This window comes from Mesorhizobium sp. M1066 (assembly GCF_040318635.1).
GTDB lineage: Bacteria > Pseudomonadota > Alphaproteobacteria > Rhizobiales > Rhizobiaceae > Mesorhizobium.
In genome coordinates this window covers 1-113,455 of sequence record NZ_JAMYMR010000015.1, presented here as the reverse complement: position 1 = coordinate 113,455, position 113,455 = coordinate 1, and the positions used below count along the sequence as shown (strand labels likewise).

At 63.3% G+C, this 113,455-nt stretch carries 108 protein-coding genes (1 of these 108 cut by a window edge); 63 read left to right on the top strand and 45 right to left on the bottom strand.

The features are described from left to right. The 6 genes from NKH52_RS19900 to NKH52_RS19875 form a co-directional block, all read left to right on the top strand. Positions 1–776, top strand: the 3' portion of a protein-coding gene (locus NKH52_RS19900; protein WP_352732910.1) for an IclR family transcriptional regulator. Its footprint begins 10 nt before the window's first position; only the last 776 of its 786 coding nucleotides appear in the window; the start codon falls outside the window, past its left edge; the stop codon is at positions 774–776. 130 nt (positions 777–906) lie between these two features. After that, positions 907–1,656: a GntR family transcriptional regulator gene (locus NKH52_RS19895; RefSeq protein ID WP_127292389.1), complete on the top strand. Its 750-nt coding sequence runs from the start codon at positions 907–909 to the stop codon at positions 1,654–1,656. A gap of 131 nt (positions 1,657–1,787) precedes the next feature. Further along, positions 1,788–3,287, top strand: coding sequence for a putative N-acetylmannosamine-6-phosphate 2-epimerase (locus NKH52_RS19890; protein ID WP_502908065.1), 1,500 nt, complete (start codon positions 1,788–1,790; stop codon positions 3,285–3,287). A gap of 80 nt (positions 3,288–3,367) precedes the next feature. After that, a complete protein-coding gene (locus tag NKH52_RS19885; protein ID WP_352732876.1) occupies positions 3,368–4,663 on the top strand; it encodes an extracellular solute-binding protein in 1,296 nt (431 codons plus the stop codon). A 55-nt stretch (positions 4,664–4,718) separates the two neighbouring features. Then, complete coding sequence (locus NKH52_RS19880; protein ID WP_352732874.1) at positions 4,719–5,585, top strand: carbohydrate ABC transporter permease; 867 nt, start codon at positions 4,719–4,721, stop codon at positions 5,583–5,585. A 2-nt stretch (positions 5,586–5,587) separates the two neighbouring features. Next, positions 5,588–6,409, top strand: coding sequence for a carbohydrate ABC transporter permease (locus tag NKH52_RS19875; RefSeq protein ID WP_352732871.1), 822 nt, complete (start codon positions 5,588–5,590; stop codon positions 6,407–6,409). Here the strand turns inward: NKH52_RS19875 and NKH52_RS19870 are convergent. The 8 genes from NKH52_RS19870 to NKH52_RS19835 all read right to left on the bottom strand — a co-directional run bounded on the left by NKH52_RS19870 (position 6,399) and on the right by NKH52_RS19835 (position 14,974). Continuing rightward, positions 6,399–7,526: an NAD(P)/FAD-dependent oxidoreductase gene (locus NKH52_RS19870; RefSeq protein ID WP_352732869.1), complete on the bottom strand. Its 1,128-nt coding sequence runs from the start codon at positions 7,524–7,526 to the stop codon at positions 6,399–6,401. The two genes, NKH52_RS19875 and NKH52_RS19870, sit on opposite strands and share 11 nt — an antisense overlap. Positions 7,527–7,702: 176 nt before the next feature. Next, positions 7,703–8,080 (bottom strand): hypothetical protein, encoded by a 378-nt coding sequence (locus NKH52_RS19865; RefSeq protein WP_352732867.1) that lies wholly within the window; start codon positions 8,078–8,080, stop codon positions 7,703–7,705. 93 nt (positions 8,081–8,173) lie between these two features. Next, positions 8,174–9,784, bottom strand: coding sequence for a GMC family oxidoreductase (locus tag NKH52_RS19860; protein ID WP_352732865.1), 1,611 nt, complete (start codon positions 9,782–9,784; stop codon positions 8,174–8,176). Positions 9,785–9,838: 54 nt separating this feature from the next. Continuing rightward, a complete protein-coding gene (locus NKH52_RS19855) occupies positions 9,839–10,870 on the bottom strand; it encodes an extracellular solute-binding protein (protein ID WP_352732862.1) in 1,032 nt (343 codons plus the stop codon). Positions 10,871–10,974: 104 nt separating this feature from the next. Further along, on the bottom strand, positions 10,975–11,763 hold the full coding sequence (locus NKH52_RS19850; RefSeq protein WP_128303911.1) for an ABC transporter permease: 789 nt from the start codon (positions 11,761–11,763) through the stop codon (positions 10,975–10,977). Further along, positions 11,760–12,659, bottom strand: coding sequence for an ABC transporter permease (locus NKH52_RS19845; RefSeq protein WP_352732860.1), 900 nt, complete (start codon positions 12,657–12,659; stop codon positions 11,760–11,762). Before NKH52_RS19845 ends, NKH52_RS19850 begins: the two co-directional genes overlap by 4 nt. Then, the gene (locus NKH52_RS19840; RefSeq protein ID WP_127292328.1) at positions 12,656–13,750 is read right to left on the bottom strand and encodes an ABC transporter ATP-binding protein; all 1,095 of its coding nucleotides are present in this window, start codon (positions 13,748–13,750) and stop codon (positions 12,656–12,658) included. The genes NKH52_RS19845 and NKH52_RS19840 overlap by 4 nt, the downstream gene beginning before the upstream one ends. Before the next feature lie 93 nt (positions 13,751–13,843). Next, positions 13,844–14,974, bottom strand: coding sequence for a branched-chain amino acid ABC transporter substrate-binding protein (locus NKH52_RS19835; protein WP_352732857.1), 1,131 nt, complete (start codon positions 14,972–14,974; stop codon positions 13,844–13,846). Positions 14,975–15,167: 193 nt separating this feature from the next. On the opposite strand from NKH52_RS19835, the gene NKH52_RS19830 reads away from it, so the two are divergent. The 9 genes from NKH52_RS19830 to NKH52_RS19790 all read left to right on the top strand — a co-directional run bounded on the left by NKH52_RS19830 (position 15,168) and on the right by NKH52_RS19790 (position 24,010). Beyond that, entirely contained in the window at positions 15,168–16,085 is a 918-nt protein-coding gene (locus tag NKH52_RS19830) for a branched-chain amino acid ABC transporter permease (protein ID WP_352732854.1), read from the top strand. A gap of 1 nt (position 16,086) precedes the next feature. After that, positions 16,087–17,262 (top strand): branched-chain amino acid ABC transporter permease, encoded by a 1,176-nt coding sequence (locus NKH52_RS19825; protein WP_127292336.1) that lies wholly within the window; start codon positions 16,087–16,089, stop codon positions 17,260–17,262. Next, the gene (locus NKH52_RS19820; RefSeq protein ID WP_352610890.1) at positions 17,259–18,044 is read left to right on the top strand and encodes an ABC transporter ATP-binding protein; all 786 of its coding nucleotides are present in this window, start codon (positions 17,259–17,261) and stop codon (positions 18,042–18,044) included. Before NKH52_RS19825 ends, NKH52_RS19820 begins: the two co-directional genes overlap by 4 nt. Continuing rightward, on the top strand, positions 18,037–18,738 hold the full coding sequence (locus NKH52_RS19815) for an ABC transporter ATP-binding protein (RefSeq protein ID WP_352732851.1): 702 nt from the start codon (positions 18,037–18,039) through the stop codon (positions 18,736–18,738). The genes NKH52_RS19820 and NKH52_RS19815 overlap by 8 nt, the downstream gene beginning before the upstream one ends. A gap of 203 nt (positions 18,739–18,941) precedes the next feature. After that, positions 18,942–20,216, top strand: a complete 1,275-nt coding sequence (locus NKH52_RS19810; protein ID WP_352732848.1) for a flavin-containing monooxygenase — start codon at positions 18,942–18,944, stop codon at positions 20,214–20,216. A gap of 55 nt (positions 20,217–20,271) precedes the next feature. Next, positions 20,272–20,712: a RidA family protein gene (locus NKH52_RS19805; protein ID WP_352732845.1), complete on the top strand. Its 441-nt coding sequence runs from the start codon at positions 20,272–20,274 to the stop codon at positions 20,710–20,712. Between the two features lie 4 nt (positions 20,713–20,716). Then, on the top strand, positions 20,717–21,391 hold the full coding sequence (locus NKH52_RS19800) for a DUF1028 domain-containing protein (protein ID WP_352732843.1): 675 nt from the start codon (positions 20,717–20,719) through the stop codon (positions 21,389–21,391). A gap of 20 nt (positions 21,392–21,411) precedes the next feature. Beyond that, positions 21,412–22,902, top strand: coding sequence for an aldehyde dehydrogenase (locus tag NKH52_RS19795; protein WP_352732840.1), 1,491 nt, complete (start codon positions 21,412–21,414; stop codon positions 22,900–22,902). 151 nt (positions 22,903–23,053) lie between these two features. Next, entirely contained in the window at positions 23,054–24,010 is a 957-nt protein-coding gene (locus NKH52_RS19790; protein WP_023809423.1) for a LysR family transcriptional regulator, read from the top strand. A 5-nt stretch (positions 24,011–24,015) separates the two neighbouring features. On the opposite strand, the gene argE is transcribed toward NKH52_RS19790, so the two are convergent. Beyond that, the gene (argE, locus tag NKH52_RS19785; protein WP_352732838.1) at positions 24,016–25,176 is read right to left on the bottom strand and encodes an acetylornithine deacetylase; all 1,161 of its coding nucleotides are present in this window, start codon (positions 25,174–25,176) and stop codon (positions 24,016–24,018) included. A gap of 280 nt (positions 25,177–25,456) precedes the next feature. On the opposite strand from argE, the gene NKH52_RS19780 reads away from it, so the two are divergent. The 10 genes from NKH52_RS19780 to NKH52_RS19735 all read left to right on the top strand — a co-directional run bounded on the left by NKH52_RS19780 (position 25,457) and on the right by NKH52_RS19735 (position 38,928). Continuing rightward, a complete protein-coding gene (locus NKH52_RS19780; RefSeq protein ID WP_352732836.1) occupies positions 25,457–27,526 on the top strand; it encodes an oxidoreductase in 2,070 nt (689 codons plus the stop codon). An 82-nt stretch (positions 27,527–27,608) separates the two neighbouring features. Next, positions 27,609–28,211, top strand: a complete 603-nt coding sequence (locus NKH52_RS19775; protein WP_013530455.1) for an ANTAR domain-containing response regulator — start codon at positions 27,609–27,611, stop codon at positions 28,209–28,211. Positions 28,212–28,213: 2 nt separating this feature from the next. After that, the gene (locus tag NKH52_RS19770) at positions 28,214–29,452 is read left to right on the top strand and encodes a CmpA/NrtA family ABC transporter substrate-binding protein (protein WP_352732906.1); all 1,239 of its coding nucleotides are present in this window, start codon (positions 28,214–28,216) and stop codon (positions 29,450–29,452) included. A gap of 356 nt (positions 29,453–29,808) precedes the next feature. Next, positions 29,809–31,125 (top strand): CmpA/NrtA family ABC transporter substrate-binding protein, encoded by a 1,317-nt coding sequence (locus NKH52_RS19765; protein ID WP_352732834.1) that lies wholly within the window; start codon positions 29,809–29,811, stop codon positions 31,123–31,125. Between the two features lie 67 nt (positions 31,126–31,192). Continuing rightward, positions 31,193–32,083: a nitrate ABC transporter permease gene (ntrB, locus tag NKH52_RS19760; RefSeq protein WP_352732831.1), complete on the top strand. Its 891-nt coding sequence runs from the start codon at positions 31,193–31,195 to the stop codon at positions 32,081–32,083. 10 nt (positions 32,084–32,093) lie between these two features. Continuing rightward, positions 32,094–32,891, top strand: a complete 798-nt coding sequence (locus NKH52_RS19755) for an ABC transporter ATP-binding protein (RefSeq protein WP_352551524.1) — start codon at positions 32,094–32,096, stop codon at positions 32,889–32,891. 4 nt (positions 32,892–32,895) lie between these two features. After that, the gene (gene nirB / locus NKH52_RS19750) at positions 32,896–35,346 is read left to right on the top strand and encodes a nitrite reductase large subunit NirB (RefSeq protein ID WP_352732829.1); all 2,451 of its coding nucleotides are present in this window, start codon (positions 32,896–32,898) and stop codon (positions 35,344–35,346) included. A 5-nt stretch (positions 35,347–35,351) separates the two neighbouring features. Beyond that, a complete protein-coding gene (nirD, locus tag NKH52_RS19745) occupies positions 35,352–35,681 on the top strand; it encodes a nitrite reductase small subunit NirD (RefSeq protein WP_127294761.1) in 330 nt (109 codons plus the stop codon). A gap of 4 nt (positions 35,682–35,685) precedes the next feature. Next, complete coding sequence (locus tag NKH52_RS19740; protein WP_352732825.1) at positions 35,686–38,562, top strand: nitrate reductase; 2,877 nt, start codon at positions 35,686–35,688, stop codon at positions 38,560–38,562. Between the two features lie 99 nt (positions 38,563–38,661). Next, positions 38,662–38,928, top strand: a complete 267-nt coding sequence (locus tag NKH52_RS19735) for a BrnA antitoxin family protein (RefSeq protein ID WP_352732822.1) — start codon at positions 38,662–38,664, stop codon at positions 38,926–38,928. Between the two features lie 17 nt (positions 38,929–38,945). On the opposite strand, the gene NKH52_RS19730 is transcribed toward NKH52_RS19735, so the two are convergent. From NKH52_RS19730 to NKH52_RS19690, 9 genes are all read right to left on the bottom strand, one after another. Beyond that, a complete protein-coding gene (locus NKH52_RS19730) occupies positions 38,946–39,302 on the bottom strand; it encodes a cupin domain-containing protein (protein ID WP_023809412.1) in 357 nt (118 codons plus the stop codon). A 9-nt stretch (positions 39,303–39,311) separates the two neighbouring features. After that, positions 39,312–40,694, bottom strand: a complete 1,383-nt coding sequence (locus tag NKH52_RS19725; RefSeq protein WP_352732819.1) for an NAD(P)/FAD-dependent oxidoreductase — start codon at positions 40,692–40,694, stop codon at positions 39,312–39,314. 29 nt (positions 40,695–40,723) lie between these two features. Continuing rightward, complete coding sequence (locus NKH52_RS19720; RefSeq protein ID WP_352732816.1) at positions 40,724–41,833, bottom strand: ABC transporter ATP-binding protein; 1,110 nt, start codon at positions 41,831–41,833, stop codon at positions 40,724–40,726. Position 41,834: 1 nt separating this feature from the next. Then, the gene (locus NKH52_RS19715; RefSeq protein WP_352732813.1) at positions 41,835–42,623 is read right to left on the bottom strand and encodes an ABC transporter permease; all 789 of its coding nucleotides are present in this window, start codon (positions 42,621–42,623) and stop codon (positions 41,835–41,837) included. Beyond that, on the bottom strand, positions 42,620–43,528 hold the full coding sequence (locus NKH52_RS19710; RefSeq protein ID WP_352732810.1) for an ABC transporter permease: 909 nt from the start codon (positions 43,526–43,528) through the stop codon (positions 42,620–42,622). Before NKH52_RS19710 ends, NKH52_RS19715 begins: the two co-directional genes overlap by 4 nt. A 24-nt stretch (positions 43,529–43,552) precedes the next feature. Next, on the bottom strand, positions 43,553–44,632 hold the full coding sequence (locus NKH52_RS19705; RefSeq protein ID WP_292458686.1) for an extracellular solute-binding protein: 1,080 nt from the start codon (positions 44,630–44,632) through the stop codon (positions 43,553–43,555). Positions 44,633–44,635: 3 nt separating this feature from the next. Beyond that, positions 44,636–45,328 carry a helix-turn-helix domain-containing protein gene (locus NKH52_RS19700; protein WP_352732807.1) on the bottom strand — a complete coding sequence of 231 codons (693 nt, stop codon included), beginning with the start codon at positions 45,326–45,328 and terminating at the stop codon, positions 44,636–44,638. A 135-nt stretch (positions 45,329–45,463) separates the two neighbouring features. Next, entirely contained in the window at positions 45,464–46,558 is a 1,095-nt protein-coding gene (locus tag NKH52_RS19695; protein ID WP_352732804.1) for an ROK family transcriptional regulator, read from the bottom strand. 57 nt (positions 46,559–46,615) lie between these two features. Beyond that, positions 46,616–47,266 (bottom strand): SGNH/GDSL hydrolase family protein, encoded by a 651-nt coding sequence (locus tag NKH52_RS19690; protein WP_023809404.1) that lies wholly within the window; start codon positions 47,264–47,266, stop codon positions 46,616–46,618. 323 nt (positions 47,267–47,589) lie between these two features. On the opposite strand from NKH52_RS19690, the gene NKH52_RS19685 reads away from it, so the two are divergent. The 5 genes from NKH52_RS19685 (at position 47,590) to NKH52_RS19665 (ending at position 52,931) form a co-directional block, all read left to right on the top strand. Further along, positions 47,590–48,669 carry a substrate-binding domain-containing protein gene (locus tag NKH52_RS19685; protein ID WP_127294775.1) on the top strand — a complete coding sequence of 360 codons (1,080 nt, stop codon included), beginning with the start codon at positions 47,590–47,592 and terminating at the stop codon, positions 48,667–48,669. A gap of 81 nt (positions 48,670–48,750) precedes the next feature. Further along, a complete protein-coding gene (locus tag NKH52_RS19680; protein ID WP_127294777.1) occupies positions 48,751–50,262 on the top strand; it encodes a sugar ABC transporter ATP-binding protein in 1,512 nt (503 codons plus the stop codon). Between the two features lie 9 nt (positions 50,263–50,271). Next, entirely contained in the window at positions 50,272–51,234 is a 963-nt protein-coding gene (locus NKH52_RS19675; protein ID WP_128303928.1) for an ABC transporter permease, read from the top strand. 3 nt (positions 51,235–51,237) lie between these two features. Further along, positions 51,238–52,191, top strand: coding sequence for an ABC transporter permease (locus NKH52_RS19670; protein ID WP_352732799.1), 954 nt, complete (start codon positions 51,238–51,240; stop codon positions 52,189–52,191). Positions 52,192–52,247: 56 nt separating this feature from the next. After that, positions 52,248–52,931: an SGNH/GDSL hydrolase family protein gene (locus tag NKH52_RS19665; protein WP_352732797.1), complete on the top strand. Its 684-nt coding sequence runs from the start codon at positions 52,248–52,250 to the stop codon at positions 52,929–52,931. Positions 52,932–53,068: 137 nt separating this feature from the next. On the opposite strand, the gene NKH52_RS19660 is transcribed toward NKH52_RS19665, so the two are convergent. Together NKH52_RS19660 and NKH52_RS19655 are read right to left on the bottom strand one after the other, a co-directional pair. Continuing rightward, the gene (locus tag NKH52_RS19660) at positions 53,069–53,329 is read right to left on the bottom strand and encodes a hypothetical protein (protein WP_352732794.1); all 261 of its coding nucleotides are present in this window, start codon (positions 53,327–53,329) and stop codon (positions 53,069–53,071) included. Between the two features lie 212 nt (positions 53,330–53,541). Then, complete coding sequence (locus NKH52_RS19655) at positions 53,542–54,645, bottom strand: histidinol-phosphate transaminase (protein ID WP_352732791.1); 1,104 nt, start codon at positions 54,643–54,645, stop codon at positions 53,542–53,544. A 132-nt stretch (positions 54,646–54,777) separates the two neighbouring features. Between NKH52_RS19655 and NKH52_RS19650 the strand changes: the two genes are divergently transcribed. The 8 genes from NKH52_RS19650 to NKH52_RS19615 all read left to right on the top strand — a co-directional run bounded on the left by NKH52_RS19650 (position 54,778) and on the right by NKH52_RS19615 (position 63,160). Further along, positions 54,778–55,551 (top strand): SDR family NAD(P)-dependent oxidoreductase, encoded by a 774-nt coding sequence (locus NKH52_RS19650; RefSeq protein WP_352732788.1) that lies wholly within the window; start codon positions 54,778–54,780, stop codon positions 55,549–55,551. A 207-nt stretch (positions 55,552–55,758) separates the two neighbouring features. Continuing rightward, positions 55,759–57,081, top strand: coding sequence for a histidinol dehydrogenase (gene hisD / locus NKH52_RS19645; protein WP_352732786.1), 1,323 nt, complete (start codon positions 55,759–55,761; stop codon positions 57,079–57,081). A 15-nt stretch (positions 57,082–57,096) separates the two neighbouring features. Beyond that, on the top strand, positions 57,097–58,122 hold the full coding sequence (locus NKH52_RS19640) for a zinc-dependent alcohol dehydrogenase (protein WP_352732784.1): 1,026 nt from the start codon (positions 57,097–57,099) through the stop codon (positions 58,120–58,122). Between the two features lie 32 nt (positions 58,123–58,154). Beyond that, the gene (hutC, locus tag NKH52_RS19635) at positions 58,155–58,886 is read left to right on the top strand and encodes a histidine utilization transcriptional repressor HutC (protein WP_352732782.1); all 732 of its coding nucleotides are present in this window, start codon (positions 58,155–58,157) and stop codon (positions 58,884–58,886) included. 109 nt (positions 58,887–58,995) lie between these two features. Next, positions 58,996–60,294: a hypothetical protein gene (locus NKH52_RS19630; protein WP_352732779.1), complete on the top strand. Its 1,299-nt coding sequence runs from the start codon at positions 58,996–58,998 to the stop codon at positions 60,292–60,294. Positions 60,295–60,494: 200 nt separating this feature from the next. Further along, the gene (locus tag NKH52_RS19625; protein ID WP_031212560.1) at positions 60,495–61,502 is read left to right on the top strand and encodes an ABC transporter substrate-binding protein; all 1,008 of its coding nucleotides are present in this window, start codon (positions 60,495–60,497) and stop codon (positions 61,500–61,502) included. Positions 61,503–61,530: 28 nt separating this feature from the next. Then, positions 61,531–62,367 carry an ABC transporter permease gene (locus NKH52_RS19620; RefSeq protein WP_502908064.1) on the top strand — a complete coding sequence of 279 codons (837 nt, stop codon included), beginning with the start codon at positions 61,531–61,533 and terminating at the stop codon, positions 62,365–62,367. A 10-nt stretch (positions 62,368–62,377) separates the two neighbouring features. Continuing rightward, positions 62,378–63,160, top strand: coding sequence for an ABC transporter ATP-binding protein (locus NKH52_RS19615; RefSeq protein WP_352732777.1), 783 nt, complete (start codon positions 62,378–62,380; stop codon positions 63,158–63,160). 19 nt (positions 63,161–63,179) lie between these two features. Here the strand turns inward: NKH52_RS19615 and NKH52_RS19610 are convergent, their stop codons facing one another. From NKH52_RS19610 to NKH52_RS19580, 7 genes are all read right to left on the bottom strand, one after another. Then, positions 63,180–65,072, bottom strand: coding sequence for an ABC transporter ATP-binding protein (locus tag NKH52_RS19610; protein ID WP_352732774.1), 1,893 nt, complete (start codon positions 65,070–65,072; stop codon positions 63,180–63,182). After that, positions 65,072–66,934: an ABC transporter ATP-binding protein gene (locus NKH52_RS19605; protein WP_352732771.1), complete on the bottom strand. Its 1,863-nt coding sequence runs from the start codon at positions 66,932–66,934 to the stop codon at positions 65,072–65,074. Before NKH52_RS19605 ends, NKH52_RS19610 begins: the two co-directional genes overlap by 1 nt. 283 nt (positions 66,935–67,217) lie before the next feature. After that, complete coding sequence (locus NKH52_RS19600; protein ID WP_352732769.1) at positions 67,218–67,664, bottom strand: hypothetical protein; 447 nt, start codon at positions 67,662–67,664, stop codon at positions 67,218–67,220. A gap of 161 nt (positions 67,665–67,825) precedes the next feature. Further along, complete coding sequence (locus tag NKH52_RS19595) at positions 67,826–68,266, bottom strand: DUF411 domain-containing protein (RefSeq protein ID WP_352732767.1); 441 nt, start codon at positions 68,264–68,266, stop codon at positions 67,826–67,828. Positions 68,267–68,307: 41 nt separating this feature from the next. Beyond that, positions 68,308–69,750, bottom strand: a complete 1,443-nt coding sequence (locus NKH52_RS19590; protein ID WP_352732764.1) for a multicopper oxidase family protein — start codon at positions 69,748–69,750, stop codon at positions 68,308–68,310. A 123-nt stretch (positions 69,751–69,873) separates the two neighbouring features. After that, entirely contained in the window at positions 69,874–70,242 is a 369-nt protein-coding gene (locus tag NKH52_RS19585; protein WP_245490423.1) for a hypothetical protein, read from the bottom strand. 163 nt (positions 70,243–70,405) lie between these two features. After that, a complete protein-coding gene (locus NKH52_RS19580; RefSeq protein WP_352732761.1) occupies positions 70,406–72,214 on the bottom strand; it encodes a dipeptide ABC transporter ATP-binding protein in 1,809 nt (602 codons plus the stop codon). 190 nt (positions 72,215–72,404) lie between these two features. Here NKH52_RS19580 and NKH52_RS19575 point away from each other — a divergent pair, with 190 nt between their 5' ends. The 8 genes from NKH52_RS19575 to NKH52_RS19540 all read left to right on the top strand — a co-directional run bounded on the left by NKH52_RS19575 (position 72,405) and on the right by NKH52_RS19540 (position 80,401). Further along, on the top strand, positions 72,405–73,763 hold the full coding sequence (locus NKH52_RS19575; RefSeq protein ID WP_352732758.1) for an LLM class flavin-dependent oxidoreductase: 1,359 nt from the start codon (positions 72,405–72,407) through the stop codon (positions 73,761–73,763). A gap of 21 nt (positions 73,764–73,784) precedes the next feature. After that, positions 73,785–74,561, top strand: a complete 777-nt coding sequence (locus NKH52_RS19570; protein WP_352675064.1) for a DUF427 domain-containing protein — start codon at positions 73,785–73,787, stop codon at positions 74,559–74,561. A gap of 34 nt (positions 74,562–74,595) precedes the next feature. Continuing rightward, entirely contained in the window at positions 74,596–76,233 is a 1,638-nt protein-coding gene (locus NKH52_RS19565) for an ABC transporter substrate-binding protein (protein ID WP_352732755.1), read from the top strand. A 7-nt stretch (positions 76,234–76,240) separates the two neighbouring features. Then, positions 76,241–77,200: an ABC transporter permease gene (locus NKH52_RS19560; RefSeq protein WP_352732752.1), complete on the top strand. Its 960-nt coding sequence runs from the start codon at positions 76,241–76,243 to the stop codon at positions 77,198–77,200. Further along, the gene (locus tag NKH52_RS19555) at positions 77,197–78,084 is read left to right on the top strand and encodes an ABC transporter permease (RefSeq protein WP_352732750.1); all 888 of its coding nucleotides are present in this window, start codon (positions 77,197–77,199) and stop codon (positions 78,082–78,084) included. Before NKH52_RS19560 ends, NKH52_RS19555 begins: the two co-directional genes overlap by 4 nt. 70 nt (positions 78,085–78,154) lie before the next feature. Continuing rightward, complete coding sequence (locus NKH52_RS19550; protein ID WP_352732903.1) at positions 78,155–79,177, top strand: LLM class flavin-dependent oxidoreductase; 1,023 nt, start codon at positions 78,155–78,157, stop codon at positions 79,175–79,177. 42 nt (positions 79,178–79,219) lie between these two features. Further along, a complete protein-coding gene (locus NKH52_RS19545; protein ID WP_352732748.1) occupies positions 79,220–79,867 on the top strand; it encodes a ThuA domain-containing protein in 648 nt (215 codons plus the stop codon). Positions 79,868–79,990: 123 nt separating this feature from the next. Then, positions 79,991–80,401 (top strand): hypothetical protein, encoded by a 411-nt coding sequence (locus NKH52_RS19540; RefSeq protein WP_352732746.1) that lies wholly within the window; start codon positions 79,991–79,993, stop codon positions 80,399–80,401. A gap of 10 nt (positions 80,402–80,411) precedes the next feature. On the opposite strand, the gene NKH52_RS19535 is transcribed toward NKH52_RS19540, so the two are convergent. Beyond that, positions 80,412–82,427 carry an amidase gene (locus tag NKH52_RS19535; RefSeq protein WP_352732743.1) on the bottom strand — a complete coding sequence of 672 codons (2,016 nt, stop codon included), beginning with the start codon at positions 82,425–82,427 and terminating at the stop codon, positions 80,412–80,414. Between the two features lie 144 nt (positions 82,428–82,571). Here NKH52_RS19535 and NKH52_RS19530 point away from each other — a divergent pair, with 144 nt between their 5' ends. Continuing rightward, entirely contained in the window at positions 82,572–82,847 is a 276-nt protein-coding gene (locus tag NKH52_RS19530; RefSeq protein ID WP_352732742.1) for a hypothetical protein, read from the top strand. 15 nt (positions 82,848–82,862) lie between these two features. On the opposite strand, the gene NKH52_RS19525 is transcribed toward NKH52_RS19530, so the two are convergent. From NKH52_RS19525 to NKH52_RS19510, 4 genes are read right to left on the bottom strand one after another with little or no spacing between them, the layout of a single operon-like run. Continuing rightward, entirely contained in the window at positions 82,863–83,948 is a 1,086-nt protein-coding gene (locus NKH52_RS19525) for a Gfo/Idh/MocA family protein (RefSeq protein ID WP_352732739.1), read from the bottom strand. Positions 83,949–83,987: 39 nt separating this feature from the next. Then, positions 83,988–84,752, bottom strand: a complete 765-nt coding sequence (locus tag NKH52_RS19520) for an ATP-binding cassette domain-containing protein (protein ID WP_352732737.1) — start codon at positions 84,750–84,752, stop codon at positions 83,988–83,990. Next, a complete protein-coding gene (locus NKH52_RS19515; RefSeq protein ID WP_352732735.1) occupies positions 84,749–85,750 on the bottom strand; it encodes an ABC transporter permease in 1,002 nt (333 codons plus the stop codon). Before NKH52_RS19515 ends, NKH52_RS19520 begins: the two co-directional genes overlap by 4 nt. Continuing rightward, on the bottom strand, positions 85,747–86,751 hold the full coding sequence (locus NKH52_RS19510) for a sugar ABC transporter substrate-binding protein (protein WP_352732732.1): 1,005 nt from the start codon (positions 86,749–86,751) through the stop codon (positions 85,747–85,749). Before NKH52_RS19510 ends, NKH52_RS19515 begins: the two co-directional genes overlap by 4 nt. A gap of 407 nt (positions 86,752–87,158) precedes the next feature. Here NKH52_RS19510 and NKH52_RS19505 point away from each other — a divergent pair, with 407 nt between their 5' ends. From NKH52_RS19505 to NKH52_RS19490, 4 genes are all read left to right on the top strand, one after another. Further along, positions 87,159–87,392, top strand: a complete 234-nt coding sequence (locus tag NKH52_RS19505; RefSeq protein ID WP_352732729.1) for a hypothetical protein — start codon at positions 87,159–87,161, stop codon at positions 87,390–87,392. 120 nt (positions 87,393–87,512) lie between these two features. Further along, a complete protein-coding gene (locus tag NKH52_RS19500; protein WP_352631518.1) occupies positions 87,513–87,710 on the top strand; it encodes a hypothetical protein in 198 nt (65 codons plus the stop codon). Positions 87,711–88,162: 452 nt separating this feature from the next. Then, on the top strand, positions 88,163–88,855 hold the full coding sequence (locus NKH52_RS19495) for a hypothetical protein (protein WP_352732726.1): 693 nt from the start codon (positions 88,163–88,165) through the stop codon (positions 88,853–88,855). Then, positions 88,845–90,428, top strand: a complete 1,584-nt coding sequence (locus NKH52_RS19490; protein ID WP_352732723.1) for a GH3 family acyl-acid amido synthetase — start codon at positions 88,845–88,847, stop codon at positions 90,426–90,428. Before NKH52_RS19495 ends, NKH52_RS19490 begins: the two co-directional genes overlap by 11 nt. Positions 90,429–90,503: 75 nt before the next feature. On the opposite strand, the gene NKH52_RS19485 is transcribed toward NKH52_RS19490, so the two are convergent. Next, positions 90,504–91,709 (bottom strand): cytochrome P450, encoded by a 1,206-nt coding sequence (locus NKH52_RS19485; protein ID WP_352967638.1) that lies wholly within the window; start codon positions 91,707–91,709, stop codon positions 90,504–90,506. A 74-nt stretch (positions 91,710–91,783) separates the two neighbouring features. Between NKH52_RS19485 and NKH52_RS19480 the strand changes: the two genes are divergently transcribed. The 3 genes from NKH52_RS19480 to NKH52_RS19470 all read left to right on the top strand — a co-directional run bounded on the left by NKH52_RS19480 (position 91,784) and on the right by NKH52_RS19470 (position 94,742). Further along, on the top strand, positions 91,784–92,845 hold the full coding sequence (locus tag NKH52_RS19480; protein WP_352732717.1) for a hypothetical protein: 1,062 nt from the start codon (positions 91,784–91,786) through the stop codon (positions 92,843–92,845). A gap of 212 nt (positions 92,846–93,057) precedes the next feature. Further along, positions 93,058–93,816: an SDR family NAD(P)-dependent oxidoreductase gene (locus NKH52_RS19475; RefSeq protein ID WP_352732714.1), complete on the top strand. Its 759-nt coding sequence runs from the start codon at positions 93,058–93,060 to the stop codon at positions 93,814–93,816. Further along, complete coding sequence (locus NKH52_RS19470) at positions 93,813–94,742, top strand: sigma-70 family RNA polymerase sigma factor (protein ID WP_352732711.1); 930 nt, start codon at positions 93,813–93,815, stop codon at positions 94,740–94,742. Before NKH52_RS19475 ends, NKH52_RS19470 begins: the two co-directional genes overlap by 4 nt. Before the next feature lie 57 nt (positions 94,743–94,799). Here NKH52_RS19470 and NKH52_RS19465 read toward each other — a convergent pair whose 3' ends face one another. After that, on the bottom strand, positions 94,800–95,363 hold the full coding sequence (locus NKH52_RS19465) for a TetR/AcrR family transcriptional regulator (protein WP_352732708.1): 564 nt from the start codon (positions 95,361–95,363) through the stop codon (positions 94,800–94,802). Between the two features lie 103 nt (positions 95,364–95,466). Between NKH52_RS19465 and NKH52_RS19460 the strand changes: the two genes are divergently transcribed. Together NKH52_RS19460 and NKH52_RS19455 are read left to right on the top strand one after the other, a co-directional pair. Continuing rightward, on the top strand, positions 95,467–96,282 hold the full coding sequence (locus NKH52_RS19460; protein ID WP_127294852.1) for an oxidoreductase: 816 nt from the start codon (positions 95,467–95,469) through the stop codon (positions 96,280–96,282). 66 nt (positions 96,283–96,348) lie between these two features. Next, positions 96,349–97,350, top strand: a complete 1,002-nt coding sequence (locus NKH52_RS19455; RefSeq protein WP_127294854.1) for an NADP-dependent oxidoreductase — start codon at positions 96,349–96,351, stop codon at positions 97,348–97,350. 20 nt (positions 97,351–97,370) lie between these two features. Here the strand turns inward: NKH52_RS19455 and NKH52_RS19450 are convergent, their stop codons facing one another. The 3 genes from NKH52_RS19450 to NKH52_RS19440 form a co-directional block, all read right to left on the bottom strand. Next, a complete protein-coding gene (locus NKH52_RS19450) occupies positions 97,371–97,844 on the bottom strand; it encodes a VOC family protein (protein ID WP_127294945.1) in 474 nt (157 codons plus the stop codon). Positions 97,845–97,887: 43 nt separating this feature from the next. Continuing rightward, positions 97,888–99,036, bottom strand: a complete 1,149-nt coding sequence (locus NKH52_RS19445; RefSeq protein WP_352732705.1) for an amidohydrolase — start codon at positions 99,034–99,036, stop codon at positions 97,888–97,890. 163 nt (positions 99,037–99,199) lie between these two features. Beyond that, positions 99,200–99,643, bottom strand: coding sequence for an SRPBCC family protein (locus tag NKH52_RS19440; protein ID WP_352732702.1), 444 nt, complete (start codon positions 99,641–99,643; stop codon positions 99,200–99,202). Positions 99,644–100,081: 438 nt separating this feature from the next. Between NKH52_RS19440 and NKH52_RS19435 the strand changes: the two genes are divergently transcribed. Then, positions 100,082–100,225, top strand: coding sequence for a hypothetical protein (locus tag NKH52_RS19435; RefSeq protein ID WP_023809352.1), 144 nt, complete (start codon positions 100,082–100,084; stop codon positions 100,223–100,225). A 99-nt stretch (positions 100,226–100,324) separates the two neighbouring features. Here NKH52_RS19435 and NKH52_RS19430 read toward each other — a convergent pair whose 3' ends face one another. Then, entirely contained in the window at positions 100,325–101,017 is a 693-nt protein-coding gene (locus NKH52_RS19430; RefSeq protein ID WP_352732699.1) for a DUF2270 domain-containing protein, read from the bottom strand. Positions 101,018–101,175: 158 nt separating this feature from the next. Here NKH52_RS19430 and NKH52_RS19425 point away from each other — a divergent pair, with 158 nt between their 5' ends. Beyond that, on the top strand, positions 101,176–101,904 hold the full coding sequence (locus tag NKH52_RS19425) for a gamma-glutamylcyclotransferase (protein WP_352732696.1): 729 nt from the start codon (positions 101,176–101,178) through the stop codon (positions 101,902–101,904). Between the two features lie 196 nt (positions 101,905–102,100). After that, a complete protein-coding gene (locus NKH52_RS19420) occupies positions 102,101–103,252 on the top strand; it encodes an acyltransferase family protein (RefSeq protein ID WP_352732693.1) in 1,152 nt (383 codons plus the stop codon). On the opposite strand, the gene NKH52_RS19415 is transcribed toward NKH52_RS19420, so the two are convergent. The 5 genes from NKH52_RS19415 to NKH52_RS19395 form a co-directional block, all read right to left on the bottom strand. Next, positions 103,239–105,218 carry a glycoside hydrolase family 127 protein gene (locus NKH52_RS19415; protein ID WP_352732690.1) on the bottom strand — a complete coding sequence of 660 codons (1,980 nt, stop codon included), beginning with the start codon at positions 105,216–105,218 and terminating at the stop codon, positions 103,239–103,241. The two genes, NKH52_RS19420 and NKH52_RS19415, sit on opposite strands and share 14 nt — an antisense overlap. A 23-nt stretch (positions 105,219–105,241) precedes the next feature. Further along, positions 105,242–106,099, bottom strand: coding sequence for a carbohydrate ABC transporter permease (locus NKH52_RS19410; protein ID WP_127326524.1), 858 nt, complete (start codon positions 106,097–106,099; stop codon positions 105,242–105,244). Then, positions 106,099–107,025, bottom strand: a complete 927-nt coding sequence (locus NKH52_RS19405; protein ID WP_352732687.1) for a carbohydrate ABC transporter permease — start codon at positions 107,023–107,025, stop codon at positions 106,099–106,101. Before NKH52_RS19405 ends, NKH52_RS19410 begins: the two co-directional genes overlap by 1 nt. A gap of 199 nt (positions 107,026–107,224) precedes the next feature. After that, on the bottom strand, positions 107,225–108,472 hold the full coding sequence (locus NKH52_RS19400; RefSeq protein WP_128305584.1) for an ABC transporter substrate-binding protein: 1,248 nt from the start codon (positions 108,470–108,472) through the stop codon (positions 107,225–107,227). 63 nt (positions 108,473–108,535) lie between these two features. Beyond that, complete coding sequence (locus tag NKH52_RS19395) at positions 108,536–109,579, bottom strand: LacI family DNA-binding transcriptional regulator (protein ID WP_352732684.1); 1,044 nt, start codon at positions 109,577–109,579, stop codon at positions 108,536–108,538. 586 nt (positions 109,580–110,165) lie between these two features. Here NKH52_RS19395 and NKH52_RS19390 point away from each other — a divergent pair. Next, entirely contained in the window at positions 110,166–110,369 is a 204-nt protein-coding gene (locus NKH52_RS19390) for a hypothetical protein (protein ID WP_023809343.1), read from the top strand. A gap of 5 nt (positions 110,370–110,374) precedes the next feature. Next, positions 110,375–110,566, top strand: a complete 192-nt coding sequence (locus tag NKH52_RS19385; protein ID WP_024503908.1) for a hypothetical protein — start codon at positions 110,375–110,377, stop codon at positions 110,564–110,566. Between the two features lie 28 nt (positions 110,567–110,594). Here the strand turns inward: NKH52_RS19385 and NKH52_RS19380 are convergent, their stop codons facing one another. Together NKH52_RS19380 and NKH52_RS19375 are read right to left on the bottom strand one after the other, a co-directional pair. Further along, positions 110,595–110,861 (bottom strand): DUF1488 family protein, encoded by a 267-nt coding sequence (locus NKH52_RS19380; RefSeq protein WP_352732681.1) that lies wholly within the window; start codon positions 110,859–110,861, stop codon positions 110,595–110,597. Continuing rightward, positions 110,858–111,106 (bottom strand): hypothetical protein, encoded by a 249-nt coding sequence (locus NKH52_RS19375; protein ID WP_023760015.1) that lies wholly within the window; start codon positions 111,104–111,106, stop codon positions 110,858–110,860. The genes NKH52_RS19380 and NKH52_RS19375 overlap by 4 nt, the downstream gene beginning before the upstream one ends. 250 nt (positions 111,107–111,356) lie before the next feature. On the opposite strand from NKH52_RS19375, the gene NKH52_RS19370 reads away from it, so the two are divergent. Together NKH52_RS19370 and groL are read left to right on the top strand one after the other, a co-directional pair. Next, on the top strand, positions 111,357–111,713 hold the full coding sequence (locus NKH52_RS19370; protein ID WP_352551448.1) for a co-chaperone GroES: 357 nt from the start codon (positions 111,357–111,359) through the stop codon (positions 111,711–111,713). 33 nt (positions 111,714–111,746) lie between these two features. Next, on the top strand, positions 111,747–113,375 hold the full coding sequence (gene groL / locus NKH52_RS19365) for a chaperonin GroEL (RefSeq protein ID WP_128305588.1): 1,629 nt from the start codon (positions 111,747–111,749) through the stop codon (positions 113,373–113,375). Positions 113,376–113,455 lie beyond the last annotated feature (80 nt).

The following is a 113,455-nucleotide window of genomic DNA, read 5'->3' as shown; positions in this document are numbered from 1 at the left end:
ACGCAAAAGAGAGTGGCAAACCGACCTATTCGGCCCCGGCGCTGAGCAAGGGCCTGGATGTTCTGGAACTGCTGGCGGAAGCGCGGGCACCCTTGACGATGAAGGAGATCGCGGAAGGCCTCGGCCGTTCGAAGAATGAGATATTCCGAATGCTGATCGCGCTGCAGGAACGTCAATACATCGAGCGCAACGCCGAGACCGACGCCTATTCGTTGACCGACAAGCTTTTCAAGCTGGGGCTGCACACGCCGAGCGCTCAGGATCTCATGTCCGCCGCCATGCCCGAACTGACGCGGATTGCGGGGGACTCAAATCAGTCGCCGCACCTGGTCGTCTTCAATCACGGCTTGACCGTCGTAACCGCGGCCGTTCCCGGCGGCGAGGACATGGCGTTCACGCTTCGCCTTGGATACGGCCGCCTGGCCACCGACGCGACCTCCGGCCATGTGATACTTGCCTTCCAGCCGCCAAAGGTCGCGGCGCGGATGCTCGATGAAAGTGAGGCGCACTCCCCGGCGCCGCTGGATCGTGACGCGCTGGAAAAGCAGCTTGGGATCATCCGCGCGGACGGCTACTGGATGCGCGAAAGCCGCGACTTCGTCGGCATCACCGATATCTGCTGTCCGGTCATCGGACCGGACGGCAGCGCCGTCGCCTCCATTATCGTCGCCTATATCAATCGCCATACGCGTGAAAGCCGCCATGCCTATACTCTGGAGGTCCTGCGTGCTGCCTGTGATCGCATCTCCATGAAGCTCTCACCGCGGGTTCGCTGAGGGATCTTACTGCGCTGAGGGCGCGGACGAAGCACCGTTCACGGGCCGTTTGCACCGGTTTGATAATACCAGTATAGGTCCAGTCGGGAATGTTTTGATCCTGGGTGCTTCTCGCGCGGGAGGAAAGGCAATGACAACCGTGAACCTGATCGGGCTTGTCAGTCGGGAAATGGATGCGACAGCGTCCGATGTGCCCCTTTACCGGCGGTTGAAATCGGCGATCGAGGCGGCGATCCGTTCCAATGCATTGAAGGCCGGCGCGGTTCTGCCAGGCGAGCGGATTCTGGCGGAAGCTCTGTCGATCTCACGTGTCACCGTAAGAAAGGCCCTGGCGTTGCTCGAAGAGGAAGGGCAACTCAATCGCCGGCATGGTTCCAAAACCGAGATCGGGTCGCGGGTCGAGAAATCGCTTTCGACGCTGACGAGCTTTTCGGAGGACATTCTGGCGCGCGGCCTGAAGCCTGGATGTCTATGGCTTTCCAAGCAGATAAGCCGCCCATCCCCAGCCGAAATGATGGCCTTGGGTATTGCAGGCAATACCAATGTAGTTCGCATGCGTCGTGTGCGGACGGCCGATGGCGCGCCGATCGCCGTCGAGGTCTCGGCCGTGCCGGTTCGCTTCCTTCCTTCGCCCGAGATGGTTCAGGATTCCCTTTATGAAGCGCTTGATGCACGCGGCTTCCTGCCTCAGAGGGCAGTCCAGCGCATGCGCTCGCGCGGCGCGTCGTTGGAGGATGCGAAACATCTTCATTGCGAGCCGGGCGCACCGCTGCTGATGACCGAGCGCCGCTGCTTTCTCGCCGACGGACAAATCGTCGAATACTGCGAGACACGATACAAGGGCGACGTCTACGATTTCGTCTTCGAGCTGCAAAGGTAATACCAGTTATGAACTGGTTGTAATCTGGTATTTTCCATCTATCGTGATGGCGACAGGGGAGTGCCGACGTGCAGCGGGAAGACATCGCCAACAGTCTCATCGTGTCCTGCCAGCCGGTTCCCGGCGGCCCGATGGATAGTGCGCAATTCGTGACAGGCTTTGCCAAGGCCGCTGTTGAAGCCGGAGCCAAGGCCCTGCGCATCGAATCCGTGCCCTATGTCGCGGCCGCACGCCTGGCCGTGCGCGTGCCGATCATCGGTATCGTCAAGCGGGATCTCACCGACAGCCCGGTGCGCATCACACCCTATCTGGCCGATGTCGAGGCCCTAGCAGAGGCGGGCGCCGATATCATCGCTTTCGATGCGACGGACCGTGTCCGTCCCGTTCCTGTCGAAGCGCTTGTGAAAGCCGTCAAGGCCAGGAACAAGCTGACCATGGCCGATTGCTCCTGCCTTGACGATGCGCGCCGGGCCCTTGCCGCGGGTGTCGATTTCGTGGGCACGACGCTTTCCGGCTATGTCGGCGGGCCGGAGCCGGAGGATCCGGACATCGCCCTCGTCGCTCAAATCCGAACCCTGACCCCCTACGTCATCGCCGAAGGGCGTATCCGGTCGCCTGAGCAGGCGGCTGCCGCCGCGCGCGCCGGCGCCTGTGCCGTGGTTGTCGGCTCGGCGATCACCCGTACCGAGCACGTCACCTCATGGTTCCATCAGGCGCTTTCCGACGCCTATGCGGCGCGGGGCGTGCAAACCGTCCTTGGCCCAACTGTCCTGGGCCCAACCGTCCGGGGCTCAACCGTTCTGGGCATCGACATCGGGGGAACCAAGACCATGGCCGCGCTGGTCAGCGGCGGCAAGGTGATCGAGGACATGATCGTGCCGACCGCGCGAGAGGCTGGACCCGACGCCTGGCTTGCATCCCTGGCGCAAAGCACGTCGGCCTGGTCGAGCCGCTTCAGTCGTATCGGCATTGCGGTGACCGGATTGGTAGAGGATGGACGCTGGTCGGCGTTGAATCCGGCGACGCTTGGCATTCCCGATGACTACCCGCTGGTCGAAAGGGCGTCCTCTGTTTTCGGTAAGCCGGTCTGTGCGGTCAACGATGCCCAGGCAGCTGCCTGGGGCGAATACAAATTCGGCGCCGGGCAAGGTCGCGACATCGTCTTTCTGACCATCTCGACTGGAATTGGCGGCGGCATCGTTTGCAACGGCCGATTGCTGTCCGGTCTAGCCGGTCACTTCGGTCTGATCCGTGGTCTGTCTGAAGACCGGGCTCCGCTCGAAGACAGCACCTCCGGCCGCTGGATCGCTTCGGAGGCCCTCAAGGCCGGTTCCAAGGCTGACGCCGCCGATGTGTTCGGACGCGCGCTGAAGGGCGAGGACTGGGCCGGCGCCATCGTCTCGCGAAGCGCCTCGCGGGTCGCGGCGCTGTGCCGGGACATTCAGATGATGTTCGATCCCAAATTGATCGTCATCGGCGGCAGCATCGGTCTTGCAGAAGGCTATCTCGACCGGGTGCGCGCACATCTGAGCGAGGTCCCGCCGCGCCTTTCCCCCGATCTCGTAGCGGCGAAGCTCGGAGGCCACGCCGGCGTCATCGGTGTTGCCGATCTTGCCGAATGGGCAAGGTAACGGCGCGCCCAGTCATGTCATGCAAATCATCAAAAAAGAAGGGAACGATCATGAAATTGAGCAGGACGTCTTTTGCGCTTATGGCCACCCTCCTTGCGGGGACGGCTTTGCCGACCTCTGCCAACGCAACCGTGACCGTGCTCGGCTGGCCTGGCGGCTCCGAGGAAACCGCACTGCGGGCAACCGTGGAAACCTACAACAAGCAGGCCAGTGATGCCGACAAGGTGGAGCTGCTGTTCTTCAACCGCGAAGGCTTTTACGACAAGCTGCAGGCCGACATGGCGGCCGGATCCAGTGCCTTCGACGTGAACCTCGTCGCCACCTACTCGCTCGGTCGCTACGCGCCCTATATGGAGCCGGTCGATCTTGGCGCGGACGCGGCCAAGGTTTTCGGCGAATCCGTTCTCAAGACGATGCAGTTCGACGGCATGCAATACGGCGTGCCGACAGATCTTTCGTTGCACTTCATGTACTACCGCAAGGATCTCATCGACGCCTTGATCAGGGATGACGCCGCCAGGAAGACCTATGGTGAAATCGCCCAGAAATATCTCGGCAAGCCGCTGCAGCCGAAAGACCCGGACAGCTGGACCTGGGACGACTGGGCGGCCACCGCCCTCTATTTCACCAAGCAGGTGAACCCGGACAGCCCGGTGCGCTACGGCACGGTCCTGCAGATGAAGAACCTGCTGTTCAACATGATGGTCTTCCAGTCGCTGCCGCGCTCCTACGGCGGCGACTGGATGGACAAGGACGGCAATGTCACGGTGGATTCCGATGCCTACAAGACCGGCCTCGAACTCTACAAGAAGCTCTATGATGCCGGTTCTTCGCCCAAAGATTCGCTGAGCTACGAATATGCGGAAACCAACGCGGCCTTCGCATCCGGTCAGGCCGCGACAGCGCTCCAGTGGAACGCCGCGGCGGCGGATCTGACCAGCACCGAAAAATCCCCGGCCGTCGCCGAGGTGACCGGGATCGTCGCGCCGCCGGCAGGTCCCGACGGACGCGCCGATCATATCCACGGCCTTGGTTTGGGCCTCAACAAGAACGCCAAGAACAAGGAAGGCGCCGTCAAGTTCCTGAAGTGGCTCGCCACAGAGGATGCGGCCTTGCTCTATGCACGCAGCGGCGGTTCGCCGGCATTGTCTCCCGATGTCGTCGGCAAGGTTGCGAAGGAACGTCCCGACCTCGTCAAGCTCGGCGAATTCGCCAGCAAGTACGGCTATGTCATGACCGGGGCGACGTCCGCGAGTGCGCTCCCGGTCTATGAGCTGCAGGCAAAGGAGTTCACCGGCTACTGGTCCGGCCAGCAGAGCCTCGAGGATGCGCTCGCCCACACCAAGGCGGGCATGCAGGACCTCCTCAAGAAATGATCATTGGCCGGACGCCGGGTCGAGGCCCGGCGTCCGGCGCGTTTGGCGGATCGACATGGCCCTTGTGACACGTGCCGAAGGCAGGATGTATCTGACGCCGCTGGTCGGCTTCCTGCTTCTGTTCCTCGGCTTTCCGGCGATCGTCAATCTGATCTATTCCGTTTCGACCGTCACATTCGAAACGTTGCGCAGTCCGGTGTTGAGCGGTTTCGGTAACTATGTCGCGGTGTTGAACGACCGCGAATTCTGGAGCTCGGCCTGGTTCTCTCTGCGCTTCGGTATTCTTACCGCATCGGCGGAATGTCTGATCGGCCTTTTCCTTGCCATCTTCCTGGCGCCGCTTCTGAGCAAGCGTCCAGTCCTGATGGCGCCGTTGATGCTGCCGCTGATGGTCGCGCCGGCCATGGTCGGTCTCATGTACCGGCTGGTGCTGCATGAATTCGCGGGCCCCGTCCCCTACTATCTCTTCGAATGGTTCGGCGACAGCCCGGCCTTCCTCGACATCGACAATGCCTTCCGCACCCTTGTCGTCGTGGAGACGCTGCAATGGACGCCTTTCGCCTTCCTGCTCTTCTACATGGCCTATTCGGCCATACCGCTCGACGTGCGCGAAGCCTCCTCGCTCGATGGCGCATCACCGTTTGAGATTGTCCGCTGGATCGACCTGCCGTTGATGAAGCCGACGCTCGTCATCGCGTTTTTTATCCGTTTCATCGACGGTTTCAGGGTGTTCGACAATGTCTACGCACTGACCGGCAGTGGCGCTGGCGGTTCAACGACGTCCTTGTCGATCTACATCTACCAGGCCTTCTTCAAGGAAGGGGCTATCGGCAAGGCAGTCGCCGCTTCGGTTGTGCTGTTCCTGGCTTCGTTCATCGTTCTCCACGGCCTTAACCGGCTTGCCGGCCGCAGGAAGCGTTGACGATGGTCAGGGCACTGCGCTGGGTCGTTTTTGCCATCGCCGTGCTGGCGATGAATTTCCCCATTATCGTGACGCTGATCACATCGCTCAAAAGCCAGCGCGAGCTTTCGACGAACCCCGGTTTGTGGATCAGCCAGCCGACGCTCGACAACTATCTGGAGGTCCTGACGCAGACCAGCCGCTTCAACATCTATGCCTACCTGCTGAACAGCACCGTGGCGGCGCTGATTGGAACCGGCCTTGCGATCGCGCTCGCGTTCCCGGCTGCCTATGCGATCGCGCGTAGCGAGGCGGGAAAGCGCTTGGTCCTGCCGATCGTCATCAACCTTCGCGCCGTACCGCTGATCATCTTCGCGATCCCGCTCTACATGATGTACCAGTGGCTGGGCCTGCTCGATACGCGGATCGGGCTCGGGCTCATCCTGACCATCGTCAACGCGCCTCTTGCGCTCGTCATCCTGGTGAACGCGATTTCAGATGTACCGGTCGAACTCGACGAGGCGGCGAAAGTCGATGGCGCAAGTTCCTTGCAGGTGATGATGATGATCGTCCGGCCCGTCATCCGACCGGCGCTCGTCACAACTTTCATCTTCGGCTTCATCACTGCCTGGAACGAGTTCCTCTTCGGCCTCATGCTGACAACCAGCCGTGCCGTACCGATGACGGTCGGCGCGTCCTTCTTCTTCGCCGCGAGCGGCGGCGGCGTAAAATGGGGAACCGCTTCCGCCGTCATGATGCTGGGCGCCTTGCCGCCGGCCTTGCTGGGTCTGGTGATGTATCGGCAGATATCAGGATCCATGACCGCTGGAGCGGTCAAAGGCTAAAGCAAGACGAGTTCGTCTTTCTGACAAGTTGGACAACCCTCTCCGACAGGGCGAGCGCACTTGTCAGGCCAGGTGACTCGATCCCGAAAAGACTGATCAGCCGTCCGGACGGATCTGCCAGAATGTCGAAATCGCCGAACTGCAACCCGTTCGTTTTAGGCCGCAGCCCGCAATAGCTCGGCTCCAGTTCCCCGTCCCTCAGCCCCGGCCAATAGCGTCGGATGGCCGCGTAAAATGGTGTGGCCCGAGTTGGGTCGACCGCGTAGCCGACCTCATCGACAGGCTCGACGTCCGGCCCGAAACGAACTGATCCGCCCATATCCAGCGTCAGGTGAACTCCGAGGCCGCCTGGTTCCGGAACCGGATAAACAAGATGGTTGAAGGACGGGCGGCGTCCAAGCGCAAAGTAATTGCCTTTGACGTAGGTGACATCTGGGATTTTGCCGCCATGCCCGCCCGCGAGGCTTCGGGCAACGAGATGGGCTGACAATCCGGCCGCATTGATGACCAGATTTGCGGCGATCCTATAGCCTTCCATATCGCCGCCAAACTGGAGCTCGCAGCCCGTTTCGTCGACGCTGCCGCCGAGAACCGGCGCGCGAAACGCAAAGGTGGCACCGGCATTCTCGGCATCGCCCTGTAGCCCCAGCATCAGCGCGCGGCTGTCGACGATCCCCGTGCTTGGGGACAAAAGCGCGCCGGCAACGTCCAGTTCAGGCTCAAGGCGTTCCACATCCGAGCGGCTGAGCATCTCCAGGTCCGCAACACCATTGTCCGCAGCCTTGGTCCGGATCCCCTCCAGAATCGGCAATTCCGCGTCGCTGGCGGCGACGATCAGCTTGCCGATGCGTTTGTGCGGAATCCCGCGCGCTTCGCAATAGCGGTAAAGCGCGTTCTTTCCTTCGACGCATAGCTGCGCTTTCAGGCTGCCTTTCGGATAGTAGATGCCGGCATGGATGACCTCGCTGTTGCGGCTCGACGTGCCCAGCCCGGGGCTGTCCTCGGCCTCCACGACAAGAACTTCGCGTCCATCGAGCGCCAGCTGCCGCGCAATCGCCAGGCCGACGACGCCGGCGCCGATGACGATGCAATCGACTTTCTCGTCGGGGACCTCCATCGTCAGTCGCCAGACCCTAGGGAACAATGCAGGACGTGCAAGCAGGCCTCACCAGAATTGCGGACCCACCGAAGGCACCGCCAGTATGAGATGTCACCACAAGCATGACATGTCACTCCATCGCCGAGCAAATAGAACGAGATGTCCAGACCGATGCCGTTCATCGGCTGATGGGTTCAGTTCAAACTTGCGTTGTGTGGCGCACGCAGCGCAATTTGTTTACGTCCCGTTGCATTGATGCCGACCGCGATCTCGGCGGCCTTGCCAAGGTCGTGCTTCAAAATCCGGACGCACGGCGAAAGTTCATCGTCTTTCTGCAAGGGCAACTCGGCATCTCCGCGCAGGAGGCGGACACGATGCTGGAGCACTGCGCCAACTCCTTCGTCGGCATCTTCACGACCTTCGACCGTCGGTTTCGACAGCGGTTCGCGAAGGCCGACATCGAAAGGCTGCTGCGCGAGATCAACGGCGAGGCGGATGAGCGGGACGATCAAGCCGCTTGAATTCGATGGCGCGTGCCCGTGGCAGCCCAGCTGCAAAAGGTAGCGGTTCAATATTTGATTCACTGAACCGTTCCAACTCATTGTTTTGGCGCAGCTACTGACGGAAGGCCGCTGCATGCCTTACCTGGAGTTGCGCTACGGAAATTATCCCCGGCCCAGGATCATCTCCGCTGCCCGCTGCCCGATCATCATGCTGGGGGCATTGGTGTTGCCGCCGATCAGCTTCGGCATCACGGACGCATCCGCGACCCGCAAGCCACCGATGCCGCGCACCTTGAGCGTTGCCGGGTCGACGACGGCCATCGCGTCGGTCCCCATCTTGCACGTCCCCACCGGATGATAGACGGTGAGCGCTTCGGCACGCAAATAGGCGAGGATCTCGTCATCGCTGCGAACATCCTTGCCCGGCAGCATCTCCGTCCCCCTGATCGGGTCGAACTCGGATGCGGCAAAGATTTGACGCGCGATCTTGATGCCTTCGACCAACACCCAGGCGTCCTCGTCGTTCGAGAAGAAGCGATGATCGATCAGCACATCCCGCTTCGATGCCTGGCCTGACAGTTTGAGTTCGCCGACGCTTTTGGGCCTGAGCACGCAGGTGTGGATTGCGTAGCCATGGCCGTACTCCACCAGCCTGCCGCGATGGCTGCGATAGCCGGGCACGAAGTGGAACTGGATGTCGGGAATGCCGTTCGCATACTTCGTCCGGGCAAAGCCGCCGGCTTCGACATAGTTGGTGGTGAGCATGCCCTTGCGACCGGCAAAGTACCGGAAAGGCGCAGCCAGCACGCGGGGCAAGTTGGGCAGCGACAGGCCGAGCGTCTTCGTGCTCGAGGAGCGGACCGTGATCATGCCGTCGATATGGTCCTGAAGGTTCTTGCCCACGCCCGGCAGATCGACAACCGGCTTTATGCCGATCGCCTGCAGCTCGGCGGCTGCGCCGATGCCGGACGCCAGCAAGATCTTCGGTGAATTGATGGCCCCGGCCGAAAGCACGATTTCGCGGCGGGCCGACAGCGTCTTCTGCTCGCCCTTGTGCCGCACCCGTACCCCTGTCGCGCGCCTCTGGGCTATATCGAGGTCGATCACTTCGCATTCGCTGAGGATTGTGAGATTCTTGCGATCGAGCACCGGGCGCATGAAGGCGGTGAAACTGCTGAAGCGCTGGCCGCGATCCTGGGTGACATTGTAGATGCCGAGGCCGAACTGGCTTTCGGCATTGAAGTCGCTGTTGGCCGGCAGACCGGCATTGTTGCCGGCCTTGACGAACATCGACGACAGCACATTCGGATCGCGCGGCTTGTCGACCAGCAGTTCCCCGCCTGTACCGTGGTAGTGCAGGTCTTGGCCAAGCAGGTTGCGCTCGAGCTTCTTGAAGACGGGAAGCACGTCGCTGAATGCCCAGCCTGCGCAGCCGAGTCGCGACCACTCGTCATAGTCCTGCGCGGCGCCCCTGATGTAGACCATCGAGTTGATCGAACTGGAGCCGCCCAATGCCTTGCCGCGATTGACCGGAATCCTACGGCCCTTGAGGTTGGGCTGAGGCACGCCGACATAGCAATAGTCATAGTTCGGATTGCCGTAGAGCGAGAGGATGCCGGCAGGCACCTTGACCCGCAGGCCGCTGTCGCTGCCGCCGGCTTCGATCAGGCACACTTTGTGGGACGGGTTGGCGCTCAGGCGATTGGCAAGGACGCAACCGGCCGAGCCTGCGCCGATGACGATGTAATCATAGTCAAGATTTTCGGTCTGCATGGCCAGCCCCATTGAAAACAGATGCCGGGGCGGCGCGCGCCCCGGCTGAGCGGCTCACTGCAGAAGCTGCGTCCAGACCTTGGTGACGAGTTCCTGCGCTGCCGGCGAGCAGGCCTGGCCCATCTTGACGGGAACGGTCGGGAACAGTTCCGGGGCGTTTTCCTTGTTGTAGAGCGCCTTGCTCTCGTCGATCTTCACCGGCGAGGAGTGGCCGTAATAGTTGTACTGCGCCGTCGCATTGTCAAGTTGGGCCATGAAATCGATGAACTTCTTGGCGTTTTCGATATTGGCCGCGCCCTTCGGCACAACATAGGAATCGAGCCAGCCAACCAGACCTTCTTTCGGCATCGCGTATTCGACATTGGCCTTGTCGTTGCGGCGAAGCCGCATGGTGTTGCCGTCCCACCAGAAATGGGCGGCAACCTCGCCGCTGCCGATGCGGTTTTCGATGTTGTCGCTGGAATAGGCCGCCACGAATGGCTTCTGCGCCAGCAAGAGGTCGAGCACGCGCTTCATCTCCTGCGGGTCTTCGCTGCAATATTTGATGCCGAGATAGTTTTCCGCTGCCGGAATGACTTCGTCGGGCTGCGCCAGGCTGGCGATCTTGCCGCGCAGCTCCGCCGGTGGCTCGAAATAGGTCTTCCAGCTGTCGACCGGGCCTTTGTAGAGGTCGCGGTTGACGGTGTAGCCGGCATTGCCGAAGGCGAGCGGGATCGAATGATTGCCTGTCGCATCCCACCACGGTTTCTGCCAATCCGGCAGGACTTGGCTGTAGGCCGCCATCGAGCTGGCGCCGAAATCCTCGAGCAGCCCGCTATCGATCATGATCTTCACGAAGTGCTGCGAAGGCGTGACGATGTCGTAGCCCGACGAGCCGGCCTGCAGCTTGGTCAGCAGGTCCTCATTGGATGAGAAGGCGTCGACCGTGACCTTTATGCCGGTTTCCTTCTCGAATTTCGTGACCATCTCGGGCGAGATGGAATCCGCCCATGCGTAGATGGCCAGGCTGCCCTCGGCGAGAGCGGGCACGCTAAAGGCGAGGCTCATGGCACCGGCCATGGCGAGCGCTGCAATTTTGGTCGTCATGTCATTCCCCTGTTTGTTGTTCTCCCAGGGGCGACGATAACAAACGGTCGGGTTCGATAAATTCGATTTGCCCGATGCCTTGATTAGGAAAAACTACGCCGCTGCTACTGCCGTCGCTGAAGCAGGAAGGCCACGGTCGCCAGCACCACCGAGACAATCATGATCAAGGTCGAGATTGCGTTGAGCTGCGGCGACACGCCCTGCTTGATCAGCGAGAAAATGTAGACCGGCAGCGTGGTGGCGCCGCCGGAATTCAACAGGTTGCTGGTGATGAAATCATCCATCGAGATGACGAAGGCGAGCATGGCGCCGGCGAACACACCCGGCAGGATGAGCGGCAGCGTGACGCGACGAAAGGCGACCCAACCGGTGGCATAGAGATCGCGGGCCGCTTCCTCCAGATCGAGGTCCATCCCCTGCAGGCGGGCGCGTATCGGCAGGAAGGCGAACGGGATGCAGAAGGTGGTGTGGGCGATCATCAGCTTCACCATTCCGTTGGCGAGCCCGATCTCGGAGAAGAGGATCAGGACGGCGACAGCAACGACGATTTCGGGCAGGAGCAGCGGCAGGTTCACCACCGCTTCGGAGATCCGGCGGAACCGGACATCGCGGCCGCGCACCAGCACCAATGCCGCCATCAACGCGACAAGCGTCGAGGCGACTGTGGCGACCGCGGCAACGAGCAGGGAGGTCTTCACCGCCGTCATCAGGTTCGCGTTGGACAAAGCGGTGGCGTACCAGTGCAATGAGAAGCCGCCCCAATTGGAGACGATCCGGTTCGCATTGAAAGAGTAGAACACCACGACGGCGATGGGCAAATAGAGATAGGCGAAGAAGATCGCGCTGAAGAGACCGAAGCCCGGATAGCGCCTGACATCATCGTCCGCGTTCATGCCGCACGCTCCAGGCCTTCGGTGCGCATCGAGCGCAGACCCTGGAAAATCAGGAAGACCATGACCGCGGCCATCAGCACGATGGCGATGGCGGCGCCGAGCGGCCAGTTGCGGGCGCCACCGAACTGCAGCTGGATGAGATTGCCCATCATCATCGTCTTGCCGCCGCCGAGCAGGGTCGGCTCCAGGACCGCGCCGAGGCTTGGAACGAACACCAGGATCGCGCCGGCGATCATGCCGGGCCGGGTGAGGGGCAGGATAACGCGGCGCAACGTGGTGAGGCGGTTGCCATAGAGATCATGCGACGCCTCGATAAGCGCAGGGTCGAGCTTTTCGATCGAGGCGAAGATCGGCAGGATCATCAGCGGAATGTAGCTGTAGACGACACCGAGCAGCATGGCGGTGTTGCCGAACAGCAGCGAGTCCATGTTGTCGACGAGGCCGAGACCGCGAAGGGTCTTTTCGACGACACCATCCTTGCCAAGGATGATGATCCAGGAATAGACGCGCACGATCATCGAAACCCAGAATGGCAGCGTGACGAGATAGATCAGCAGCACTTTGATCGCCGGCCGCTGCAGCGCGATGAAATAGGCGACCGGGAAGCTCAGAAGCAGGCAGATCGATGTTGTCACGGCCGACAGGACCAGCGTCCTGGCAACGACGATGAGATATTGCGGATTGAACTCCAGCTCGCCGGTCCAGCCTTCGTTGAACAGCAGCTGCTTGTAGGGCGCGGTGGTGAACACATATTCGAACCCGCCGTAAGGTCCGCGCGTCGAGAACGACACCACGATGATGATACCGATCGGGATGATCAGCGTCAGCAGCATGATGAGATGGGCCGGCAGCAGGCCGAGGACATTCCAGTCAGGAGTTTTTGTGGGTGCCTTCATGCGCCGAGGATCCGCACGGATTCGGCGGCAAAGCCAACTTTTACCGATTGCCCGATTTCGAACATCTGGCCGCGGCTGACGCTGTTGCGCTTGGAGATGCGCAGCTTGGTGCCGCCCGCTTCAATCAGATAGTATGTGTAGCCGCCGAGGTAGTTGGTGCTCATGATCGTGCCGTCGATAGCGATCGGGTTGTCCTGGGCGGGCAGGCTGATTTTCTCCGGACGTATCGAGATGAAGGCCTTCTGGCCGGCGACCGCTTTCTTGTGAGAGGCCGTCAAGGTCATGCCGAGCTGCGTTTTCACGGTTGCCTGCTCGCCGTCCACGGCAATCACGTCAGCATCGAGGAAGTTGGTCTCGCCGATGAAATCGGCGACGAAGCGGTTCGACGGCTCCTCGTAGATCGCCGCGGGTGTGCCAAGCTGCTGGATCTCGCCATCGCCGAGAACGCAGATGCGATCCGACATGTCGAGCGCTTCTTCCTGGTCGTGGGTGACGAAGACGAAGGTGATGCCGGTCTTGCGCTGCAGGATGCGCAGTTCGTCGCGCATGGCCTGGCGCAGCTTCAGGTCGAGTGCCGAGAGCGGTTCGTCGAGCAGCAGCACTTCCGGTTCCGGCGCCAGGGCGCGGGCGAGCGCGACGCGCTGGCGCTGGCCGCCCGACAATTGCTGCGGCTTGCGCCCGGCAAAGGCCTCCATATGGACGAGACGAAGCATATCGGCGACGCGCGTATCGCGGCGGTCCTTTGACCAGCCGAGGTTTTCGAGCCCGAAGCCGATGTTCTGTTCGACGCTCATATGCGGAAACAGGGCGTAGCTCTGGAAGACGGTGTTGACCCGCCGCTTATGCGGGGGGAGTCCCTGTATGTCCGAGCCGTGCAGGAAAATCTGCCCCGCCGTCGGCTGCTCGAAACCGGCGATCATGCGCAGCAGGGTGGTCTTGCCGCAGCCGCTCGGGCCGAGCAGCGTGAAGAACTCGTTGTCGTAGATGTCGAAGGAAACAGGCTTCAGCGCCTGATAGGTGCCGAACACCTTGGAGACGCCCTTGATCTCGACGGCCTTTCGAGGTGCGCCGTGGCCGGCCTCGTCATTCATGGTCAGGCGCTCCGGTCAGGACTTTTTGCGGGCTCGGCGATGAAGGTGATCGACGCCGCGCCACTGAGAACGGGCGCGGCGTCGATCAGGTAGTTACATCTTCTCCCATTTGCCGCTGCGGACGACGAACATGTCGATGTCGATGGCCATGTTGGTCTGTCCGTTGGCATCGAACGACACGTCTCCCAGAATGCCGTCGTGGTGGATGTCACGAATGGCCTTGCTCAGCGCTTCCTTGTCGTCGAGGCCTTTTTCCTTGATGACCTGAAGCAGGATCTGCGTCGCCTCGTAGGCATATTTCGCATAGGAGCCGGCAGGATCGGGATAAGCCTTGGTTTCATAGGCCTTGTTGAACTCCTCAAGCTTGGGGTTCGACTGGACGGCCGGAGTTCCGGCGATGGTGCCCTCGGCTGCAGCTCCCGCGATCTCGATGAATTTCGGGTCGTAGATGCCTGAAATTCCGTACATCGGCAGATTGCCCATGCCGAGGTCGGCCATCTGGCTGCGCACCAGAGCTGCTTCGGTGACGACGCCGCCGAAATAGACCGCGTCGGGCGACGCTGCCTTCGCGGTAGTCAGCATGGCGCGGAAATCGGTCGTGCCGACAGCCGCGGCATCCGAAGAAACGACCTCGCCGCCGGCCGCCTTGAAGAAATCGCCGAACCATTTGGTGTTGGCCGCACCGTAGTCGGTGGTGTCGGAGATGATGGCGATCTTCTTGATCTTGCCTTGCTTGGCGATGGCTTCGGCCAGCGGCTTGTTCTCGTTGACCAGCGTCGGCGTCACGCGGGTCACGTTCGGGAAGTTCTGTTCGGTGATCTTCGGGCTGACCGCGCCCCAGACGATGAACGGCATCTGCGAGCGGTTGAAGACCGGGATCGTCGCCAGCGCGACCGAGCTGTTCCAATGCCCCGTTGCCGCGACCACCGCGGGATCGTTGACCAGCTTCTGCGCCGCCGAAACGCCGACGGCCGGATCGGAGGCGTCATCGAGCACGACGCCTTCCACCTGGTGCGGATAGCCGCTGGCATTGGCCTGCTCGATGGCGAGCAGGAAGCCGTTGCGGGCGCCGAGGCCCTGCTGGGCGTTGCCGCCGGAGAGCGGCCCGATGAAGCCGAGCTTGATCTGGTCGGCCTGCGCCTGGGCGGCGCCCAGGGCGATGGCAAACAGACAGCCGGCCAGAATTGACGATACGCGGGTAAGCGCACTGCGCCTGTTTTGCATGGTTCCACCTCAAACAGAATTATCTGCCGCCGTCGTAGCGACCCGGCCGATCGTGATCGTCGGCTGATCATCAGTGTACGGGCGCGTATTCAGTGACGAAATTCGGAAATTGTGACTCGTGAGTTCGGAGATTCGTTCTGTCCGCCCGGGATGGCGGTTGATACCTGTCGGCTTCAATCGAGAGACGGACCGCATGGCGGAACTGCTTGTCCAGCAACTGGTGAACTGGATAACCCTTGGCTGCATCTATGCCTTGCTGGCGATCGGATTCAGCCTGATCTTCGGTGTCTTGAACGTCATTCATTTCTCGCATGGCGATGTCGCGATGACGGCGCCGTTCATCACGCTGGCGCTTGCCCAGGCGTTGGCGACCGCTCTTGGCGCCTCGGGGCCCGCCTGGCTGGTGCTTGCGGTTCCGGTCGCCGTGCTCGCCGTCGGTTTGCTCGGCGTCCTGCTCGACAAGGTGGTCATCAGGCGCTTCCGCGATGCGCCCGCCATGATGGCGCTGGTGGCGACGGTGGCGCTCGGCATCGTCATCCGCGAGCTGATCCGCCATCTCTATCCGCAGGGATCGAACCCGCATGCCTTCCCGCGCCTGGTGTCGGGCATGGCTTTCGAAATCTCCGGTGTTGCCATCAGTTGGTTCGCGCTGCTGGTGGTGGTGCTGACCGTCGCGCTGGTTGCCATGCTGTTTGTCTTCCTGCGCATGACCCCGCTCGGACTGCGCATCCGGGCGGCTTCGGAGGACCGGGTCGTAGCGCGCATGATGGGCATCCGCGATGCACGCGTCTTCCGTGCGACATTCTTCATTGCCTCGGCTATCGGCGCCATCGCCGGACTTCTGTTCGCAAGCTATGCCGGCGTGACACGGTTCGACTTCGGCGTCATGGCCGGCCTGCTCGGCTTTTCAGCCGCGGTGATCGGCGGCCTCGGCTCGATGCCGGGCGCCATATTGGGCGGACTGATCATTGCCGGCATCGAAGTGCTGGCGCAGACATTCGTGCCGGACGGCGCTTCCTACCGGCTGGTCTTCGTCTTTCTGCTGGTCATCGCCGTGCTCATCTTCCGCCCCGCCGGCCTGCTTGGGCGCACCGTCATGGAGAAAGTCTAGCATGCAGGGTCGTGCTTCACCCGACGTGCCGGGCATAGCCGCGGCCACGGTCTTCGCCATCGCCTCGCAAATCATCGGGGCAGCGTTCCTGTACCTCATCCTCAGAGTCGACGGCGGCTGGCAGGTGGTCGGCCTGCTGGCCTTGCTCGGCCTCGGTTTCTATCTGCTGGAAAGGCTGCCGTGGATCGCCGACTATGCGTTGGCGAGCTTTGCCCGGGTTCCGCTCGTGGCGATGATCACTGCGGCGGTCATCGTCCTGGCCTTTCCGTTCTTCGTCGGTTCGAACACCTATATCCTTCATCTGCTGATCGTCGCCGAGCTCTATGCCGTGCTGGCGCTGGCGCTCAATTTCCAGCTCGGCAGCGCCAACATCCCGAACTTCGCCACCGGCGCTTCCTACGGCATCGGCGCCTACGTGTCGGCGCTGCTGGCGATCAATTTCGGCGTCAGCTTCTGGCTGACGCTGCCGGTCGCGGCGCTGGCCGCGACCCTGTTCGGTTTCATCATCGGCATCCCGTCGATGCGCACGCGCGACACTTATCTGGCGCTTGTCACCATCGCATTCGGTGTCGTGGTCCAGCAATTGCTAAACAATTTCAGTTGGACCGGCGGACCGAACGGACTGGTCGGCATTCCGGCGCCCAGCCTGTTCGGCCATTCCTTTGCCGATCCGCTGGTGATCTTCGGCTGGAAGCTGCCGAGCCAGGCGAACTTCTATTATCTGTCGGCTGCATTGGTCGTCGTCGCCATCGTCACGGCGCATCGGTTGCACGGCTCGCGTATCGGGCTGGCCTGGAACGCGCTGCGCGCCGACGAGATCGCCGCCAAGGCGCAAGGCATCAACGTGGCGTGGTTCAAGGTGCTGGCCTTCGCGGTCGATGCCTTTCTCGCCGCTTTTGCCGGCACGATCTACGCCTTCTACGTGTCCTACATTTCTCCCGACAATTTCACCTTCCTGGTCTCCGTCACCATCATGACCATGGTCATCGTCGGCGGCATGGACAATATTTTCGGCGTCATCGTCGGTGCGTTCCTGCTGACCATCCTGCCGGAGAAATTGCGCGCGTTCGCCGACTACCGCCTGCTGTTCTTCGGCGTCGTCATCATCGGCTTCCTGATGATCCGGCCGCAAGGTCTGTTCCCGCAACGCATGCGGCGCTACGGAGGCGGACTGTGAGCGCGCTTCTCAAGGTCGAGAATTTGACGATGCGCTTCGGCGGCCTGGTCGCGCTCAACGATGTCAGCCTGTCGATCGACAAGGGCGCGGTGCTCGCCGTCATCGGCCCGAACGGCGCCGGCAAGTCGACGCTGTTCAATGTCGTGACCGGCGTCTATCGGCCAACCTCCGGTCGCGTGACCTTCGACGGCGCCGAGATCACCGGCCGCCCGTCCTACGAAGTTGTCGACCGCGGCATCGCCCGCACATTCCAGTCGTCGCGTCTGTTCTCCGACCTCAGCGTCCTCGACAACGTGATCATCGGCATGCACACCCGCACCAGGACCGGCGTGCTGACCGCGCTGTTTCGGCCCGGCGCGTCGCGCCGTGAGATGGCGGCCTGCGTGGAAAAGGCCGAAACCCTGCTCAAGCTCGGCTCCGGCGATCTGTTCGAACAACGCTACCGGCCAGCGGGCACGCTGGCCCAAGCCGACAGGCGGCGGCTGGAAATTGCCCGCGCGCTCGCATCGCAGCCCAAGCTCTTGCTGCTCGACGAACCTTCGGTCGGCATGGACGACACGGAAACCGACGCACTGGTGGCCGACATCACGCGGCTGCGCGTACAAAACCCTGCTCTGTCGGTGATCCTGATCGAGCACGACATGCGGGTGGTCGAAGCGTTCCCGCAGCATGTCACCTGCATCGACTATGGCAGCAAGATCGCCGAGGGCGACTTCGCGGCGGTGCGCGCTGACCCGCGCGTCCAGGAAGCCTATCTCGGGAAGGCGGTCGCCCATGCTTGAGCTCAGGGATGTCGATACTTCCTATGGCGCGGTGCCGATGCTGCGCGGCGTGGCGATGAGCGTGCGTCCCGGCGAACTGGTCTGCCTGCTGGGGCCGAACGGCGCCGGCAAGACGACAACCTTCATGACCGTCTGCGGCGTCGTGCGGGCGCAGCGCGGCAAGGTCGAGGTGATGGGCAGGGACATAGCGACGCTCGGCACGGAAAACCTCGCGTCGCTCGGCGTCGGCCTTGTTCCCGAAGGGCGCCGGCTGTTCCCCGGCCTGACCGTGATGGAGAATTTGCGCCTGGGCTATGATGCGGTGTCGGGCAGGGGACCCAATTTCGCGGTGCAACTGGACAAGATGTGCAAGCTGTTTCCGCGCATCCATGAGCGTTTGCGCCAAGTCGCCGGCACGCTGTCCGGCGGCGAACAGGCGATGGTGGCGCTGGCGCGCGCCCTGATCGGCGAACCCAGACTGGTGATCATGGACGAGCCGTCGCTCGGTCTCTCGCCAAAACTCATCGGCGAGTATTTCGAGATCACAAGGGAGATCCATCGCCAAGGCACGACCATCCTGTTGATCGAACAGAATGCCGAAATGGGGCTGGGCATCGCCGATCGCGGCTATGTGCTGGTCAAGGGTAAGGTCGCCCAGGAGGGGCCGGCAAAGGAGTTGCTATCGTCCAAGGCGGCCAGAAGCCTTTATCTCTGAGCCGTCCGTTTCTTCTGTCTCGACGGTGATGATCCACGCCCCGCGCTCCACATCTTCGGCCATGCTTCCCGGCATTTAGGGACAAGCTAACCACTGCCACATGAAATCATAATTTTCGCTGCCCGGTGCCTCCAGTAAACCAACGATCAGATCTCCGCCGCATGCACAGACACTCCCGGGGAGAGCCAGAAAGGGCCGCTGAAATGCCAGTCGAAACGGTAGACACGCTTGTTGTTGGCGGCGGCCAGGCGGGGCTGGCCATGAGCGAGCATCTGAGCAAGTGCGGGGTGCCGCATCTCGTGCTCGAGCGGAGCCGCATTGCCGAACGCTGGCGCTCCGAAAGATGGGACTCCCTGGTTGCCAACGGTCCCGCCTGGCATGATCGTTTTCCCGGCATGGAATTTCCGGATGCCGGTCCCGACGCCTTTGTCGGCAAGGAGAAGGTTGCCGACTATTTTGTCGCTTACGCCGACATGATCGCTGCCCCCATCCGCTGCGGCGTGGAGGTCAGGAGCGTGGAAAGGCTTGTCGGCCGTCCCGGCTTCCGGGTCGAAACCTCGGATGGCGTGATCGAGGCCAGGAGCGTGGTTGCCGCTACCGGGGCTTTCCAGCATCCGGTCATTCCGGCGGTTGTCCCTGGGGATGCCGGAGCGATGCAGATACATTCCAGCGCCTATCGCAATCCGGGCCAGTTGCCCGAAGGTGCGGTGCTGGTGGTCGGCTCCGGGTCCTCGGGGGTGCAGATCGCCGACGAACTCCAGCGCGCGGGACGGCGCGTCTATCTTTCTGTCGGTCCCCATGATCGGCCGCCGCGGGCCTATCGCGAGCGTGACTTCTGTTGGTGGCTGGGGGTTTTGGGCAAATGGGACGCCCAAGCGCCGGCGCCTGGCACCGAACACGTCACCATCGCGGTGAGCGGCGCGCGGGGCGGCCGGACGATCGACTTCCGGCGTCTTGCCGCGCAAGGGATGATGCTGGTTGGCCGGACGGAATCCTACAAGGACGGGGTCATGACCTTCGCGCCGGATCTGGCTAAAAATATCGCGCGCGGTGACGCGAACTACATGTCGGTGCTGGACGAGGCCGACGCCTATGTCGCTCGCAACGGCCTCGACCTTCCCGAGGAGCCCGCGGCCCGCGAGATCGGACCGGACCCGCAATGCATGACCGATCCCATTCTCGAGCTGAACCTGGCGGAAGCCGGGATAGGTTCGATCATCTGGGCAACGGGATTCACCGTCGATTACAACTGGCTGAAGGTCGATGTGTTTGACGAAAAGGGCAAGCCGAAGCATCAGCGCGGCGTGTCGACCGAGCCAGGGATCTATTTCCTGGGACTGCCGTGGCAATCGCGGCGGGGATCGAGCTTCATCTGGGGCGTCTGGCACGACGCCCAGCATGTGGCGGACCATATCTCCACGCAGCGCAAGTACCTGGCCTATCATGCGTCCGCAAAGCGCGAGACCAGGGTAGCATAGCAACGGCACCTGAAACGGACGCCCCTACCTCGAGCCTGATCTGACGGAGACCAAGATGGCGCATACAAGAATTCGCAAGTTCAACACCAAGGACACCTATCCCGAGCAGAAGCTCGACAATGATCTGTGCCAGGCGGTCGTTACGCGGGGCGGCAGGACCGTCTATCTGCGCGGCCAATGCCCGCAGGATCTCGACACGGCCAAGAATATCGAAAGCCATGATCCGGTCGAGCAGACGCACAAGGTCATGCAGAACATCCGCCAGCTGATCGAGGAGTGCGGCGGCACCATGGAGCATTTGGTCAAGGTGGTGGTCTACATCACCGATGTCCGCCATCGCGAGGCGGTCTACCGCACCATGGGCGAGTATATCAAAGGCGTGCATCCCGTCTCGACCGGCCTTGTCGTGCAGGCCCTGGCGCGGCCGGACTGGCTGGTCGAGATCGACGGCACCGCAGTTATCCCGGATGATCGCACTTCGATAATCCCGGATTAAAGTCATGACATTCTCCATCGTCGCGCGATGCAGCCACACCGGCATGTTCGGGGTCGCAGTGTCCTCCTCGTCGCCTGCTGTAGCGGCGCGCTGCGCCTATGCGCAGGCTGGTGCCGGCGCCATTGCCAGCCAGAACGTCACCGATCCGACGCTGGGGCTGCGAGGTCTCGAATTGTTGGCGCGCGGTGCGTCGGCCGCCGAGGCGGTTGCCATCCTGAAGCGCACCGGCGCTTATCCCGAATACCGGCAGGTGCTGGCTGTCGATGCCGCCGGAAAGACCGCGATCCATTCGGGTCCCAAGGCGCTTGGCATCTGGGCGGAGGCGCGTGCGGACAATGTCGCCTGCGGCGGCAACATGCTGGCCCATGACGGCGTGCCGCAAGCTATGGTCGAGGCCTTCCTGGCGTCGGAAGGGCATCTGGGCGACCGCCTCATCGCGACCATGCGCGCCGCGCTGAAAGCGGGCGGCGAGGCTGGTCCTGTCCATTCCGCCGGCATGAAGCTGGTGCGCGAGGTTGCGTGGCCGGTCGCCGATTTGCGCTGTGACTGGACCGATGACTGCCCGATCGAGCAGCTGGCGACGCTGTGGGAACTCTACAAGCCGCAGCTCGATGCCTATGTGACCCGCGCCATAAACCCATCCGATGCGCCGAGCTACGGCGTGCCGGGCGACGAATAGTCAAGACAGGGTCACCTGCGATGAGCGAGCTCAGCCACAAGGACTGGATCGGCAAGGCGTCCGCGATCCGTTTTCGCGACAAGGCGTTCATCGACGGCAAGACGGTTGCGGCGCGTTCGGGCCGGACCTTCGCCAGCGTCAATCCGGCAACTGGCGAGGTGCTGGCCGAAGTGGCGTCCTGCGGTGAGGAAGACATCGATCTGGCGGTTGCCGCAGCGCGGCGCAGCTTCAACGCCGGCGTCTGGTCGCGGACCAGCCCAGCGCACCGTAAGGAGGTGCTGCTGCGGCTGGCGCAATTGCTGCGCGAAAACCTGCATGAACTGGCTCTGCTGGAATCGCTCGACATGGGCAAACTGGTCAGGGATGCGGCCGCGGTCGACGTCCCCGGCTCGGCAGCGATCTTCCAATGGTATGGCGAGGCCATCGACAAGATCTATGGCGAAGTGGCGCCGACCGGTGAAGGTGATCTGGTGCTGGTGCGGCGCGAACCGCTTGGCGTGGTCGGCGCGGTGGTGCCGTGGAATTTCCCGCTCGACATGGCGACATGGAAATGCGCGCCGGCACTGGCGGCAGGCAATTCGGTGGTGCTCAAACCCGCCGAGCAGTCGCCTTTGTCGGCCCTGTTTCTGGCGGAACTGGCAATGGAAGCGGGCCTGCCTGCAGGCGTGCTCAATGTCGTGCCCGGCCTTGGCGAAACCGCCGGCCAGGCGCTTGGCCGTCATATGGATGTGGATTGCCTCGCCTTCACCGGTTCGACCGCCGTGGGCAAGATGTTCCTGCAGTATTCCGGCCAGTCGAACATGAAGCAGGTCTGGCTGGAGACCGGCGGCAAGAGCCCGAACCTCATCTTTGCCGATTGCGGCGATCTCGACGCGGCAGCCGACATGGCGGCCTTCGGCATCTTCTTCAACCAGGGCGAGGTCTGTTCCGCCAATTCACGCCTGCTCGTCCAGCGCGGCATCAAGGATGCTCTGGTGGAGAAACTGGTGCAACGTGCGGCGGTCACGCAGCCCGGCGATCCGCTCGATCCGGCTTCGAAAATGGGCGCGATGGTCGATAGTCGCCACGCCGCCAACGTCATGCGCTTCGTCGAGGCCGGCAAGAAAACCGCGCGCCTGGTCGCGGGCGGCGACCTGGTCACGGTCAACGGGCGCGGCAGCTTTGTCCAGCCGACCATCTTCGACGATGTCGCGCCTGCCGATCCGATTGCGCGCGATGAGATCTTCGGGCCGGTGCTTTCGGTCATCGCCTTCGACGACGAGGCCGACGCGATCCGCATCGCCAATGACAGCCCTTATGGGCTGGCCGCATCGCTGTGGACCGACAGCCTGTCGCGCGCGCATCGTATCGCCGGCCGGCTGCATGCCGGCACGGTTTCCGTCAACACGGTCGACGCGCTGAGCCCGATGACGCCGTTCGGCGGTTTCAAGCAATCCGGCTTCGGCCGCGACCTGTCGCTGCATGCGCTCGACAAATACACCGCGCTCAAAACGACATGGATCAAATACTGATGGGCGCCTAAAGCGCATCGCGATTGAACGGATTCAAGCGATGCGCTTTAGGCCTTTGCTCTATGCATGTCGTTTGCGCAAAACCGGGGCCACTTTTGCGCGACATGCATTAGGCTTGATCGAAGCCCTCAAACCGGCAACATAGCCAGCCATGCCGCTACGCTTCACGCTCAGACAGCTGGAATATTTCGTCGCCGTGGGCGAAGCCGGCTCCATCGCCAAGGCGGCCGAACAGGTCAATGTCTCGCCGCCGTCGATTTCGGCTTCCATCGCCCAGCTGGAAACCGAGTTCGGCGTCCAGCTTTTTGTCCGCAAGCATTCGCACGGTCTCTCGCTCACGGCCGGCGGCCGTGTCTTCCTCAAGGAAGCCGCCCGGCTGCTCAACGATGCCGACGCCTTGCACGACGTCGCCGGCGACTTTGCCGAAAAGGTGCGTGGTCCGCTGGCGGTAGGTTGCCTGCTGACCTTTGCGCAGATCGTCCTGCCGGCGCTGCGCATGCGGTTCGAGCGCGCCTATCCCGATGTGCGCGTGCGCCAGTTCGAGCGCAATCAGGGGCAATTGCTCGAGATGCTGCAGCGCGGTGAAATCGATCTTGCACTGACCTACGATCTCGAACTGTCGCAGGACATGACCTTCGAGCCGCTGATGCTGGTGCCGGCCTATGTCATGCTGCCGGCGGGGCATCGCTTCGCGGCAAAGGCGTCGATCACGACGGAGGAATTGGCCGATGAGCCGATGGTGCTGCTCGACCTGCCGTTCAGCCGCGAATATTTCCTTTCGGCATTCCACCAGCGCGGGATCCGCCCCAACATTGCCGAGCGCACCGGCGACATCGCCGTCATGCGTTCCATGGTGGCCAACGGCTTCGGCTACGGCATCGCCAATATGCGGCCGCTCAACACGCTGGCGCCGGACGGCAAGCCGCTGGTCTTCGTGCCGTTGGACGGCGATCTGCGGCCGCTGACCATGGGCGTCGCCTTGCCCAGTTCCGAACACCGCACGCAAACCGTCCAGGCGTTCATCGACCACTGCCGGCATTTCGTCGTCGAGCAAGGCGTGTTCGGCGCCGAGCGGGCTGTCGGCCAGGCAGCACTTCCACAGAAGTAGCCCGGTTAAGCCAACTGCTGGTCGGCAAGCCGCTGCAGCAATTTTTCCAGCATGCCGTCGCAGCGGCGCATCTGCTCGACGCTGACGAACTCATCCGGCTTGTGTCCCTGCGCCATCGATCCCGGTCCGCACACGACCGTCGGCGTGCCGAGTTCGCGGCTGAACAGGCCGCCCTCCGTGCCGTAGGCAACCTTGATGGTGTTGTTGGCGCCCGTCAGCGATTTGATGAAAGCGACGGCTTGCGAACTGGCCGGCGTGTCCAGGCCGGGATAGGTGTTGGTGATGTCTATGTCGATCGCCGCCTCGGGGACGGTGGCCGAGGCTTCGGATGCAATATGAGCAGCCTCCTTGCGCAGACGGTTGAGAATCTCGTGCGGATCGTCGGCCGCGACATTGCGGATCTCGAAGTCGACCTGGCAGAGGTTCGGCACGATGTTCAGCGCCACGCCGGCGTTGATCTTGCCGACATGGACGGTCGTGTAGGCAATGTCGTAGTCGCCGTCGCGGGCGCCATCGCGCACCAGCCGATCCTGCTCGCGGCGCAAGGCGGCGACGAAGTCGCAGCCGAGATGGATGGCATTGAGCGCCAACGGGGCCAGCGCCGAATGGCCTTCGCGGCCTTTGCAGAGCGCGCGCGCGGCAAGCTTGCCCTTGTGGCCCGTCGCCACCTGCATGTCGGTGGGCTCGCCGACGATGCACAGCAAGGGCCGCTGCGGGGCTGCTTGCAGCATGTCGATCAGGCTGCGCACACCAATGCAGCCGATCTCCTCGTCGTAGGAGAGTGCCAAATGCAGCGGCGTGCGCAGCGTCATTTTCGAGGCTTTCAGGCACGCCGCGAGCGCGCAGGCCACAAAACCCTTCATGTCGGCTGTGCCACGACCGTAAAGCTTGCCGTCTCGGCTCGTCATCTCGAAGGGCGGCAGCGTCCAGGCTTGGCCGTCGACGGGGACGACGTCGGTGTGACCGGACAGCATGATGCCGGAAGCGTCGGCCGGTCCGATGGTGGCAAAGAGGTTGGCCTTGTGGCCGTCCTCGCTGTGGATGATCTGGCTGGCAATGCCATGCGCGTCCAGCAGCTCCGCCATGTAGCCGACGAGGGCGAGGTTCGAATCGCGGCTTACCGTCGGGAACGCGATCAGTTTTTCAAGGATCTGGATGCTGTCCATGCGTCTTGTGTCTCATTGGGCGTGCACGCTATCTAACATCGCGCGGCGGCGGCCTTGAAGTCGCATTTGGCTCAGCCGGGATTCAGCGGATGCTAATCCAGGCAGTGCTGATCGATTAGGCGCGTCCTAACCGGCACAGAAGAAATCTGTTGTTTCCCGGCGCTTGTCGCAATTTATGAATGGTCTCACGGCATCAACCCACTGGGCTGGCCGGCTTGCACCTTGGCTCGAAACCATGATCGGGCATGTGCAAGGCGACGCTGGCAGGAAGGCACGTTCCATGCGCGATCCGCGCTACGACATTCTGTTCGAGCCCGTGAAGATCGGTCCGGTGACCGCCAAGAACCGCTTCTATCAGGTTCCGCATTGCAATGGCGGCGGCTATCGCGACCCTTCGGCCGCAGCCGAGATGCGCCGCATCAAGTCGGAAGGCGGCTGGGGCGTCATCTTCACCGAGCAGACCGAGATGCACCATACTTCGGAGATCACGCCCTTCATCGAGCTCAGGCTGTGGGACGATGCCGATATCCCGGCACTGGCGAAGATGGCAGAGGCCATGCACCAGCATGGCGCGCTGGCTGGCATCCAGCTGGCCTATTCAGGCATCAACGGTCCCAACCTCTACACCAAGGAAGTGCCGCGCGGGCCGTCGGCCTTGCCGATCCGCACCTTCACCAACGATCCGGTTCAGGCGCGCGCCATGGACAAGCAGGATATACGCGACTTGCGCCGCTGGCACCGCAATGCATTCAAGCGTGCCAGGCTTGCGGGCTTCGACCTGGTCTGCCTCTACGGCGCGCATGGCTTCGGCATCATCCAGCACTTCCTGTCCACCGCCACCAACCAGCGCAGCGACGAATATGGCGGCTCGCTGGAAAACCGCTCGCGGTTGATGCGTGAGCTGATCGAAGAGGGCAGGGATGCCATCGGCGACACGTGCGGCCTGACGCTGCGGCTGTCGCTGGACGAGATGATCGGCGAGCTTGGCTTCGCCAACTCCGAAGTGCGCGACATGATCGAGATGCACGCCGACCTGCCAGACCTCTGGGACCTGGCGCATGGCGCGTGGGAGGATTGTTCGGGGCCGTCGCGGTTTAAGGAGGAGAGCGCGCAGGAGAGCCTGGTGTCCGGCATCAAGACGCTGACCTCCAAGCCGGTCGTCGGTGTCGGCCGCTTCACCTCGCCGGATGTGATGGTGAAGATGATCAAGTCCGGTACGCTCGATTTCATCGGTTGCGCGCGCCCGTCGATCGCCGATCCCTTCCTGCCGAAGAAGGTGGAGCAGGGTCGGATCGAGGACATTCGCGAATGCATCGGCTGCAACATCTGCATCACCGGCGACATGACCATGTCGATCTCGCGCTGCACGCAGAACCCGACCTTCATGGAAGAGTGGCGCAAGGGCTGGCATCCCGAACGCATGCAGGCCAAGGGCGACAGCGACAGCGTGCTGATCGTCGGCGCCGGCCCGACCGGGCTGGAGGCGGCGCGTGCGCTCGGCCTGCGCGGCTATCAGGTGGCCATCGCCGAAGCCGGCACCGAACTCGGCGGCCGCGTGACGCGCGAATGCCGCTTGCCCGGTCTCTCGGCATGGGGACGCGTGCGCGACTACCGCCAGTACCAGATCAGCCAGATGTCCAATGTCGACGTCTATTTCGAAAGCCGATTGTCGGCGCAGGAGATACTGGACTTCGGCTTTCAGAACATTGCGCTTGCCACCGGATCCACATGGCGCCGTGACGGCGTGGCGCGCGCGCATGTCGTGCCGATGCCGGCGGACCCGGCCATGCCGGTCTATACGCCGGACGATCTGATGGGCGGCAATGTGCCGACCGGCACTGTCGTGCTGTTCGATGACGATCACTATTACATGGGCGGCGTTCTGGCCGAGCTGATGGCGCGCCAGGGCGCGAAGGTGACGCTGGTGACACCGTCGGCCTATGTGTCCGACTGGACCCGCAACACGCTGGAGCAGGGCGCCATCCACCGCCGGCTGGCCGAACTCGGCGTCGATATCGTGCTGAATCGGACTGTGACCCGCATCGTGGCGGGTGGGGTTGCCACTGCGTGTGCCTATACGGGAAGCCAACGCGACATCGCCGCGGACGCCGTCGTGCTCGTGACGTCGCGCCAACAGGACGATGGCGTCTGGTGCGAGCTGAAGGCGCGGCGGAATGAATGGGCCGATAGCGGCATCCGCTCGATCAAAATCATCGGCGATGCCGAGGCGCCGGGTCCGATCGCCTGGGCAACCTACGCCGGCCACCGCTTCGCGCGCGAGCTGGACGAAGCCGATATCGGCGACGCACTGCCCTTCCGCCGCGAGGTCACGGCGCTGGCGGCGGATTAGGCGCCTGCGGCGCGGTTAGCGAATCTCGGGTTGTTCAACCATACCGCATTGCACAATTCCTTCGCTTGGTCACAATGCAGGCATGGTTCGAACCGCACTCGCCGTCCTGGTGATCGACGAAAACCGCATCCGCGCCGCGATCATCGAGGCGGGGTTGCGCGAGGCCGGCCATGAGCGGGTCACCGTCATCCATGATGTGACCGGCATTGCGCGGCGGATCGCCGAGATCGAGCCCGATGTCATCGTCATCGATCTCGAAAACCCGAATCGCGACATGCTGGAAAACATGTTCCAGCTTTCGCGTGCCGTAAAACGGCCGATCGCCATGTTCGTCGACCGCTCGGACCAGGCCTCGATCGAGGCGGCGGTCGATGCCGGCGTTTCGGCCTATGTCGTCGACGGTCTGCGGCAAGAGCGCGTCAAACCCATTCTCGACATGGCGGTCAGCCGCTTCAACGCTTTTTCGCGCATGGCGCGCGAACTGGAAGAGGTTCGCGGCGAGCTCGAGAGCCGTAAGGTGATCGATCGTGCCAAGGGCATATTGATGAAGTCGCGCGGCCTCTCCGAAGAGGCCGCCTACACGCTGCTGCGCAAGACGGCGATGAACCAGAACCGCAAGATCGGCGACATCGCCCAGAGCCTGGTGACTGCCGCCGGGTTGCTGGGACCGGCGGAGGACGAATGAGCATGGACGCCGCGCACCAGATCACCGCTGGCTTCATGCCGCTTTTCGACAGCGCCGTGCTGGTCGCGGCCGGTGAGCTTGGCTTTGCCGCACGGGAAGGCATCGACCTGACCCTGCACCGCGAGACGTCCTGGGCTAACATCCGCGACCGTATCGCCATCGGTCACTTCCATCTGGCGCATATGCTGGGACCGATGCCGCTCGCCTGCAATCTCGGGCTGACGCCGCTCGCTTCGGAAACCATCGTGCCGTTCTCGCTCGGACTCGGAGGCAATTGCGTCACCGTCTCCAACACTGTGTGGGCCGGAATGGTGGCGCACAGCGCCGAAGCCGATCTCGACCCCGCGCGCGCCGGTGCGGCGCTGCGGGCGCTCATTCGCGAGCGCGCTGCGGCCGGTGGCGACCCGCTGCGCTTCGCCGTGGTGCATCCGCATTCCGGGCACAACTACGAATTGCGCTATTGGCTCGCCGCCTGCGGCATCGATCCGACGCGCGAAATCGAGATCGTCATCGTGCCGCCGCCCTTCATGGCCGATGCACTGGCCGCCGGCCGCATCGACGGCTACTGCGTAGGCGAACCCTGGAACAGTGCTGCGGTTGCCGCCGGCACCGGGCATATCGTCACCGTCAAGGCGCGGATATGGCGTAACAGCCCGGAGAAGGTGATCGGCGTGCGCAAGGCCTGGGCAGACGAAAACCCCGAGGCCTTGGCGGCGCTGCTGCGCGCGCTGCATCACTCGGCACGCTGGTGCCAGGATCCGGCCAACCATGGCGAATTGGCTGCCGTCATGGCGCAGGCCGGCTTTCTCGGCCTGCCGCCGGCCGTGCAGATGCCGATCCTGACCGGCCATCTCCGACTGGGCGGCGGCGCGGAGTGGAGCATCGACGACTTCTTCCTCCCCTTCGACAAGGCGGCGAACTTTCCGTGGAAGAGCCATGCGCTGTGGTTCTACACGCAGATGGTGCGCTGGGGGCACGTGGCGCACACGCCGGAAAACCTTGCCATCGCCCGCAACTGCTACCGGCCCGACCTCTACCGTTCGGCTCTGAAGCCGCTTGGCGTGGCGCTTCCCGGCGCCAATTCGAAAGTCGAGGGTGCGCTCCAAGTCGCTACCGCGGTCGGCGCGACAGGCGCCGGCCTTGTGCTCGGTCCGGACGGTTTCTTCGACGCCCAGATCTTCGATCCGGACGAGGTCGACGCGTACATTGCCGGCCAGAAATCGGCTCGCGCGGAAGCCTGATCATTTCCGCGTCATTCTTGTGCATTGCACAAAAATTGTGCGCGCGATTGCCCGAATGAGCAATCTTTGACCTTCCGGCCATAGGACCCGGCGCGTCCGCGATCGGCGCGGGTTACTGATTTAATTGATCTTTTTCGCCTCTCTCAAAACTGGCACGGTTCCTGCTTTGAAATAGACAGGCCCTTCGCGGGTCACGGAACAGGCGCCCAATGGCGGGCGCCACAGGCAAAGCTGCCGCTCAGGTTAATGCGCGCTCCCGGTCACCCGGACGCGAAGACCTGGCTGGCGGCTTTTTTGTTTTGATCAACACGCAATCGACGACGCGGATCCCAAGCCGCGCCCAACCGGAGACGACGATGACGAAACGGATCAGGACTGGAACGACCCTCAAAGACATGACGCGCCGTGATTTTCTTGTCAGCAGTGCAATGACGGCGGGGCTGTTCGTGGCGGCCCGCAAGCTCTTCCCTTCCGGCGCCTATGCCGCGACCGCCACTCCGGAGGTCACCGGCGCCAAGCTCGGCTTCATTGCCCTCACCGATGCGGCACCGCTGATGATCGCGAAGGAGAAGGGGCTGTTCGCCAAGTTCGGCATGCCCGATGTCGAGGTGCTCAAGCAGGCCTCCTGGGGCGCGACGCGCGACAATCTGATGCTCGGCGGCGCCGCCAACGGCATCGACGGCGCCCATATTCTGACGCCGCTGCCTTACCTTATGCACACCGGCAAGGTGACGCAGAACAACCAGCCGATGCCGATGGCGATCGTGGCGCGGCTCAACTACGACTGCCAAGGCATTTCGGTCGCCCAGGAATATGCCGGCACCGGCGTCGGCCTCGATGCCTCGAAGCTGAAAGACGCCTTCGCCGCCAAGAAAGCGGCTGGCAAGGAAATCAAGGCCGCCATGACCTTCCCGGGCGGCACGCATGATTTGTGGCTGCGCTACTGGCTGGCAGCCGGTGGCATCGACCCCGACAAGGATGTCTCGACCATCGTCGTGCCGCCGCCGCAGATGGTGGCCAACATGAAGGTCGGCAACATGGACGTGTTCTGCGTCGGCGAGCCGTGGAACGAGCAGCTCGTCCATCAGGGCGTCGGCTTCACCGCCGCCACGACGGGCGAATTGTGGAAGGGTCATCCGGAAAAGGCGCTCGGCCTGCGCGCCGAATTCATCGAGAAATATCCGAACGCAACCAAGGCGATCCTGATGGCCGTCATGGAAGCCCAGCAATGGTGCGAGGCCGCTGAGAACAAGGACGAGATGGCCGCCATCATCGGCAAGCGGCAATGGATGAACGTGCCAGTCGCCGACATCATCGGCCGGCTCAAGGGCGACATTAACTACGGCAATGGCCGCGTCGCCAACGGCAGCGATCTCTACATGAAGTTCTGGAAGGGCGGCGTCTCCTATCCGTTCAAGAGCCACGATGCGTGGTTCCTTGCCGAGAACATCCGCTGGGGCAAGTTCGCGCCGACCACCGACATCAAGGCGCTGGTCGATCAGGTCAACCGCGAGGATCTGTGGCGCGAAGCGGCCAAGGATCTCGGCGTCGCGGCGGCCGACGTTCCGGCGTCGTCGTCGCGCGGCGTCGAGACCTTCTTCGATGGCAAGATCTTCGACCCGGCCAACCCGTCCGCCTATCTCGACAGCCTGAAGATCAAGGCCGCGGCGTAGCCCAACCGCAAGCGGCGTCCTGCGCCGCTTGCGATCACTACCTGCCCCCAAGGAGTTTTTCCCAGACATGTCGATCCAGACTATCGAGGACACAAAGGTGAAGGCGTTCCCCGCGAAGCCGGCGGAGGTCATCGCCTTCACCGCAAAGGCACGACGCCGCTTCGATCCGCTGGCGATTGCCGGCAAACTGGCGAGCGCGCTGGTGCCGCCCATCATCGTCATCGCGCTGATGCTGGTCGTCTGGCAGATCGCCTGTTCGTCGCCGACATCAAGCCTGCCGCCGCCGACCCAGGTGTGGAACGAGGCCTACGATTTGATCGCGCATCCGTTCTTCGAGAATGGCCCGCAGGATATCGGTCTGGCATGGCGCGTGCTGATCTCGCTGCAGCGTGTTGCCATCGGCTTCGGCCTGGCGGCGGTCGTCGGCGTCGCGCTCGGCGCGCTGGTCGGCCAGTCGATCTGGGCGATGCGCGGCCTCGACCCGGTGTTCCAGATCCTGCGCACGGTGCCGCCGCTGGCCTGGCTGCCGCTGTCGCTGGCGGCGTTCCGCGATTCCAGCCCATCGGCGATCTTCGTCATCTTCATCACGTCGATCTGGCCAATCATCATCAACACCGCGGTCGGCGTGCGCAACATTCCCGAGGACTACCGCAACGTGTCGCGCATCCTGCGGCTCAACCAGTTCGAGTTCTTCGTGAAGATCATGGTGCCGGCCGCCGCGCCCTACATCTTCACCGGCCTGAGGATCGGCATCGGCCTGTCCTGGCTCGCCATCGTCGCCGCCGAAATGCTGACCGGCGGCGTCGGCATCGGCTTCTTCATCTGGGACGCGTGGAACTCGTCGCGGCTGCCCGACATCATCGTGGCGCTCGCCTATATCGGCGTCACCGGCTTCTGCCTCGATCGTCTGGTCGCGGCGGTCGGCGCCTTCGTCACCCGCGGCACAACGGCAAAGTGAGGAGAGGGCGATGACGGCCTATCTGAAGCTCGACCATATCGACAAATCCTTCACGCGTGGTGCCCAGGTCAGCGAGGTGTTGAAGGACATCAGGCTGACCATCGACAAGGGCGAATTCGTCTCCATCATCGGCCATTCCGGCTGTGGCAAGTCGACCTTGCTCAATCTGATCGCCGGGCTGACCAAGGTGTCCGCCGGCGCCGTGCTGCTCGAGGACAAGGAGGTCGACAGCCCCGGTCCCGAACGCGCCGTGGTGTTCCAGAACCATTCGCTGCTGCCGTGGCTGACCGTCTACGAAAACATCAATCTGGCGGTGTCGAAGGTCTTCGGTCGTTCGAAGAGCAAGGCCGAGCGGCATGACTGGATCATGCGCAATCTCGACCTCGTGCAGATGGCGCATGCCAAGGACAAGCGTCCGGCCGAGATATCGGGCGGCATGAAGCAGCGCGTCGGCATCGCCCGGGCGCTGGCCATGGAACCGAAGATCCTGCTGCTCGACGAGCCGTTCGGCGCACTCGATGCGCTGACGCGCGCCCATCTGCAGGACGCGGTGATGGACATCCATTCCAGGCTCGGCTCGACGACGATCATGATCACCCATGATGTCGACGAGGCGGTGCTGCTTTCCGACCGCATCGTCATGATGACCAATGGCCCGGCGGCAACCATCGGCGAAGTGCTTGCCGTGCCGCTGGCGCGGCCGCGCCGGCGCGTCGAACTCTCTTCCGACCGGACCTTCCTGCGCTGCCGCGAGGCGGTGCTGAAGTTCCTCTACGAACGCCACCGCTTCGTCGAAGCCGCGGAGTAGCACCATGAGCGAAAGACTTGTCATCATCGGCAATGGCATGGCCCCCGGGCGCATGCTCGAGCACCTGCTGGAACAGGCGCCGGGCCGCTACACCGTCACCATCTTCAACGCCGAGCCGCGCGTCAACTACGATCGCATCATGCTGTCGCCGGTGCTGTCGGGCGAGAAAGCCTATGAGGAGATCATCATCCACGGCGACGGCTGGTACATCGCCAACAACATCACCCTCTACAAGGGCCACAAGATCGTCGCCATCGATCGGTCAGCGAAGACCGTCACGTCCGATCATGGCGTGACCGAGCCCTATGACAAGCTCGTCATCGCCACCGGCTCGGTACCGTTCATCATCCCGGTGCCGGGCCATGACCTGCCGGGCGTGCTGACCTATCGCGATCTCGACGACGTACAGGCGATGATGCTTGCCGCCCAGTCGCGGGCCAAAGCCGTGGTCATCGGCGGCGGGCTGCTCGGACTGGAGGCCGCGGCCGGGCTGAATGCGCAAGGCATGGACGTCACCGTGCTGCATGTCATGCCGACCTTGATGGAGCGCCAGCTCGATCCGGCCGCCGGTTATCTGCTGCAGCGTGCGGTGGAGCAGCGCGGCATCAAGGTCATCACCAAGGCCAACACGCAGGCCATCACCGGTAACGGCAAGGTCGGGCAGGTGGAGCTTGCTGACGGCACCATTATCCCAGCAACGCTTGTGGTGATGGCCGTTGGCATCAGGCCGAATTCGGCGCTGGCCAAACAGGCCGGCATCGCCGTCAACAGGGGCATCGTCGTCGACGCCGGCATGCGCAGCAACGATCCCGACATCTACGCGCTCGGCGAATGCGCCGAGGTCAACGGCCAGGTCTATGGCCTCGTCGCACCGCTCTACGAGATGGCGCGCGTTACAGCCAGCCAGTTGGCCGGCAACCAGGCGGCGGCCTTCGTCCATATGGACACGCCGACCAAGCTCAAGGTCACCGGCATCGAGCTGTTCTCGCTCGGCGACTTCGCCGAGGGCGAGGATCGCCAGGAGATCGTGCTGCGCGACGCCGCCGCCGGCGTCTACAAGCGCCTGGTGCTGAAGGATGACCGCATCATCGGCACCGTGCTCTATGGCGAGACGGCTGACGGCGCCTGGTTCAACGACCTCAAGAAGAAGCAGACCGACATTTCCGAAATGCGCGACACGCTCATCTTCGGCCAGTCCTACCAGGGGGGTGCCCCGCTGGACCCTATGGCGGCCGTTGCAGCCTTGCCGGATGATGCGGAAATCTGCGGCTGCAACGGCGTTTGCAAGGGAAAGATCACCGGCGCGATCACGGCCAAGGGCCTGACCTCGCTCGACGACGTGCGTGCCCACACCAAGGCCTCGGCCTCCTGCGGCTCCTGCACCGGGCTGGTCGAGAAGCTCATGGTGCTGACCATCGGCGACAAATACAATCCGGCGGCGGTGCAGCCGATGTGCGGCTGCACGACGCTTGGTCATGACGAGGTGCGCCGGCTGATCATCGCCAAGCGCCTGAAGACCATTCCCGCCGTCATGCAGGAACTGGAATGGACGACCTCTTGCGGCTGCGCCAAATGCCGGCCGGCGCTGAACTACTATCTCGTCTGCGACTGGCCGGACGACTACGCCGACGACTACCAGTCGCGCTTCATCAACGAGCGCGTCCACGCCAACATCCAGAAGGACGGCACCTATTCGGTGGTGCCGCGCATGTGGGGCGGAGTGACCAACGCCGCCGAACTGCGCGCCATTGCCGACGTCGTCGACAAGTTCGAAATCCCGATGGTCAAGGTCACCGGCGGCCAGCGCATCGATATGCTCGGCATCCGCAAGGAGGACCTGCCGGCGGTGTGGGCCGATCTCGGCCAAGCCGGCTTCGTTTCCGGCCATGCCTATGCCAAGGGCCTGCGCACGGTGAAGACCTGCGTCGGCTCGGACTGGTGCCGCTTCGGCACGCAGGATTCGACGGGATTTGGCGTCCGCATCGAAAAATTCATGTGGGGCTCGTGGACGCCGGCCAAGGTCAAGATGGCGGTGTCGGGCTGTCCGCGCAACTGCGCCGAAGCGACCTGCAAGGATGTTGGCGTCATCTGCGTCGACTCCGGCTACGAAATCCATTTTGCCGGGGCGGCCGGCCTCGACATCAAGGGCACCGAGGTGCTCGGCCTGGTCAAGACCGAGGATGAGGCGCTGGAGCATATCGTGGCGCTGACGCAGATGTATCGCGAGCAGGGCCGCTATCTCGAGCGCATCTACAAATGGGCCAAGCGCATCGGCATCCCCGAGATCAAGCGCCAGATCATGGACGATGGCGACAAGCGCAAGGCCTATTATGAGCGCTTCGTCTTCAGCCAGAAATTCGCCCAGGTCGACCCGTGGTCGGAACGCGTTTCCGGCAAGGACAAGCACGAATTCCGGCCGATGGCCTCGGTCGGGTTTGCGCAGGCGGCGGAGTGATGGAGATGAACTGGGTATCAATCGGCTCCATCTCGGACATCCCCCGCCGCGGAGCGCGCTGCGTCGCAACGCCCGAGGGGAAAATCGCGGTCTTCCGCACCGCCGACGATCAGGTCTATGCCATCGACGACCATTGCCCGCACAAGGGTGGGCCACTCAGCCAGGGCATCGTGCACGGGACGTCGGTGACCTGTCCCTTGCACAATTGGGTGATTTCGCTGGAGACGGGCAAGGCGCTCGGCGCCGACGAGGGCGCGGTGCGCACCATTCCGGTGCGGGTCGAAGGCGAGCATCTGTTCATTGCGCTGGAAGCGCTGGCCAGCCGCGCGGCCTGAACCCATGGAGATCGACGAAGCGCGCGAGGTGAGGACCACCTGCCCCTATTGCGGGGTGGGCTGCGGCGTGCTGGCGAAGGCCACCGCGGACGGGCAGGTGTCCGTCCGCGGCGACCCCGACCACCCGGCCAATTTCGGCCGGCTCTGCTCCAAGGGCTCGGCACTCGCCGAGACCATCGACCTCGACGGCAGGCTGCTGCATCCGGAGGTCCACGGCCGCCGCGCCGGCTGGGACGAGGCGCTCGACCTTGTCGCCTCGACCTTCTCGCAAACCATCGCCGAGCATGGCCCGGATGCGGTCGCCTTCTATGTTTCGGGCCAGTTGCTGACCGAGGACTATTACGTCGCCAACAAGCTGATGAAGGGTTTTGTCGGCTCGGCCAACATCGACACCAATTCGCGCCTGTGCATGGCCTCCTCGGTCGCCGGCCACCGCCGCGCTTTCGGCTCCGACACCGTGCCGGGAACCTATGAGGATCTGGAATTGGCCGACCTGATCGTGCTGGTCGGCTCCAATCTCGCCTGGTGCCATCCGGTGCTCTACCATCGCATCGCGGCTGCCCGGGAAAAGCGGCCGGAGATGAAGATCGTCCTGGTCGATCCGCGGCGCACCATGACCGCTGACATCGCCGACATGCATCTGGCGATCGCGCCGGATGGCGACGTCGCTTTGTTCACCGGGCTGCTCGCTTATCTCGGCCAGCACAATGCGCTCGACCGCGCCTACATCACGACGCACACGACCGGCTTCGGGCAAGCGCTTTTCGCGGCCTCCGCGCTCGACCTGGCCGGCGTCGCTGCCGCCACGGGCCTGAGCGAGGACGAGCTTGGCCGTTTCTACAGCCTGTTTGCGGCAACGGCGAAAACGGTGACGGTTTACAGCCAGGGTGTGAACCAGTCGTCATCCGGCACCGACAAGGTCAACGCCATCATCAACTGCCATCTCGCCACCGGCCGCATCGGCAAACCCGGAGCAGGGCCGTTTTCGGTGACCGGCCAGCCCAACGCCATGGGCGGCCGCGAGGTCGGCGGCATGGCCAACATGCTCGCCGCGCATATGGAAATCGAAAACCCCGACCATCGCGACCGCGTGCAGCGCTTCTGGAACGCGCCGGCCATTGCCGGAAAGCCCGGCCTGAAGGCAGTCGAGATGTTCCAGGCGCTGGCCGACGGGCGGATCAAGGCGCTGTGGATCATGGCCACCAACCCGGTCGATTCGATGCCGGACGCCGATGCCGTCGAGGCGGCGATCAAGGCGTGCCCGTTCGTGGTGGTGTCGGACGTGCTGGCCCAGACCGACACCGTCCGCCACGCCCATGTCCGGCTGCCCGCCGCCGCCTGGGGCGAGAAGGATGGCACCGTCACCAATTCAGAGCGCCGTGTGTCGCGCCAGCGCGCGTTTTTGCCCGTGCCCGGCGAGGCAAGGCCCGACTGGCGGATTGTCGCTGAGGTCGGCAAGCGGATGGGGTTTGGCGAGGCGTTTTCCTATGCGACGCCAGGGGAGGTGTTTGCCGAGCATGCCGCGCTGTCAGGATTCGAGAATGATGGCGCGCGGGATTTCGATATTGGTGCTTATGCCGGGGTTGATGCGGAGGAGTATGAGGCGCTGGAGCCGTTCCAATGGCCGGCGCCGAGCCCAGCCACCCCCCTCTGGCCTGCCGGCCATCTCCCCCGCAAGGGGGGAGATCGGCTGCCACCACGGCCTTCGCCAATTACAAACAATGCAGGAGATATGCGAGCATCAAAGCTGCCAATCTCCCTCCTTGCGGGGGAGATGTCCGGCAGGACAGAGGGGGGTGCTCAAGCTCGACATCAGTCGGACGAGCATCTTCGGGCCGGGCAGAGGCTGGAAGGTAACACCACCCGCTTCTTCGCCGACGGCAATTTCTACACGCCCGACCGCAAAGCGCGCTTCATCGCCATCCGCCCCACCACGGAAGTCCGCACCAGCCCGGACTATCCGCTGATCCTCAATACCGGCCGTATCCGCGACCATTGGCACACCATGACGCGAACCGGCAAAAGCCCGCGTTTGTCGCAGCACATCGCCGAGCCCTTCGTAGAAATCCACCCGGCGGATGCGCAGCGCTTCGGCATCGGCGACGCCGACATCGCGCGGGTTTCCAGCCCGCGCGGCGACGTGCTGGTGCGCGCGCTGGTGACGGCGCGCCAGCGCCAGGGCAGCCTGTTTGCGCCGATGCACTGGACCGATCAGTTTGCGGCAAGGGGCCGGCTCGACACGCTGACCGCGCCGCTGACCGATCCCATTTCCGGCCAGCCGGCGCTGAAACATGTCGCCGCCCGCATCGAGAAATTCGCCGCAAAGGCCTTTGGCTTTGCGGTGACGCGGCGCAGGCCTGAGCCTGATACCGCGGCCTACTGGGCCGTGGCCAAATGCAAGGGCGGCTGGCGGGTCGAGCTTGCCTTTGCCGAAGACGACATCGATTGGGCTGGCTTTGCCGGGTCACTGTTCGGCGTGTCACCGGGTGCGGAAATGCTCGCCTATCATGACCGCGACGCCGGCCAGCATCGCATCGCCGCCTTCGACGGCGATCAACTGTCAGCCGCCTTGTTCGTCGCACCCGGCCCGGTCGCCGTGTCGCGCGGCTGGGCGGCGGAACAGTTGAGTGCCGATCATGTCGACCGGCGCGGCAGGTTGGCGATCGTAGCCGGACGACCGGGCGGGATCGACGTCGACCGCGGCGCCATCGTCTGCTCCTGTTTCGGCGTCGGCGCCAACCAGATCGCGGAAGCGGTGCGCGGCGGCTGCGGCAGCGTTGCGGCGATCGGCACGGCCCTGCATGCCGGCACGAATTGCGGCTCCTGCCGCGCCGAGATCAGGGTCATCATCGACGCGCAGAGTCTTCAAGCAGCCGAGTGATTGCCCCGACCGAAGGGGCCTGCGCGACGGCGCTGGTTGGGCTATGGTGGCGCAAGCGTGCCACGTCGTGCACGAATCGTCTTCAGTCAGGGTCATCCGATGGCAAATCCCCCGCGTCGACCGACAAATCCGATGACGGCCGCCGAGGCGGCTTTCAAGCCGGTGAAGAAGCCGGCCGCGCCGGTTCGTGAGCCCTTCGCCGCTCCAGGCGTCAGGGAGCTTGTTTCGATCCGGATCGATCGCGCCGTGCTGGACCACTTCCAGGAGGATGGGCCGGGCTGGCAGGACCGCATCAACGACGCCTTGCGGCAGGCGATAGAAGGCAAGCCTGTTGTTGCCGAGGATGATCGTTCAGACGACGAGTAGCGGCTGTTCCAGTCAGCTCACGCCTCGAAGTGCAGGATATAGAGCTTGCGCGTCTTCTCGTGGATCGTCCATTCGCCTTTCCAGCCTTTCGGCAGCACCAGCATTTCGCCCGGACCGACGTCCTCGCTGCGGCCATCGGGACCATGCAGCGAGACCCGACCTGACACGATGTGGCAGGTTTCGGAATTGCTCTCGCGCGATGCGGTGAAGCGGCCCGGCGTGCACTCCCAGACGCCGACTTCCAGTGTGCCGTCAGGCGAGGTCCACAGCGTCTTCGCTGCTTCGAGCTGATCGCCGCTGATCGAGGTCGGCTTGGGCTCAGGCTCGCCGAGGTCGATGGAAGCGAGATGGGCGAAGGTCTGGAAGTCGGTCATGGCGGTCTCTCAATGTCCTGTGATGCGGTCGGCGATTGCGGCCAGTTTCGACGTATGCTGGAGGCCGGCTTCCTCGCGCTCGTCGGCGACGCGATAGAGCTGATACATCGAGTGGACGCCGAGCCAGCGCATCGGCTCGGGCTCCCATTTGCTCACCTGGCGGTTGACCCAGGGCAGGCGGGTCAGTTCGGTGTCGCGGCGCAGGATAAGGTCGCGCAGCGTGCGGCCCGAAAGGTTGGAACTTGAGACGCCGAGCCCGACATAGCCGCCTGCCCAGCCGATGCCGGTTTCAAGGTCGAGGCCTGATGTCGTGCACCAGTCGCGCGGCACGCCCAGAACGCCGCACCAGGCGTGGTCGATGCGAAGCCCGGCTGTCTGCGGCAGAAGCCGGGTGAGGATCGCGTGCAGGCTTTCGATCGTGGCCTGCTGCGTCTGGCCGCGCACATCCGTTTGCGAGCCGTAACGATAGGGCACGCCGCGCCCGCCCATGGTGATGCGGCCTTCCCTTGTGCGCTGCGCATAGCAATAGGCGTGCGCGGCGTCGCCGAGAAGCTCATGGCCCTCCCAGCCGATCTCGTCCCATAGCGATTGCGGCAGCGGCTCGGTGATGATCTGCGCGCTGTTGAGCGGCAGCCAGAGCCGCTCATTGCCTGATATGCCGGCCGTGAACCCTTCGGTGGCGCGGATGATGATCGGCGCGCGCACGGTGCCGCGGTTCGTCGTGACCTTGCCCTTCTCGATGCCGGTCACGGTGGTCTGCTCGTAGATCGGCACGCCAAGCCGCTCGACGGCTTCGGAGAGCCCACGCACCAGCTTGGCCGGCTGCACGCGTGCGGTGCCGTGGTGGATATAGCCGCCAAGCACATTTTTGATGTTGATGCGGGCTCTGGCCTCTGCCTGACCGATCAGGCTGACGCGGTCCTGCGGCACGCTCCAGCCGATCGCATCGGCATAGGCGGCCTTGATCCGTTCGAGCTGCGGCGGGTTGGTGGCGACCGTCAGATTGTCGACGCGGCGGATGTCGGCATCGATGCCTTCGGCCTCGGTCACCTCTATCACTTCGTCGACCGTGCCATGCATGGCCGTTTCCATGTCGATGACGGCGCCGCGCGTCGATGTCCGCAGATATTTCTCGCGCGACCAGCTGAAGCCGCCGGACAGCCAGCCGCCATTGCGGCCCGACGCGCCGAAGCCGGCGAACTCCCTTTCGACGATGGCGATGCGGATCGAAGGATCGGCCTTCTTCAGATAGTAAGCTGTCCACAAGCCGGTGTAGCCGGCGCCGACGATGCAGACATCGGCTTCGAGGTCACCCGGGAGCGGCGCGCGATAGGCCGGCAGGCCGATGTCGGCATACCAGAACGAGACGTTGCCGTTGACTTTGGCGTCCATGTCTAAAAATCCTGCGGGGAAAAGAGCGATCAGGTCATCGTCATGTCGGCGCGGTCGTCGTCGGCAAGAAGTTTTGCATCGACGACCGACCAGCGCAGATCGACCGTGTCACCAATCGAGAACGGTGTGGCTTCCAGCGACGAGCGCACGATGGCGACCGAGCCGTCGCGAAGCGTCACCTGGTATTTCGAGCCCGACCCCAGATAGATCGCTTCGCTGACCTCACCGGTGAGGCTGTTCTGCCCGGCGGCGGGTGGCGTGTTGGTGTCGGCGAGCGAAAGCTTTTCCGGCCGCAGCAGGACCACCGGTTTGCGGCCGCCGGGCAGCTTGCCGCCGGCAACGATCTTCTGGCCGGCGATCGTCAGGCTGGTCTGGTTTCCGGACGTCTGGGCATCACCGCGTAAGCTGGTCGACTCGCCGATGAACTTCGCCACGAACAAGGTCGTCGGCTCGTCGTAGAGCTGGCGGCCGGTTCCCACCTGTTCGATGCGTCCCTGGTTGAAGACGGCGATGCGATCGGACAGAACCAGCGCTTCTTCCTGGTCGTGCGTCACATAGACGAAGGTGGTGCCGAGTTCGCGGTGGATACGCTTGATCTCCAGCTGCAGCCATTCGCGCAGCTTCTTGTCGAGCGCGCCGAGCGGTTCGTCCATCAGGAGCAGCGGCGGATCGAAGACGATGGCACGCGCCAGCGCCACGCGCTGTTGCTGGCCGCCGGAGAGCTCTGAGGGATAGCGATGCGCGAAGTCGGCCATCTTGACCATGTCCAGTGCTCGTACGACGAGACGGTCGCGCGCCTGCTTGTCCATGCCGCGCAAGGTGAGGGGATAGGCGACGTTCTTGCCGACCGTCATGTGCGGAAACAGCGCGTAGTGCTGGAACACGACGCCGATGTTGCGCTTGTGCGCCGGCAGGGCGACGATGCTGTTGCCGCCGACGGCAAGATCGCCTGCGGTGAGGTCGGTGAAGCCCGCAACGATGTTGAGCGTGGTCGTCTTGCCCGAGCCGCTGGGCCCCAGCAGCGTCATGAACTCGCCGGGCTCGATATGCAGGCTGACATCGTCGAGCGCGGTGAAATTGCCGTAGCGCTTGGTTGCGCCCTTGATGTCGATGGCCGCGCCACGTTCCCTCGCAGTCATCTCAACTCCTCGTCGATTTCGAGCTGATGATCAGCCCGGCGCTGATGATCAGCGTCGTGGCAATGAAGATGATGGTTCCGACGGCCGTCACCGTCGGGTCGGCGTCGCGGGTGATGCTGGTGAAGATCTGCACCGGCAAGGTCTTGAGGTAGGGGCTGGTGATGAACAGCGCGACGATGATTTCATCGAAGGAGGTGACGAAGGCAAACAAAAGCCCGGACAGGATACCGGGCGCGATCAGCGGCAAGGTCACGGTGCGGAACGTGGTGAAGCGATTGGCGCCGAGGCTTGCCGCCACCGTCTCCAGCCGCACGTCGAAGACTTCGAGGCTTGCCGACACGGCAATGATGACGAAGGGGATTGCCAGCATCGTGTGTGCGATGACGAAGCCGGTGGTGGTGCCGACGAGCTGGTAGTCGAGATAGACGGCATAGATGCCGATCGCCAGCACCACGCCGGGCACGATCATCGGCGTGATCAGGATGGCGCGCAGCAGGCCGGCGCCGGAATGTTTCATGCGGCTGAGGCCGAGCGCCGCCAGCGTGCCGATCAGCGTGGCGGCAACGGCGACGAGGCCTGCGACCCTGAGCGAATTGAAGAAGCTCGACAGCCAGTCGGGATTGGTGAAGAAATTCGCGTACCACTGCCACGAGAAGCCGGACGGCGGGAAGGCAAGCGACTTCTTCTCGTTGAACGACATCGGGATGATGACCAGCGTCGGCATCACCAGCCATACGGCGACCAGCAGGCAGAACAGGCCGAGCAGAATGCGGAACGGTGCCAGTCTCATGATCTGGACGCCTGCTTGTGGCGCTGGCGCATCAGCGGTGCGGCGAGCGCCAGAAGCACGAACGTCGCGACCAGCAGCACGACGCCCATGGCGCCGCCACGGCCCCAGTTGAGCAGGCTAAGCACCTGGCTCTGCACCAGCGTCGACAGCATGGTGCTGCGCGGGCCGCCGAGCAGGGCAGGGGTGATGTAGAAGCCGAGCGACAGGATGAAGACGATGATGGCGCCGGCAAAGACGCCGGGCAGCGACAGCGGCAGATAGATCTGCAGGAAGGCGCGTGCCGGGCGCGCACCGAGGCTGCGCGCCGCTTGCACGAGGCGCAAATCGATGCCGCGCATGACCGAATAGAGCGGCAGGATCATGAACGGCAGCAACACCTGCGCCATGCCGATGACGACGCCGGTCTGCGTGCGGATCAGCTTCACGCCGTCAAAGCCGAGCAGCCTGATCACCGAATTGATGATGCCGGAATCCTGCAGCAGGATGACCCAGGCCAGGGTGCGCACCACGCCGCTGACCCAGAACGGCACCAAAACGCACAGGATGAGGACCAGCCGCAGGCGCGGCCCGACCGCCGTCATGAGATAGGCGTAGGGGTAGGCGGCGATGACGCAGACGATGGTGACCCAGGCGGCGATGGAAAAGGTGCGCCACAGGACGGTGACGTTCACCGGCGTGGAGAAGAACCAGACGTAGTTCTGCAGGCCCCAGGCCGGGTCCGAAAAACTGCGCAGCGTGACGGTCAAAAGCGGATAGCCCATCGCGGCGATGAGCAGAGCCAAGGCCGGCATCGCCAGCAGTGAAGGATAGGCGGCAAGGCGCAGGCGCCGTTGCGGCCCCTGTATGGCAGCCACCGGCCGGGGATTGTCACCCCCGGCCGTCGGCGTATGCGATGTCTGGCTCACGCCGTCACCTCAGTGATAGCCGGCTCAGTTGCCGGCCATCAGCGCCGTCCACTTGTCGGACGCGGCGGCGAAGTTGGCGACCCAGAACTTGATGTTCTGCTGATAGCCGAGCTTGGCGTGGTCCGGCGTGTTGGTCAGGAAGGCGGCGACGGACGCGTCGACCTTTGGCTGTGCCTCGTTGTTGATCGGCGAGTAGGAGGTCTGCTCGGTCAGGATCTCCTGCGACTTCTTGCCGAGATAGGCGTTGATCAGCGCGTAGGAGGCATCAGGGTCCTTGGCGCCGACCGGGATGGTCAGCTGATCCATGACGACCAGCCAGTCCTTCCACACCGGCGTATAGGCAGCGCCATTCTTGACCGCCGTCATGGCGCGGCCAGTCCACATGATGATCATGTCGGCCTCCCCGGATTCGGCAAGCTGCTGGGATTCTGCGCCGGTCTTCCAGAAGATGGTGTCGGGGCCGATCGCCTTGATCTTGGCGATGCCCTTGTCGATATCGGCAGGCGTCATGGCGTCGACCTTGCCGCCGTCGGCCAGGATGGCCTGTTCGATCAGGCCGCCGAGCGGGCTGCCGCTGCCGTCGATGGCGCGGGTGCCGGGGAATTTCGCGGTGTCGAAGAAATCCTTCCAGTCCTTTGGCGGATTGTCCTTGTACGTGTCGTTCTTGTACATCAGGACCATGCCGTAGTTCATCGCCGGCACGCTGCATTCGCCGACCTGTCCGGGCGGGATGTGCGAGATGTCGAGCTTGGTCAGGTCGAGCTTCTGGAACAGTTTTCCGCAATGCACGAAGGGCGGAAAATCGTCAGTGTCGACGACATCCCAGGTCACATTGCCTGATTCGACCTGCGCCTGAAGCTTGGCGATCTCGGTCGGTCCGTCGTTCAAAAGCTTGACGCCGCTCTTGTCGACGAATTCCTTGAGCGCGGCAACCTGGCCGTCCTGGTAGATGCCGCCATAGGAGACGAAGGTCAGCGTCTTGCCCTTCAACGAGCCGTCGACGACGGTTCCGGCCGGCGGCGCGTTCTGCGCGTGAGCGGCGGCTGCGAGCAAGGCCAGTGCGGCGGCACCGACAAATCCGGCCAATCTTGATCTGCTTCCCATTTTCTAACCCTCCGATGGCTCGCTGTTTGATTTTGGCAGGCCGGGCGCGAGCGTTTTCCGGGCTACATATTGATCGAGGTCGACAGCGCCGCTTGTCGGCGGTGCGATGATCCACAGCACTTCGGCCACCGTATCGCCGACATTGATGGTCCGGTGCGGCGTCGAGGTCGAATATTCGATGCTGTCGCCCTCTTCGAGGGTGAAGCTCTCGTCGCCGAGCGTCAGTTGCACGCGTCCGCGCAGCACGAGGAACATCTCGCTCGCGTTGCCGTGCGTGTAGGGCACGTCGCCGGTGGAGCCGCCGACGGCGAACTCGCCGCAATAGACTTCCATCTCGCGGATCGGCCGGCGCGACAGCAGCGTCTTGCGGTAGCCCTCGCTGGTCGGCAGCGCCGGCCGCTCGGCGCGTGTCAGCACCGCATGCGGCGAGACTTCGCATTCGTCGAAAAGATCGGCGAGGCTGATGCCGAGCGCGTTGGCTATCAGCATCAGCGTGCTGGTGTTGGCGCCAGAAAGGCCGCGCTCGAGCTGGCTCAGGAAGCTGGCGGTGGTGCCGATCATGTCGCCGAGCTGGCGCAGCGTCAGGCGCCGCGTGGTGCGATAGGCCTTGATGCGATCGCCCAATACCGTCGAGCGGCGCGCTTCGGCGCTGGTTGCGGCATTGTCATTGAGTGCGTGATCCGCAGCGATTTTCATGGCGATCTCAGGGTTCACTTAACATGCTATTAAGTGAGGCGTCCTGGCAAGTAGATTCGCTTGGTCACCTGAAAATCATCGGTGGACCTGCAGAGGGTGCATGATCGGCAGACCGGCAACGCCGGTTCGGCTCGATCACTGGATCATGAAGCGCGAACTGAACGGCAGGCTTGCCGCGCCGACGGCCTTCGGGCTGATGCTGACCCGCGCGGGCAGCGCTTCGATGCCGGGGAATTCCCGGCTGATGTCGGCGCACAAGGCCTTGGCGATCTTCTGCGGCGCATAGCTGGACAGGACGACCGTCCTGAATTCGACAAACTGGGTCAGTGCGGAGATCGAGGCTTTCAGGCGGTTGGAGCATTCCCCCAGCCATTCGCTGTAGGCCTCGCCGAGGTCCGGCCATTCAGGGCTGCTACTCCAGATGATTTCGGAGGGGCGCCCGCGCATTGTCAGTTCGCTCTCCAGGCGCACAAGGCCATGATCGAAGCTGGCGCTGGAGTTTCCCTTGTAGATCTGGTGGTTGAGGATGAGCCTGCTCTGCAGCCGTGCTCCGAGATAGAAGAACAAATAGTCGTTGAGCGGCTTGGCGACGCCGAACATGCTTTCGCCGCCGGCCGCCGCGGTGATGTCGTTCTGGACGAAAACCGGCAGCTTGCTCTGCTCTTCGATCTCGCCTTGCAGAGCCTTGAGGGAAGTGCTCGATCCGTTACGAATTGCAGCCATCGCGTCGACTTCGTCGGGAACAGCCAGTCCGATGCCGGCAACGCGGCTGCGCGCGTCGACCGGCAGGCTCGTCATGGCTTGCCCGATCGCCCCCAGCAAATCGCTGCTTTGCGGAAACGGATTGGCTTCATCCGCCGGCAACTGCTTGTGGAAGCGCACGGTGCCAATGAAGTCGATGAGCGCGATGTCGATCCTGCGCCGGCTGAAGCCGACGCCAACCGCATAGGCGCCCTCCGGGTTGAGCGAAAGCGGGATGGTGGGCGGACCGACGCGGCCGCGCTGCGCCTCGCCCTGCGAGACCAGGCCTTCCTGCTCAAGCGAGCGGACGATGACCGAGGCCGTTTGCGCCGACAGGCCAGTCTTCTCGCCGATTTCCATCCGCGAAATGCCTTCGTTCTGCAGCAGCAGCGACAGCACCAGCCGCTCATTGTAGCTGCGCACGCTCAACGCATTCAGCCCGCTCGCACGATCGGCGATGCGCAAGGGATTGGGTGGTGCGAATCTCATGTCAGGCAAGGGTCGCCCCGTCGGTAAGAGCGCGTTGCCTGGCGGCGGCATGGTTGCTCATGTCGAGCGGCTCCAGCCGATGGCATCGACCGCGCGGGCGAGTGCGGTGCCCAGCAATCTGTGCGCCTCGGCATCGATGTGAAAGCCGTCCGCCTCGCTGCACGACACCACCGAGCCGGCATCGAAAAAGTGCAGTTCGAGCGAGTCCGCCAGAACCTCGAACTCGAGCGCCAGCAGGCGCGATTTCTCCGGCGCGCCGGCGAAGATGGACTTCCATTCCTTGACGTCGTCCTGCATCGGCGGCGGCGCCACGATCATGATCTCGGGCGTCGAGCCGCCCGGTCCGGGCGCCAGCTCCTTGATGTCGTAGACGAGGCAGCCGATGCCCATCGCCACTTCCGACGGCGGTTTGTTGAAGCGGATCTTGAGGTCGTTGGTGCCGAGCATGATGATGACGAGGTCGAGCGTCGCATGGCTCTGCAGGCAAGGGCGAAGATAGGTTCGGCCGTTCTTGTGGGCGCCCTCGATCGGATCGTCGTGGACGGTGGTCCGGCCGCTCAATCCTTCCTCGATGACATACCAGTCAGGGCCCAGCTGAGAACGCAATATCCCCGGCCAGCGTTCACCCGGACCATAGCGCTCAAGCGGCCCCCTGCCGGGGATCTGGCCGTGCGTGTTGGAGTCGCCGTAGCACAAGACTGATCGCATGTTTTTCCCGCCGGGACTGACAGCGCGCCGAAGCCAGCGAGCGCCATTCATGATGGATAGAGGAGCGATGAAAGGCAAGCAAGAGAATAGTCATTCAACATGACTAACTATTGACAGGCCGAATCCGCTGTGCTTCTAAAGTGCCCGGAGGAGTTCTCAACCGTCACCATCGTCCAGCCCAGGTTGGACCTCGACACGCATGTGTTCGGGGGCGGGAGAATTGCGTGCATCGGTCGGTTTGCGACGACGAGCATGCATTGGGAGAGCGTCTCGCGGCCCGTGCGAATTCGTAAGGCCGGGGCAACCACAAGGAGGAGAATTCAATGTTAGGATTGCTGAAAACCGTCGGTCTGGGAGTGCTCGTCGTATCAGCGCTTGCCGTGTCGTCCCTGGCGCATGCGGAAGATGTCAAGCTGATGGACGGCGTCGCGCCACGCCCCGACGACACGCGCATGACCGCGGCCGGCGCGTTCAAGAAGGACCCGCCCTGGGTCATCGGCATGAGCGACTTCGGCGTCAACGCCAACACCTGGACGGTGCAGGTGGCGCATGAGGCGGAAAATGCCGCGGCCAAGGACAAGCGCATCTCGAAATTCATCCTGCTCGATGCCGGCTTCGACCAGAAGAAACAGGTGGCCGATATCGAGGATCTGATCGCGCAGCATGTCGACGCGATCATCGTTCAGCCGGTGACCAGCACATCGGCGAATGCCAGCATCGCCAAGGCGGTCGCCGCCGGCATCCCCGTCATCCTTCACACCGGCCGCATCGATTCCGATGCCTACACCACCGAGATCCAGGGCGGCGCCGAGCACTTCGGCAAGGTGATGGGCGACTGGCTGGTGAAGACCGTTGGCGACAACGGCAAGATCTGGGTCCTGCGTGGCCTGGCCGGCCATCCGGAAGACACCAACCGCTACAACGGCCTCTTGGAATCGCTCAAGGGCACGCATGTGCAGATCATCGCCGAGGAGCATGGCGACTGGCAGTATGACAAGGCCAAGAAGCTGTGCGAGACGCTCTATTTGAACAATCCGCAGGTCGATGGCATCTGGTCGTCGGGCGCCGACATGACGCGTGCCTGCGTCGATGTCTTCAAGCAGTTCGGCACGCCCGTTCCGCCGATTTCCGGCGAGGGCAACAATGGCTATTTCGGCCAGTGGATCACGGACGGATTCAAGTCGATCTCGCCGGAATACAGCCCCGCTCAGGGTGCGGCCGGCGTGCGCGCCGCTGTCGCTCTGCTCGAGGGTCAACAACTCTACAAGCGCTATGTCTACAACCCCGACGGCTGGGATAAGCACAAGGCCGCCAAATACTACCGCGACGATTTGACGGCCAATGTCTGGTGGCCGAGCGAACTGCCCGAGGACAAGCTCAAGGAATATTACGGCAAGAAGTGACGGCGCCGTGGCTGGTGGGGAGTGGACAAGCATTCCCCGCAGGCCGTTCCATGTGTTGAATTTGGTTCGTTCGAGGGTTTCGTGACCAATCTTATCGAGATGTCCCACATTTCGAAGGCGTTCGGAGGGAGCAAGGCGCTCCATTCCGTTTCCCTCGATCTCAAGGCGGGCAGCGTCCACGCCCTGATGGGCGAGAACGGCGCCGGCAAATCGACGTTGATGAAGATCCTGGCGGGCGTGCATCAGCCCGATTTCGGCGAGATCTTCATGAACGGGGAAAAGCTCGATCTGAAGTCGCCGCGCGACGCGCTGGATGCCGGCATTTCGACCGTTTTCCAGGAGCACTCGCTGCTGCCCAATCTGTCGATCGCCGAGAACATGTTTCTGGGCCGGGAGCCGACGACACGGTTCGGCTCGATCGACTATCCCGCGATGAAAAGCCAGACCGCCAGGGCTCTTGGCGAACTCGGCCTCACGCTCGACCCGTCGCAACTCGTTTCCAACCTGACGATCGCCGAGCGGCAATTCGTCGAGATCGCGCATTGCATCCAGGCGGACGCCAGCGTGCTCATCCTCGACGAGCCGACGGCGGCGCTCAACGCAGCCGACGTCGATGTGCTCAACCGCAACATCCGCCGGCTGCGCGATAAGGGAAAGGCCGTCGTCTACATCTCGCATCGCATGGAGGAGATCTTCGAGCTGTGCGACACGGTGACGGTGCTGAAGGACGGCGCACTGGTCGGCACCAGGATGGTGTCCGAGATCACCACCGACGAACTCATCGCCATGATGGTCGGACGCGAACTCCAGGACCTTTTTCCCGATCGTACTGATAACAAAGGCGACGAGATACTGCGCGTCGAGAACCTGAGGATCACCGAGATATCGCGGCCGCTGTCGCTGACATTGCACAAGGGCGAGATCGTCGCCCTGGCCGGCCTGGAGGGACAGGGCCAGCAGCGCTTCCTGAGATCGCTGATCGGCCGCTATCATCCCTTCGCCGGGACGATTTCCGTCAACGGCAAAGCGTTGAAAATGCCGCTCCCGGCATCATCAGGCGTTCGCCATTTGCAGCAGCTGAGGGTCGGCTTCGTTCCCGAGGACCGCAAGGAAGAGGGGCTCTTCCTCGCTTTGCCGATCGCCCACAACATCGCCATCGGATTGCATTCGAGGCGATCCGAACTCGCGCCGGCGCGGCCGTATCGAAACGTCATCGCCCGCATGATGGAGGTCATGAACATAAAGGCGGCAGGGCCGTCCGCGCCGGTCGGCTCCCTGTCGGGCGGCAACCAGCAAAAGGTTCTCCTCGGCCGCTACCTGGCCGCCGATCTCGATCTTCTGCTGGTCGAGGAGCCGACCCGCGGCGTCGACATCGGCGCCAAGTCCGAGATCTACCACCTGCTGCGCGACTTTACCGCCAAGGGCGGCGCCGTGCTGGTGCTGTCGCGCGAGACGATCGAGTTGATCGGGCTCTGCGATCGCATCTACGTCGTCCACGACGACACCATCGTTGCCGAAATGCCGGCGGCGCAGGCGACGGAACACAAGATCCTCGACGCGGCCCTGACGGGCGGCTCCGCGCGCCAGCTCTAGGGGGCTGCCATGGTTCGCTCGCTGTTCAACATCCTGAGTGGCCGGAACACGCGGCAAGGCCTGTGGGGCCTGCCACTGCTGGTCGCCTTGTTCATTTCGCTGTGGCTGACCGTCGAGACGACACAATTTGCCACGGCCGAAAACCTCTTCAACCTGGTGGCCCAGGCAATGCCGCTGATCATCGCGGCCATCGGACAGTTGGTGGTCGTGCTCATCGGCGGGCTCGATCTGTCGGTCGGCTCCGTCATCAGCTTCACCACGGCGGTGCTGGCGCTCGATCAGCCGGCTGTCGTGCTGATCCCGGCGGTCTTCGTGCTGGCGGCACTCATCGGGCTGATCAACGGCCTGGCGATCACCCGTTTCAACGTCCATCCGATCATCGCGACGCTGTCGACGCAGTACATCGTGCTCGGCATCACGCGCATCCTGCGTCCTGTGTCCGGCGGTACGGTGCCGGAGATCGTCATCGATGCCGTTTCAGGCAGTTTCCTCGGCGTTCCCTATCCGGTTTTCTGGGGCATCGTCGTGATCCTGGCAGCGTGGAAACTGCTCTATGGATCGCGATACGGGCTGCATCTGTTTGCGATTGGCGGCGGCATTGCTTCGGGCGCTGAAAGTGCTGCCCGCAATTTTGGCGTCTCCGACCGTCGCAACATCATCCTCGCCTATGTGGTCTGTTCCTGTTTCGCGGCCGTTGCCGGTGTCTTCCTGGCCGGGCGCATCGTGTCGGGCGATCCGAATGTCGGGCTGCTTTTCGAACTCGACACCGTCACCGCCGTCGCCCTTGGAGGCACCCAGCTCTCCGGCGGCATAGGCAGCCTGCACGGCACGGTGATCGGCGCGCTGGTCATGGCGCTGCTGGCCAATGGCATGAACCTCGCCAACGTCTCGCCCTTTGTTCAGACAGCGATCAAGGGCGGCATCCTGCTGGCGGTGGTCGGGTTGCAATCCCGCAAGAAAATGGGGCTCTGAGCGATGGCCGCCGTTCTCGCAAATCCGATTGCCCGGCGTCTGCTGCGCATCCCGCCGTCCTATTTTGTCTTCATCGTGCTGCTGGCCACGCTGTGGATCGCGCGGCCGAACATGCTTAATCTCAACATCATGGGCATCTTCGTCAGGCAGATCGTGCCGCTTGGCATCCTGGTGCTGGGGCAGCTCGTCGTCATGCGGGTGAAGTCGATCGACCTCTCTGGCGGCGGCATCATCCTGCTCATCAACTATTTCATCTCGTCGGGCACTTTCCCCGGCGCGTCGATGCCTTTCTACGTCGTTCTGGCGCTCGCCACCGGCCTCGTCATCGGCCTGTTCAACGGCTTCATGATCGGCAGCCGGCGGGTGTCGGCCGTCATCGTCACGCTGGCGGTCAGCATCATCCTGGTCGGGCTGGTGCAATTCCTGTCGAGCGGGAACCCGCCCGGCGATGTGCCGAAGCCGTTCAACGACCTATACAACACGAAATTCCTGTCGGTTCCGACGCCGGTGCTGTTCTGGATCCTGCTGACCGCTTCGGTGTGGCTGCTTCTGTCGCGGACCGTCTTTGGCCGCTACGTCGCTTCGGTCGGGGAGAATGCCGAAGCCGCGCATTTTTCCGGCGTGCCGGTCCAGCGCACGGTCATCCTGGCGCATACGCTCGCCGGCCTGATCGCGGCGATCGCGGCCCTGGTGCAGACCGGTTCGATCGCCGTCGGCAGCGTCCGTATCGGCCTCGACCTGCCGATCCTGGCGGTCGCGGCAACGATCCTCGGCGGCGTCGTCTTCGGTCGTGGCGACGGCGGCGTCTGGGGGCCTTTCTTCGGGGCGCTGTGCTTTGCGCTGCTGTTCGTGGTGATGACGGTGCTCGGCATCGACGAGCCCGGCAAGCTCATCGCGCAGGGCGTCATCATTCTCGGCGCGGCGATCTTCTATGGAGTGCGCGTGCGAAACCCCTGACTTGAGACGGCGAAACGTCGGCGTTCAGACAATTGCAAACAGATGGAGAAACATGGATGTCACCGCCAAAAAACATCATGTGCTACGGCGACTCGCTGACCTGGGGCTGGGTTCCAGTCAAGGAGGGGTCGCCGACCTACCGCTACCCCTATGACCAGCGCTGGACCGGTGTGATGGCGGCGGCGCTGGGGGCGGGCTACCACATCATCGAGGAAGGCCTGAGCGCGCGCACGACCTGTCTCGACGACCCCAACGATCCGCGCCTGAACGGCGCCAATTACCTGCCCTCGGCCATCGCCAGCCATCTGCCGCTCGACCTGGTCATCGTCATGCTCGGCACCAACGACACCAAGTCTTATTTCCGCCGGACGCCCTATGAGATCGCCAATGGAGTGGCGAAACTGGTCGGGCAGATCCTGACCAGCGCCGGGGGCATCGGCACGCCTTATCCGGCGCCGAAGGCGCTGGTCATTGCGCCGCCGCCGCTGACCCCGATGCCCGATCCGTGGTTCGAGGGCATGTTCGGCGGCGGGCACGAAAAATCCAAGGACCTGGCCAGGCAATACAAGGCGATGGCGGATTTTATGAAGATCGATTTCCTCAATGCCGGCGATTACCTCACCACGGACGGTGTCGACGGAATTCATTTCACCGCCGCAAACAACGCCGATCTGGGGCGCGCCGTCGCCGACAAGGTCAAGTCGATCCTTGAACCGGGCAAGGTCAGCACTGCCGCCTGAAGCTGCCAGGCCGTCGGCCTGCGGCACACAGGCCCATGGCGCAGGTGTATCGCTCGTTCCTCCGGCGATACACATCGATACGGGGCCGTTTGGCCCCGTATCGATGTGGCGCTCGACGCCTGCAGACCTGCGTTGATCTAGGGCCTTGCGCCCCGAGGGACATGATCGGCGGACGCTTTGGTTTGGCGGTCGAAAACGACCGCCAGGCCGTTCTTCACGGCAAGCGCGGCGACCATGTCGTCGAGTTCGCGATCGGGAATGGCGGGTTTGAGGACCTGCCGGATGGCCCGATAGGCCTGCTCGGTCGACACATAGTCGTAGTGCTTTTTGCGCGCTTCCACATATTGCTCGATGAGAATGCCCAATCGGCGGGCGGCGATGTCATCTGGTTGCTGCAAGGGAGCCTCCTCAGGGTCGATCGTTTGCAGACCCCCGAGATGTAAAAACCCACGCCGCGAAAGTTAAGGCCTGCTGTCGGTTTGAAGCCCAAAAAATCTATTGCCTTCGTTCAACGAACTGCGCCGCAGAGTGACATCGTGTCCGAACTGGCACATCGCAGCCGCAAGGCGCGGGTCAACTAACCCGTCCGAATCCCGAACAAAGCGTGTATTCACAACAGTTCCGACAGAACGGCCATGAAGTGGTCGTTCTCCGCAGCCGAGCCGATGCTGGCGCGCACATAGGTGTCAAAACCCTGCTGCTTCCACGGCTTGACGATGACGCCTTGCCGCAGCAGGCCTTCAACGAAGGCGGAAGCATCTTGCCGGCAGTTGAAGAACAGGAAGTTGCCCCTGGAGGCGGCGACGTCGAGGCCCTTGCTTGCCAGGAAAGTCTCGACGCGTTTTCTCTCCGCCCTGGCCAGCGCGACGACCCTGGCGAGGTGTTCGTCGTCGGCCAGCGCCGCGAGTGCGGCGGCTTGGGCCATGCCGTTGGCGTTGAAAGGCGTGCGGACGCGGTCGAGCAGCGCGCGCAGCTCCGGGTCACCGACGATGCCGAAGCCGATCCGCAATCCGGCCAGGCCGAAAGCCTTGGAAAAAGTTCGCAGCACGATCCAGGGCTGGTCCAGCTTTCCGAGATAGGGCAGGGATGACGTATAGTCGTCGCCCTCGGCATACTCGGCATAGGCTTCGTCGATGACGATCAGCGTCTCGTCGCCGACCACGTCCAGAACCCTCGACAGATCGCCGCCGGAGAGCCAGCTGCCGACCGGGTTCATCGGATTCGAGAACAGCAGCATGCGTGGCCGTTCGCGCACCGCCTCGACCAGCGCATCGACATTGATGGTGAGATCGTCGTTGACGACAACGCGTTTGACGGTCGCCCCCATCAGCGTGGCATAGTCCTCATGCAGCGGGAACGACGGATAGAGGGTGACGACGGCGTCGCCCGGCCGCAGTACGGCACGGCTGATGACGGAGAGAAGGTCTTCGGAACCGTTGCCCAGGATAATTTGGTCCTCGGCGACAGTATATTTGTCGCCGACCGCCTGGCGCAGCTTGCGCCCGGCGGGGTCGGGATAGAGGCGGAACATCTCGGAGCCGGCATGCATCGTCGTGACGAGGGTCGGGCTGGGCCCGAGCGGATTTTCGTTCGAGCCTAGTTTGGCGATCCTGGCCGGTGCGTATCGCTCCATAACCTCGTCAATGGTGAGCCCGGAATTGTAGGGCGACAAACGGTTGACTTCGGTGCGGACCATATCCGAGGCTTTCGACACGGGTGGGCTCCTTTGCGGCGGATTTCGTCATCAGTACCGCAGCTGAAATTGTTTGTATATGCTTGTATATGTAATCTGCGATCTGATAGCGTTGATACCGGCGCCGAGGCCGACACCGATCAGGAGGATCACATGCGCAACGCTTCTCTCTTCGATCTCTCCGGCAGGAGGGCGCTTGTCACCGGTGCAAGCCGGGGTATCGGGCGCAGCATCGCCGAGGCGCTGAGTGCTGCCGGCGCCGACGTCGCGGTCACGGCGCGCAGCCTGGCCTCGCTGGAGGCCACCACGGCAGCCATCCGCGCCGCCGGCGGAGTGGCGCACGCCATCGCTCTCGACGTCACCGATGTCGGCCGCTGCCGGGCAGCAACCGCAAAGGCCGCCAGCCTGCTTGGCGGTCTCGACATTCTCGTCAACAATGCCGGGATGGAGGAGGTGCGGCCCTCGCTCGATGTCGACGAGGCGCTGTGGGACAGGATCGTCGACACGAATCTCAAGGGAGCGTTCTTCTGCGCCCAGGCCGCCGCGCGGCAGATGCGCGACGCCGGCCGTCCTGGTGCCATCATCAATCTGTGCTCGCTGACATCCGAAGTCGGAATTCCCACCGCGGTGCCGTATGGCTCGTCGAAGTCGGGCCTGCTCGGCATGACCCGCGCCCTTGCGGCGGAGTGGGCGGAGCTTGGCATAAGGGTCAACGCCATCGCGCCGGGCTATTTCAGGACGGCGATGACCGACGTTTTTTACAGCAACGAGGCATGGCAGCACTCCATGCTGGCCAAGATCCCGCAGCGGCGTTTCGGTGATCTCCACGACTTGCACGGCATCGCCGTGTTCCTCGCTTCGGATGCGGCTGCCTACATAACCGGCCAGTCCATTCCGGTCGATGGCGGCTTTCTCGCCTCGATCTGATGAGGCAAGTTTGTCTCCGCAGTTTCGACGGGAAGGATGATGGAAAAATTGCTGGCGACCATCATACATACATGTATATACTTTTGCCTGAGTGAAGCCTCTCTACGGCTTTGATCCTTGCCCCGGTCGGCTTGTCGACCCGCAGAACTATGGCCATCCACGGGCCAACCGTCATTGCGTTCCAAGAGTTCCAGGAGACGAGCAATCATGTCCGACATCAGCTTCCACGATCTGTCATCCATCGATGCCGACCAGCGCGCCAGTCTGCTGAAGCGCGCCGAGGCCGATCTGACGGTCTTCGTTGAGAAGGTCCGGCCGATCATCCAGGCCGTCAAGGACGAAGGCGACGCCGCCTTGATCCGCTTCGCCAGGGAACTCGACAAGGCCAATGTCGCCGACGGCGAACTTCAGGTGTCGGAAGCCGAGTTCGATGCGGCGTTCGACAAGGTGGAAAAGGACGTCGTCGAGAGCATCCAGTTCGGCATCGACAACATCAGGCGCTTCCACGAGGAGCAGAAGCCGGAGACGATGTGGCTCAAGGAAGTCCGGCCGGGCGCCTATGCCGGGGACAGGTACACGCCGATCGCATCCGTTGCGCTCTACGTGCCGCGCGGCAAGGGCGCCTTTCCGTCGGTGACGATGATGACATCGGTGCCGGCGGTGATTGCCGGCGTGCCGCAGATCGCCATCGTGACGCCGCCGACATCGGATGGGTCGGTGGACGCGGCAACGCTCGTCGCCGCGCGTCTCGCCGGCGTGGGCACGGTCTACAAATGCGGCGGCGCCCAGGCAGTTGCCGCCGTCGCTTACGGCACCGAGACGGTGAGGCCCGCGCTCAAGATCGTCGGTCCCGGCAGCCCGTGGGTGGTGGCGGCCAAGAGCGTGCTGTCGTCGGTCATCAACACAGGTCTTCCGGCCGGCCCGTCGGAAGCGATCATCTTTGCCGATGACAGCGTCGACGGCGGGCTTGCCGCGCTCGACCTGCTGATCGAAGCCGAGCACGGGCCGGATTCCTCGGCCTATCTGGTGACGCACAGCCGCAAGGTTGCAGAAGCAGCACTCGCTGCACTTCCCGAGCATTGGTCGCGGATGACCGAGCAGCGTGTCGAGTTTTCGCGCGCGGTGCTGACCGGCAAGCGCGGCGGCATCGTGCTGACGGCGTCGCTGGAAGACAGCTACCGCTTCATCAACGACTATGCGCCCGAACATCTCGAGATCCTGTCGACGGAGCCGTTCGCCCATCTCGGGCGCATTACCGAGGCCGCCGAAATCCTGATGGGTCCGCACACGCCGGTGACGCTGGCCAACTTCGTGCTGGGACCCAATGCAGTGCTGCCGACCAGCCGCTGGGCGCGGACCTACGGCCCGCTTTCGGTGACGGATTTCGTCAAGCGCTCGTCGGTCGGCTATGTCACCTCGGCGGCCTATCCGGAACTCGCTCTGCATGCCCGCAGGCTTGCCCGCTATGAGGGCTTCAGTTCGCACGAGAACGCGGTCTCGGAAATCCGCGACCGCTATCTCGCCGGCTGAGCGGAAACGATCGCGATGAAGGCCGCTCGACTTTATGGACCCGGCGACCTGCGCGTCGAGGATATCGCCGCGCCGGGCGTGCCGGATGCGGGCTGGGTGAAGCTGAGGGTCGATGCCGCCGGCATCTGTGGTTCGGATCTGCACAATTTCCGCACGGGCCAATGGATAAGCCGGTCGCCTTCGACGGCCGGTCATGAGCTGACCGGTACGGTGATCGCCATCGGCGCAGGCGTTGATAGCGTCGCGGTCGGTGACAGGGTGGTTGCCGATTCCCGGTTCTGGTGCGGAGACTGCGCGCAATGTCATGCCGGCAGGCGGCATCTCTGTGCGTCGCTGGGCTTTGTGGGGGAGATCTGCGACGGTGGGTTTGCCGAACAGACGGTGCTGCCCGCACGGCTCTTGCATATCATCGATGCCGGGCTCGACGAGCGGGTCGCGGCGATGGCCGAGCCGCTGGCGGTGGCGTTGCATGCGGTGCGGCGGCTGCCGAAAACGGCAGGCTCGGTGCTGGTCGTCGGCTGCGGGCCCATCGGCGGTCTTGCCGCGCTGCTGCTGTCGCGGACCTTCGCCGGCATCGTGCTCGTCGCCGACCGCAACCAGAGCCGCTGCGCCCGGGTGGCGCGGGTGACGGGTGCCACGATGGTCGATCTGAACCGGGATGCCGTTGCCGCCGCAACCGCCAATGCCCCGCTGCTCGCGGCCATTGAGGCGACCGGCAGCGTCGCGGCGCTCAACCAGTTGCTTGGCGTTCTCGATCCCGGCGGCACGATCGCCATGGTGGGCATCTTTCACGGCCGCCTCGACATTGATCCCAATACGCTGGTCGAACGCGAAATCGGGTTGCTGGGATGCCACGCCTTTGCCGATGAGCTGCCCGAGGCCGTGCGGATGCTAGGTGAGCTCAGCGAACCGCTGTTGGCGCTGATCGACCAGGAGATCGGCCTGGATGACATTCCGGCTGCCTATGAGCGGCTGTTGGCGGGACACAGCGACGGCTTGAAAACAATCATCCGCATGCGGCAACCTGTCGAGCAGTCGTGATTTCCGATGAATCGCCGGAAAGGACTTTGGAAATGATCACTTTGCCTGACACGGCCAGCCCTCTCTACGAGAAGGTGAAGGACTACATCCTGGCCAACATCGGAACGGGCCGGTGGGGCAAGGATCGCAAGCTGCCGTCCGAGAATGAGTTGGTGGCTTCACTCGGCGTGTCGCGGATGACGGTTCACCGGGCTCTCAGAGAGTTGACCTCGGCGGGATTCCTGATCCGTCTGCAAGGTGTGGGAACTTTCATCGCGCCACCGCGGCCGCAATCGACGCTGATCGAGATCAACAACATCGCAGCCGAGATCGTCGAGCGCGGCAACAGGCATCGATCCGAAGTCCTCGTCCTCGAAACCATCATGCCGACAAAGGAGCTGGCGCTGTCGTTCGAGTTCGCAAAGCGCGTCTCGATCTATCATTCCGTCGTCGTCAATTTCGAGAACGATTTGCCGGTGCAACTCGAAGAGCGCTTCGTCAATCCGAGCCTCATCCCCGACTATGACAAGCAGGATTTTTCGAAGACGGCGACCTATGACTACCTCATGCAGAAAACCCCGGTGACCGAGGTCGAGCATATCATTTCCGCCATCCCGGCGGATGCCGAAACGGCGCGGCATCTGGGCATCGATGTCGGCGCCTGCTGCCTTTTCCTGCACCGCCGGACATGGACGGGCGCGGTGGTGGCCACCATCAGCAAGCTGACTTATGCCGGCAGCCGCTACTCGCTCGGCAGCCGCTATTCCCCTTCAAAAAGCAACTGACGGAAGCGGGTCGAATGCAAGCCGGAGCGGCCCCGCTGCCAATGTATATACATGTATCGATGAAAACGGTTTCGCCCTCGGCGAACGAACTGGCTGGAAGGAGCGACAGATGACGCCGGCACCGAGCCGCACGGCGCGGATCCGGGCACTCGCGCAGCATGATGTTGCCGAAGCACAAAGCGCGCTGGCGGCATTGCTGGGCGACCTGTTCGCGATGCGCCCCCGCAATGTCCGCATCAACTTCGACAAGTACAGCCTCAATTCGTTGAACGGCTTCTTCGAGGACGACGGCAAGGCCTACTTCTTCAAGTTCCATCAGGAGGAGCGGGAAGAGGCGATGACGGGCGAGTATTACCGCGCCGAGATTCTGTCGCGCGCCGGCCTGCCGGTCGACCAGCCCGTGCATATGTCGGCCCAGCCAGGCGAGCAGATCCTTGTCTATCGCCGTCGCACGGATCCGAGATTTTCGGATGTGCTGTTCGCGCTGGATGCGCAGGACGATGCCTGCAAGCGGCGAGAAGCCGTTCTTGCCGAGCACGACCTGTCGGCCAGGCTGCTCAAGGTCTATCTCGAGACGCTGCATCCCGTCACTGTCGAGGACGTGGCGGCGGAGCCGATCCACAGGCTGTTTCATGAGCGGCTGATCGATGCCGAGACACGCTTGTCACCAGGCGGAAGGCTGGCCGATTTCTATATCGGCAAGCCGTTCGTCTTTCCCGGTGCCGAGTTGGATTGGGATCGGTTTTCCCGGCTGAAATTCGTCATCAACGGCCAGCAGTACACCGACAGCATCGGTGAGCTTTTCGATGCCGCGGCTGTGCGCTTACGGCCGGACCGGCTTGCCGATGCCGGCGGCGTGGTCGCGCATGGCGACGCCCACAACGCCAATGTCTGGTACACGGCGAAGGCGGGGAGGGCGGAGCTGTCCTTCTTCGATCCCGCCTTTGCCGGCTCGCACATCCCGACACTGCTGGCGGAGGTGAAGGCGACGTTCCACAATATCTTCGCCCACCCGTTCTGGCTCTATGATCCGGCGACCGCGACAGAGGCTTTTCGCGCCCAGGCGCGGCTGGACGGAAACCTGCTCCATGTCGACACGGACTGGGACCTGAGCCTCGTCCGCCGCGACCTGCTGGAGGTCAAGGCGACAGCGCTGTGGCGGCCATTGCTGCTGGAGCTCAAACGGCGCGGCATGCTGCCGGCCGATTGGCGCGCGGTGCTGCGGGCCGGTCTTTTCCTGTCGCCGACGCTGGTTATGAACCTGCGCGCCGGCGCGCGCAGCCACACGCCGGTCTCTTCCCTCATTGCCTTTTCAGTCGCGGTCATGGTCGGCAGCGAACCCGTTGCCGGAGCCGATCGGGTGACAGGTTTCCTCGACCGGATCGATCCGGCCAAGGTGGAAAATTGAGTCTTTCCAACTTGTATATGCATGTATGTATTTTAGCCTTGACATCCGCTCCCGCTGACGCTGAAATATCCTCGCACTTCACCATGAAGTGGCAGGTAAGACGCCGAGGCACAGTGCCGCAAGAGCAGAAACCCGCAGTCTCACCAGACCGGCTACCTCAGTTAGAAAAAGCGGTCTGATCATCAAGGGGAACAAAGATGATGCGTAACCTAACAGGACAATTTCGCGCGCTTGTGATGGCCGCCGCCATCGGGCTCGCCGCCGCCCCGGCAGCCTACGCGGCCGATGCGGCCATTCCCACCACGCCCGAGGCAGGAGCGTTCAAGATCGGCATCGAGCCCTGGCTCGGCTATGGCCAGTGGCATGTCGCCGAGGCCAAAGGTCTGTTCAAGACAAACGGGCTGAGCGACGTCCAGATCGTCAACTTCGCCGAGGACAAGGACATCAATGCAGCACTTGCAAGCGGCCAGCTCGACGCCGCCAACATCGCCACCCACACGGCTATGGGCATGGTTGCGGCCGGCCTGCCGGTGAAGATCGTGCTGCTGCTCGACGTCTCCATGACCGCCGACGCCATCATCGCCGGCAAGGACGTCACCTCCATCGCGGACCTCAAGGGCAAGCAGGTGGCCTTCGAGGAAGGCACGACGAGCGACATCCTGCTCAAATACGCGCTCGCCAGGAACGGCATGTCGATCGACGATGTGAAGCCGGTCCCGATGCCGGCGTCCGATGCCGGCAGCGCCTTGATCGCCGGCCAGGTGCCGGTCGCGGTGACTTATGAACCGTACCTCACCGTCGCCATGGCGCAGAACAAGGACCTCAAGCTGCTGTTCACCGCCGGCGAGGATCCCGGCCTGATCAGCGACGTGCTGGTGGTGCGTGACGAGGTGATCAAGTCGCGGCCCGGCCAGGTGCTGGCCATGATCAAGAGCTGGGACGCAGCGCTCAAGGACTACAATGCTGATACGCCCGGTGGGCGCGCCATCATCGCCAAGGCTGTCGGTTCGGACGTCAAGGACCTCAACACCGCCTTTGACGGCGTGCGCTACTATTCGCTCGCCGAAAACAAGACGGCGCTGACAGGCGACTTCACCACCAAGACCTTCGCCGATGTCGAGGCCGCCGCCAAGAACGCCAAGCTGCTGCAGGCCGACGTGACGCCGGAGCAGATGATCGACCCGTCCTTCGTCAAGGCGGCGGAATGACCAAGGCTGGATCGCGGTGGTGACACAGATGCCCGGGGAGCGACCGGCGCCAGGACTCGCGAAACAGGCGAGGCGCCGCCGGTCCTCCGGGATCGGCGTGCCCATCGCCAGGTCGCGCTTTCTGATCATCGCGGTGGCCGTGTTCGTCGGGCTGGGCCTTGCCTGGTGGGCGGCGACCGGACTGGGGTTGGTAAAGCCGATCTTCCTGCCTTCGCCGGGCAGCGTCGCGGCGCAGATCGCCAAGCTCGCTGCCGACGGCACGTTGTGGCTGGACCTCAAAGCCTCGATGTACCGTATCTCCATCGGCTTCCTCATCGCCTCGGCCCTGTCGATACCGATCGGCGTGCTGATCGGCAGTTTCCGTTCCTGGGAAGCGGCCATCGAGCCGCTGGTGGATTTCATCCGCTACATGCCGGTCGTCGCTTTCGTGCCGCTCTCCATCCTTTGGGCCGGCACCGGCGATTCGCAGAAATTCCTGATCATCTTCATCGGCACCTTCTTCCAGCAGGTGCTGATGATCATGGACAATGTGAAACGGGTTCCAGCCGATTTCATCGGCCTTGGGCGCACGCTCGGCCTGCCGGATCGCAAGATCCTGACGCGCATCGTCGTGCCCAGTGCCTTGCCGGGTATCTGGGATACGCTGCGCATCAGCCTGGGCTGGGCATGGACCTGGCTGGTGCTGGCCGAACTTGTCGCCGCGACTTCGGGGCTCGGCTATCGCATCACCGTGTCGCAGCGCTATTTCCAGACCAACACCATCATCGGCTACATCCTGCTGCTTGGCCTGCTCGGCCTCATCACCGACCAGGTGATGAAGGCGCTGGAAAAGGTGCTGTTCAAGCAAGAGGGCCGCTCGCAATGAGGTCCAGCCGATGAGCCCCCCCAAATTGCGGATCGCCGGTCTGCACAAGAGCTTCGGCACCGGCGAGCGGCGTACGGAAGTGCTGCGCGATATCAACCTCGATCTTGCCGACAACGAGTTTGTGTCCCTGGTCGGTACGTCGGGCTGCGGCAAGAGCACGCTGCTGTCGATCGTTGCCGGACTGCAGGACTTCGACGCGGGCGATCTCGGCATCGACGGCGCGCCGATCCTGCAGCCGGGTCTCGACCGTGGCGTCGTCTTCCAGTCCTACACGCTGCTTCCCTGGCTGACGGCGCGGCAGAACATCGAGTTTGCCCTCAAGGCCGCCGGCTACGATCGCCCGACCTGCCGCAGGATCGCGCTGGAGCATCTCGAACTCGTCAAGCTGTCCGACAGCGCCGACCGCTACCCGGCCGAACTCTCGGGCGGCATGAAACAGCGCGTCGCCATTGCGCGCGCGCTTTCCTACCGGCCCAAGATGCTGTTGATGGACGAGCCCTTCGGCGCGCTCGATGCCTTGACCCGGCATCAGATGCAGGAACTGCTCACCCAGATCTGGGAGGAACACAGGTTGACCGTCCTGTTTGTCACCCATGATGTGGAGGAGGCCGTCTATCTGTCGGACCGCATCGTCGTCATGGGCATCGCCCCGGGACGCATCACGCAGACCTTCAATGTCGATATCGAGCGCCCGCGCCGCGAAGAGGTGATGGAAAGCCCTGCATTCATGGATCTGCAGCGCGGCGTGCACAAGGCCATCCGCGAGGGTTCAAAACGCCCCGAAATGGCGTAGGCGCTTGTGGTAGGCCCAATCACGTCGCTTTGCCGACCGCCGCGTCCAGTTCCAGCTCGCCTTCGGAAATATCATCGAACGAGGCGTAGTTCATGTTGTAGAGGCGGGCGTAGAGGCCTTTTCGGCCCATCAATTGGTCGTGGTTGCCGCTTTCGACAATCTCGCCGTTCTGCAGCACGATGATGCGGTCGGCGCCGCGGATGGTAGCAAGACGGTGGGCGATGACCAGCCCGGTGCGGCATTCCAGCAGCGTGATCAACGCCTTCTGGATCAGCATCTCGGTGTAGGAATCGATGCTGGCCGTGGCTTCGTCGAGCACCAGGATCTTGGCGTCGGCCACCAATGCGCGCGCAAAACTGATCAGCTGGCGCTGGCCGAGCGAGAGATTGCCGCCGCGCTGCTCAAGTTCAGTATCGTAGCCATCTGGCAGGTTCTCGATGAAATCGTGCGCACCGACGGCCTGCGCGGCGCGAACAACCTCCTCACGGCTGGCTGATGTCTTGTGGTAGCGGATGTTTTCCAGCACCGAGCCGGAGAACAGGAACGGCTCCTGCAGCACCATCGCCACCTGATCGCCGAGCGAATCCTGGGTCAGGTCACGCACATCATGGCCGCCGACCAGAACCTCGCCCGACCAGACATCATAGAAGCGGTGCACCAGCGCCATAGAGCTGGACTTGCCCGATCCGGTAGGGCCGACAAGGGCCACGGTCTCGCCCGGATTGACGCGAAAGGAGATGTTCTTCAGCACCGGCTGGTTCGGCCGATAGCCGAAGGTGACGTTCCTGAACTCGACCGAACCGTCCATGTCGCGCGACAGCGCCACGGCACCGTGCCTGTCGCTGACGTCGACCGGCACGTCGAGCACTTCGGAGATGCGCTGGCCCGAAGCCATGGCGCGCTGCATGACGCTGTATTGCATGGTCAGCGAGCGGATCGGGTCGAAGAAGCGCTGGATGTAGAACAGGAATGCCACCATGACGCCGATGTCGAGGCTGTGCGACAGCACCATCGAACCGCCGACGACGATGACGGTCGCCATGGCGATGCCGGTCAGCGTGTCCACGATGGGCACCATCACCTGCGCGTATTTCGCCGAGGTCAGATGGGCATTGAGATTGGCCAGCACCTTCTCGTCGTAGAGGTCGAAATTGACGTGCTGGCGCTCCAGGCTCTGCACGGTGCGCACGCCGTGGATGCCTTCCGCCAGCGCGCCATTGGCGATCGAGTTGGTTTCGTGCGCGGCCATGAAGGCGACCTTGGCGCGCGGCAGCCAGAACAGGCGTACGATGAACAGCACCGGCATGGTCGACAGCGTCAGCAGGCCGAGCCGGAAATCCAGCCACAAAAGCACGCTGACGATGCCGAATAACAGCACGATGTCGCCCACCGACATGACCGAAGTTTCGAGGAATTCCTGCATCGAATTGACGTCGCCCTGCAGACGCGACATCAGCCGCCCGACCTCGGTCTTGTCCATGAAGCTCAGCGAGACCCGTTGCAGATGGCTGAACATGGCGCGGCGCAGGTCGGAGAGCACGTTCTCGGCCACTTTGCCGACGACGCTTTCCTGCACATAGGAGGCGGCATAGTTGATGAGGATGATCGCCGAGAAAGCGCCGATCGCAGCGATCATCACCGATTGGTCGAGCTTGCCTGCCGTCATGCCGTGGTCGATGGCGTAGCGGATGACCAGCGGGATCGCCAATTGCGTCAGCGTGAACACCAGCACTGCGGCGACCGAGATGAAGATCCGGCTCCGATACGGGTTCACGAAGCTCCAGATGCGCCTGACGATGCGCGGGTCGTAGGCTTTGCCGAAAACCTCTTCGTCGTCGCGGTGCGAGCCGACGACCGCCTTCGTCGGCCGGCCGCTGGTGTCTTCCTTGTCGTCGTCGCTCTGTGTCGACATCACGCGGCTCCCGCCACGACAGGCCGGTCATCGTCTGGCCGCAGCTGCAAATCGTACAGCGCGCGGTAGCGGCCACCGAGGGCCAGCAATTCCTCGTGCGTGCCGCGCTCGACGATCCTGCCGCCTTCGACGAACAGGATCTGGTCGGCATGCATCAGCGAGCTCAGCCGGTGCGAGATGATGAGCGTCACGCGATCCTTGGCGAAGCGCTTCATCGCCGCCCGGATGCGCTGCTCGGTGCCGGCGTCGATGGCCGCGGTCGAATCGTCGAAGACCAGCACCGATGGCCGCAGCATCAGGCTCCGCGCAATGGTCAGGCGCTGCCGCTGGCCGCCGGAAAGCGACGCGCCGCGCTCGCCGACAACCGTGGTGTAACCGGCCGGCAGGCCCATGATGTAATTGTGCAGCTGGGCGTACTCGGCGGCCTGCCCGATGTGGGTCTCGCGCGCCCAGGGATTGCCATAGGCGATGTTGTTCTCGATCGAGGTGGTGAACAGGAACGCGTCCTGCTGCACGACGCCGACGGCCTTGCGCAGCGATTGCAGCGTCACCTCGCGGATGTCCTGGCCGTCGATGGTGATCGCACCTGACGTGACGTCGTAGAAGCGCGGGATCAGATGCGCGATGGTCGACTTGCCGCTGCCCGGTGGGCCGACAATGCCGATGGTCTCGCCGGACCTGGCCTCGAAGGAGATGCCCGACAGCGTCGGGCGGTCGCCCGCGCTCTCATAGCGAAAGCCGACATTGTCGAAGCGCAGCACGCTATCGGTGATGACGAGGTCCGTGGCGCCGGGCGCGTCCTCGATATCGAGTTCGGCGTCGAGCAGTTCGAACAGCCGGGTGCCGCAGGTCGAGGCGCGGGCGAAGGAATTGACCATCAGCCCGAGCTGGCGCACCGGCATCTGCAGGATGGTCATGAAGGTGAGGAACTGCGCCAGCGTGCCGACGCTGATCTGGCCTGCGATCACCTTCTGGCCGCCGAACCACAGGACCAGCCCCATGGCGGCCAGGAACGAGAAGTTCATGACGCTGGTGTTGGCGACGCGGATGTCGACGCGCTCATTGGCGAGGTCCAGTGCATCGCGCTTGGCGCGATCAAATTTTTCCAGCTCATGCCGCTGCGCTGCGAAAGCGCGCACGACACGGATACCGCCGAGGTTCTCATCCATCACCCGGCTCAGCACCGAGAGGCGCTCCTGCAACGTCAGCCAGGTGCTGCGCAGTTTGAGCTGGGTGACCGAGGACCGCCAGGCGACGAACGGCACGAAGCTCAGGCTGAGCAACCCGAGCACGGGATCGGTGCTGATCAGGAGATAGGCGCCGACGCCGATCAGCACGCCGAGCAGCACCACGCGCAAAATGCCGGTGGAAAAGAACATGCGCACGCCGTCGAGATCGAGCAGGCCGAGCGTGATGAGATCGCCGGTGTGGACCCTGTCGTGGTAGGCGAAGCTCAGCCGCTGGATCTTCTCATAGAAGGCCAGGCGCAGTTCATAGCCGGTGCGGTGACCGACGGCCTCGCCATAGTAGTTCTGTGCCATGGTGAAGAGGCCGCGCAGGATCGAGACGACGAGCAGCGTCAGCGCCGTATTCCACAGCGCCTGTTCCGCAGCAGTACCGGCCCCGGCCGCCATGACGCCCTGCGCCTGGTCGATGGCGCGTCCCAGCAGGCGGGGGATGAAAAGCTGCAGCGTCGCGGCGATGAAGGTCGAGACGATGGTGATGGCGACCTGCCAGGGATGGCGCAGTGTCATGCGCACGATGCGGAGCAAGGTGCTGAGGCCCTTGCCCCAGGAGGCTTCCGCCACATGGGCAAACGATTTGCCGCGCTCCGGCGCGCCGCCGATTGCTTGCGTGTTCAAGGGAAATATCCAAACCAATCCGGAGGTTAGCCCGGACTAATAAAGCAGACTCAATCCAGATGGCGCGATGTTACGCGTGTCCGACTTGACCCTTCAAGGGCCAATTCCGGTATCGCACTGTGCCTGAACGGAAAGCGAGCATGCGACTGCGATCCGGTTTCACCGGCGGCGGGATCCTGCGGATCTTGCTGAAGGGCGTTGGCCGGACGTGGCTAGCACCCGGCGATACGCAAGCGACGGCCGGACAGCATGCAAGCCGCCTGTCCGGCCGGAACTCGAACTGCTACGCCGGTATCAGGACGGCGATACGATGCACGCCGACCTCCTTGCTTGTATTCGTCGCCTCGTCGGTCTTGCCCTTGGAGCAGGTGTACATGTCACCAGTCTTGAGCTTGAATTCGTTGTCTGCCTTCTTGATGGTGAACGCGCCTGAAGTGATCGTGCAGACCATGTCATTGTCCATCATCATCGCGGGAGCGTGCGCTCCGGGCTGAAACACGACATCGACGATTGAGATGCTCTTGTAGGCAGGAATATCGGAGTTTCCTGTGCCGACCTCAACCACCCTGACGCCGGGCGCAATCTCCTTGCCATCCTTCGGGCCGTATTTCTTGGCCTTCGCGGACGCCGTCAGGGCAAAAAAAGGCGTCACCGCGGCGGCCGTCACACCGAGGGCAATTGCAGACCTGCGATTCATGGTGTTCATCGCGTCCTCCCATTGGTTGGTCACGCACGAAGGTGCATGGCCATGGTATATTAGCACAAACTCATGTCCTTGTATGCGAAATGGCGCAAAAGCAGGACACGAGGCCGTGCGAAGGACCGGAACATCATGGCGAGCTAGGTTCGGACAGGGCAATCCGACATATCGGCAGACATGGCGATTGCCTTTCAGTCCGTCGCGTAGACGGTGGGCGCCTTGCCGTCCTTGGTGAAGGCGTAGACGATGAACGGGCCGGCCTTCTCGCCACCCATGCCGGGAGCGCCGGTCGGCATGCCGGCCAGCGTGATCCCGGTGATGGCGGGCCGCTCCGTCAGCAGTTTCTTGACGATATCGACCGGCACCAGGCCATCGACGACATAGCCGTCGACCATCAGTGTGTGGCAGCCTTCGAGGTCGGCTGGCACGCCGGCATCACTGCTGATCTGGGACAGGTTGTTGACGGGCTTGATGTCGACCTTGAAGCCGTTGTGTTCCAGATAGTTGGCATAGGATTCGCAGCAGCTGCATTGCGGGTTCTTGTACATCACCGCGTTGATCGTCGCCGCAACAGCCGGCAGCGGCATGGCGATCGCGACGGCGAAGGCGGCGAGGGAGTAAGTCGGTTTCATTGCAGTTCTCCTTGTTGTCTTGACGTTGCTTGACGAGAAAATCAGGTCACTCGAAACACGGTCATGAGGCCGGCCATCTGGTGGTCGGCGACATGGCCGTGCAGCATCCAGTCGCCGGGATTGTCGGCGACGAAGGCGCATTCGATCGTATCCTTGGGGGCCAGCAGCACTGTGTCCTGCCATTGCCGGTGCGGCACCGGCGAACCGTTGCGCGCAAGCACCAGCATGCTGAAGCCGTGGATGTGCATCGGGTGCCACCAGGCGGTTTCGTTGCGCATGGTGAGATGACAGGTTGCGCCGCGCGGCAAGGTGAACTGCGGCGCCATGCCGGCGTGGCCGTCACCGGTCATCGACATGCCGTTGATCGCCCAGGCCGCGCCACCATTCATGCCGGGTGTCGCCATGCCCATCATGCCGCCGACGCCGGCAAGCTTGCCGCCACCCATCATGCCGCCTTGCAGGACGGTCTCCTGATGTTCGGCCTTGGCAAGGTCGGGTTCAGGCAAGGGATTGCGCGGCAGGCCAGGTGGCGCGTCGAGAGGATGGGCTCGCAGCGGCGATGCGCTGTCATAGGCAAGCGTGGTCAGCGTATAGGCGAGACCGTCATAAAAGTCGTCGATCACCGCGTAACGCTTGCCTGGGTCGCCCTGCATGTCGATCATGACATCGATGCGCATGGCAGGTGCAAGAACAAGACGGCCGTCATCCGGTTCGTGCGGATCACAGGGCTGGCCGTCGATCGCCACGACGACCGGGCGGTGACCTTCAAAGCGCAGCGCCATGATGCGGGCGAGCGAGGCATTGGCGAGCCGCAGCCTGACTCGCTCCCCCGCCTTCACGCTCTGGTCGACCGGAACCGTGCCGTTGATGGTGGCGACGTTGCCGACGCGGCCCGACATCGCCGCTTCCATCGCGTTGCCGAAGCCGGGAGCCATCTGCCCGTCTTTGGCAAGCCGCCAGTCCTGCAGCAACCACAGGAGGTCGCGGTCGACGGCAACAGGTTCGGTCTCCTCGACAACGAGGACGCCGGCCAGCCCGCGGCCGAGCTGCACCAGGCTGTTGGCATGCGGATGGTACCAGAAGGTGCCGGCGTCGGGCGGCGTGAATTCATAGACGAAATCTGTCCCCGGCTTGATCGACGGCTGCGTCAGGCCGGGCACTCCGTCCATGGCGTTTTGCAGCCGGATGCCATGCCAATGGACTGTCGTGTCCTCGCTTAATCCGTTCTCGACGACGATACGGGCGGGCTGGCCCTGGCGTAAGCGCAGCATCGGGCCTGGGACCGTCCCATCATAGGTCCAGACAGGCGTAAGCGGACCGCTAGCGCCGGTGAACATGGCCTGGCCCGGCGCGATCCTGATGCGGCGCTCGTCGACGGCGGATGCTCTTGGTGCTGCGGGGTGCACGAGGGTGGCCGCGGCAACGCCCGCCGCCGCAAGGACGAACCTGCGGCGTGAAATGAAATGATTGGCATAGATACTCACTCTCAAGCCCTTGCGATCTCAATCGACGGCGAGCCTCTCGACGTCGAATTGCTGTGTGCCTGCCGGCGCAAAGCCAGCGGCGATCAAACGCCGGAAATCAGCCGCTGGATGGCTGAAACGGCGTCAGACGAGATCGGTGGATTTGGGAGGGAATGGGTCGGGTACGGAACTTCGCCCATGAAGGAACGGGGTCGGCAGTGCCGACGGCAGCGATGCCCGGGTCAAAGTCATCGCCGCGAACTCGAGCGGCAACACCGCGAGCACCGGTGCGATGCAGGTCGGCGGACAATGCATCGGTTTGCCGCTGTCGGCGGTGCCCTTGAGGCACGCGCTGCAATCGCCATTCATGGCTGTGTCGGCCATCTTTGCCATGCCGGTGCCGGCAGGCATGGTCATGCCGCTGCCAGTCGTCATCATCATCTTCGCCGACATGACGCTCGCCTGAGCGGCAGACAGGCTGAACCCGGCGGTCAGGAATACCGCGAGCAGCATGACAAGAATATGTTTTGGCGACCGGCGTGCCATCATCCGTCTAGGCTGGCCTCAAAAGATGGCATTTGCAAGCCGGATTCCAATGCTGCGACAATCCCGGCATCGCATCGCGCCTGAAGAGGAACCGTGCTGCTGCGGGCCCCTCGGACTGCCGGTGATCCGCTTACAAGGCCTGGCCGTGCCGCCAGCACGCGATCCGGTGGCCGGCTGCGACCTCCATGGCTGATGGTTCTGCCTTTCGGCAGTCAGGCAGGACCAGGGGGCAGCGGTCGGCGAAGGAGCATCCTGTGTTTGGGATGCCGGCTGCCTCGATCTCCATGGGAGCGGATGTCTTTGGCTCGGCCTCGTCGGAGGACGCGGCCAGAAGCAGGGCCGTATAGGGGTGGTTGGGGCCGCGAAAAATCTGGTCGGATGAGCCGGTCTCGACAAGGCGGCCGCGATAGAGCACGCCGATCGTGTCGGCCATGTAACGCACCACCCTGAGGTCGTGGCTGATGAACAGATAGGTCGTGTCCTTGTCGCGCTGCAGGTCGTTGAGCAGGTTGAGAACCGTCGCCTGGACAGAGACGTCGAGCGCCGAGGTGGGTTCATCGAGCACGACGACCTTCGGCACGCCGGCAAAGGCGCGCGCGATCGCCGCCCTTTGCCGCTGGCCGCCGGACAGCGATCGCGATTTCTGCTCCGCCGTTGCGCCGGCGAGGCGAACCGATTGCAGCAGGTCGCCGACGCGGGCTCTCACCTCACTGCGGCGCAGGCCGGCGAGCCGGCGTAGCGGACGACCGAGGATCCTGCCGATCCGCTGGCGCGGATTGAGTGTGCGGTCCGGCGACTGGAAGACCATTTGCACGTCGCGCCGTTCGGCAAGGTTCCTCTTCTCGACGCGCGGCGCGACCCTCTTGCCGAACAGTTCGACCGATCCGGCGCTGGGTGTCTGCAGGCCGGTAACGATCCGTGCCAGGGTGGACTTGCCGGAACCGGACTCGCCAATCAGCCCGAAGGTCTCGCCCTGGCCGATATCGAGATCGATCTCATGCAGCACTGGCTGGCTGCCGAAGGCATGGCTGATACCCTTGCAGGCGATCGCAATCCTGCGTTCTTTCGGCGCGCCGGCGTCTTCGCCTTGGGCTGTGGGGTGCGCTGGCATGCCGTCCGTCTCCGCCAACCTTCCGTCCCGTTTGGTGTAGTTGAGAGCCGGAATCGAGGCGATGAGCGCCTTGGTGTAGGCGTGAGAGGGGTTGTCGAAGACATCGCCGGCAGCGCCGCTTTCGACCACCGTGCCCGCCTGCATCACCGCCACCCGGTCACAGGAGCGGCGGATCATATGGATGTCGTGGCTGATCAGCAGGATGCTGGTTTTGTGATCCTTGCGAAGGTCATGCAGGATGGCGATGATCTCGGACTGGACGCTCGCGTCGAGTGCCGTCGTCGGCTCGTCCAGCACCAGCAGCGACGGATCGAGCGCAATCGCAATGGCGATGTTGGCGCGCTGCTGCATGCCACCGGACAATTCGTGCGGATAGAGATCCAGCACACGCTCCGGATGGCTGACGCGTACACGACTCAGCAGTTCGGCGGCACGCTCGCGCGCCTCGTCGAGGCGAACCGGGCGATGCCGCATGATCGTCTCGGTGATCTGGCGGCCGATCGTCATGCTTGGATTGAGGGCCGCGCCCGGATGCTGGTAGACGGCCGCGATATGATTTCCCCTGAGCTGGCGCAGCTGCTCGGCGGAAAGGTCGCGGATTTCGCGGCCCTGGAATTCCAGCGCGGATGCCGCGATGCGGGCATTCTTCGGCAGGTAGCGCAATATGGCGAGTGCCACCGAGCTTTTGCCTGATCCCGACTCGCCGACCAGGCCGAGCGCTTCGCCTTCGCCGATATCCAGCGACACGCCGCTGACGGCGGGGTGCGATCCCTTGCGCCCGTTATAGGCGACGGACAACTGGTCGACGTTCAGAACCGAGGAGGACATGGGGACTTGAAACCACTTTCTTCGCGGGCTGCGATCGAGGGCAATCGCTTCCGCTTTCGCAACGCATTATCTCTATAAAATTACTCGGATTAAGCCGAAGCGCAATCTACCTTTCTCGGATCAGGAGAGATTGTCGCCGCCTGCCGAAGCAGCGCGACGGTCTCCGGAGCAGATCTGGAAGGAGGCCGGCATGGCTCGAGACCACATGATCCTCAGCGCATTCTTCTTCAACCCGCAGGGCGATCATCGAATGTCGTGGCGCCATCCGCGGGCACCGGGCCGGGAAGTGCTGGACTTCGAGTTCTACCGCGATCTCGTGCAGGCGGCCGAGCGCGCCAGGATCGACACCATCTTCGTCGCCGACCACGTGTCGATCTGGGATTCGGTCAAGAGCGGCGTTGCCCACTATGCCAATGCCCGCCTCGAACCGCTGACGCTGTTGTCGGCGCTAGCCGGCGTGACCAAGCATATCGGCCTGATCACCACGGCGTCGAGCTCCTACAGCGAGCCCTACAATGTGGCGCGCATGTTCGCGTCGCTCGACCATATCAGCAAGGGCAGGGCGTCTTGGAACGTCGTCACCTCGGCTATGGACGAGGAGGCGCGCAATTTCGGCCGCGACGGCAATATCGAACATGCATTCCGCTATGAGCGCGCGGCCGAATTCCTCGATATCGTCAAAGCGCTGTGGGACAGTTGGGAAGACGAGGCGCTGCTGATCGACAAGGCGTCGGGCTATTTCGCCGATCCCGACAAGGTCCACCCCATCGACCATAAGGGCAAGCATTTCAAGGTGCGCGGGCCGCTCAACGTCTCGCGGCCGCCGCAAGGTCATCCGCTGATCGTCCAGGCCGGATCCTCCGAAGACGGCAAGAACTTCGCCACCGCCCAGGCCGATGCGCACTTCGCCATCTACAGCACCAAGGAGGATGGCATCAAATACCGTCAGGATATCAACGAGCGGCTGGCCCGCCACGGCAGGCGGCCGGAGAGCTTCAAGATCCTGCCCGGCATCCTGCCTGTTGTCGCCGCCTCCGAAGCAGAAGGCCGGGAAAAGCAGGAATACCTGCAGACCTTGCTACCGGATCAGGTCGGCATCGACCTTCTGTCCAGCTGGAGCGGGTTGGACCTGTCGCTGTTCCCGCCGGACGGACCATTGCCGCCGCTGCCGGACGAGAGCACGTTCAATGGCGGACGCACGTCGCTCAACCGGGTCAAGCAGTGGGCGAAGCAGAATCTCAGCCTGCGCGAGATCGCCCGCAAGCTCGCCAACAGCGGTTCGGTGCCGACCGTCGCCGGCACGCCGGTACAGATCGCCGACCAGCTCGAAGACTGGTTCCTTTCGGGTGCCGCCGACGGCTTCAACCTGATGTTCCCGCTGCTGCCCGAGGACTGGGTGAATTTCGCCGAACAGGTGGTGCCGGAACTGCAGCGCCGTGGCGTCTTCCCGACCGAATACGCGCCGGGAACGTTGCGCGACCGCTTCGGCCTGGCGCGACCCGCCAATCGCTTCGCCGAACAGCGCGACAATGCGCGCGCGGTGTCCTGACGGCAGGCCGGGAGAACGATCATGACCGTTGCACCAAGATTGCAGCCCCGCGAAGCCACCGCGCCGCAGCTCGTCAATGTCCTGCACAGCCCCAAGCGCGTGCGCGTCAAATTCGGCGGCCGCACCATCGCCGACAGCCGCAACGTGCTGGTGTTGCGCTCCAACCATTTCCTGCCGATCTATTTCTTCCCGCCGTCAGCGGTCGACCCGTCGGTGCTGAGACCCTCATTGCATCGCGAACCGCACCCGGTCGGTGGCGAAACCGCCTATTGGGATATCGACAGCGGTGACAGGCGCAGCGCCAACGCGGCCTGGGCGTTCGTGTCGCCACCGGATGAAAACCTGGCGCCTCTGGCCGGCCGCATCGCCTTCACCTGGAAAGCCGTCGACCAATGGTTCGAGGAGGAAGAGGAAGTCTTCGTCCACGCCCGCGATCCCTATGCACGCATCGATGTGCTGCAGAGCTCCAGCCATGTGCAAATCTGGTTCGACGGCGAGCCAATCGCCGACAGCCACCGTCCGGTTCTGCTGTTCGAGACGCATCTGCCGACGCGTTTCTATCTGCCGGCGGAAGACATCCGGCTGGAGCGGCTGACGGCGTCCGTCACAACGACGCGATGTCCTTACAAGGGCATCGCCTCCTACTGGTCCGGCCTGCTGAGCGACGGGACGGTGCGCCCGGACATCGCCTGGAGCTACCGGGATCCCATTGAGGAAATGCCGAAGATCAAAGGGCTCATCGCCTTCTATCCGCAGGCCGTAGACCGCATCCATCTCGACGGCGAACCCGTCGCATAGCATTTCAATCTTCATTTCAGAGCAGGGGTTTAACATGACCAAACGCAGAGATATCGACGCAGTTCGCAACCTGTCGGGGGACATCTGGAATGTCGCCGTCGACGAATATCAGGGCGGCTTTCTCAAGCGCCGCGATCTCCTGAAATACGCCGCACTGCTCGGCCTGACCGGCTTTGCCGCCTCGCAGGGGCTTGGAGGCGCGCGCGCCGCGACTGCTGCCGGCGGCACGGTTCGCGTCGGGCTCGGCCAGCCGACCAAGGCGATCGATCCGGTTTCGGTGACCGATCCGGCCAGCATCGGGGTGATCAGCCAGGTCGGCGAGTATCTGATCCTCGACGATCCGAAGGATGGTCTGCAGCCGAAGCTCGCTCTGTCCTGGGAAGCAAACGAGACGGCCAGTCGCTGGACCTTCAAATTGCGGCCAGGGGTGAAATTCCACGATGGTCGCGCGGTCACCGCTAGGGATGTTGTGGCGAGTTTCGAGCGGCTGGTCGATCCGGCCAGCGGCTCGTCGGCGTTGTCGGCCTACAAGGGCATCCTGTCCAAGGGCGGCGCCAAGCTGGTCGACGACGAGACCGTCGCCTTCGATCTCGACGGTCCCAACAGCAACTTCCCCTTCTATGTCTCCTCCGACGTCTACAATGCCGTCATCCTGCCGGCCGACTATGCCGGCGATTTCGAGAAGAATTTCAACGGCACCGGCCCGTTCAAGCTCGAATCCTTCCGCCCCAAGCAGGGCGCCAGCTTTGTGCGCAATGAGGATTACTGGGGCGACAAGGCATTGCCCGACCGCGTCGAGATCAAGTTTTTCGACGACGAGCAGGCGCAGGTGCTGGCCCTGCAGGCCGGCCAGCTCGACGTCATCCCGAGCACGACCCGCCTGGAACTGGCGATCGAGGGCAATCCCAATTTCAAGCTGCTGAGCGTGCAGGCAAGCTCGCATGACCAGGTGCATCTGCGCACCGACCAGGCGCCGTTCACCGACAAGCGCATCCGCCGCGCGCTGGCGCTGACCATCGACCGCGAGGCGGTGGTCAAGGGCCTGCTCAAGGGCCGCGCCATCGTCGGCAATGACACGCCGTTCGCGCCGATCTTCCCCTCGGCCGATCCGTCGGTGCCGCAGCGCAAGCAGGACATTGCCGAGGCCAAGCGCCTGCTTGGCGAGGCGGGCGTGCCGAACGGCTTCGAGGTGACGCTGACCACCGAACGCGCCTATGACATTCCCGACTATGCGGTGATCATCCAGAACTTCGCCAGGAAGGCCGGCATCGACGTCAAGCTCAATGTCCTGCCGCAGGACGCCTATTACGGCTCGGCGACCTTCGGCAGCTCGCCCTGGCTGGATTCGGTTCTCGGCATCACCGACTACGGCCATCGCGGCACGCCCGACATCTTCCTCAACGCGACGCTGAAGAGTTCGGGAGCCTGGAACGCGGCGCATTTCAACAACCCGGCCTATGATGCGCTGCTGCTCGATTACTCGAAGGCGCGCGATCTGCAAGCGCAGCGCCTCGTTGCCGGCAAGATCCAGACCTTGCTGCTCGACGAGACGCCGGCGATCATCAGCTACTTCTCGCAATACAGCCGAATTGTCAGCTCCAAGGTCGAGGGCGTGCGCTTCACGGCGATCTCGCATCTGCTGCTCGACCGCGTTTCCTTCGTCCAGGCATGATCGCGACATGCTGACCGGCCGCATTCTGTCAGCGCGTGTGGGCACACTTCTCCTCACTCTGTGGCTGGTCAGCATCCTGGTGTTCTTCGCCGGGCAGGTCCTGCCCGGCGATGTCGGCCGCGTGATGCTCGGTCCCTTTGCCGACGCGCAGACGGTGGCGGAACTGAACAAGCGGCTCGGCGCCGACCAGCCAGTTCTCGTCCAGTACTGGCTCTGGTTCAGCAAGGCCGTGACCGGCGACTTCGGCACCTCGCTGTCGATGCGCGGGCCGGTGGCGCCGTTCGTGCTGGAAAGCCTCAAGCGTTCCGCGGCCCTTGCCGGCATTATCTTGATTCTTCTCGTCCCGTTGGGCGTAGGTGCCGGCGTCGTTGCCGGTCTCAATGCGGGCCGCTTGATCGACCGGCTGATCGTGATGGCGGGCGTTTCCTTCGGCATCGTTCCTGATTTCGTTTCCGGGCTGATGCTCCTTATCGTCTTCGGCCTGTGGCTGAACTGGTTCCCGATCTCCGGTGTTGCGCCTGACGGCGCGGGCTTCTGGACGCATGGCTATTATCTGATCCTGCCGGCGCTGCCGCTGGTGCTGAACCTTGCCGGCTACATCGCCCGGATGACGCGGGCAGGCGTGATCGAGGCGATGGCTGCCGACTATACGCGCACCGCCGTCCTCAAAGGGCTCGGGCGGCGCGAGATCATCCTTCGGCACGTGCTGCGCAATGCGCTGACGCCGACCATCGCGGTGCTGGCGACGCAGACCGGATACATGCTTGGCGGGCTGGTGGTGATCGAAGCGCTGTTCGGCATCCAGGGGCTTGGCAATCTGGTTCTGAACGCGGCCAAGGCACGCGATTTCCCGATGCTTGAAGCCGGCGTACTGGTGATGGCGGCAATCTTCGTGCTGTCGGCGGCGGCGGGCGACCTCGTGCTGGCCTTCCTCGATCCGCGGCAACGCCGCCGGACCTCGCCATGACGGATCTGGCTGAGTTTCCAGCACCACGGCGCGCCGTGGTCGGCTTTCCGGCAGTACGCAGGATCCGCGGTGCTTTCTCGGGACTGGCCCCGTCGGTCGTGGTCGGATCGCTGCTGCTTCTGTTCTGGGTCGTTTGCGCACTGTTCGGCAACCTCTTCGTTCCCTACGATCCCTATGCCGAGGATTTTCTGGCGATGCTGACGCCGCCCGATGCGCTGCACTGGTTCGGCACCGATCATCTCGGCCGCGACGTGCTGTCCCGCATAGTCGTCGGATCGCGCGATATCCTGCTGGTTGCGCCGCTGGCGACGCTGGCCGGCGTTGCCGCCGGCAGCATCATCGGTCTGGTGCTCGGCTATTTCGACGGCCTGGTCGATGCCATCGGCGCGCGGCTGCTCGATACGCTGATGGCGTTTCCGTTCATTGTTCTCGTCACCATGACGCTGGTGGCGATCGGCCCGTCGAACCTGACCGTCATCCTGGTGATCGGCATCGCCTACGCGCCGCTGGTGGCTCGCACCGTCCGCGCCGCCGTGCGCGAGCAGAAGGAGCGCGACTATGTCAGCGCTGCGCGGCTTGGCGGCGAGGGCCCGCTCGCCATCATGTTTCTGGAGATACTGCCCAACATCAGGGAAACGATCTTGATCGAGCTGGTCACAAGGCTGGGCTACGCGTTCTTTTCGATCGCGACGCTGAGCTTTCTCGGCCTCGGCATCCAGCCGCCATCGGCCGACTGGGGACTGGCCGTCGCCGACGGCTACGGCTTCCTGACCGGCGGCAAATGGTGGGTCGTCGTCTTCAATTCCGCGGCAATCGTCTCATTGGTCATGGCGACCAACCTTATCGCACAAGGCATCGGCGCCTTCGAAAACAGCGATGCATGAGCCTTGATCGGGTGCGTCGAAAAATCTCTTTGGCATTGAAGCCTGACGCGCATCCTTATATCGCATGGCTATGAAGAAAATCGGTTTCCTGTCGTTCGGGCACTGGACGCCCTCGTCGCAATCGCAAGTGCGCTCGGCATCGGACGCGCTTTTGCAATCCATCGACCTCGCCGTCGCCGCCGAACAGCTTGGCGCGGATGGGGCGTATTTCCGCGTGCATCATTTCGCCCGCCAACTCGCTTCGCCGTTCCCGCTGCTGGCCGCCGTTGGCGCCAAGACCAGCCGCATCGAGATTGGCACTGCAGTAATCGACATGCGCTATGAGAATCCGCTCTACATGGCGGAAGATGCCGGTGCCGCCGACATCATCGCCGGCGGCCGCCTGCAGCTTGGCATCAGCCGTGGCTCGCCCGAGCAGGTGATCGATGGCTGGCGCCATTTTGGCTACGCGCCACCGGAAGGCAAAAGCGACGCCGACATGGCGCGGCATCATGCCGAGGTATTCCTCGAGACGCTGCGGGGCGAGGGGTTCGCCCAGCCCAATCCGCGGCCGATGTTCCCCAATCCGCCCGGCCTCTTGCGCCTCGAGCCGCATTCGGAGGGTTTGCGCGAGCGGATCTGGTGGGGTGCGGCTACCAACGCCACGTCGGAATGGGCGGCCAAGCTCGGCATGAACCTGCAGAGCTCGACGCTCAAATTCGACGAGAGCGGCAAGCCGTTCCACATCCAGCAGGCCGAGCAGATCCGCATCTATCGCGAGGCCTGGAAGGCGGCCGGCCACAAGCGCGAGCCGCGCGTCTCGGTCAGCCGCAGCATCTTCGCGCTGGTCGACGATCGCGACCGTGCCTATTTCGGCCGCGGCAACGAAAGCCGCGACCAGATTGGCTTCATCGAGGAGAACACCAAGGCGATCTTCGGGCGCAGCTATGCGGCTGAGCCGGATGTGCTGATCAAGGAATTGGCGCAGGACGAGGCGATCGCCGAGGCCGACACGCTGCTGCTCACCGTTCCGAACCAGCTCGGCGTCGACTATAATGCGCATGTCATCGAGGCGATCCTGACCCATGTCGCGCCGGCTCTGGGCTGGCGCTGACGCCGGATCGATCGAAGCGGAGTGCTCCAAGGGAGGTACACCATGCCAAAGAAGGCCTTGATCGCCTGGGGCGGCTGGGAGGGCCATACGCCGGAGCAGAGCGCGAAGATCGTTCGCACCTTGCTTGAGCGAAACGGCTTCGACGTCACGTTGGGCGAGGGCACGGCGATGTTCGCCGATCCGGAGCTGTCGTCATTCGATCTCATCGTGCCCGTCATCACCATGTCGACGATCGAGAAGACCGAACTGCAGAACCTGACGCATGCGGTTCTCGGGGGGAGCGGACTCGGCGGTTTCCACGGGACGATGGGCGACAGTTTCCGCAACGAGCCCGACTATCAGTTCATGACCGGCGGTCAATGGGTCGCGCATCCCGGCAACATCATCGACTATCACGTCGCCATCACCCGGCCGGACGATCCGATCACAAAAGGTGTCAGCGATTTCGCCTACCGGTCGGAGCAATATTACATGCATGTCGACCCAAGCAACGAGGTGCTGGCGACCACCACCTTCACCGACGCGCATTTTCCGGGGATAGGCGGCGTCGTCATGCCGGTCGTCTGGAAACGGCGCTATGGGGCGGGGAAGGTTTTCTACAGTTCCCTTGGTCACACGGCGGATGAGTTCGCGGTGCCGGAAATGGCGCTGATGGTGGAGCGGGGTTTGCTTTGGGCGGCGCGGGGGTAGCCTCTGTCAGTCACAATTGCGAAAGGCAAGCGGCGAACCGGAGGCATCGGTGTGTGAATCCCTGCAATGGCTAGAAAGCCGGCCGCTGTCGAACTACCATCCGGTGAACAGCAAGGGGGCGGAATGGATCATCAGCGGACAGTATTTTTGGTTGGAGCGGGCACGGGCGGAGACGAGGAAGCCGTGTTTACACTGCATGTAGAGGGCGCCGTCTGCAGCCTGACATGCGGCTACCGGGACAAGGTGATCAGGGCCGAAGAGGAAGACTTTTTCGAAGCTCTGTTCCAGATACGTCAGGAGCTCGAAGCCGATGGTTTGCTGCCCTTCTGCTACGGGGCGAGTGCCTTTGTTTATCCCGAAAATACAGTGATGGAGAAGAGTCGCGGATTGATGGCCTGCAAGGTGAAGATGGGGCAATTTCCCCAAGCGACGGATCTGGTCGACATATTTGACGACGGCGTCGACGTGGTTCCGGTTTTTGTCCACATGCAGCAGGAATTTTGGGAAGAATGGCTGGCCTCTCTGCCCTCCTAATGCCCAGCACTCATTTTATCCCGCCGGTGACCGCAAAGTCGCCAGCGGTGCGCCCATCCTCCAGCCGCACCACCGCTGTGACGATCGACCCATACGCGCCGCGCCAGATGCTGTGCAGACGCTGATGCTCAGCGGCCGGAATGAGGGCATGCCCGCTGAAGCACGCACCGCTTCGCTGCAGCGCGACAGCCTCGCCGTTGACATGTACCTTGAGGCTGGCCGTCCCGGACACCTCATTTGGCAGGTCGAGCGTGATGACGATCTCGTCGTGATCGCCGGAAGGCCGCGTCTCGGCGGCAAGCGTGATGGCGAACGCTGGCGCCTTGCTGTCGTCGGCTCGGGCGGGGCGGCCTGAAAACATATCGTCGGCAAGTTCTGGCGTGCGCGGCGGGCGGGTGCGGCGCTGCGTGGCACGTTCGAAATCGCCGGCCATGCGCAGCAGCCTGACATCATCATAGGCCTTGCCGGCGAAGGTGAGGCCGACCGGCATGCCGATATCGGCCATCGTGCCCATCGGCACGGTGACGGTCGGGATGCCGAAATGGCGCCAAACCAGATTGCCGTTGGCGACCCAGGTGCCGTTGCGCCAGGCAAGGGCGGCGGACGCCTCGTCGATGTCTGCATCGGCCGGTCCGACATCGGCGGCGGCGGGCAGCACCACGGCGTCGATGCCATGGGCATCCAGCCAGTCCTCGAAATCGATCCGCCTTGTCGCTTCGAGGCCGTTCAGGCCTTCTTCAATCGTCGGGATTTCCGTGACGGGCGTGACGCCGGACCGTGCCCGCTCGACATATTCCCTCAGGTCGAAGCCGCCTTCGTAGCGGTCGGACAGCGTGCCGGGCGGTTGCGGGAAGATCTTTGGGCCATCGGCCGAAACGAGATCGGGCAAAGTCGGGTCGGCATTGGCGCGCAGAAAGTCGTCCCAGCCCCAGATGCAGAGATCCCAGAGTTCGCGCTCGGCGAACTCCTGGGGCATCAGCCCGCGCTCGACCATGGTGCGCGCGCCGGGGCGGTCGCGTTCATAGTTGGAAACGACGGGGAAATCGACCTCGATCACCTCGGCGCCAAGCCGCCTGAGATCGGCCGCCGCCTGTTCCCACAGGGCAAGCACCGAGGCGCGCGTTTCGATCGGCGCATCGGCGCCGCTGTCGCAGCCGATATACATTCTGGGCACGCCGAGCCGCATGCCTTTCAACGACCCCGCCAGTGTGAGGTCGGTATAGCGGGGCGGCCGCACGTCGGAGCTTTTCGGCAGCTTGACCCAGGGCTGCGCGCGCCAGAAATCGCCTCGCGTCTCGGGATCGTCGGTGACGATGATGTCAAGCAATTCGAGCATGTCGGGCATTGTCCGCGCGTGCGGCACCACGACATCCATGGTCGGCACCAGGGGCCAGTTGCCGCGCACCGAAATGACGCCGCGCGACGGCGTGTAGGCGACCAGCGCATTGTTGGTGGCCGGCGCGCGGCCGGACGACCAGGTTTCCTCGCCAAGCCCGAAGGCGCAGAAGCTGGCTGCTGTCGCCGTGCCGGAGCCATTGGACGAGCCCGATGCGAAGGCGGCGGTGAGATAGTCGCCATTGTACGGACTTTCGGCGCGGCCATAAACGCCGCGCTGCATGCCGCCATTGGCCATTGGCGGCATGTTGGTCAGCCCGATCAGCACCGCGCCGCCGGCGCGCAGCCGGGCGATGGTGAAGGCGTCCTCATTGGCAATGAGATGCTCGAAGGCCGGCGAGCCGGCGGCTACCGTCAGGCCTGCGACCTTGTAGCTGTCCTTGGCGGTGTAGGGGATGCCGTCGAGCGGTCCGAGCACAGCACCGCTGCGGCGGCGCTGGTCGGATGCGGCCGCCTCTTCGAACATGTCGGGGTTGAACACCGGGACGGCATTGAGGCTGATGCCGTGCCGGTCGAAATGCGCGATGCGCCTGAGATACGCCCCGACCAGTTCGACGCTGGTGACGGTGCCGTCATCGAGCGCGTGGCGCAGTTGGTCGATCGTCGCTTCGACGAGATGAAGGTCGGTCATCACGGGTCCCACATTTCCACGCACAATGGATGAGCGAGGCGGCAGAGTTCGGCAAGAGCCTATCGCGGTCTTCGTTGGAACTTTTGTCCGGCTGGCGATTTTGGATGTATGGTGCGATTCCGGATGGCCAGGAGGGTATTGGCGATGACCACGAAATACGTTGCGATCCTAGCTCTCGCTGTCGCCATGGGCGCAAGCCTTTACGCCCCGGCCTTCGCTGGCGACCGGCATCACGACCGCCGGGTCCACTCCGAGCGCTACGTGTCCGCGGAAGGCGATCTCATCGACATCCTATTCGGCGGTCCGCGCTACTACGATCAGCAGTTGGTGACGACGGCGGCCGGCGCGTGCTCCTATCATCGCGTCGGACCCGACGCGAATGCGTTGAACAAGATCAACGATCATCACTGTGGGAAGTAGGCGGCAGGCAGCGCCTCAGCGCCCGCCACTCTCCTTCATCCGCTCGATGATCTCGGCCATCAGCGCCAGGTCGCGGCGGGAATCGGCGAGATCGGTCAGCGGCTTTGTGCCTTCGGTGATGTGGCGGTGGAAAATCTCGAGTTCATTCGAGAAAGCATCGCCGTAGAGAGGCCCGAAGGTTTTCGTCACAGGACCGAGCGGGCCGGCATCGGTGACCTCCAGCCGTGTCGGCAGGCTGCGGATGTAGGGCGTGTCGTAGATGATGCGCACCCGCCTGTTGTTCGAGCGCACCTCGATCATGGCGTCGAACAAGCCGAGATCGTCGACCACCGCGTCGTAGAGACAGGCGAAATGGCCGTAGTCGAAGGTGACTGATGTGTTGGCGCCGCCATTGGTCCGGTGCGCGGCCAGCACGCGCGCCGGTTCGCCGATCAGCCCGCGCATCGCCGAGATGTGGTGCGAGGAGAGCGCCGTCAGCCCGCGATAGGCGCGCACCAGATCGGCCGGCGCATCGGCGCCCACCACTTCGCGGATCAGCGCGTCGCGCTCCTTGGCGCCACGCGCCAGCAGGGCGGGGTCTATGTCGTTGGGATAGAGGACGTTCTGGCTCTTCTTGAGGAAATGCCGGCCTTCAGAGATCAGGTCGAAGATGCGGACATGGGTGATGTCGGCGAAGGCCGGCAGTTCGTCCCTGGCGGCCAGATAGGCGGGCGCATAGCGGCGCATATAGCCGACGAACAGGGTCTTGTCGTAGCCCGGCATCAGCGCCAGCAGATCGTCGATTTCGCGCACCGTGAGGCAAGCGGGCTTTTCCAGCAGGATATGTTTGTTGGCAGCAATCGCCGCCCGCACGAAGCGGCTGTGGGTGTCGTCGGATGACAGCACGAACACAGCGTCGATGTCGGGCGAATTAATCAGCGCCTCGGCCGTGTCGAAGGCCTTTGCCGTCGCAAATTCGGAGGTGACGAGTGACACCAGGCTGGGCGACACGTCATACACGCCCGCGATCACCCAGCGGTCGCGCTGATCGCCCAGCACCGGCAGATGGATCGACTGCGCGACCTCTCCAAGACCTATCAGTCCGACACGAATTGGTGCCACAAGCGAACTCCCTTTGATTTCAAGTCTGATGCTGCAGGACTATGCCGCGCCGGTTACCAGCGCGACGAGCTCGTTTCCGGACGTTTTGGAAGCGCGCACGGTCGCTGCCATCTTTCCCGCCCGCATCACCCAGATCTGGTCGGACAGGCGGCGGACCTGATCGAAATTGTGGCTGACCAGGATGACTGAGACCGACTGCTCGCGCAGGCGCCGGATCAGCGCCTCGACATTGGCCGTCTCCTGCACGCCGAGCGCCGCCGTCGGTTCGTCCATGACCACCAGCTTGGCGCCGGAGCCGACGGCGCGGCAGATCGAGATCGCCTGCCGCTGGCCGCCCGACAGGCGTCGCACGCGCTGGTTGATCGACGGCACGTTGATTGACAGCCGCGACAGCATTGAGCGGGCCTCGCGTTTCATCGCCTTGCGGTCAAGGAAAGCGAACGGGCCGATGCGGCGCACGATCTCGCGGTTGAGGAACAGGTTCTGGGCGACGGTCAGTTCATCGATCAGCGCCAGGTTCTGGTGCACGGTCTCGATGCCGGCCTTGCGCGCCTCGTCCGGGTTGGCGAAGGGCCGCGCGCGGCCGTCGAAGAACAAATTGCCGGCGTCCGGCTGATGCACGCCGACCAGGCTGCGGATAAGCGTCGATTTGCCAGCGCCATTGTCGCCGATGACGGCGGTGACCTCGCCTCGGCGGGCCTGGAAGGCGACGTCGGTGAAGGCGCGGATGCCGCCGAAATGCTTGCTCAGCCCTTCGCAGGCGATGATCGCCTCAGTGGCGGGGATGTGATGGGATACGCTCATTTCTGATACCGCATGATCAGCGCCGCCAGCACCACGATGGCGCCTACGGCAAGCGGTTGGTAGAAAGCCGACACGTTGAGCAAGGTCAGGCCGTTGACGAGTGCTGTGAGCATCAGCGCGCCGATCGCGGGGCCTAGAATGCTGGCGCGGCCGCCGAACAGGCTGACGCCGCCCAGCACCACCGCGGCCACCGAATTGAGCAGCAGGCTGGTGTTGATCTGCGGTTCGGCCGAGCCGATGCGGGCGACCAGAAGAATGGCCGCTATGCCGGCGCAGAAGCCAGAGATTGTATAGGCGGCGATCTTGACCCGGTCGGTGCGGATGCCGAGCGCGCCGGCACTTTCGGCCTGGCCGCCGGTCGCCAGCAGGTGCACGCCGAAGCGTGTGTGGTAGAGCGCGATATGCGCGACGATGACAGCAGCGATCGCCACCCAGACCGGATAGCCGAACGGCCCGAACGAACCGGAGGCGAGCCTGAGCAGGAAGGTCGAGCCGACCATGGTCGGTTCGCCGCCCGACAGTATGAGGCCAAGGCCGGTGATGCCCGACAGCGTGCCGAGCGTCACCACGAAGTCGGGGATCTTGCCTGCCGTAATGATCAGCCCGTTGAGGAAGCCGACGGCGCTGGTGGCGAGAACCGCCAGCATGCAGGCGATGAAGATGCCGTAGCCGGCGGCATTGACGAGGCCGAGGATGATGGCGCCGAGCATGACGGCGGCCGCCAGCGACAGGTCGATGCCCGAGGTGGCGATGACGAAGGTCTGGCCGATCGACAGCACGACCAGGATCGCAGCCGCCAGCAACAGCGCCTGCAGATTGGCGACGCTGAGAAAGACCGGCTGGGCGATGCCGAAGACGATGACGAGGCCGACCAGGCCTACGACGGATGCCCAGTCGGCCCAGAAGGAGGGATCGAGGAGGAGAGCCGCCAGGGAGGGACGGCTCTCCTCCGCACCCGCCGAATGGGCGGCGGGCGCGTTGTCTGCAGGTGTGCTCACTTCAGCATCTCGCGGAAGGGATCGGGATAGTCGCCGCCCGGACGCGGAAAATTCTTCAGCGAGGCTTCGGCATTGTCCTTGTTGATCAACAGCACCGGTGCTGGCACGTTGGCCGGCAGTTCCTTGCCCTTGGCGGCCACTGCACAGGCCTCGAGGCCCATGGCGCCGACGACATAGGGATATTGGGCGACGGTGGCGGTGAGTTCGCCTGATGCGATCGACTTCAGCGCGTCGACGATGCCGTCGAGGCCGATCACCTTGACGTCCTTGCCCGAGGTCCGTACGGCGCGCTCGACGCCGAGTGCCATGATGTCGTTGGCGGCGAAGAAGCCGGCGAGGTCCGGATGGGCAGCGAGGATATCGGTTGCGGCGGTCAGCGCCTTTTCGCGATCCCAGTCGGCGCTGACCATCACCACGATGTCGAGTTTACCTTCCACCGCCTGCTTGAAGCCCTTGATGCGGGCGTTGGAGCCGACATCGCCGACGATGCCGGCGACCAGCGCGACCTTGGAGCCCTTCGGCACCAGCTTCAGCATCTCTTCGCCGGCCAGCGCGCCGGCGGCGACATTGTCGGTGCCGATATAGGTCGAGACGGCAAAGCCGGCGGCCTTGGCCTGCTCGGGGTCGATGGTCGAGTCGATGTTGACGATCGGCTTCTTCTTCTGGGCGACCGGCACCAGCGCCTGGACGAGATTGGAGACGCTGATCGGGTTGACCAGGTAGCAATCGAAATCCTGCATGGCCATGGCGGTCAGGCGGTCGGCCTGGCCGGTGGCGTCACCCATGTTGGCGGCGGCCTGGAGGCTGACATTCACGCCGTTTGCCTTGGCCTGCTCCTCGATGCCCTTCTGCATGGTCTGGAAGAATGGATTGTCGAGGCCTTTGACGATGGCCGCGACTTTCGCCGCATCCTCGGCATGGGCGGGCGCTGCGACGATGGCTGCAAGCATGCCTGCGCCAAGCAAGTTCGTGCCAAGCTTCAGGCAATTGAACATACGCATGGTTTTCCTCCTCCTGATTGTTTTATGGGCTGCATCAATGTCGCTGTCCGGCGACTGCAATGTTAGACGGCACGCAAGCGACCCGGCGCCTAGCGCGATGGGTCTCGCCAACAGAATGCTGCCCGCTTGGGATGTGCGGACTGCAGCCCAGGTTCGGGCACTTTCGACGTCAGGCATTGCTCCTCCCAGAGCGCCGGCCGATGCCATGCCGGCGTTTGCGCATGTTTTATAAAAAATTGACACGCGTCAAGATTTAAAGTGCGTAGCGATTTTGACTGTGCGCCCTGCGGGCATGACTGTGCTGCCGGCATGCGCTACAACCAAGGCGCGAAAAAAGGGCCGGCCTCAGGGAACCACTTGGGGGCTGTCCGCGTTGGTCGCTACTTTTGTGCAGAGGGAGGTTTCGGGTGGGGCGTTTCGAAATCGTGGAAGAGCCAACGGGTACGTTTTCGATTTTCGACACAATCACGGAATTGCCGGCAGCGGTCGAGGGGGGCGTGTGCATTGGGCTTTATCGGCACGAAGTGCCGCTGGCGCTGCTTGCAGCGGTTGAAACGGTCCAGCCCGGCCCTTTTTCGCTGCTGCCCTTATTGTCGGTGTTGAACGACTGGCGGGCTCATCGAGACGGTCTGCTGGCATGAGCAAAGCTGCCCGATGTCGCATCGAAAATCATACCGTATGGGAAATCACGCCCTGTTGTCGAAAGCGGCGGTGAGGCATGGAAAGCAAGGGGAGGTTGCAGTGCGTCGGGAGGTGAAGCGATGTCTGATCAGGACGACCTGATCCGAGCTGCCATCGGTCGGCTGCTCGCCGAGAAGACAGGCGCCGCCGTCATATCGATGAGAGAGAGCATCACCGAGCTTCTGGCGCTGACCGGCGCCGCGCTGGACGACAGACTGCAGGACCTGCTGCTGGAAATGGCCGAAGTCCGCGGCATGATGGTCGCTCTCGACTTCTGAGCAATATCGGCTGGGATGCCGCCGCATGCACCGGCAGCGCTTTCATCGCCGGCAGCCTCTAACCTTAATGCGTCCAATATCGGGCATCGCATTTTAGGCCGAAGCGGACAGGCAGCTTTGGACTTCCGATGAAGATAGCAGACCAAAGCCGAGAGTAGCGGTCGAACAATTTCTCGGGCGACCGGTGGTGTGATCGCCGGCCGCCGTCCAATGCACTATGCCATGGCGGCTGAATGCGGCCCGCTCTGACCGACAGTGTCGGGTGAACGGCGAACTCTCAAGGGCCATTGCCCGGAATGCCGGGACAAATGCTCATAAAGATTCGGGTTGGTGCGGGTTGAACTGCTGAGCCCATGACTGATACTCGATTTGTTGGGGTCTGACATAGGCGGCAAGACTACGTGCAAAGTACTGCGGATGAGATCGGTTCCATTGGCTCGACAACCACGCCGGTGCGGGAACTGACGCCTGCCGAGCGCGACCGGATGTTTGCCTTGTATGAGACGTATTACGAGGCAGTCGATCGCAATGTCTTCGAACGCGATCTCACTGAAAAGGATGCTGTCGTGATCATCCGGTGCGACCGGGAGATTATCGGCTTTTCGACTTATCTTGTCAGGCCGCAGACCGTCGGCGGGGAGACTGTCCACTATCTCTTCTCCGGCGATACCGTTCTCCATTCCGCGCGTTGGGGCGACCCCGTGCTGCTGCGTGGTTTCTTTCGCGCGGCCGGCGCCGCCAAGGCCGCGGTGGCGGGCCGGTTGTTCTGGTTCTCCATCATCGGAGGGCATAGGACGTTCCGCATTCTCCCCAATTTTTTCCGCGACTTCGTTCCGGCCGTCGATGGCCCGGTTTCGGCCCGCCTGCAGACGATCCGCGATGCAATCGCAACTGCCCGGTACGGGCGTCAATTCGAGCCGTCGACCGGACTGATCGACTTCGGCCTGTCGCAGGGTCACTTGCGGGAACAGTGGGCAGATGTCGAGGAAACAGCATTCCGCAACCGCTTTGCCGCCTTCTTTCTCCGGGCCAATCCCTTCTACTCCCGAGGTGTCGAACTTGCCTGCCTCGCGGAATTCGAACTCGGCAATCTGAAGCGCTATGCTGCCGCGAGTTTTGCCGAAGGGCTGCAAGATGGGCGCTGAAGCCTGGGCACGGATTGCCGGCGCGACCGCGGCCGGAGATGCCGGTTTTCGGGCGCGGCTCGGTCAGCTCGAGGCCACGCAGCGCTCCCTCCTGCGGCGGCTTGTAGAAGCCAATCCTGCGACCGTGTTTGGTGGTGACCACAACTTTGCCAACGTCGCTTCGGCCGAGTCCTTTCGCGATCTCGTGCCGATCTGTGGCTACGAAGCCTTGTCGCCATACATCAATCGTGTCGTCGCCGGAGAGGAGAATGTGCTAACTGCCGAGCCGGTCCGGTTTATCGAGCAAACCGGCGGCAGTTCCGGTGGCGCGAAATACATCCCCTATACCGACATGGGCCTGCAGGCCTACACCGATTGTCTCTATCCCTGGATGTCGGAACTGATACGGCGCCGGCCGGGCGTTGCGCAAGGGCACAGCTATTTCGCGCTAAGCCCGGTAGGTCGCGGCGCAAGCGAGCGCGTCGGCGCGCGCAGGTTGGGCAGTCCCGTTCCTTTTGCTTATTTCGGCGCCTTGCGCGATAGCCTGATCCAACTTTCGGCGGTGCCGATGGATCTGAGGCTGCTCAGCGATTTCGCCGGGTGGCAAAGGCAGACCTGTCTGCACCTGCTGGCGGCCGAGGACCTGAGCCTGATCTGGGTCTGGAGCCCGACCTATCTCACCGAAATCCTGCGCGCGATGCAGCGCGATGCCGAGAGCCTGTTGCCGGAACTCGCGGACAGGCTGGGCGCCGTGCGGCCGGCGGACGTGGTGCGTCGTCGCATTGCTGCGCTGGAGGGCGCGCTTGGAAGTTCGCAGCTGTCGGCGATCTGGCCTCGCCTCGACACGATCAGCTGCTGGACAGACGCTTCCAGCAGTGGCTTTGCCGCCGCATTGCAGGCGCAATTTCCGCATGTCTTCATCCAGTCCAAGGGGCTGATGTCTACCGAAGCTGCCGTTTCGTTTCCCTATGGCGACGGGTCCGGGTGCATCCTGGCATCGCAAAGCGGGTTCTTTGAATTTGTCGATGAAAGCGGTGCCAACCTTTTCGCGTGGCAGTTGGAAACAGGCCTGACCTACAGGCTTATCGTGACCACAGGCTCCGGCCTCTATCGCTACGATACGCAAGACATGGTCGAAGTCACCGGGTTCACCGGCGACACGCCGCGCCTGCGCTTCAGCGGGCGTACCGGCATGGTGTCCGATCTCTGTGGCGAAAAGCTCACGGAAGCCTTTGTCGTGCGCTCGCTGGCCGAGGCCGGTCTCGACCATCGTACCTATTCACTGCTGGCGGCGGTCGCGACGCCACATCCGCATTACCGGCTTTTCGTGGAGACCGGTCAGGGGCAGGCCGTTGAGGTGCTTGGCGGCGGCCTCGACCATGCGCTCAAGGCCAATCCGCAATATGAGTATGCCCGCCGCATCGGCCAGTTGGGACCGCTGAGGACGACCGGCGTCGACGACCTCTATGGCAGGCTGAAGCGCCACCGCATGAAGGGCGGCACGAGCATTGCCGGAATGAAGGCGCCGGTTCTGCTCACTCGATCGGACGCAGCGCTTCTCGCGGCACTCGGGGCGGACAAGGAGGACGCTTAGATGCGGCATCCCCTTGTCGCGGAAAATCCCGGCTTGCCGCGTAAAGGTATGAAAACCGGACAAGCGACCATCCGGTCAGGCCGTCAGCCGCAAGGTCAGCGCATCCAGGCCGCGGATCGAGGAATTGTCCATCCAACGTGCAGCAACAGGCTCGACGGTTTTCCAGTGGGTGAGTACGGCTTCCAACACCGCGACACCTTCCATTTCGGCCAGCGCCCTGCCGATGCAGACATGCGCGCCTCGGCCGAAGGCCAGGTTCTGCCTGCCGGCCCGGCCGAGGTCGAAACGCGATGCGTCGGCAAACTGGGCCGGGTCGCGATTGGCAGCGCCGACAAGCAGCACCATCAGCCGGTTCTTTTCGATTTCCTGGCCGCCGATGATTACAGGCTCGAGCGGCCAGCGGCAGATCTTCTGCACCGGGCTTTCCAGCCGCAGCGTTTCGGCAACGGCACTGGCAGCAAGCCGGCGGTCGGCCCGCAGGGCCGCCCACTGGGAGGGCTGGTGAGCAAGATGGAACAGCATGTTGCCGATGAGGTGCACCGTCGTCTCGTGACCTGCAAAGGCCAGGAAGGCGATGTTGCGTCCGGCGACCGTCAGCCCCAGTGCTTTGACGAGGCCAGCCAGCCCGGTCAACAGCGGCGGCATCCGCCCGGCGGCAAGCAGATGGCGCAGATGCTCGACGAAGTAGTCGGACATGTCGTTGGCGTGGTTGGCGCCGCTGCCAAAGGCATCATCGAAACCGGTATCGAGAAGGGTGCGGATCGAACCCGACCATGCCCGGATCATCGGCATGTCCTGGTCCGGTACGCCAAGCAGGCGGCAGATGACACGTTCGGGCACGGCGCGCGTGAAGGCGGCCACCACTTCGGTCGTCCCGGACAAGCCGGAATCGCCCATGAGGTCTTCGATCGTTTCAGCTACAATGGGACGCAAAGCCGGCATGCCCTTGCCGACAAAGGGCTGCTGCAGGGCCTGGCGCAGGGCGGCGTGAGCGCTACCCTCCTGATAGATCAGCCAGTCGCGTATCGCGGATTGCGGATCCGCCATTACGTCGGCCGGCGGCACGTGCGAAAGCTTGCGATTGGCGAGGCTGCTCGAAACGAGATCGTAGCCGGTGAGATAGACATCGCCCCAGGGCGCCTGCCAGACCGGAGCGCGCCGTCGCATTTCATCGTGGATAGCATAGGTGTCCGCGGCACCTTCGAAAGCACCGGCGCGAATCCCTTGCCAGGGATGCCGGCCGGATTTGAACAGAGCATTGGAGGGGGATTCGGTATGCATTGCCTTGCGGGAAGTCCAATTTTGTGGGCTAAGACAGTCGTGTGTCGTGCACGCCCGGATATCGACACCCGGCCATGACCAACAATCAGGGGCCGATCTATTATTTCTGCACGCGCCAACACGCTTACACGATGGGCGTACTGCTTGGCTATTACCAGCATGGGCTTGGTGATCTCGTCCGGATCATTCCCTACGAGCTGGCCGCGAGGCTCGGCCCCCTCGCTCCCGGCACCTTCATCTTTACGGATTTTGAAAGGCTGGCGCCGGCGCAATTGCAGGCCGCGGTCTCCCTCCACGAGCGCATCGCCTCGCTCAATCCGGGCCTGTTGCTGCTCAACGATCCAGCAATCGTGCCACGCCGCTTCGACTTGCTGAAACACCTGAAGGCCGCGGGCCTCAACCATTTCGATGTGCATCGGCTGGGTGAGCGCAAGTCTGTACGCCGCTTTCCAGTTTTCGTGCGCTGGGAAAGCCAGCATGAGCCGCCGCTGACCGGGCTGATCGACGGCGCGGATGCGCTGGAAGCAGCGATTGCCCGTCTGCCGGGCCATGTCCGTCAAGACCCGGACCTGATGATCGTCGAATACGGCACGGCTCCCTCGGCCGATGGGCGGTTCCGAAAATACTCGGCTTACAAGGTCGGCCCAACCGTCTATCCGCAGCACTGCTTCATCAATGAGAACTGGTTCATCAAGTTTCCAAGCACCCGCTTCACCGAGGCCGACAGGGCCGAAAGCCGCGCTTACGTGGACGACAATCCTCATGCCGAGCAGGTCGGGCGTGTCTTCGCCCTGGCCGGCATCGACTATGGGCGCATTGATTACGGCATCGTTGACGGCCAGGTCCAGACCTTCGAAATCAATAACAACCCGTCCGTTCTGACGCGACCGCCTGGCTGGGAGGCGGGGGTGGATTACAGCCGCTACGCCGAGATGCATGAGCGGGCTCTGCGTGGCATCATGCGCCCGGTCTCGGGCCCCGACTTTTTGCTCGGCGACGGCACCATGAGCGTCGATGCCATCCACGCCGATGCCATGCATGCGGTGCGGCAGAGGATTGCGGGATTCTCCCGGCGGCGGCGCCTGTCCCTGCGACCGCTGAAGAAGCGGCTGGCGCGGCTGTTTGGCTGGGGGTGACATGAGCGCGATTGGTGGGCTTCACACTAAATCCAATGCAGCCCCTGATCGCTCTACTGTCCACGCGGCGCGGCATCATGCTTCTTGCGCCCTATCGCCAGCATTGCCGGCACGTCGCGGATCGTCGCCGCGACAGCGCGCCTCGCCAAACCCTGGCTCTTTTTCCGACCCTCAAACGTCTTAGCTACAGTGAAGCTAAGGAGCAGGGTCAAATGAACCTCAAGGACAGGAAGATCGTGGTCACCGGTGGCAGCCGTGGGCTTGGCCTCGGATTGGTCGAGGCGCTGGTCGAACAGGGCGCCAGCGTGACGGTGGTCGCCCGTGGTGCCGAGGCGCTGGAGGCGGTTGGAGCCCGGCTTGGGGTCGCCACCATCCGCGCCGACGTTGCGGAGGAGGGCGCGGCTTATCGCATTCTTGGCGAGGTTCGTCCTGACGTCGTGGTCCTGAATGCTGGTGTCACGCCCCGGATGGGCCGGTTGGACCAACTGAGCTGGGAAGATTTTTCAATCGCCTGGGAAACCGACGTCAAGGCCGGGCTCTATTGGCTGCAGGCGGCGCTCAACCTGCCGCTCAAGCCGGGCAGCCGGGTTCTGGTGGGATCAAGCGGTGCTGCCGTCACCGGGTCGCAGATGTCGGGCGGCTATGGCGGCGCCAAGCGCATGCTGTGGTTCATGGCGAAGTACGCCAATGGCGTTTCGCAGGAGAAGAAGCTCGGCATCCGCTTTCAGGTGATCGTGCCGCGGCAGATGATCCTCGGCACCGGAACCGGCGATGCGGCGGCTGGCGCCTATGCCGGATCCATGGGCATCACGCCGGTGCAATTCGTCACCCGATTCGGTGCGCCGATGCCGCCCCGGACCTTCGGCGACAGGGTGGTTTCCGTGCTGGAAGACCCGCAATATGCCGAGGGCGTCGTCTTCGGCCTCAATGGCGATGCGGGCGTAACCGTGATGGAGGGTGCTGCGGCTTGAGCGAACGAGATCCTGCCGTGGACCGCGACCGACGGGAAGGGCTGCTTGCCCTTGCCGCCGCGATGCGACCAGAGCTGCACCGCTATTGCGCACGTCTGATGGGCTCGGTCATCGACGGCGAGGATGTCGTGCAGGACACGTTTGCGCGCGCCTTCGTTGCGCTGGACGAGCTGTGCGAGGTGCCGCAGCTCAGGCCCTGGCTGTTCCGCATCGCCCACAACCGTGCGCTGGACCTGCTGCGCAGCCGCGCAATCCGCGCGGCGGAGCCTATCGAGGCGGCGCTTGAAATTGCCGACGACACCAAAGCCGACCCGGTGGAGACGCTGATGCGCAGGCAAGCAGTACAGACCGCGGTCTCGCGCTTTGCGGAACTTCCTGTGCTCCAGCGCAGTGTCGTCATCCTCAGGGATGTGCTCGACCAGCCGCTGGCCGAGATCGCCGCCCTGCTTGGCATCACGGTCAATGCGGTGAAGGCGCATTTGGCGCGTGGTCGTGCGCGGTTGAGGGAGATCGACGCCACTGCGCCCGCACTTCCCGATGCTCGTATCGCGTCGGCCGCCGTGGTCCGTTATGCGACCCTGTTCAACCAGCGCGACTGGGATGGCTTGCGCGCGTTGCTTGCCGACGACGTCAGGCTTCATCAGTCCATGCACCAGCCGCGCTCGGGTGCGGCGGATGTCGGCATGTTCTTCACGGTCTACGCCAAAAGCGACCGCGTGTGGCTGACGCCGGCCTGGCTCGAGGGCCGCGAGGTGATCGCGGTGTTCGAAGACCCGGACGCTCCAACACCCGATTATTTTATGTGGCTCGAGTGGCGGGAAGGGCGGATCAGCTTCATCCGCGACTATCGCCATGTCCGCTATGTCGCCGACAATGCCGAGCTGGTTCCGGCCAGGGATGCCGGATCTCTCGGTCGCGGCCCCTGACCATCCCACAGCGAGTCTTCGTTTGATCGGAGCGGAACCGCTTTGCGCCCTGCCGCGCTAACGCTGCTCGATCAGCGTCTTCGCCGCGTCTTTCCCCGCCGAGAGGATGCGATCGGACAATTCCGTTCCGCCCACGGCGCGGGCCATTTGCAGCGTGCCGAGGAGCGTTGCGAAGACAGCCAGCGCCACGCCCTCCGGATTCTTGGCCTGCGGTAGCGCTTCCGCCAACTGGCGCACCAAAGCCAGCAGGTGGTCTGTATAGGCTTCACGCGTTTCAGGCGGCTGACGGGCGAGCTCCGGCAGCAGCGCAGCTGACGCGCAGCCCTTTCCGGGATTGTCCCGGTGCTCGGCCGACAGATACATGTCGATGGCCATCTCCACGCCCGAAGCCAATGCTTCCGCCAGTTGCTGCGCCTGAAGCTCCATCGCCGCCGCCACGCTTTCGCGGACAAGCTGCGCCTTGGATTGAAAGTGTGGATAGAAGGCGCCGTTCGTCAGCCCGGCGTCGCTCATGATGGTCGCCAGTCCGGACGCAGCTATGCCGTCGCCGCGAAAGCGTTCCGCTGCGACCTCCATGATCCGTCCGCGCGAGGCGTCCTTCCGGCCCTTTTCGTAGCGCATGGCTGCTATTCCTTTCTGCTATTGCATTATGAACGTAATCTGATATTACGACTGTAATTCAACGGGCGCAAAAAAGCTAGCCCTCATGATTTTGGAGCACGAAATGAATGCGAATTCCGGAAAAACCGCTGTTGTAACGGGAGCCTCTTCGGGCATTGGCCGCGCCAGTGCCGAGGCTCTGGCAAGGGCGGGGTTCACGGTCTTCGGAACCAGCCGGCGCAAGGCCGACGACGGCCCGGACGGGGTGACCATGCTGGTTTGCGACGTGACCGACGGTGAAGCCGTTGCCGCACTCGTTTCGACGGTGCTGTCGCAGACCGGCCGGATCGACCTCTTGGTCAACAATGCCGGCGTCGGCCAGCTTGGAGGCGCCGAGGAATTCTCGATTGCACAGGTGCAGGCCTTGTTTGACGTGAATCTGTTCGGCGTCATCCGCGTGACCAATGCGGTGCTGCCGTCGATGCGGCGGCGTGGCGAAGGGCGCATTGTCAATATCGGCTCTGTGCTGGGACTGGTGCCGGCGCCGTATTCAGCGCATTATTCGGCAGTCAAGCACGCGCTCGAGGGCTATTCGGAATCGCTCGACCATGAGGTTCGTGCCTTCAATATCCGCGTCTCGGTCATCGAGCCGGCATTCGTTCGTACTGTCTTCGACCAGAACGGGATCCAGCCGGATTCGCCTTTGCAGGAATACGATCAGGCTCGAGCTACGCTGGAAGCGCTGCTTCGCGATGTGATGCCTGTCGCCGATCGGCCCGAAGTGGTGGCGCAGGTGGTCGTCAAAGCAGCGACCGATGCCCGTCCGCAACGGCGCTACACCGCCGGCAAGGCAGCGCGCCAAGTCAGCCTGCTGCGCCGCTTTGCCCCTGCGGGGATATTCGACAAGAGCCTGCGCAAACAGTTCCGCCTGCCGGTCTGAACGACAGCGAGCAGAGGATTTCACGCACATGCGACTAGCCAAAAATACTCTCAGAAAGTCACTGCCATGAAAGCATTCGTCGTCGACAAATATAGCAAGAACGGCACGCTGCGGCTGGCCGAAATGCCGGAGCCGAAACTCGGGGACAGCGATGTCCTGGTCGAGGTCCACGCCGCGGCGGTGAACCTGCTGGATTCCAAGATCAAAACCGGAGAGTTCAAGCTGATCCTGCCCTATCGCCGACCATTCATCCTGGGTCACGACGTGGCCGGGAGGGTTGTCCGCGTGGGATCGAAAGTCCGCAAGTTCAAACTCGGCGACGACGTCTATGCGCGGCCGCGCGATGGCCGGATCGGGACATTCGCCGAGTTCATAGCCATGGACGAGGCGGACGTGGCGCTGAAGCCCGGGAACCTCAGCATGGAAGAGGCGGCCTCGATCCCGCTGGTCGGCCTGACCGCCTGGCAGGCGCTCATCGAAAGGGCCAACCTGAAGAGGGGACAGAAGGTCTTCATTCAAGCCGGATCCGGCGGCGTGGGGACATTCGCCATCCAACTGGCAAAGCATCTCGGCGCGACCGTTGCGACCACCGCCAGCGCGGCGAGTGCCGGTCTGGTCAAGGGGCTCGGCGCCGATGTCGTCGTCGATTACAGGAAAGACGATTTCGAAAAAGTGCTGTCGGGCTACGACGTCGTCTTGAACAGCCAGGACACAAAGACACTTGAAAAGTCACTGAATGTGCTGAAACCGGGAGGCAAGCTCATCTCCATCTCCGGCCCACCGGATCCCGACTTCGCCAGGGAAAAGGGATTGAACATGGTGCTGAAGCTGGTGCTTCGCCTGCTGAGCCGCGGTATTCGAGCGAGAGCCAAGCGCCGTGGCGTGACGTTCTCGTTTCTCTTCATGTGGGCGCAGGGCGAGCAGTTGAGCAAGATCGCATCGCTCATCGAAGCCGGTTCGATCCGCCCGGTTGTTGACCGGGTCTTTCCCTTCGAGGCGACCAACGAGGCGCTGGCCTATGTCGAAACAGGACGCGCCAAGGGCAAGGTCGTCATCAAGGTCAGATAGCAACTCAGCTGCGATCGAGGTCAGCCGCGCCGGGCTGCATCGATCGCCGCGACGTCGATCTTCGTCATCTCCATCATCGCATCAAAGGCGCGTTTGGCTTCCTCGCCGCCGGCCGCCATGGCCTCGGTCAACGTGCGCGGCGTGATTTGCCAGGACACGCCCCATTTGTCCTTGCACCAGCCGCACGCGCTCTCCTGGCCGCCATTGCCGACGATGGCATTCCAGTAGCGGTCGGTTTCCTGCTGATCGTCGGTGGCGATCTGGAACGAGAAGGCCTCGCTCTGCTTGAATGTGGAGCCGCCGTTCAATCCGATGCAGGGAATCCCGGCAACGGTAAATTCGACCGTCAACACGTCGCCTTTCTTGCCGGACGGAAAGTCGCTCGGCGCAGGGTGAACGGCGCCCACCCTGGTGTCGGGAAAGGTCTCCGCGTAGAAGCGAGCCGCAGCCTCGGCGTCCTTGTCGAACCAGAGGCAAATCGTGTTCTTTGGCATCGTTGGCATTGCGTGTTCCTTTCGGTGTTAGAGTTGGCGGAGGTCAGCCCAGCAAATTACGTGCCGTGCGCATGAAGATCCTTGACCCGATCGGGATCAGGTCGTCGGGAAAGTCATAGTCGGGATTGTGCAAGGCAGGGTGCCGCTCGCCTGCACCGAGGAAGAACATCGCCGACTTGGCACTATGGCCGAACAGGCCGAAATCTTCAGAGGCGCGCATCGGCAGGGCTTCTTCGCCGTGCGCGACGCCCTCTTCATCGAGCGCGCGCCTCAGATGCTCCACCGCGTCCGGCGCGTTGACGCTGGCGACGAAGATCTCATGATAGTCCCAGCGGGCGGAAAGGCGATGCTCGCCCGCGACCCTGGCGACGAGCGCTTCGGCGGCAGCGCACAGGTTTGCCATGCGCTCGTCACGCCGGGTGCGCAGCGTTGCCCACACCTGCGCATGAGCCGGGGCGATGCCGAACACGGCCTCGCCCATCGCGGCATGGGTGACGGTCAGCATGGAGAAGTCGTCGTCGGCGAAGGTTCCGCGCCCGAGCGCCGGCAGCGCCGGCATCAGCTCACTGATCGCCAGCATCGGCGAGATGCCGGTCTCCGGCATGGACGAATGGGCGGTCTTGCCCTCCAGTATGATGCGCATGCCGCGTGACGCACAGTTGACCACGCCGGGCTTGAGCCGCACCTCGCCGAACGGCACGCCAGGCAGGTTGTGCAGCGAGAAAGCGAAATCCGGTGCGATCTCGCCGAAGCGCGGATCGGCAACGACGCCAGCCGCGCCGTTGCCGGTTTCCTCCGCCGGCTGGAACATCAGCACGACGCGGCCGCTTGCAGGCCTCTCGCGCCCCAACTGACGGCCGAGGGATGCCAGGATCGCGGTGTGTCCGTCATGGCCGCACATATGTGACTTGCCCGGCACGCACGACGAATGCGGCACGCCTGAAAGTTCTTCGATAGGCAAAGCATCGAGTTCCGAACGGAACAGCACCGTAGGCCCCGCTTTGCCGCTGTCATATATGGCCGCGACGCCGTGCCCGCCGAGCTGTGTCAGCACCTTGTCCGGCCCCGTATCGGCGAGGAAGGCGACGACCTCCTTTGCGGTCTTCTCCTCTTCATTCGAGATTTCCGGTTGCTGATGCAGCTTGCGCCGCCATTCGGTTAGTTCGACAATGTCTCGATTGGTCAAAGTCATGCTTTTTCAGCCTCCGCTGCACTCTTCATTTCATTGACACGTCCAGTCACAGGGGGTGTCAAACGCAATGATGAATTGCTAGCGATAAAGGGCAGTTCCCGCCACAGTCCAAGTTTCGGGCTTCGGCAGGCCAGAAACGACCGTTCTCCCAGCCATTCTCAGCCTATTGATTGATCTCGGGCTCGACGAGCTTTGCCAGATTTCTGAGCGACTCCTGCCAGCCGAGATAGCAGGCCTCGACCGGAATGACGTCCGGAATGCCCGCCTGGGCGATGTCGATTTCAGTGCCGACCGACACTTTTTTCAAGACCACGGTCACTCGTATCTCGCCGGGCAGGTTGGGATCGTCGAACCTGTCGGTGTAAAGCAGGCGCTCGCCCGGAACGAGTTCGAGATACTCGCCGCCGAAGGAGTGGCTGTCGCCGGTGGTGAAATTGCGGAACGACATCTTGAACGTGCCGCCGACCTTTGCCTCGAAACTATGGACCGTGCAGGTGAAGCCGTTTGGCGGAAGCCACTTGGCCAGCGCGTCCGCTTCAACGAAGGCGCGATAGACCTTTTCCGGGCTGGTCGTCAGAACGCGGTGCAAACGTACGGTGCCGGGCATTGCTGGATCCTTTCATGAATGCCTGTTCGATACCCCAAGGACGGACGAAGGCTAGCCAGTCCGACATTGGTTTGCGAATTTTTTGGGTTTGCAAATTTTTTGAGGGCGCACGGCCTGCGTACCCACAGTCATACCGTTCGACCCCGCGCCTGTCGGGCGAGGTGGTGGACGAACTGCACCGGCTCTGGAGCTGGCGTTCACCTGCTAAATCGGGTTCCTGAGCCATCTTGTTGTTCAGGCGCGGTTTTCCCGATTGGCGCGAACGGCCGCGCGTCCCGGCCAATGCTTCGACGCGCTAAATAGGGCAGCGCGTCTTTGCCGTCCATGTGCCGATCATTAGAATTTGCATCTGATCAGAGTTGATTTCCTATCTGGCCGTTAATGCGGCCATGCTGTTAATCAGCGCTTGCTAATGAGTCTTTCGAACCCGAGGAAGTAATGACCAAGAATCTCGGCAATGCACGTCATACGCCAGCGAAGGACCAGCAGGTCTCCCTTCTAGGCAAAGCCGCGCCGGCACTTTTTCCGCTGGTCGTGGCGGCACTGGGCTACATGATTGGCAAGCAGTTCTTCGGCATCTAGCCGCGAAGACAGGGTCTTCCGTTCCCCAACGTCCCGGCGGACCAACCATGTCAACGCCGCGCCGTTGACATTGCAGCGGCGTGTCGCCAGACATCGACGTCAAACATGGACGTCGCCGAAGGAAAGTTCGCCGTCGTCGCCGGCCGCAAAGAAGGCGAAGGCGAGCAGCCCGACATAGAAAGCCGCGACAAAGACCACGATCGCCACACCGGGAATCGGGCCAAGGGCGGCGCTGTCTACGGCCTCGCGAAGCGAGCCGACAAAGCCGGTCCTGACACCTGCGGACTGAAGGCTGGGGGTCGATATCTTCAGCACCCAGGCCAGCAGCAGGATCAGGAAGAGATAGAGGTAATTTCGCCGCAGGCGGCGCGCCAGCGCGACACGTTGCGACAGCAGGAATTTCGGCGCGCGCAGGCCTTCGCCGACGATGAGCAGCCAATCCGAGGCGAAGTCGGGTTGCGGAGGGAAGATCTGCGCGAAATAGTGGCGCTCGAACTGGCGCACGCGAGCCCGATAGAAATCGAAGAACCGATAGCGGCGCGCCTCGATCCACAGCAGGAGCAGGATCAGCAGCATGGCGAACAGCAGAACGCCGTGATGCGCACTGGCTGTCGACAGCGACACAGAAAGCAGCGCCGCCACCACGGTGATCGCCCAGTTGGTCGTCCTGTCCAGTCGGTCGCGCCATCCCGCCATGCGAGCGATCTCGGCGCGGTGGAAATGGGACAGCGTGTTGACGCGCTCCGCCGATGAAAGGACGGGGCCAGCGGGCTTTGCCGACGCGTCGTTCATGGCATCCTCCGGCAAGGAACAGAACAGTTTGCCGGCAACATCGTTCCAAGACGCGTCACGCAAGAGCGGCATCGGCCACTCGTGATCTATCTCGGCTGCACGGCCCTTGAGAATCCTTCAGCCTTCGGCAACATGGCGGTGGGGCTGGGAGCGCGAAGATGAGCAAGGCTATTTCCACCGCATCATCGAGGGTCCCGCGCAAGGCGCCGATGGCTCTGACCGAGGATCTCATCGCGCGCACCATGCGTGCTGTCGAGGATGCCGGGCCGACGCCGGGCATGGTTCACATGACCGATGCCGACTATGCGCGCATCCGCGACGAGGTGCTGGCCGGCGCTCCGGCCGGGCCGCTGAAACTATTTGCCTATGGCTCGCTGTTGTGGAAGCCCGCCGGCGAGGTGAGGGGCGGAGAACGCGCGGTGGCCAGCGGCTGGCATCGTTCGTTCTGCTTCACGGTGCAGCGTTTTCGCGGCACGGTCGAGCAGCCCGGCCTGATGATGGCGCTCGATCGCGGCGGCCAGTGCCAGGGCATGGTGTTCGAGATCGCGGAGCCGGTGGCGGCTAACCTCGAAGCGCTGCTGCGCCGCGAAATGACCATCCTGCCCGCCGTCAACGTGCCGCGCTGGCTGCAGGTCAGGACCGAAGGCGGCCCATGTCGCGCGCTTGGCTTCGTCGTCGATCCCGCCAATCCGCGTTATGCCGGCAAGCTCGACAAGCAGGCGATCGCGGCGACGCTGGTGACAGCCGCCGGTCATTGGGGCTCGGGCGCGCAATATCTTTTCGAGACGATCCGCCACCTCGAAGCCTGCGGCATCCGCGACCGCAATCTGTGGCGGTTGCAGGAATTGGTGGCCGTGGAGATCGGGCTGACCATCGCCCAGAAGTGATCCGCCCAGAAGTGATCCGTTCAGACGCGGCACGCTTCAGTCGTGTTTGGCCCCGGATGTTTGCAGGCCACAGCACTTTGCGAAGCAAATCTCTGATTTCGGAAGTCTCCGCAGTGAGGATTTAATGAATTGAAAACAGTTCTGGCCCAACGATGACCTGAACACCGGCGCAGGACACGGTGCGCGTGGGCCAATCATGAAATCCTCGACCGGAGAGCATTACCCAGCGCTGGATCATGTTCGTGGCCTGGCGGCCTTTCTTGTCTTTTCCTGGCATTTCCTTCATGCGTCTCCTGAAGGCCCGGTGCCTTATGACTTCATGCCGGCTCTTCCCCTCTTCAGCGTTCTGGATGAAGGGCATACTGGCGTTTCCCTGTTCATGGCGCTTTCCGGGTACCTGTTCGCCAAGCTGCTCGATGGAAAGCAGATCAACTATCTGCCCTTCTTTGCCAACAGGGCCCTCAGGCTGCTTCCGCTTCTGCTGGTGATGATATGTATCGAGGCTTGCCGCAGGTACCTGGCCGGCCAGTCCCTCGACGGGTATTTCATGGGCGTCGGCTTGGGGGTTCTTCTTCCCACCCTTTCGAATGGCGGCTGGTCGGTAACGATCGAAGCGCACTTCTACCTGTTGCTGCCGTTCTTGCTGATGGCATCCAGGCGGTTTGTGTTCGCGCCCTTGCTGTTCATCGCGGCAGCCATTGTGCTGAGGTCCGTGCTGTATGTGCAGATCGGCGAAGTGCAGTCAGCGGCGTCCGTAACCATCATAGGCCATGCGGATCAGTTCCTGGCCGGCATTCTTGCCTTCCACCTGCGTGCCCACGCGAAGAACCAACACTGGCTGGCGCTGGCCGTTCTCATGGCTTTTTCGGGGTTCTTCTGGTGGTTCGATGCAGCCGGCGGATTTTACCAGCTGGGCCGCTATCCGTCGCCTCATTGGATATGGATCATCCTGCCGACCCTGGAGGCGGCAGCCTATTCATTCGGCATCGCCTACTACGACACGAGCTTTTCGAAAAAGCGAACAAGCCCGCCGTTCAGGATACTGGAGAAGGCGGGGGTCTACAGCTATTCGATCTATCTTCTGCACCTGTTCTTCGTCATGCAATTGGCGGCGTTCATAGACACGAATGTCATGAGCATCAGCAATTTCTACGTCGCATGCCTCTGGTCCGCATTGTGCTTCGTGGCGACGATCCCGATCGGCTATCTCAGCTACACGTGCGTCGAGGCGCCATTCCTGCGCCTGCGAATGCGCTATGTGGACCAAAAGCCCGGAACCGCGGCATCGGTCGCGGCCGAGATTGGATCGGTCATCGCCGATACACCGACCTCGCTTAGCCGTCCCTGAGCCACACCAGCATCTCGCCGGGCTCGCGGTTGTCCCAGGCGAAATAGGGAATGGCGGTCAGGCGCGTCTGCGCGGTGGTCGGCGGCTCGGGCCTGTAGAGCCCGTCCTGCCAGCCGTCGGGGACATCGGCAAGTGCCGCGGTCGACAGCGTCACCACGCCGCCGAGAAGTTCCGGCCGCTGCTGCGCTTCGATGGTGGCCGTCCGCGGCAGCGTCAGGCGATGCGGCTGGCTGTCATTGTCTGATGCCTCGACGCAATAGATCAGCGGGCCGCGTGACAGCGCGACGCGGCCGGCATCCTGGCGCACCTGCGGGTTGGCATAGAGCCGCTCGATCGGCATTTCGAGATCGAGCCGGACATCATCGCCCTTCGTCCATGTTCGCTTGATCGCGGCGTAGCCGTCGCTGGTGATCTCAGCCGGCTTGATGGCCTCGCCGTTCACCTTCAACTGGGCACTGGCGCTCCAGGCGGGAATGCGCAGGTGCAAGGTAAATTCGACCGGCGCCTGCGGTTCGAGCGCGATCTCGACGGCGCCGTCCCAGGGATACCTGCTCGTCTGCGTCAGGCTGACCGGGACGCCCGATATGTCGAAACGGGCGGTCGAGTCGCCATAGAGGTGGATGGCCAACGCATCGTCGGCCAGGCTGTAGAAATAGCTGCCGATCGAAGCGACCATGCGTCCGATATTGGGCGGGCAGCACGGGCAGCGGTGCCACTTCCACCTGTTGTGCTTGCCCCGGCTTTCCAATGGGTTCTCGTAGAAAAACAGCGAGCCGTCGAGCGACAGGCCCGAGATCGAACCGTTGTAGAGGGCGCGTTCCATCATGTCGGCGTAGCGCGCGTTCGGCCCCATGCCGAGCATGCGGCTGGCCCAGAACACCAGGCCCACCGCTGCACAGGTCTCGGCATAGGCGCTCTCGTTGGGCAGGTCGTAGTCGCTGGTGAACCCCTCATTGTGCGCCGATGGTCCCAGTCCGCCGGTGACATAGAGGCTCTTGGTGGTGAGATCGTCCCACAGAAGGTCGAGTGCGGACCGCAGCGTGTCGTCGCCATATTCGGTGGCGATGTCGGCCATGCCCGAATAGAGGTACATCGCCCTGACAGCATGGCCGACGACCTTGTGCTGTTCGCGCACCGGGATGTGCGACTGGCTGTATTCATAGGTCTTGAAATGATAGGCCTTCGGGTCGGCGCCGCGGGCGCGGGCCTCCTCGTCGAAATAATGTGGCTGCTGCCCGCGCTGGTCGATGAAGTATTTGGCCAGCTCCATGTATTTCCGCTCGCCGGTCACCCGCGCCAGCTTGACCAGTGCCAGCTCGATCTCCTCATGACCGCAATAGCCCTTCTTCTTGCCGGGCTCGGGGCCGAGCACGGACGCGATATGATCTGCATAGCGGCACATGATATCGAGCAGCTTGCGTTTTCCCGTCGCCTGGTAGTAGGCGACCGCGCCCTCGATCAGATGGCCGGCGCAATAGAGTTCGTGGCAGTCGCGCAGATTGGTCCAGCGCTTGCCGGGCTGGATGCGCTGATACCAGCTCGAGAGATAGCCGTCCTCCTGCTGCAGCTTGCCATACATGTCGATGACGGCATCGATCTTCTTCTCCAGTTCGGGATTCTTGCGCCGGTAGAGCGAATAGGCTGCGGTCTCGATCGTCTTGCCGAGATCGGAATCCCAGAACATCTGCGTGGTCACCGTCGATCCGGTGAATTCCGCGCCCTGGCGGTCGGCTTCGTCGGGAGAGGGCGAATGGAAGGGGATGACTATGCCGGGCGAGGGGCGGTCCGGATCGATCTGCTCCAGCATGCGGGCCTCGACGCAGCGCTCATACAGGATGTCGGCAGTGCGCGTCGCGACCGCGTCGGCGCGATCGCCCCAGAAGCCGTGCACGTCGACCTGCGGCACCGGCAGCGGGCGGAAGGCGAGCTTCGGTTTTCCGGTTTTTGCGGATGGCGATGCGGTCATGAAACTTACTCCATTCGGTCTGTCTATTTGACGGCCCCGGCCATCAGGCCGCGGATGTAGAAGCGCTGCAGCGCCAGGAACAGGATCAGGCACGGCACCATCATCACGGTGACGCCAGCCTGCACCGCGCCCCAGTCGATGGCGCCGAAGCGGCCCGACTGCAGTGCGGTCATCATCACCGGCAGCGTGAACTTGGATTGGTCGGTCATCAGCACGAGGGCGGCGAGGAATTCGTTCCAGGCGCCGAGGAAGGCAAACAGGGCGATGGTGACGACGCCCGGCCAGACCAGCGGCAGCATCACCTTCAAAAGCATTGTGAGATTGCTGGCACCGTCCATGCGGGCGGCCTCCTCGATTTCGCGCGGCACGGCGTCGAAGGCGTTGCGCATCATGAAGATCGAGAACGGCAGTTGCAGCGTCACATAGACGCCGACCAGGCCGGTCAGGGTGTTGTGCAGGCCAAGCTTGGTCAGCACCAGGAAGATCGGCGTCAGGATCGACTGGAACGGGATCATGATCGTCGACAGGATGAGGATAAAGAACAGGTCCTTGAACGGAAACCGAAACCGCGAAAAGCCGTAGCCGGCCAGCACGCTGACGGCGACCGAGAGCACGACGGTCATCACCGAGACATAGATGCTGTTTTGCGCCGAAGCCCACAGCCCGTCGCCGAAGCTGTTAAGCGTGGCATAGTTCTCCAGCGAGAACCCCGACGTCGGCCAGGGGGGCAGCGGCGGCAGGCGTGCTTCGGCCGCCGGCTTGAACGCCGACAGCACCGCCCACACGATCGGCGCGGCAAACAGCACCGAGGCGACGATGCCGGTCGAATGCTCTGCGACGCGGCTCAGGAGCCGGCGGCTACGGGAGGCGGCCTGCGCCATCAGTCGAGACCCTCCGGCTTGCGCAGCAGCCACAGCTGGACGAGGCTGAGCGCCACCAGGATCACCAGCAGCACCATGGAGAGCGCCGCGCCATAGCCGAGCTTGAACGACACGAAGGACTGGTTGAAGATCCAGTAGACCGCGGTCAGCGTCTGGTTGCGCGGGCCGCCGCGCAGGATGATGTAGAACTGGTCGAAGGCGAGGATCGAGCCGGCGACCGACAGGATCAGCGCCAATGCGAGCGTACGGCGCATCAGCGGCAGGGTGATTGCCCTGAACCTGGCGAACGGACCGGCACCGTCGATGACGGCCGCCTCCTGCAGGTCCTGCGGGATCGATTGCAGGCCGGCCATCAGGATAATCATGGTGAAGCCGGCGACCTTCCAGACAACCATGGCGATGATCGACCAGAAGGCCGGCTGGAAGGTGGCCAGAAGGTTGAACTTTCTGTCGATCAGTCCGAGGTCGTAAGCGGCCGGGCTGAACAGGCCGGAATCGACATTCAGCAACCACGACCAGAGCAGGCTGGCCGAGGCGAAACCGACAACCGCCGGCATGAAGAACATGGTGCGGTAGAGATTGGTCAGCGGCCGCGGCCGTTCGACGAACAGCGCCAGCGGAAAGGCCACCACGAAGATCGCGATGGTGACGATCACCGTGTAGAAGGCGGTAAAGCGCAGCGCGTTCCAGAACCTGATGTCGCGCAGGATGGCGACGTAATTGCCGAGGCCGATATAGCTGTGCTCGCCCATCAGCGGCCAATTGTGTAGCGACATCCACGCCGTCATGCCGAGCGGGATCAGGAAAAAGACGACGACCAGCGCGACAGCCGGCGCGACATAGAGCAGGCCGATCCATTGTTGGCGGCTGGCGACCCTGCGGGCGCGGGGCGGGGCAGGGGTTGCTGCGGTTGTGATAGAGCTCATGCCGTGCCTGTTCTTCCGTCGGATACAGTTGGCCGCCCCACCTCCCCCTTGTGGGGAGGTCGGACCGAAGGTCCGGGTGGGGGTACTGGCGCTGACCCCCACCCCGCTGCTTTGCAGCAACCCTCCCCACAAGGGGGAGGGTAAACAACGCGCCGGCCCCCCCCCCCGGGAGACGGGGGGGGGGCCGGAAGGCGGCCGCTTATTTTTGCGGCGCCTGGTCGATGATCGACTGCATCGTCTCTTGTGCGTTGGCTATGGCGCCATCGACATCGTCGCCGAAGAAGACCTCGTTGATCATCTGCGTCCACGGCCCGTTGGCGGAGTTGATCAGGTCGTTGAACACCACCGAATAGGGTGTCTTGCCCTTGGCCATGGCCTCGGCGGCGATCTGGTAGCGCGGATCGAGATCCTTCAGCGCTTCCTTGGCGATGTCGCCGCGCACCGGCAGGCTGCCGTATTTGGCAAGGATTGTCTGGCCTTCGAGCGAATAGGCGAAGTCGAGGAACTCCTTCACCACCGGCAGTTTCGTGGTGCCCTTGGTGACGACGAAATTGTCGCCGCCGGCAAAGGACGACCAGCCGCTGTCCTTGCCCGGCAGGAAGGTGACGCCGTAGTCGATATCGGGATACTGGGTGTTGAGCGCGCCGATGGCGAAGGCGCCGGACGGCGAGATGCCGATATTGCCGGCGGCAAATGCCGCAAAGAAGTTGGCGCCGGTATCGGTCTGCGCGCCCGCCGGCACCAGATCCTTCTTGACCATCGAGCGGTAGAGATCGATGGCGCCGCGCAGCTGCGGGCTGTCCAGCGTCGCCTTCGAGCCGTCTTCGCTCAGGATGTCGCCGCCCGATGCCCAGATCAGGGGTGTGAAAGTGAAGATGTTGCAGCCGCCGCAATTGCCGGAGAAGTAGAAGCCCTTGATGTTGCCGCCGAGCGCGTTGACCTTCTCGGCATCGGCCGCGATCTCGGCCCAGTTGGCCGGACCTTTTTCGGGGTCGAGGCCGGCCTGCTTGAACAGCTTCTTGTTCCAGATCAGCACCGAGGCGTCGGCGGAGAAGGGCAGGCCATAGATGTGATCCTTGTAGGTGCCGGTCTTCACATGCGCCGGCGACAGGCTGGCAAAATAGGGCAGGGACTTTGCCCAGTCGGTGATGTCCTCCAATTGGCCGGCTGCGGCGAAGGACGGCGTGTAGATCAGGTCGAGCGACAGCGCGTCGGGCGCCGTGCCGCCGGCGGCCGCGGCACCGTATTTCGGGATGATCTCGGCATTGGGAATGATGTCGAGCTTGACCTGGTTGGTGTGCGCCTTGTTGTAGGCATCGACGATCCTCGGCATGAAATTCGAGCCGTCGGCGCGCACCCAAATGTTGGCCGTCTCGGCGGCGGCAGTGCCGAGACCGCCACCCAAAACGGCAGCGGCCAGAGTCAGTTTGGCAATCAGGTTCCTCATGTTCTCCTCCTCCAAGGTTGGCCGCGGTCCGCGGCTTGGCGCCGATTGCGCGGCGCTTCGTTTTCAGCCACCCGGCGGATGGCCGCATGACTGCCGCACCACCAGCCGGCACGGCAGTTTTCGAATGCCTGGCGCGGCGGGCTTGCCGCCGACCAGCGAAAGCAGGGTCAACCCGGCCTCGCGCCCGAGCGCGACCAGGTTCATGTCGACAGAGGTCAGCGGCGGGCGCGTCGCCTCGGCCACGATCTCCCAATTGTCGAAACCGATGACGCCGACATCACTGGGGACGTCGAGCCCGCGTTCGCGCAGAGCATCGATGACGCCGCGCGCGATCTGGTCGTTGCCGCAGAAGACCGCGTCCGGCCTTTCGCTTTTGCCGTCGAACAGTTGCGCAACCGCCTGGTGACCCCAGGCTTCCGACCAGGAGCCGAGCAGCGGCTCGCTGACCGTCAGGCCGTTTTCGACGAGCACGTCGCGGTAAGCCTGGACGCGCGCGTGCACCACGGCAAAGCTCGCCGGCCCGGTGACGTGGGCGATGCGCTTGCGGCCCAGCCGGCAGAAATGCTCGACGGCCAGCCGGGCGCCGCCAACATCGTCCGAGACGAAAGCGACGGCGTCGGGATCTGGCTGCGTGAAAGCATAGATCACCGGGACGCGCAGATCGGAGAGGTCGACGGGGAGATGGCGATCGATGCGCTTGCCGGTGGCGATGATGCCGTCCACGCGCTTGTCGAGCATGGCGTCGACATGCATCTGGCCCAGCCGCGGATCCTCCTCGACATTGCACAGGAACACCGAGACGCCATTGTCGACCAGCGCGTCCGAAATGCCCGACATCAGCGGCAGCGAGAAGCGGCCATAGGTATCGTTGGTGAGCAGGCCGACGGTGAAGCTGCGGCGCCGGAGCAGGCTTTGCGCCAGGCTGTTGGGCCGGAAGCCAAGCCGCCGGGCGGTCTCGCGAATGCGTTCGCGCGTCTCGGCTGTCATCCGGCCCTGGCTGTTGAGCGCCTTGGATGCGGTGGCGACGCTGACTCCGGCCTGCGCGGCCACGTCACGCAAGGTGACTGGCTTGGAAAAGGCCGGAACAGGCAGATCGTCCGATGGCATCGCGTCGAGAATCCTTAGTTGGGAAAAGGTTTTCTCTTACCGACCTGAATGGGGCCCGGCAGGCGGCCGAGCCCGATTGAAATTATTGGGAAAACCTTTTCTCATTTGAAGCTAGGCCAGATCGGATCGCCGTTCAAGGGAAAAGTTGGTTGGGCCTCGGCTCCTCGGGAAGCGAGGTCCGGCAAAGGGTTGGCGCGGCCGGGCGGCAAACCTGGCCGCCAGATGTGCTGGCGGACGCTCTGAAAATCGTGCCGAAAATTCTGAACAATCCCTCGAGATTAACCTTTCCGTAAATATTTGGCCGCTACTTCGACAGCCATGGCCTCGTGGCGGAGCGGCTACGCTGGAGACGGCAAATCTCTGAAGCCTCGGTTCGATCCCGAGGCGAGGCCTCCAAAATTTGGTGTCCCAATCTGCCCCGGGTGCAGTCAGTTCCCACGAATAGATTGTGTGTTGCGAAGGCAGTACGGACTGGCCGTCAAAGCAGTCCTGTCTTGAATTTGGCATGCAGGGGCTCGCGAAAAGAGTGCTATGGAAGGGGTGCGAGCGTAGTTGCTTCGCTTTTCCCTGACATTCGAGGCCTTTCGTGCGTGAACCGTCGCTGCTGCCCGTCTTTGGAAAACTTGGCCTCAAGGCCCCTGTCGCCTTGGCGGCGGCACCGGTCTCGTCGGCAGGTGTGCCGCACCTGCGGAAGCTTCTGGCCGTGCATGGCGGCATGGTGCTGAAACTGTCGGTCGTCGCCTGGACGGTACTGATCCTGGGCGCCGTGTTTTTCACGATGCAAGGCTGACCGCCATGGCCAACCGCTACACGCTGCGCATGGAGCTTCCCCAGAGCTGGAGCATCATCGATGTCTTCACCGGCCAGCCTGCGGTTGTCCGGCAAAAGGTGATGGTCGGGATGGGGCCGCGCGAGGCCGAGGACATGGTCGTGCAGATGAATGTCCGCGACGTCAAACGCCGCGAAAGGGCCGAGCGCAAGACCTGATCGCGGTCAGCGCCAACTCGCCGCCATTTCAGCCGAAATCGGCCGCCGTCAGCACATACATGCTCTTGCGGGTGCGGTCATAGGCCCTCGACGCCACCTCGCGGATGGCGCTGCTCTCGGTGTCGAATGTCTGGAGATAACCGGCTTCATCGGCAGCTGTGCCCGGCCGCATCTTGGCCATGGCGTCGGCAGCGACGGAAAACGAGATCTGAAACATGCCGTCATGGCCAACGAAACGAATGCGCTGGCCCGCTTCGTCATAGCTGCGGCTGCGGTTGGGGAAGGTGAGGCTCATGTCTTGGCCTCCGTGGCTTTCTTGGTCACCCGCTTCTTCTTCGGCGTCGGATTGAGGGCCTCGGCGACACGATCGGCCTCTTCCTTGGCCAGCCGAAGCTCCCTCAGCCTTGCCGTCTTGATCTCCCTGGCTCTTGCCTCGGACATATATTCGGCGGTCGCCTTGTTTTTCTCCGCTGTCTTCTTCTGCTTGTCGACAAAGCGGGCTTCAGCTTTTTCCATGATCGTCTGATTGCCTTCGGCCATCGAAGAAATCTCCCTTGTGCCTGAAATCGTGAAAGTGAACTTGTCCGATAAATAGGCGCTCGATCGGCAAAATTCAATCTTTTGAATTATTTGACATTCTGCGGATATCACGAAACGGCCAGCCGAAATAATACTTTTGAATATTTAATGCGGTCCGCGAATAATTTTTGGCACTCCTATCTATCGAGTGCCAACGCGTCTATAGAGGAGGGGCGTGGCCGCCTGTGCCGGCCCCAGAAAGAAAGTTCCCATGAAATTTCGGCCACTCCACGACCGTGTCGTCATTCGTCGCGCCGAAGGCGATATCAAATCCAAGGGCGGGATCATCATCCCCGACACTGCCAAGGAAAAGCCGCAGGAGGGCGAAGTCATCGCTGTCGGCCCTGGCGCACGCGACGAAAACGGCGCACTTGTTCCGCTCGACGTCAAGGCCGGCGACTTTATCCTGTTCGGCAAATGGTCGGGCACCGAGGTCAAGATCGACGGCGAGGACCTTCTGATCATGAAGGAAGCCGACATCATGGGCGTCATCGACAAGAGCGAGACTGGCATCATCGACAAGGGCGCTGCAACCGACAAGACCGTGGCCGCCAAGAAAGCTGCCTGACCTCATTTTCTCCGAACGAACTGGATAAAAATCATGTCTGCCAAGGAAATAAAATTCTCCACCGACGCGCGCGACCGCATGCTGCGCGGCGTCGAGATCCTCACCAATGCGGTGAAGGTCACGCTCGGCCCTAAGGGCCGCAACGTCATCATCGACAAGGCCTATGGCGCGCCGCGCATCACCAAGGACGGCGTCACCGTCGCCAAGGAAATCGAGCTTGCCGACAAGTTCGAGAACATGGGCGCCCAGATGGTGCGCGAAGTGGCCTCGAAGACCAACGACCTCGCCGGTGACGGCACCACCACCGCCACGGTGCTGGCCGCCTCGATCCTGCGTGAAGGCGCCAAGCTGGTCGCCGCCGGCATGAACCCCATGGATTTGAAGCGCGGCATCGACCAGGCGGTTTCCGCCGTGGTCAAGGAAATCCAGGCGCGCGCCAAGAAAGTCAAGTCGTCGGCCGAGATCGCACAGGTCGGCACCATCGCCGCCAATGGCGATGCCAGCGTCGGCGAGATGATCGCCAAGGCGATGGACAAGGTCGGCAATGACGGCGTCATCACCGTCGAGGAAGCCAAGACCGCCGAGACCGAACTCGACGTCGTCGAAGGCATGCAGTTCGACCGCGGCTATCTCTCGCCCTATTTCGTCACCAATGCCGACAAGATGCGCGTCGAGCTGGAAGAGCCCTACATCCTCATCCACGAGAAGAAGCTCGGCAATCTGCAGGCGATGCTGCCGATCCTCGAAGCGGTGGTGCAGAGCGGCAGGCCGCTGCTGATCATCTCCGAGGACGTCGAGGGCGAGGCTCTGGCGACGCTGGTCGTCAACAAGCTGCGCGGCGGCCTCAAGGTCGCGGCCGTCAAGGCGCCGGGCTTCGGCGATCGCCGCAAGGCGATGCTGGAAGACATCGCCGTGCTGACATCAGGCCAGATGATCTCCGAGGACCTCGGCATCAAGCTTGAAAACGTCACCATCGAGATGCTCGGCCGCGCCAAGCGTGTGCTGATCGAGAAAGACACCACCACGATCATCGACGGTGCCGGCACCAAGGCGACGATCCAGGCGCGCGTCGCCCAGATCAAGGGCCAGATCGAGGAGACGACCTCCGACTACGACAAGGAAAAGCTGCAGGAGCGGCTGGCCAAGCTCGCCGGTGGCGTTGCCGTCATCCGCGTCGGCGGCGTCACCGAGTCGGAAGTCAAGGAAAAGAAGGACCGCATCGACGATGCGCTGAACGCCACCCGCGCGGCGGTCGAGGAAGGCATCGTGCCCGGCGGCGGCGTGGCTCTGCTGCGTGCCCGCTCGGTGCTTGGCGGCCTGACCGGCGCCAATGCCGATGTCACGGCCGGCATCACGATCGTGCTGCGGGCGCTCGAAGCGCCGATCCGCCAGATCGCCGAGAATTCCGGCGTCGAAGGCTCGATCGTCGTCGGCAAGCTCACCGACAGCAAGGACCACAATCAGGGTTTTGACGCCCAGAACGAGGTCTATGTCGACATGATCAAGGCAGGCATCGTCGATCCGGCGAAAGTGGTGCGCACCGCACTGCAGGATGCCGGCTCGATCGCGGCCCTTCTGATCACCGCCGAAGCGATGATCACCGACGTTCCGCCGAAAGACGCTGCCCCGGCGGGCGGCGGTGGCGGTATGGGCGGCTACTAGAGCGGGATGAAATGAGACTGAATCGGCTTGGGATTCCCTTAGGCGTGCAAATCTGATTCAACCTTCATGCTGGGCAAGGA

What these genes read in the sequence shown, in the direction of transcription:
- NKH52_RS19895 (WP_127292389.1), top strand. Translation starts at nt 907, where the DNA reads ATGACAACCGTGAACCTGATCGGGCTTGTCAGTCGGGAAATGGATGCG.
- NKH52_RS19890 (WP_502908065.1), top strand. Translation starts at nt 1,788, where the DNA reads ATGGATAGTGCGCAATTCGTGACAGGCTTTGCCAAGGCCGCTGTTGAA.
- NKH52_RS19885 (WP_352732876.1), top strand. Translation starts at nt 3,368, where the DNA reads ATGGCCACCCTCCTTGCGGGGACGGCTTTGCCGACCTCTGCCAACGCA.
- NKH52_RS19880 (WP_352732874.1), top strand. Translation starts at nt 4,719, where the DNA reads ATGGCCCTTGTGACACGTGCCGAAGGCAGGATGTATCTGACGCCGCTG.
- NKH52_RS19875 (WP_352732871.1), top strand. Translation starts at nt 5,588, where the DNA reads ATGGTCAGGGCACTGCGCTGGGTCGTTTTTGCCATCGCCGTGCTGGCG.
- NKH52_RS19870 (WP_352732869.1), bottom strand. Translation starts at nt 7,526, where the DNA reads ATGGAGGTCCCCGACGAGAAAGTCGATTGCATCGTCATCGGCGCCGGC.
- NKH52_RS19860 (WP_352732865.1), bottom strand. Translation starts at nt 9,784, where the DNA reads ATGCAGACCGAAAATCTTGACTATGATTACATCGTCATCGGCGCAGGC.
- NKH52_RS19855 (WP_352732862.1), bottom strand. Translation starts at nt 10,870, where the DNA reads ATGACGACCAAAATTGCAGCGCTCGCCATGGCCGGTGCCATGAGCCTC.
- NKH52_RS19850 (WP_128303911.1), bottom strand. Translation starts at nt 11,763, where the DNA reads ATGAACGCGGACGATGATGTCAGGCGCTATCCGGGCTTCGGTCTCTTC.
- NKH52_RS19845 (WP_352732860.1), bottom strand. Translation starts at nt 12,659, where the DNA reads ATGAAGGCACCCACAAAAACTCCTGACTGGAATGTCCTCGGCCTGCTG.
- NKH52_RS19840 (WP_127292328.1), bottom strand. Translation starts at nt 13,750, where the DNA reads ATGAATGACGAGGCCGGCCACGGCGCACCTCGAAAGGCCGTCGAGATC.
- NKH52_RS19835 (WP_352732857.1), bottom strand. Translation starts at nt 14,974, where the DNA reads ATGCAAAACAGGCGCAGTGCGCTTACCCGCGTATCGTCAATTCTGGCC.
- NKH52_RS19830 (WP_352732854.1), top strand. Translation starts at nt 15,168, where the DNA reads ATGGCGGAACTGCTTGTCCAGCAACTGGTGAACTGGATAACCCTTGGC.
- NKH52_RS19825 (WP_127292336.1), top strand. Translation starts at nt 16,087, where the DNA reads ATGCAGGGTCGTGCTTCACCCGACGTGCCGGGCATAGCCGCGGCCACG.
- NKH52_RS19815 (WP_352732851.1), top strand. Translation starts at nt 18,037, where the DNA reads ATGCTTGAGCTCAGGGATGTCGATACTTCCTATGGCGCGGTGCCGATG.
- NKH52_RS19810 (WP_352732848.1), top strand. Translation starts at nt 18,942, where the DNA reads ATGCCAGTCGAAACGGTAGACACGCTTGTTGTTGGCGGCGGCCAGGCG.
- NKH52_RS19805 (WP_352732845.1), top strand. Translation starts at nt 20,272, where the DNA reads ATGGCGCATACAAGAATTCGCAAGTTCAACACCAAGGACACCTATCCC.
- NKH52_RS19800 (WP_352732843.1), top strand. Translation starts at nt 20,717, where the DNA reads ATGACATTCTCCATCGTCGCGCGATGCAGCCACACCGGCATGTTCGGG.
- NKH52_RS19795 (WP_352732840.1), top strand. Translation starts at nt 21,412, where the DNA reads ATGAGCGAGCTCAGCCACAAGGACTGGATCGGCAAGGCGTCCGCGATC.
- NKH52_RS19790 (WP_023809423.1), top strand. Translation starts at nt 23,054, where the DNA reads ATGCCGCTACGCTTCACGCTCAGACAGCTGGAATATTTCGTCGCCGTG.
- argE (WP_352732838.1), bottom strand. Translation starts at nt 25,176, where the DNA reads ATGGACAGCATCCAGATCCTTGAAAAACTGATCGCGTTCCCGACGGTA.
- NKH52_RS19780 (WP_352732836.1), top strand. Translation starts at nt 25,457, where the DNA reads ATGCGCGATCCGCGCTACGACATTCTGTTCGAGCCCGTGAAGATCGGT.
- NKH52_RS19775 (WP_013530455.1), top strand. Translation starts at nt 27,609, where the DNA reads ATGGTTCGAACCGCACTCGCCGTCCTGGTGATCGACGAAAACCGCATC.
- NKH52_RS19770 (WP_352732906.1), top strand. Translation starts at nt 28,214, where the DNA reads ATGGACGCCGCGCACCAGATCACCGCTGGCTTCATGCCGCTTTTCGAC.
- NKH52_RS19765 (WP_352732834.1), top strand. Translation starts at nt 29,809, where the DNA reads ATGACGAAACGGATCAGGACTGGAACGACCCTCAAAGACATGACGCGC.
- ntrB (WP_352732831.1), top strand. Translation starts at nt 31,193, where the DNA reads ATGTCGATCCAGACTATCGAGGACACAAAGGTGAAGGCGTTCCCCGCG.
- NKH52_RS19755 (WP_352551524.1), top strand. Translation starts at nt 32,094, where the DNA reads ATGACGGCCTATCTGAAGCTCGACCATATCGACAAATCCTTCACGCGT.
- nirB (WP_352732829.1), top strand. Translation starts at nt 32,896, where the DNA reads ATGAGCGAAAGACTTGTCATCATCGGCAATGGCATGGCCCCCGGGCGC.
- nirD (WP_127294761.1), top strand. Translation starts at nt 35,352, where the DNA reads ATGAACTGGGTATCAATCGGCTCCATCTCGGACATCCCCCGCCGCGGA.
- NKH52_RS19740 (WP_352732825.1), top strand. Translation starts at nt 35,686, where the DNA reads ATGGAGATCGACGAAGCGCGCGAGGTGAGGACCACCTGCCCCTATTGC.
- NKH52_RS19735 (WP_352732822.1), top strand. Translation starts at nt 38,662, where the DNA reads ATGGCAAATCCCCCGCGTCGACCGACAAATCCGATGACGGCCGCCGAG.
- NKH52_RS19730 (WP_023809412.1), bottom strand. Translation starts at nt 39,302, where the DNA reads ATGACCGACTTCCAGACCTTCGCCCATCTCGCTTCCATCGACCTCGGC.
- NKH52_RS19725 (WP_352732819.1), bottom strand. Translation starts at nt 40,694, where the DNA reads ATGGACGCCAAAGTCAACGGCAACGTCTCGTTCTGGTATGCCGACATC.
- NKH52_RS19720 (WP_352732816.1), bottom strand. Translation starts at nt 41,833, where the DNA reads ATGACTGCGAGGGAACGTGGCGCGGCCATCGACATCAAGGGCGCAACC.
- NKH52_RS19715 (WP_352732813.1), bottom strand. Translation starts at nt 42,623, where the DNA reads ATGAGACTGGCACCGTTCCGCATTCTGCTCGGCCTGTTCTGCCTGCTG.
- NKH52_RS19705 (WP_292458686.1), bottom strand. Translation starts at nt 44,632, where the DNA reads ATGGGAAGCAGATCAAGATTGGCCGGATTTGTCGGTGCCGCCGCACTG.
- NKH52_RS19700 (WP_352732807.1), bottom strand. Translation starts at nt 45,328, where the DNA reads ATGAAAATCGCTGCGGATCACGCACTCAATGACAATGCCGCAACCAGC.
- NKH52_RS19695 (WP_352732804.1), bottom strand. Translation starts at nt 46,558, where the DNA reads ATGAGATTCGCACCACCCAATCCCTTGCGCATCGCCGATCGTGCGAGC.
- NKH52_RS19690 (WP_023809404.1), bottom strand. Translation starts at nt 47,266, where the DNA reads ATGCGATCAGTCTTGTGCTACGGCGACTCCAACACGCACGGCCAGATC.
- NKH52_RS19685 (WP_127294775.1), top strand. Translation starts at nt 47,590, where the DNA reads ATGTTAGGATTGCTGAAAACCGTCGGTCTGGGAGTGCTCGTCGTATCA.
- NKH52_RS19675 (WP_128303928.1), top strand. Translation starts at nt 50,272, where the DNA reads ATGGTTCGCTCGCTGTTCAACATCCTGAGTGGCCGGAACACGCGGCAA.
- NKH52_RS19670 (WP_352732799.1), top strand. Translation starts at nt 51,238, where the DNA reads ATGGCCGCCGTTCTCGCAAATCCGATTGCCCGGCGTCTGCTGCGCATC.
- NKH52_RS19665 (WP_352732797.1), top strand. Translation starts at nt 52,248, where the DNA reads ATGTCACCGCCAAAAAACATCATGTGCTACGGCGACTCGCTGACCTGG.
- NKH52_RS19650 (WP_352732788.1), top strand. Translation starts at nt 54,778, where the DNA reads ATGCGCAACGCTTCTCTCTTCGATCTCTCCGGCAGGAGGGCGCTTGTC.
- hisD (WP_352732786.1), top strand. Translation starts at nt 55,759, where the DNA reads ATGTCCGACATCAGCTTCCACGATCTGTCATCCATCGATGCCGACCAG.
- NKH52_RS19640 (WP_352732784.1), top strand. Translation starts at nt 57,097, where the DNA reads ATGAAGGCCGCTCGACTTTATGGACCCGGCGACCTGCGCGTCGAGGAT.
- hutC (WP_352732782.1), top strand. Translation starts at nt 58,155, where the DNA reads ATGATCACTTTGCCTGACACGGCCAGCCCTCTCTACGAGAAGGTGAAG.
- NKH52_RS19630 (WP_352732779.1), top strand. Translation starts at nt 58,996, where the DNA reads ATGACGCCGGCACCGAGCCGCACGGCGCGGATCCGGGCACTCGCGCAG.
- NKH52_RS19625 (WP_031212560.1), top strand. Translation starts at nt 60,495, where the DNA reads ATGCGTAACCTAACAGGACAATTTCGCGCGCTTGTGATGGCCGCCGCC.
- NKH52_RS19620 (WP_502908064.1), top strand. Translation starts at nt 61,531, where the DNA reads ATGCCCGGGGAGCGACCGGCGCCAGGACTCGCGAAACAGGCGAGGCGC.
- NKH52_RS19615 (WP_352732777.1), top strand. Translation starts at nt 62,378, where the DNA reads ATGAGCCCCCCCAAATTGCGGATCGCCGGTCTGCACAAGAGCTTCGGC.
- NKH52_RS19610 (WP_352732774.1), bottom strand. Translation starts at nt 65,072, where the DNA reads ATGTCGACACAGAGCGACGACGACAAGGAAGACACCAGCGGCCGGCCG.
- NKH52_RS19595 (WP_352732767.1), bottom strand. Translation starts at nt 68,266, where the DNA reads ATGAAACCGACTTACTCCCTCGCCGCCTTCGCCGTCGCGATCGCCATG.
- NKH52_RS19585 (WP_245490423.1), bottom strand. Translation starts at nt 70,242, where the DNA reads ATGCTGCTCGCGGTATTCCTGACCGCCGGGTTCAGCCTGTCTGCCGCT.
- NKH52_RS19580 (WP_352732761.1), bottom strand. Translation starts at nt 72,214, where the DNA reads ATGTCCTCCTCGGTTCTGAACGTCGACCAGTTGTCCGTCGCCTATAAC.
- NKH52_RS19575 (WP_352732758.1), top strand. Translation starts at nt 72,405, where the DNA reads ATGGCTCGAGACCACATGATCCTCAGCGCATTCTTCTTCAACCCGCAG.
- NKH52_RS19570 (WP_352675064.1), top strand. Translation starts at nt 73,785, where the DNA reads ATGACCGTTGCACCAAGATTGCAGCCCCGCGAAGCCACCGCGCCGCAG.
- NKH52_RS19565 (WP_352732755.1), top strand. Translation starts at nt 74,596, where the DNA reads ATGACCAAACGCAGAGATATCGACGCAGTTCGCAACCTGTCGGGGGAC.
- NKH52_RS19560 (WP_352732752.1), top strand. Translation starts at nt 76,241, where the DNA reads ATGCTGACCGGCCGCATTCTGTCAGCGCGTGTGGGCACACTTCTCCTC.
- NKH52_RS19555 (WP_352732750.1), top strand. Translation starts at nt 77,197, where the DNA reads ATGACGGATCTGGCTGAGTTTCCAGCACCACGGCGCGCCGTGGTCGGC.
- NKH52_RS19550 (WP_352732903.1), top strand. Translation starts at nt 78,155, where the DNA reads ATGAAGAAAATCGGTTTCCTGTCGTTCGGGCACTGGACGCCCTCGTCG.
- NKH52_RS19545 (WP_352732748.1), top strand. Translation starts at nt 79,220, where the DNA reads ATGCCAAAGAAGGCCTTGATCGCCTGGGGCGGCTGGGAGGGCCATACG.
- NKH52_RS19540 (WP_352732746.1), top strand. Translation starts at nt 79,991, where the DNA reads ATGGATCATCAGCGGACAGTATTTTTGGTTGGAGCGGGCACGGGCGGA.
- NKH52_RS19535 (WP_352732743.1), bottom strand. Translation starts at nt 82,427, where the DNA reads ATGACCGACCTTCATCTCGTCGAAGCGACGATCGACCAACTGCGCCAC.
- NKH52_RS19530 (WP_352732742.1), top strand. Translation starts at nt 82,572, where the DNA reads ATGACCACGAAATACGTTGCGATCCTAGCTCTCGCTGTCGCCATGGGC.
- NKH52_RS19520 (WP_352732737.1), bottom strand. Translation starts at nt 84,752, where the DNA reads ATGAGCGTATCCCATCACATCCCCGCCACTGAGGCGATCATCGCCTGC.
- NKH52_RS19510 (WP_352732732.1), bottom strand. Translation starts at nt 86,751, where the DNA reads ATGCGTATGTTCAATTGCCTGAAGCTTGGCACGAACTTGCTTGGCGCA.
- NKH52_RS19500 (WP_352631518.1), top strand. Translation starts at nt 87,513, where the DNA reads ATGTCTGATCAGGACGACCTGATCCGAGCTGCCATCGGTCGGCTGCTC.
- NKH52_RS19490 (WP_352732723.1), top strand. Translation starts at nt 88,845, where the DNA reads ATGGGCGCTGAAGCCTGGGCACGGATTGCCGGCGCGACCGCGGCCGGA.
- NKH52_RS19485 (WP_352967638.1), bottom strand. Translation starts at nt 91,709, where the DNA reads ATGCATACCGAATCCCCCTCCAATGCTCTGTTCAAATCCGGCCGGCAT.
- NKH52_RS19480 (WP_352732717.1), top strand. Translation starts at nt 91,784, where the DNA reads ATGACCAACAATCAGGGGCCGATCTATTATTTCTGCACGCGCCAACAC.
- NKH52_RS19475 (WP_352732714.1), top strand. Translation starts at nt 93,058, where the DNA reads ATGAACCTCAAGGACAGGAAGATCGTGGTCACCGGTGGCAGCCGTGGG.
- NKH52_RS19465 (WP_352732708.1), bottom strand. Translation starts at nt 95,363, where the DNA reads ATGCGCTACGAAAAGGGCCGGAAGGACGCCTCGCGCGGACGGATCATG.
- NKH52_RS19460 (WP_127294852.1), top strand. Translation starts at nt 95,467, where the DNA reads ATGAATGCGAATTCCGGAAAAACCGCTGTTGTAACGGGAGCCTCTTCG.
- NKH52_RS19455 (WP_127294854.1), top strand. Translation starts at nt 96,349, where the DNA reads ATGAAAGCATTCGTCGTCGACAAATATAGCAAGAACGGCACGCTGCGG.
- NKH52_RS19450 (WP_127294945.1), bottom strand. Translation starts at nt 97,844, where the DNA reads ATGCCAAAGAACACGATTTGCCTCTGGTTCGACAAGGACGCCGAGGCT.
- NKH52_RS19445 (WP_352732705.1), bottom strand. Translation starts at nt 99,036, where the DNA reads ATGACTTTGACCAATCGAGACATTGTCGAACTAACCGAATGGCGGCGC.
- NKH52_RS19440 (WP_352732702.1), bottom strand. Translation starts at nt 99,643, where the DNA reads ATGCCCGGCACCGTACGTTTGCACCGCGTTCTGACGACCAGCCCGGAA.
- NKH52_RS19435 (WP_023809352.1), top strand. Translation starts at nt 100,082, where the DNA reads ATGACCAAGAATCTCGGCAATGCACGTCATACGCCAGCGAAGGACCAG.
- NKH52_RS19430 (WP_352732699.1), bottom strand. Translation starts at nt 101,017, where the DNA reads ATGAACGACGCGTCGGCAAAGCCCGCTGGCCCCGTCCTTTCATCGGCG.
- NKH52_RS19425 (WP_352732696.1), top strand. Translation starts at nt 101,176, where the DNA reads ATGAGCAAGGCTATTTCCACCGCATCATCGAGGGTCCCGCGCAAGGCG.
- NKH52_RS19420 (WP_352732693.1), top strand. Translation starts at nt 102,101, where the DNA reads ATGAAATCCTCGACCGGAGAGCATTACCCAGCGCTGGATCATGTTCGT.
- NKH52_RS19415 (WP_352732690.1), bottom strand. Translation starts at nt 105,218, where the DNA reads ATGACCGCATCGCCATCCGCAAAAACCGGAAAACCGAAGCTCGCCTTC.
- NKH52_RS19410 (WP_127326524.1), bottom strand. Translation starts at nt 106,099, where the DNA reads ATGGCGCAGGCCGCCTCCCGTAGCCGCCGGCTCCTGAGCCGCGTCGCA.
- NKH52_RS19405 (WP_352732687.1), bottom strand. Translation starts at nt 107,025, where the DNA reads ATGAGCTCTATCACAACCGCAGCAACCCCTGCCCCGCCCCGCGCCCGC.
- NKH52_RS19400 (WP_128305584.1), bottom strand. Translation starts at nt 108,472, where the DNA reads ATGAGGAACCTGATTGCCAAACTGACTCTGGCCGCTGCCGTTTTGGGT.
- NKH52_RS19395 (WP_352732684.1), bottom strand. Translation starts at nt 109,579, where the DNA reads ATGCCATCGGACGATCTGCCTGTTCCGGCCTTTTCCAAGCCAGTCACC.
- NKH52_RS19385 (WP_024503908.1), top strand. Translation starts at nt 110,375, where the DNA reads ATGGCCAACCGCTACACGCTGCGCATGGAGCTTCCCCAGAGCTGGAGC.
- NKH52_RS19380 (WP_352732681.1), bottom strand. Translation starts at nt 110,861, where the DNA reads ATGAGCCTCACCTTCCCCAACCGCAGCCGCAGCTATGACGAAGCGGGC.
- NKH52_RS19375 (WP_023760015.1), bottom strand. Translation starts at nt 111,106, where the DNA reads ATGGCCGAAGGCAATCAGACGATCATGGAAAAAGCTGAAGCCCGCTTT.
- NKH52_RS19370 (WP_352551448.1), top strand. Translation starts at nt 111,357, where the DNA reads ATGAAATTTCGGCCACTCCACGACCGTGTCGTCATTCGTCGCGCCGAA.
- groL (WP_128305588.1), top strand. Translation starts at nt 111,747, where the DNA reads ATGTCTGCCAAGGAAATAAAATTCTCCACCGACGCGCGCGACCGCATG.